Source organism: Frigoribacterium sp. CFBP 8766 (assembly GCF_014841435.1).
Lineage (GTDB): Bacteria > Actinomycetota > Actinomycetes > Actinomycetales > Microbacteriaceae > Frigoribacterium.
Genome location: NZ_JACYTX010000001.1, coordinates 1072045 through 1184556, shown reverse-complemented (window position 1 = coordinate 1184556; position 112512 = coordinate 1072045). Strand labels below are relative to the sequence as shown.

At 72.6% G+C, this 112512-nt stretch carries 107 protein-coding genes, 5 tRNA genes and 2 pseudogenes (2 of these 114 cut by a window edge); 47 read left to right on the top strand and 67 right to left on the bottom strand.

Translation table 11 applies throughout. The features are described from left to right. Positions 1 to 426, top strand: partial view of a phosphotransferase gene (locus IFT90_RS05610; RefSeq protein ID WP_192041291.1) — the 3' portion only. The gene continues 930 nt to the left of window position 1, outside the view; 426 of the gene's 1356 nt are visible here — the last part of the coding sequence; its start codon lies off the left edge, out of view; it ends in the stop codon at positions 424 to 426. A 115-nt stretch (positions 427 to 541) separates the two neighbouring features. On the opposite strand, the gene IFT90_RS05605 is transcribed toward IFT90_RS05610, so the two are convergent. After that, positions 542 to 2299, bottom strand: coding sequence for a pyruvate dehydrogenase (locus IFT90_RS05605; protein WP_192041290.1), 1758 nt, complete (start codon positions 2297 to 2299; stop codon positions 542 to 544). Between the two features lie 158 nt (positions 2300 to 2457). Here IFT90_RS05605 and IFT90_RS05600 point away from each other — a divergent pair, with 158 nt between their 5' ends. Further along, the gene (locus IFT90_RS05600; protein WP_123548654.1) at positions 2458 to 2730 is read left to right on the top strand and encodes a mycoredoxin; all 273 of its coding nucleotides are present in this window, start codon (positions 2458 to 2460) and stop codon (positions 2728 to 2730) included. A 100-nt stretch (positions 2731 to 2830) separates the two neighbouring features. On the opposite strand, the gene IFT90_RS05595 is transcribed toward IFT90_RS05600, so the two are convergent. Further along, complete coding sequence (locus tag IFT90_RS05595; protein ID WP_192041289.1) at positions 2831 to 3226, bottom strand: VOC family protein; 396 nt, start codon at positions 3224 to 3226, stop codon at positions 2831 to 2833. Positions 3227 to 3381: 155 nt separating this feature from the next. Here IFT90_RS05595 and IFT90_RS05590 point away from each other — a divergent pair, with 155 nt between their 5' ends. Next, positions 3382 to 4329: a hypothetical protein gene (locus IFT90_RS05590; RefSeq protein WP_192041288.1), complete on the top strand. Its 948-nt coding sequence runs from the start codon at positions 3382 to 3384 to the stop codon at positions 4327 to 4329. Between the two features lie 65 nt (positions 4330 to 4394). Here IFT90_RS05590 and IFT90_RS05585 read toward each other — a convergent pair whose 3' ends face one another. Together IFT90_RS05585 and IFT90_RS05580 are read right to left on the bottom strand one after the other, a co-directional pair. Further along, complete coding sequence (locus IFT90_RS05585) at positions 4395 to 6527, bottom strand: DEAD/DEAH box helicase (RefSeq protein ID WP_192041287.1); 2133 nt, start codon at positions 6525 to 6527, stop codon at positions 4395 to 4397. Between the two features lie 408 nt (positions 6528 to 6935). Next, on the bottom strand, positions 6936 to 8180 hold the full coding sequence (locus tag IFT90_RS05580) for an aminoglycoside phosphotransferase family protein (RefSeq protein ID WP_192041286.1): 1245 nt from the start codon (positions 8178 to 8180) through the stop codon (positions 6936 to 6938). Positions 8181 to 8274: 94 nt separating this feature from the next. Here IFT90_RS05580 and IFT90_RS05575 point away from each other — a divergent pair, with 94 nt between their 5' ends. Beyond that, positions 8275 to 9408 (top strand): FUSC family protein, encoded by a 1134-nt coding sequence (locus IFT90_RS05575; RefSeq protein WP_192041285.1) that lies wholly within the window; start codon positions 8275 to 8277, stop codon positions 9406 to 9408. Next, positions 9405 to 10373, top strand: a complete 969-nt coding sequence (locus tag IFT90_RS05570; RefSeq protein WP_192041284.1) for an alpha/beta fold hydrolase — start codon at positions 9405 to 9407, stop codon at positions 10371 to 10373. Before IFT90_RS05575 ends, IFT90_RS05570 begins: the two co-directional genes overlap by 4 nt. On the opposite strand, the gene IFT90_RS05565 is transcribed toward IFT90_RS05570, so the two are convergent. Continuing rightward, the gene (locus IFT90_RS05565) at positions 10348 to 11115 is read right to left on the bottom strand and encodes a triacylglycerol lipase (RefSeq protein WP_192041283.1); all 768 of its coding nucleotides are present in this window, start codon (positions 11113 to 11115) and stop codon (positions 10348 to 10350) included. The two genes, IFT90_RS05570 and IFT90_RS05565, sit on opposite strands and share 26 nt — an antisense overlap. Positions 11116 to 11139: 24 nt before the next feature. Next, positions 11140 to 11502, bottom strand: coding sequence for a hypothetical protein (locus IFT90_RS05560; RefSeq protein ID WP_192041282.1), 363 nt, complete (start codon positions 11500 to 11502; stop codon positions 11140 to 11142). A gap of 295 nt (positions 11503 to 11797) precedes the next feature. Between IFT90_RS05560 and IFT90_RS05555 the strand changes: the two genes are divergently transcribed. Together IFT90_RS05555 and IFT90_RS05550 are read left to right on the top strand one after the other, a co-directional pair. Continuing rightward, positions 11798 to 12304, top strand: a complete 507-nt coding sequence (locus IFT90_RS05555) for a Dps family protein (protein WP_192041463.1) — start codon at positions 11798 to 11800, stop codon at positions 12302 to 12304. A 105-nt stretch (positions 12305 to 12409) separates the two neighbouring features. Next, entirely contained in the window at positions 12410 to 13624 is a 1215-nt protein-coding gene (locus IFT90_RS05550) for an NAD(P)/FAD-dependent oxidoreductase (protein ID WP_192041281.1), read from the top strand. Between the two features lie 121 nt (positions 13625 to 13745). On the opposite strand, the gene IFT90_RS05545 is transcribed toward IFT90_RS05550, so the two are convergent. Beyond that, a complete protein-coding gene (locus IFT90_RS05545; protein WP_192041280.1) occupies positions 13746 to 14621 on the bottom strand; it encodes an SMP-30/gluconolactonase/LRE family protein in 876 nt (291 codons plus the stop codon). Positions 14622 to 14744: 123 nt separating this feature from the next. Between IFT90_RS05545 and IFT90_RS05540 the strand changes: the two genes are divergently transcribed. The 3 genes from IFT90_RS05540 to IFT90_RS05530 all read left to right on the top strand — a co-directional run bounded on the left by IFT90_RS05540 (position 14745) and on the right by IFT90_RS05530 (position 19452). After that, positions 14745 to 16688, top strand: coding sequence for a glycoside hydrolase family 15 protein (locus IFT90_RS05540; protein WP_192041279.1), 1944 nt, complete (start codon positions 14745 to 14747; stop codon positions 16686 to 16688). After that, positions 16688 to 19099: a phosphoketolase gene (locus IFT90_RS05535; protein ID WP_192041278.1), complete on the top strand. Its 2412-nt coding sequence runs from the start codon at positions 16688 to 16690 to the stop codon at positions 19097 to 19099. Before IFT90_RS05540 ends, IFT90_RS05535 begins: the two co-directional genes overlap by 1 nt. A gap of 77 nt (positions 19100 to 19176) precedes the next feature. Next, complete coding sequence (locus tag IFT90_RS05530) at positions 19177 to 19452, top strand: Rho termination factor N-terminal domain-containing protein (protein ID WP_192041277.1); 276 nt, start codon at positions 19177 to 19179, stop codon at positions 19450 to 19452. Between the two features lie 30 nt (positions 19453 to 19482). Here the strand turns inward: IFT90_RS05530 and IFT90_RS05525 are convergent, their stop codons facing one another. Next, on the bottom strand, positions 19483 to 20511 hold the full coding sequence (locus IFT90_RS05525; protein ID WP_192041462.1) for a Ku protein: 1029 nt from the start codon (positions 20509 to 20511) through the stop codon (positions 19483 to 19485). Between the two features lie 92 nt (positions 20512 to 20603). Between IFT90_RS05525 and IFT90_RS05520 the strand changes: the two genes are divergently transcribed. The 3 genes from IFT90_RS05520 to IFT90_RS05510 all read left to right on the top strand — a co-directional run bounded on the left by IFT90_RS05520 (position 20604) and on the right by IFT90_RS05510 (position 25648). Continuing rightward, positions 20604 to 21491, top strand: a complete 888-nt coding sequence (locus tag IFT90_RS05520; protein ID WP_192041276.1) for an SDR family oxidoreductase — start codon at positions 20604 to 20606, stop codon at positions 21489 to 21491. A gap of 148 nt (positions 21492 to 21639) precedes the next feature. After that, positions 21640 to 24231 carry an ATP-dependent DNA ligase gene (locus tag IFT90_RS05515; RefSeq protein WP_192041275.1) on the top strand — a complete coding sequence of 864 codons (2592 nt, stop codon included), beginning with the start codon at positions 21640 to 21642 and terminating at the stop codon, positions 24229 to 24231. Between the two features lie 22 nt (positions 24232 to 24253). Beyond that, a complete protein-coding gene (locus IFT90_RS05510; RefSeq protein WP_192041274.1) occupies positions 24254 to 25648 on the top strand; it encodes an MFS transporter in 1395 nt (464 codons plus the stop codon). Positions 25649 to 25735: 87 nt separating this feature from the next. Here IFT90_RS05510 and IFT90_RS05505 read toward each other — a convergent pair whose 3' ends face one another. Further along, complete coding sequence (locus tag IFT90_RS05505; RefSeq protein WP_192041273.1) at positions 25736 to 26383, bottom strand: MerR family transcriptional regulator; 648 nt, start codon at positions 26381 to 26383, stop codon at positions 25736 to 25738. Between the two features lie 114 nt (positions 26384 to 26497). Here IFT90_RS05505 and IFT90_RS05500 point away from each other — a divergent pair, with 114 nt between their 5' ends. The 4 genes and pseudogenes from IFT90_RS05500 to IFT90_RS16855 form a co-directional block, all read left to right on the top strand. Next, positions 26498 to 27001 (top strand): DUF4188 domain-containing protein, encoded by a 504-nt coding sequence (locus tag IFT90_RS05500; RefSeq protein WP_192041272.1) that lies wholly within the window; start codon positions 26498 to 26500, stop codon positions 26999 to 27001. Between the two features lie 27 nt (positions 27002 to 27028). Then, entirely contained in the window at positions 27029 to 27619 is a 591-nt protein-coding gene (locus IFT90_RS05495) for a GNAT family N-acetyltransferase (RefSeq protein WP_197980651.1), read from the top strand. A 68-nt stretch (positions 27620 to 27687) separates the two neighbouring features. Continuing rightward, a pseudogene (locus IFT90_RS17280) lies at positions 27688 to 27780 on the top strand (DivIVA domain-containing protein); the annotation flags it as partial. A gap of 12 nt (positions 27781 to 27792) precedes the next feature. Beyond that, positions 27793 to 27945 (top strand): annotated as a pseudogene (locus tag IFT90_RS16855) (DivIVA domain-containing protein); the annotation flags it as partial. 8 nt (positions 27946 to 27953) lie between these two features. On the opposite strand, the gene IFT90_RS05485 reads toward IFT90_RS16855, so the two are convergent. Further along, positions 27954 to 28538, bottom strand: coding sequence for a gluconokinase (locus tag IFT90_RS05485; RefSeq protein WP_192041271.1), 585 nt, complete (start codon positions 28536 to 28538; stop codon positions 27954 to 27956). Positions 28539 to 28820: 282 nt separating this feature from the next. On the opposite strand from IFT90_RS05485, the gene IFT90_RS05480 reads away from it, so the two are divergent. Further along, positions 28821 to 29132: a hypothetical protein gene (locus IFT90_RS05480; RefSeq protein WP_192041270.1), complete on the top strand. Its 312-nt coding sequence runs from the start codon at positions 28821 to 28823 to the stop codon at positions 29130 to 29132. 14 nt (positions 29133 to 29146) lie between these two features. Here IFT90_RS05480 and IFT90_RS05475 read toward each other — a convergent pair whose 3' ends face one another. Then, complete coding sequence (locus IFT90_RS05475; RefSeq protein ID WP_371812145.1) at positions 29147 to 29623, bottom strand: MarR family winged helix-turn-helix transcriptional regulator; 477 nt, start codon at positions 29621 to 29623, stop codon at positions 29147 to 29149. A 20-nt stretch (positions 29624 to 29643) separates the two neighbouring features. After that, positions 29644 to 29907 carry a hypothetical protein gene (locus IFT90_RS05470; RefSeq protein WP_192041269.1) on the bottom strand — a complete coding sequence of 88 codons (264 nt, stop codon included), beginning with the start codon at positions 29905 to 29907 and terminating at the stop codon, positions 29644 to 29646. Positions 29908 to 30023: 116 nt separating this feature from the next. Between IFT90_RS05470 and IFT90_RS05465 the strand changes: the two genes are divergently transcribed. Continuing rightward, positions 30024 to 30923, top strand: coding sequence for an SDR family oxidoreductase (locus tag IFT90_RS05465; protein ID WP_192041268.1), 900 nt, complete (start codon positions 30024 to 30026; stop codon positions 30921 to 30923). Between the two features lie 88 nt (positions 30924 to 31011). On the opposite strand, the gene IFT90_RS16850 is transcribed toward IFT90_RS05465, so the two are convergent. The 10 genes from IFT90_RS16850 to obgE form a co-directional block, all read right to left on the bottom strand. Continuing rightward, positions 31012 to 31746: a general stress protein gene (locus tag IFT90_RS16850; protein ID WP_244644742.1), complete on the bottom strand. Its 735-nt coding sequence runs from the start codon at positions 31744 to 31746 to the stop codon at positions 31012 to 31014. A gap of 183 nt (positions 31747 to 31929) precedes the next feature. After that, positions 31930 to 32005: transfer RNA gene (locus IFT90_RS05455), tRNA-Ala, on the bottom strand. Between the two features lie 117 nt (positions 32006 to 32122). After that, positions 32123 to 32830, bottom strand: coding sequence for an AAA family ATPase (locus IFT90_RS05450; RefSeq protein ID WP_192041267.1), 708 nt, complete (start codon positions 32828 to 32830; stop codon positions 32123 to 32125). A gap of 76 nt (positions 32831 to 32906) precedes the next feature. Continuing rightward, a complete protein-coding gene (gene rsfS, locus IFT90_RS05445) occupies positions 32907 to 33314 on the bottom strand; it encodes a ribosome silencing factor (RefSeq protein WP_123548626.1) in 408 nt (135 codons plus the stop codon). Positions 33315 to 33359: 45 nt separating this feature from the next. Next, positions 33360 to 34580, bottom strand: coding sequence for a hypothetical protein (locus tag IFT90_RS05440; protein WP_192041266.1), 1221 nt, complete (start codon positions 34578 to 34580; stop codon positions 33360 to 33362). After that, positions 34577 to 35212, bottom strand: coding sequence for a nicotinate-nucleotide adenylyltransferase (gene nadD, locus IFT90_RS05435; RefSeq protein ID WP_123548624.1), 636 nt, complete (start codon positions 35210 to 35212; stop codon positions 34577 to 34579). The genes IFT90_RS05440 and nadD overlap by 4 nt, the downstream gene beginning before the upstream one ends. 17 nt (positions 35213 to 35229) lie before the next feature. Then, positions 35230 to 35448 carry a hypothetical protein gene (locus IFT90_RS05430; RefSeq protein ID WP_123548623.1) on the bottom strand — a complete coding sequence of 73 codons (219 nt, stop codon included), beginning with the start codon at positions 35446 to 35448 and terminating at the stop codon, positions 35230 to 35232. Positions 35449 to 35482: 34 nt separating this feature from the next. Next, on the bottom strand, positions 35483 to 36763 hold the full coding sequence (locus tag IFT90_RS05425; protein ID WP_192041265.1) for a glutamate-5-semialdehyde dehydrogenase: 1281 nt from the start codon (positions 36761 to 36763) through the stop codon (positions 35483 to 35485). A 47-nt stretch (positions 36764 to 36810) separates the two neighbouring features. Continuing rightward, positions 36811 to 37647 (bottom strand): glutamate 5-kinase, encoded by an 837-nt coding sequence (proB, locus tag IFT90_RS05420; protein ID WP_192041264.1) that lies wholly within the window; start codon positions 37645 to 37647, stop codon positions 36811 to 36813. Further along, positions 37644 to 39179, bottom strand: a complete 1536-nt coding sequence (gene obgE / locus IFT90_RS05415; RefSeq protein WP_192041263.1) for a GTPase ObgE — start codon at positions 39177 to 39179, stop codon at positions 37644 to 37646. The genes proB and obgE overlap by 4 nt, the downstream gene beginning before the upstream one ends. Positions 39180 to 39431: 252 nt before the next feature. Here obgE and IFT90_RS05410 point away from each other — a divergent pair, with 252 nt between their 5' ends. Beyond that, positions 39432 to 39704, top strand: coding sequence for a DUF4031 domain-containing protein (locus tag IFT90_RS05410; protein WP_146904546.1), 273 nt, complete (start codon positions 39432 to 39434; stop codon positions 39702 to 39704). A gap of 19 nt (positions 39705 to 39723) precedes the next feature. Here IFT90_RS05410 and IFT90_RS05405 read toward each other — a convergent pair whose 3' ends face one another. From IFT90_RS05405 to IFT90_RS05385, 5 genes are all read right to left on the bottom strand, one after another. Beyond that, the gene (locus IFT90_RS05405; RefSeq protein WP_192041262.1) at positions 39724 to 41130 is read right to left on the bottom strand and encodes a hypothetical protein; all 1407 of its coding nucleotides are present in this window, start codon (positions 41128 to 41130) and stop codon (positions 39724 to 39726) included. After that, entirely contained in the window at positions 41111 to 42040 is a 930-nt protein-coding gene (locus tag IFT90_RS05400; protein ID WP_244644741.1) for a TIGR03943 family protein, read from the bottom strand. Before IFT90_RS05400 ends, IFT90_RS05405 begins: the two co-directional genes overlap by 20 nt. Continuing rightward, positions 42033 to 43088, bottom strand: a complete 1056-nt coding sequence (locus tag IFT90_RS05395; protein WP_371812118.1) for a permease — start codon at positions 43086 to 43088, stop codon at positions 42033 to 42035. The genes IFT90_RS05400 and IFT90_RS05395 overlap by 8 nt, the downstream gene beginning before the upstream one ends. A 182-nt stretch (positions 43089 to 43270) precedes the next feature. Beyond that, entirely contained in the window at positions 43271 to 44089 is an 819-nt protein-coding gene (locus tag IFT90_RS05390; RefSeq protein ID WP_192041261.1) for a hypothetical protein, read from the bottom strand. Positions 44090 to 44107: 18 nt separating this feature from the next. Then, positions 44108 to 47023 carry an Rne/Rng family ribonuclease gene (locus IFT90_RS05385; RefSeq protein ID WP_192041260.1) on the bottom strand — a complete coding sequence of 972 codons (2916 nt, stop codon included), beginning with the start codon at positions 47021 to 47023 and terminating at the stop codon, positions 44108 to 44110. A 442-nt stretch (positions 47024 to 47465) separates the two neighbouring features. Here IFT90_RS05385 and IFT90_RS05380 point away from each other — a divergent pair, with 442 nt between their 5' ends. After that, positions 47466 to 48098, top strand: coding sequence for a vitamin K epoxide reductase family protein (locus tag IFT90_RS05380; protein ID WP_371741006.1), 633 nt, complete (start codon positions 47466 to 47468; stop codon positions 48096 to 48098). 70 nt (positions 48099 to 48168) lie between these two features. Then, positions 48169 to 49092 (top strand): thioredoxin domain-containing protein, encoded by a 924-nt coding sequence (locus tag IFT90_RS05375; protein WP_192041258.1) that lies wholly within the window; start codon positions 48169 to 48171, stop codon positions 49090 to 49092. 87 nt (positions 49093 to 49179) lie between these two features. On the opposite strand, the gene ndk is transcribed toward IFT90_RS05375, so the two are convergent. The 4 genes from ndk to ileS all read right to left on the bottom strand — a co-directional run bounded on the left by ndk (position 49180) and on the right by ileS (position 54761). Then, entirely contained in the window at positions 49180 to 49596 is a 417-nt protein-coding gene (gene ndk, locus IFT90_RS05370) for a nucleoside-diphosphate kinase (RefSeq protein ID WP_123548247.1), read from the bottom strand. Between the two features lie 76 nt (positions 49597 to 49672). Further along, positions 49673 to 50083 (bottom strand): DUF4233 domain-containing protein, encoded by a 411-nt coding sequence (locus tag IFT90_RS05365; protein WP_192041257.1) that lies wholly within the window; start codon positions 50081 to 50083, stop codon positions 49673 to 49675. Next, complete coding sequence (locus IFT90_RS05360) at positions 50080 to 51483, bottom strand: glutamate ligase domain-containing protein (protein WP_192041256.1); 1404 nt, start codon at positions 51481 to 51483, stop codon at positions 50080 to 50082. The genes IFT90_RS05365 and IFT90_RS05360 overlap by 4 nt, the downstream gene beginning before the upstream one ends. Then, the gene (gene ileS, locus IFT90_RS05355) at positions 51480 to 54761 is read right to left on the bottom strand and encodes an isoleucine--tRNA ligase (protein ID WP_192041255.1); all 3282 of its coding nucleotides are present in this window, start codon (positions 54759 to 54761) and stop codon (positions 51480 to 51482) included. The genes IFT90_RS05360 and ileS overlap by 4 nt, the downstream gene beginning before the upstream one ends. Positions 54762 to 55042: 281 nt before the next feature. Here ileS and IFT90_RS05350 point away from each other — a divergent pair, with 281 nt between their 5' ends. Beyond that, complete coding sequence (locus IFT90_RS05350; RefSeq protein ID WP_192041254.1) at positions 55043 to 56047, top strand: cation diffusion facilitator family transporter; 1005 nt, start codon at positions 55043 to 55045, stop codon at positions 56045 to 56047. Positions 56048 to 56114: 67 nt separating this feature from the next. On the opposite strand, the gene IFT90_RS05345 is transcribed toward IFT90_RS05350, so the two are convergent. Further along, complete coding sequence (locus IFT90_RS05345) at positions 56115 to 57368, bottom strand: LPXTG cell wall anchor domain-containing protein (protein WP_192041253.1); 1254 nt, start codon at positions 57366 to 57368, stop codon at positions 56115 to 56117. 266 nt (positions 57369 to 57634) lie between these two features. Between IFT90_RS05345 and IFT90_RS05340 the strand changes: the two genes are divergently transcribed. After that, positions 57635 to 58135 carry a GtrA family protein gene (locus IFT90_RS05340; RefSeq protein ID WP_123548367.1) on the top strand — a complete coding sequence of 167 codons (501 nt, stop codon included), beginning with the start codon at positions 57635 to 57637 and terminating at the stop codon, positions 58133 to 58135. Here IFT90_RS05340 and IFT90_RS05335 read toward each other — a convergent pair. Continuing rightward, complete coding sequence (locus IFT90_RS05335) at positions 58132 to 58764, bottom strand: TetR/AcrR family transcriptional regulator (RefSeq protein WP_192041252.1); 633 nt, start codon at positions 58762 to 58764, stop codon at positions 58132 to 58134. The two genes, IFT90_RS05340 and IFT90_RS05335, sit on opposite strands and share 4 nt — an antisense overlap. 89 nt (positions 58765 to 58853) lie before the next feature. Here IFT90_RS05335 and IFT90_RS05330 point away from each other — a divergent pair, with 89 nt between their 5' ends. From IFT90_RS05330 to IFT90_RS05315, 4 genes are read left to right on the top strand one after another with little or no spacing between them, the layout of a single operon-like run. After that, complete coding sequence (locus IFT90_RS05330) at positions 58854 to 60491, top strand: ABC transporter substrate-binding protein (RefSeq protein WP_192041251.1); 1638 nt, start codon at positions 58854 to 58856, stop codon at positions 60489 to 60491. Further along, a complete protein-coding gene (locus IFT90_RS05325) occupies positions 60469 to 61536 on the top strand; it encodes an ABC transporter permease (protein WP_192041250.1) in 1068 nt (355 codons plus the stop codon). Before IFT90_RS05330 ends, IFT90_RS05325 begins: the two co-directional genes overlap by 23 nt. A 5-nt stretch (positions 61537 to 61541) precedes the next feature. Beyond that, positions 61542 to 62411, top strand: coding sequence for an ABC transporter permease (locus IFT90_RS05320; RefSeq protein ID WP_371741012.1), 870 nt, complete (start codon positions 61542 to 61544; stop codon positions 62409 to 62411). Further along, positions 62408 to 64039, top strand: coding sequence for a dipeptide ABC transporter ATP-binding protein (locus tag IFT90_RS05315; protein ID WP_192041248.1), 1632 nt, complete (start codon positions 62408 to 62410; stop codon positions 64037 to 64039). Before IFT90_RS05320 ends, IFT90_RS05315 begins: the two co-directional genes overlap by 4 nt. 145 nt (positions 64040 to 64184) lie before the next feature. On the opposite strand, the gene proP is transcribed toward IFT90_RS05315, so the two are convergent. Then, on the bottom strand, positions 64185 to 65714 hold the full coding sequence (gene proP, locus IFT90_RS05310) for a glycine betaine/L-proline transporter ProP (RefSeq protein WP_192041247.1): 1530 nt from the start codon (positions 65712 to 65714) through the stop codon (positions 64185 to 64187). Between the two features lie 270 nt (positions 65715 to 65984). Here proP and valS point away from each other — a divergent pair, with 270 nt between their 5' ends. Beyond that, complete coding sequence (valS, locus tag IFT90_RS05305; protein WP_244644740.1) at positions 65985 to 68609, top strand: valine--tRNA ligase; 2625 nt, start codon at positions 65985 to 65987, stop codon at positions 68607 to 68609. Further along, on the top strand, positions 68609 to 68863 hold the full coding sequence (locus IFT90_RS05300) for a hypothetical protein (protein WP_192041246.1): 255 nt from the start codon (positions 68609 to 68611) through the stop codon (positions 68861 to 68863). The genes valS and IFT90_RS05300 overlap by 1 nt, the downstream gene beginning before the upstream one ends. A gap of 49 nt (positions 68864 to 68912) precedes the next feature. Here IFT90_RS05300 and IFT90_RS05295 read toward each other — a convergent pair whose 3' ends face one another. Beyond that, entirely contained in the window at positions 68913 to 69767 is an 855-nt protein-coding gene (locus IFT90_RS05295; protein WP_192041245.1) for a methyltransferase domain-containing protein, read from the bottom strand. 35 nt (positions 69768 to 69802) lie between these two features. Here IFT90_RS05295 and IFT90_RS05290 point away from each other — a divergent pair, with 35 nt between their 5' ends. Beyond that, a complete protein-coding gene (locus IFT90_RS05290; RefSeq protein ID WP_192041244.1) occupies positions 69803 to 71875 on the top strand; it encodes a M3 family metallopeptidase in 2073 nt (690 codons plus the stop codon). Positions 71876 to 71962: 87 nt separating this feature from the next. Here the strand turns inward: IFT90_RS05290 and clpX are convergent, their stop codons facing one another. The 5 genes from clpX to IFT90_RS05265 form a co-directional block, all read right to left on the bottom strand. Beyond that, positions 71963 to 73243 (bottom strand): ATP-dependent Clp protease ATP-binding subunit ClpX, encoded by a 1281-nt coding sequence (gene clpX, locus IFT90_RS05285; protein ID WP_123548231.1) that lies wholly within the window; start codon positions 73241 to 73243, stop codon positions 71963 to 71965. 161 nt (positions 73244 to 73404) lie between these two features. Then, positions 73405 to 74067: an ATP-dependent Clp protease proteolytic subunit gene (locus IFT90_RS05280; RefSeq protein ID WP_123548230.1), complete on the bottom strand. Its 663-nt coding sequence runs from the start codon at positions 74065 to 74067 to the stop codon at positions 73405 to 73407. A 40-nt stretch (positions 74068 to 74107) separates the two neighbouring features. Further along, positions 74108 to 74695, bottom strand: a complete 588-nt coding sequence (locus tag IFT90_RS05275; protein ID WP_123548229.1) for an ATP-dependent Clp protease proteolytic subunit — start codon at positions 74693 to 74695, stop codon at positions 74108 to 74110. Positions 74696 to 74910: 215 nt separating this feature from the next. After that, positions 74911 to 76233, bottom strand: coding sequence for a trigger factor (tig, locus tag IFT90_RS05270; RefSeq protein ID WP_123548228.1), 1323 nt, complete (start codon positions 76231 to 76233; stop codon positions 74911 to 74913). Positions 76234 to 76295: 62 nt separating this feature from the next. Next, positions 76296 to 76368: transfer RNA gene (locus IFT90_RS05265), tRNA-Pro, on the bottom strand. 152 nt (positions 76369 to 76520) lie between these two features. On the opposite strand from IFT90_RS05265, the gene IFT90_RS05260 reads away from it, so the two are divergent. After that, a tRNA-Gly gene (locus IFT90_RS05260) sits at positions 76521 to 76591 on the top strand. Positions 76592 to 76758: 167 nt separating this feature from the next. Continuing rightward, the gene (locus tag IFT90_RS05255) at positions 76759 to 77562 is read left to right on the top strand and encodes an SGNH/GDSL hydrolase family protein (protein WP_192041243.1); all 804 of its coding nucleotides are present in this window, start codon (positions 76759 to 76761) and stop codon (positions 77560 to 77562) included. Between the two features lie 22 nt (positions 77563 to 77584). On the opposite strand, the gene IFT90_RS05250 is transcribed toward IFT90_RS05255, so the two are convergent. Further along, the gene (locus tag IFT90_RS05250; protein WP_192041457.1) at positions 77585 to 78223 is read right to left on the bottom strand and encodes a response regulator transcription factor; all 639 of its coding nucleotides are present in this window, start codon (positions 78221 to 78223) and stop codon (positions 77585 to 77587) included. A 36-nt stretch (positions 78224 to 78259) separates the two neighbouring features. Continuing rightward, positions 78260 to 79684, bottom strand: a complete 1425-nt coding sequence (locus IFT90_RS05245) for a sensor histidine kinase (RefSeq protein WP_192041242.1) — start codon at positions 79682 to 79684, stop codon at positions 78260 to 78262. Positions 79685 to 79866: 182 nt separating this feature from the next. Here IFT90_RS05245 and IFT90_RS05240 point away from each other — a divergent pair, with 182 nt between their 5' ends. Continuing rightward, positions 79867 to 80358: a Dps family protein gene (locus IFT90_RS05240; protein ID WP_123548224.1), complete on the top strand. Its 492-nt coding sequence runs from the start codon at positions 79867 to 79869 to the stop codon at positions 80356 to 80358. A 112-nt stretch (positions 80359 to 80470) separates the two neighbouring features. On the opposite strand, the gene IFT90_RS05235 is transcribed toward IFT90_RS05240, so the two are convergent. The 12 genes from IFT90_RS05235 to IFT90_RS05180 all read right to left on the bottom strand — a co-directional run bounded on the left by IFT90_RS05235 (position 80471) and on the right by IFT90_RS05180 (position 93855). Next, entirely contained in the window at positions 80471 to 82171 is a 1701-nt protein-coding gene (locus IFT90_RS05235) for an ABC transporter ATP-binding protein (RefSeq protein WP_192041241.1), read from the bottom strand. After that, the gene (locus IFT90_RS05230) at positions 82168 to 82752 is read right to left on the bottom strand and encodes a GbsR/MarR family transcriptional regulator (protein ID WP_192041240.1); all 585 of its coding nucleotides are present in this window, start codon (positions 82750 to 82752) and stop codon (positions 82168 to 82170) included. The genes IFT90_RS05235 and IFT90_RS05230 overlap by 4 nt, the downstream gene beginning before the upstream one ends. 80 nt (positions 82753 to 82832) lie before the next feature. Then, positions 82833 to 84266 carry a serine hydrolase gene (locus IFT90_RS05225; RefSeq protein WP_192041239.1) on the bottom strand — a complete coding sequence of 478 codons (1434 nt, stop codon included), beginning with the start codon at positions 84264 to 84266 and terminating at the stop codon, positions 82833 to 82835. Between the two features lie 20 nt (positions 84267 to 84286). Further along, the gene (locus IFT90_RS05220; protein ID WP_192041238.1) at positions 84287 to 85180 is read right to left on the bottom strand and encodes an ABC transporter permease; all 894 of its coding nucleotides are present in this window, start codon (positions 85178 to 85180) and stop codon (positions 84287 to 84289) included. Further along, positions 85177 to 86106 carry an ABC transporter permease gene (locus tag IFT90_RS05215; protein WP_192041237.1) on the bottom strand — a complete coding sequence of 310 codons (930 nt, stop codon included), beginning with the start codon at positions 86104 to 86106 and terminating at the stop codon, positions 85177 to 85179. Before IFT90_RS05215 ends, IFT90_RS05220 begins: the two co-directional genes overlap by 4 nt. Continuing rightward, positions 86103 to 87626 carry a M14 family zinc carboxypeptidase gene (locus tag IFT90_RS05210; RefSeq protein ID WP_371812115.1) on the bottom strand — a complete coding sequence of 508 codons (1524 nt, stop codon included), beginning with the start codon at positions 87624 to 87626 and terminating at the stop codon, positions 86103 to 86105. The genes IFT90_RS05215 and IFT90_RS05210 overlap by 4 nt, the downstream gene beginning before the upstream one ends. After that, positions 87623 to 89215, bottom strand: coding sequence for an ABC transporter substrate-binding protein (locus tag IFT90_RS05205; RefSeq protein ID WP_192041236.1), 1593 nt, complete (start codon positions 89213 to 89215; stop codon positions 87623 to 87625). Before IFT90_RS05205 ends, IFT90_RS05210 begins: the two co-directional genes overlap by 4 nt. 178 nt (positions 89216 to 89393) lie before the next feature. Next, positions 89394 to 90941, bottom strand: a complete 1548-nt coding sequence (locus tag IFT90_RS05200) for an amidohydrolase (protein ID WP_371812114.1) — start codon at positions 90939 to 90941, stop codon at positions 89394 to 89396. Continuing rightward, positions 90938 to 91561 carry an FMN-binding negative transcriptional regulator gene (locus tag IFT90_RS05195; protein WP_192041235.1) on the bottom strand — a complete coding sequence of 208 codons (624 nt, stop codon included), beginning with the start codon at positions 91559 to 91561 and terminating at the stop codon, positions 90938 to 90940. Before IFT90_RS05195 ends, IFT90_RS05200 begins: the two co-directional genes overlap by 4 nt. 68 nt (positions 91562 to 91629) lie before the next feature. Further along, complete coding sequence (locus IFT90_RS05190) at positions 91630 to 92604, bottom strand: Fpg/Nei family DNA glycosylase (protein ID WP_192041234.1); 975 nt, start codon at positions 92602 to 92604, stop codon at positions 91630 to 91632. A gap of 100 nt (positions 92605 to 92704) precedes the next feature. Beyond that, a complete protein-coding gene (locus IFT90_RS05185) occupies positions 92705 to 93190 on the bottom strand; it encodes a ribose-5-phosphate isomerase (RefSeq protein WP_192041233.1) in 486 nt (161 codons plus the stop codon). A 38-nt stretch (positions 93191 to 93228) separates the two neighbouring features. Then, entirely contained in the window at positions 93229 to 93855 is a 627-nt protein-coding gene (locus tag IFT90_RS05180; protein ID WP_192041232.1) for a DsbA family protein, read from the bottom strand. Positions 93856 to 93949: 94 nt separating this feature from the next. Between IFT90_RS05180 and pepN the strand changes: the two genes are divergently transcribed. The 3 genes from pepN (at position 93950) to IFT90_RS05165 (ending at position 98097) form a co-directional block, all read left to right on the top strand. Further along, the gene (gene pepN / locus IFT90_RS05175) at positions 93950 to 96490 is read left to right on the top strand and encodes an aminopeptidase N (protein ID WP_192041231.1); all 2541 of its coding nucleotides are present in this window, start codon (positions 93950 to 93952) and stop codon (positions 96488 to 96490) included. Positions 96491 to 96631: 141 nt separating this feature from the next. Continuing rightward, positions 96632 to 97639 carry a mechanosensitive ion channel family protein gene (locus tag IFT90_RS05170; RefSeq protein WP_244644739.1) on the top strand — a complete coding sequence of 336 codons (1008 nt, stop codon included), beginning with the start codon at positions 96632 to 96634 and terminating at the stop codon, positions 97637 to 97639. A 50-nt stretch (positions 97640 to 97689) separates the two neighbouring features. Further along, entirely contained in the window at positions 97690 to 98097 is a 408-nt protein-coding gene (locus IFT90_RS05165) for a globin (RefSeq protein ID WP_123548365.1), read from the top strand. Here the strand turns inward: IFT90_RS05165 and IFT90_RS05160 are convergent. Continuing rightward, on the bottom strand, positions 98078 to 98743 hold the full coding sequence (locus tag IFT90_RS05160; RefSeq protein WP_192041230.1) for a hypothetical protein: 666 nt from the start codon (positions 98741 to 98743) through the stop codon (positions 98078 to 98080). The two genes, IFT90_RS05165 and IFT90_RS05160, sit on opposite strands and share 20 nt — an antisense overlap. Positions 98744 to 98764: 21 nt before the next feature. Here IFT90_RS05160 and IFT90_RS05155 point away from each other — a divergent pair, with 21 nt between their 5' ends. Further along, positions 98765 to 99637: an acyl-CoA thioesterase II gene (locus IFT90_RS05155; protein ID WP_192041229.1), complete on the top strand. Its 873-nt coding sequence runs from the start codon at positions 98765 to 98767 to the stop codon at positions 99635 to 99637. Between the two features lie 48 nt (positions 99638 to 99685). Here the strand turns inward: IFT90_RS05155 and IFT90_RS05150 are convergent, their stop codons facing one another. From IFT90_RS05150 to msrA, 6 genes are all read right to left on the bottom strand, one after another. Next, a complete protein-coding gene (locus IFT90_RS05150; protein WP_192041228.1) occupies positions 99686 to 100159 on the bottom strand; it encodes a thioesterase family protein in 474 nt (157 codons plus the stop codon). A 1-nt stretch (position 100160) separates the two neighbouring features. Further along, on the bottom strand, positions 100161 to 101846 hold the full coding sequence (ettA, locus tag IFT90_RS05145; protein WP_123548364.1) for an energy-dependent translational throttle protein EttA: 1686 nt from the start codon (positions 101844 to 101846) through the stop codon (positions 100161 to 100163). Positions 101847 to 101873: 27 nt separating this feature from the next. Beyond that, positions 101874 to 102335: a hypothetical protein gene (locus IFT90_RS05140; RefSeq protein ID WP_192041227.1), complete on the bottom strand. Its 462-nt coding sequence runs from the start codon at positions 102333 to 102335 to the stop codon at positions 101874 to 101876. 84 nt (positions 102336 to 102419) lie between these two features. Next, positions 102420 to 103004, bottom strand: coding sequence for a single-stranded DNA-binding protein (locus IFT90_RS05135; RefSeq protein WP_192041226.1), 585 nt, complete (start codon positions 103002 to 103004; stop codon positions 102420 to 102422). A 113-nt stretch (positions 103005 to 103117) separates the two neighbouring features. Then, positions 103118 to 103378, bottom strand: coding sequence for a methyltransferase (locus IFT90_RS05130; RefSeq protein WP_192041225.1), 261 nt, complete (start codon positions 103376 to 103378; stop codon positions 103118 to 103120). Positions 103379 to 103441: 63 nt separating this feature from the next. Beyond that, positions 103442 to 103969 (bottom strand): peptide-methionine (S)-S-oxide reductase MsrA, encoded by a 528-nt coding sequence (gene msrA, locus IFT90_RS05125; RefSeq protein ID WP_192041224.1) that lies wholly within the window; start codon positions 103967 to 103969, stop codon positions 103442 to 103444. A gap of 34 nt (positions 103970 to 104003) precedes the next feature. On the opposite strand from msrA, the gene IFT90_RS05120 reads away from it, so the two are divergent. From IFT90_RS05120 to IFT90_RS05110, 3 genes are all read left to right on the top strand, one after another. Continuing rightward, positions 104004 to 105023 (top strand): aldo/keto reductase, encoded by a 1020-nt coding sequence (locus IFT90_RS05120; protein ID WP_192041223.1) that lies wholly within the window; start codon positions 104004 to 104006, stop codon positions 105021 to 105023. A gap of 141 nt (positions 105024 to 105164) precedes the next feature. Continuing rightward, positions 105165 to 105473 (top strand): hypothetical protein, encoded by a 309-nt coding sequence (locus IFT90_RS16845; protein WP_244644738.1) that lies wholly within the window; start codon positions 105165 to 105167, stop codon positions 105471 to 105473. A gap of 84 nt (positions 105474 to 105557) precedes the next feature. Then, positions 105558 to 106400 (top strand): hypothetical protein, encoded by an 843-nt coding sequence (locus IFT90_RS05110; protein ID WP_192041222.1) that lies wholly within the window; start codon positions 105558 to 105560, stop codon positions 106398 to 106400. Between the two features lie 82 nt (positions 106401 to 106482). On the opposite strand, the gene IFT90_RS05105 is transcribed toward IFT90_RS05110, so the two are convergent. The 3 genes from IFT90_RS05105 to IFT90_RS05095 all read right to left on the bottom strand — a co-directional run bounded on the left by IFT90_RS05105 (position 106483) and on the right by IFT90_RS05095 (position 107237). Further along, positions 106483 to 106558 (bottom strand) — tRNA-Arg (locus tag IFT90_RS05105). A 49-nt stretch (positions 106559 to 106607) separates the two neighbouring features. Further along, positions 106608 to 106868, bottom strand: a complete 261-nt coding sequence (locus tag IFT90_RS05100) for a thioredoxin family protein (protein ID WP_192041221.1) — start codon at positions 106866 to 106868, stop codon at positions 106608 to 106610. 84 nt (positions 106869 to 106952) lie between these two features. Next, a complete protein-coding gene (locus tag IFT90_RS05095; RefSeq protein ID WP_192041220.1) occupies positions 106953 to 107237 on the bottom strand; it encodes an oligoribonuclease in 285 nt (94 codons plus the stop codon). 129 nt (positions 107238 to 107366) lie between these two features. Between IFT90_RS05095 and IFT90_RS05090 the strand changes: the two genes are divergently transcribed. From IFT90_RS05090 to IFT90_RS05065, 6 genes are all read left to right on the top strand, one after another. Further along, positions 107367 to 107804, top strand: coding sequence for a MarR family winged helix-turn-helix transcriptional regulator (locus tag IFT90_RS05090; protein WP_192041219.1), 438 nt, complete (start codon positions 107367 to 107369; stop codon positions 107802 to 107804). Further along, the gene (locus IFT90_RS05085) at positions 107801 to 109060 is read left to right on the top strand and encodes an MFS transporter (protein WP_192041218.1); all 1260 of its coding nucleotides are present in this window, start codon (positions 107801 to 107803) and stop codon (positions 109058 to 109060) included. Before IFT90_RS05090 ends, IFT90_RS05085 begins: the two co-directional genes overlap by 4 nt. A gap of 98 nt (positions 109061 to 109158) precedes the next feature. Then, complete coding sequence (gene orn, locus IFT90_RS05080) at positions 109159 to 109779, top strand: oligoribonuclease (protein WP_123548205.1); 621 nt, start codon at positions 109159 to 109161, stop codon at positions 109777 to 109779. Positions 109780 to 109819: 40 nt separating this feature from the next. Further along, positions 109820 to 109895 (top strand) — tRNA-His (locus IFT90_RS05075). Between the two features lie 201 nt (positions 109896 to 110096). Further along, positions 110097 to 110339: a hypothetical protein gene (locus tag IFT90_RS05070; RefSeq protein WP_192041217.1), complete on the top strand. Its 243-nt coding sequence runs from the start codon at positions 110097 to 110099 to the stop codon at positions 110337 to 110339. A gap of 170 nt (positions 110340 to 110509) precedes the next feature. Next, a complete protein-coding gene (locus IFT90_RS05065) occupies positions 110510 to 110791 on the top strand; it encodes a metallopeptidase family protein (protein ID WP_192041452.1) in 282 nt (93 codons plus the stop codon). Here IFT90_RS05065 and IFT90_RS05060 read toward each other — a convergent pair. The 3 genes in view from IFT90_RS05060 to IFT90_RS05050 are tightly spaced (at most 16 nt apart) and all read right to left on the bottom strand, a layout consistent with a single transcriptional unit that may run on beyond the window. After that, positions 110788 to 111408, bottom strand: a complete 621-nt coding sequence (locus IFT90_RS05060) for an ATP-binding protein (protein WP_371812112.1) — start codon at positions 111406 to 111408, stop codon at positions 110788 to 110790. The genes IFT90_RS05065 and IFT90_RS05060 overlap by 4 nt on opposite strands. A 16-nt stretch (positions 111409 to 111424) precedes the next feature. After that, positions 111425 to 112219 carry an energy-coupling factor transporter transmembrane protein EcfT gene (locus IFT90_RS05055; RefSeq protein WP_192041216.1) on the bottom strand — a complete coding sequence of 265 codons (795 nt, stop codon included), beginning with the start codon at positions 112217 to 112219 and terminating at the stop codon, positions 111425 to 111427. Beyond that, positions 112216 to 112512 carry the final stretch of an ABC transporter ATP-binding protein gene (locus IFT90_RS05050; RefSeq protein WP_371812110.1) on the bottom strand. It continues 1182 nt past the right edge of the window, so 297 of the gene's 1479 nt are visible here — the last part of the coding sequence; its start codon lies beyond the right edge, outside the window — the gene reads right to left on this strand; the stop codon is at positions 112216 to 112218. Before IFT90_RS05050 ends, IFT90_RS05055 begins: the two co-directional genes overlap by 4 nt.

Sequence of the window (112512 nt, the reverse complement as noted above, 5' to 3'; positions counted from 1 at the left end):
CAGCGGATCCACGGCGACCTGCACCTCGGGCAGGCACTCCAGTCGCCCAGCCGCGGCTGGACCCTGCTCGACTTCGAGGGCGAGCCGCTCCGGCCGATGCCCGAGCGCTCGCGTGCCGACCTCGTGCTGCGGGACATCGCCGGCATGCTCCGCTCGTTCGACTACGTCGCCGGGTCGCTCGCGCAGCAGTCTCCCCCGGTCGACGCGGCTGCCTGGGCGCACGACTCGCGCGTCGCCTTCGTCGACGGGTACATCGCCTCCTCGGGGGTCGACGTGCGCGCCCAGCGCGCCCTGCTCGACGCGTTCGAGATCGACAAGGCCGTCTACGAGGCCATCTACGAGAAGCGGAACCGGCCGGACTGGATCGGCATCCCCCTCGCGGCGGTCGCCCGGCTCGTCGCGCGCTCGGGTCGCCGCGTGGGCTGAGGCCCGCGCCGCCGCCCCTGCCCTCGGGCCACGCGCGGTGGTGACGGAGCGGAGGAGGCGCGGCGCCGGTCCTGGGGACCGGTGCCGCGCCTCCTTCGTGCTGCCGTGCCGGGCCCTAGGGCCGCGGCACGTTGCGCAGGTTCGAGCGCGCCATGGAGACGACCTCGCCCGCGCCTCCGTTCATGACGATCTTGGACATCGCCAGCGAGAAGCCCTTCACCTGGGCCCCCGTGATCGCGGGAGGCAGCGAGAGCGCCTGCGGGTCGGTCGCGATGTCGATCAGCGCCGGCCCGTCGTGCTCGAACACGGCCTCGAAGCCGTCGCGGAGGTCGCCCGGCTGGTCGACGTGCACCGCGTGGATGCCGATCGAGCGGGCGACCGCGGCGTAGTCGACGTAGGGCACGTCGACGCCGAAGTCCGGGTAGCCGTCGACGAGCATCTCGAGCTTGACCAGGCCGAGGGTCGAGTTGTTGAAGACGACGATCTTCACGGGGATCTCGTACATCTTCGCGGTGATCAGCTCGCCCATCAGCATCGAGAGCCCGCCGTCGCCCGACATCGAGACGACCTGGCGGCCGGGGAACGCGAGCTGCGCTCCGAGCGCGTGCGGCAGGGCGTTCGCCATCGAGCCGTGCAGGTACGAGCCGAAGACGCGACGGCCGGCCGTCGGTGTGATGTACCGGGCGGCCCAGACGTTCGCCATGCCGGTGTCGGCAGTGAAGATCGCGTCGTCGGCGGCGATCTCGTCGAGGATCGACGCCGCGTGCTCCGGGTGGATCGGGACGAGCTTCTCGGCCCTCTTCGTGTACGCGCCGACGACGCTGCCCATCAGCTTCTCGTGCTTCTTGAGCGTCTTGTCGAGGAACCGTCGGCTCTTCTTCGGCTTCACCAACGGCTGCAGCATGCGCAGGGTCGGCAGCACGGCGCCGTGCACCGGCACGTGCACCGTCGCGCGACGACCGATCACGGCGGCCTCGACGTCGACCTGGGCGATCGTCACCTGGTCGCCGTCGGGCAGGAACTGCGGGTAGGGGAAGTCGGTGCCGAGCAGCACGAGCAGGTCGGCGTCGTGGATGCCCGCGTGCGCGGCGCCGTAGCCGAGCAGGCCCGTCATGCCGACGTCGTAGGGGTTGTCGTGCTGGATGACGTCCTTGCCGCGCAGGCTGTGGCCGATCGGCGCCCCCACCACGCCGGCCAGCTCGATGATCTCGTCGTGGGCGCCCCGGCCTCCCTCGCCGACGAAGAACGCGACGGTGCCGGCCGCGTTGATCGCGTCGGCGAGGGCCTGCACGTCCTCCTGCGCGGGGACGAGCTCGGGGGCGCGGGTCGTCAGGTGGGGCGGGGTCGCGCCCTGCGCCTCCAGCTCGGCGATGTCGCCGGGCAGCGTCACGACGCTGACGCCGTGCCCGGCCACCGCGTGCCGGATGGCGGAGGCGACGACCGACGGCGACTGGACGGCCGTCGAGATCATCTCGGAGTAGCCCGAGCACTCGACGAAGAGCCGGTCGGGGTGCGTCTCCTGGAAGTAGTCGGTGCCGATCATCGCGCTGGGGATGTGGCTCGCGATCGCGAGCACCTTCGCACGGCTGCGGTGGGCGTCGTAGAGGCCGTTGATGAGGTGCAGGTTGCCGGGGCCGCAGGAGCCGGCGCAGACGGCGAGTTCGCCGCTCATCTGCGCGTCGCCGGACGCCATGAAGGCCGCCGCCTCCTCGTTGCGCACGTGGATCCAGTCGATGCCGCCCTTCGCCGAGCCGCCGGTGCGGCGGACCGCGTCGACGATCGGGTTCAGGCTGTCGCCGACGATCCCGTAGATGCGCCGGACCCCGGCTGCGACGAGCTGGGCGATGATCTGGTCGGCGACGGTGTCTGCCACGGGGTCCTCCTGGTGCGGTGCGTGATGGTGTGGTGCGTGATGGTGTGGGGACGCAGGAGGCGGTGGGCGGGCCTGGTCGACGGGCCGGCGCCTCCTGCTGTCGTGTCTCTCAGCCAACTCCCCCGTCCCTCACCGCCGACCGGGCATAGCCTGTGCCCATGACCGACACCGCCACCTCCTACGTCCCCGAAGCCGGCTCCATCACGATGTTCAGCACGTCGTGGTGCGGCTACTGCGCCCGCCTGAAGCAGCAGCTCGGCAAGCAGGGCATCGGCTTCACCGAGGTCAACATCGAGGAGGTCGCGGGCACCGCCGAGATCGTCGAGAGCGTCAACGGCGGCAACCAGACGGTGCCGACCGTGATCTTCCCCGACGGCTCGACCGCGACGAACCCGTCGCTCGCCGACGTGAAGGCGAAGCTCGGGCTCTAGCGCTCGACTGACGCCCGTCGGCGCTCGCCGGCGCCCGCGACGCGAGAACGCCCCGATCCTCCCTCGGGAGGCGCGGGGCGTTCGCGTGCGCCAGGTCGCGTCAACTCTGCGGTGCGGCCGCGAAGAACTCGATCTGGTTGCCGTCGGGGTCCTTGACCATCAAGGTGGTGCCGAAGTCGGGGTCCTCGAGGTCGGACTCGATGCCGACCGACGCAGCGTGCTCCTGCCAAGCGACGACGGCCTCGCGGTCGGCCACGGCGAAGCCGATGTGGTCGAGGCCGGGCACGGTCGGGTCGAAGGGAACCGCCTTGCCCTCGGTGTAGGCGGTCACGCCGAGGATCTGGCCGTTGCCGACCGAGAAGAGGCGACGGTCGAGACCGTCCAGCACGATCTGCCCGACGGGCGGCGCGCCGAGCAGCGACTCGTAGAACGCGAGGCTCGCGTCGAGGTCGGACACGGTGATGGCGACGTGGGCGTAGCCCTGGATCTCGGGCATGGTGTGCTCCTTCGGGTGCGTGCGTGTGGTGGTCACCCGACCCAACTCCCGCCTCCTGGGAGGCGTCCCTCCCCCGTCGCCCCGCACTCGCTCATCGTCCACAGGACCGACGCGAGGAGGCGCGGGCCCCGACCCGAGGACGCCACGCTGGCCGCGTGCTCCCCTCCCGCGCCTCCGGCCTGCTGATCCGGTCCCGTCACGACGACCCCGCCGAGCGTCGGGCGCACGCCCGCGGCGAGCTCGTCCGCGTCGCGCCCGGCCGCTACGTCCGCGCGGCGGACTGGGCGCCGCTCAGCCCCGAAGACCGCGTGGTCCTCCGTGCCGTCGCGACGCTGGATCGCCTCGGGCGGACCGCCGTCGTCTCGCACGTCGCCGCAGCCGCGATGTGGGGCATGCCTCTCGTGGGCGTCCCCCCGTCGACGACGAGCATCACGGATCCCGACCGCGGCCGCACGCACACCGGCGATCACATGACCAAGCACGCGGCGGCCCTCGCGGACGTCGACGTCGCGACAGTCGAGCACATGCCGCTGACGACGCCGGCTCGGACGGCTGTCGACATCGCTCTCACCGCCTCCCGCAGTCAGGCAGTGGCCGTTCTCGATCACTGCCTGCGGGCCCGGCTCTGTACCCTCGACGAGTACTGGGCGGCCCTGGACCGACGTGACCGGCGGCGAGGCACCTCGCGGGTCGTGTGGGTCGGCGCCTTCGCGTCTCCCCTGGCCGAGTCGGCAGGCGAGTCCGTGCTCCGCGTGGCTCTCGACGGGCTGGACTTCCCTCCTCCGCAGCTCCAGCGGCCCTTCCGCGACGAGGTGGGCCTGATCGGCTACGGCGACTTCTGGTGGGACGACGTCGGGCTGCTGGACGAGTTCGACGGCCTGAAGAAGTACCGCGCTGCCGAGTACCGAGGCGGTCTCAGCGTCGAGGACGTCGTCGTGCGCGAGAAGCTGCGCGAGGACCGGCTGCGCGCCCTGCCCGAGGTACGCGGCGTCGTCCGGACCGTGTGGCGCGACCTCTACCGCCCCGCGGAAGTGGCGGCCGCGCTAGCTCGCGCGGGCCTTCATCGACAACGCACCGGGTTTCGTACACTGCACCGGGACTAGACGCGGTGCAGTGCACGAAACCCGGTGCAGTGTCGAGACGGCAGCCCGGCAGGGGCCGCGCGCTGCTACTCGGCGAGGGCCTCCGTGAGGAGGGCGACGAGCGCGCTGAGCTGGATGTCGGTCGAGTCGACCACCTCGCTGTCGTCGCCGTCGAGGGCGCGCGCCGCGAGGCCCGCCTTGCTGTCGATCAGCTCGGCGATCTTCGTGTCGATCGTCTGGGCGGCGATGATGCGCCAGGCGGTGACGGGTTCTTCCTGGCCGATGCGGTGCACGCGGTCGATGGCCTGCGTCTGCTCGGCGTCCGTCCACGACAGCTCGGCGAGCACGACGTTCGACGCGACCTGCAGGTTGAGCCCGACGCCGGCCGCCGTGAGCGAGCAGACGACGACCTCGACCTCGGGGTCCTCCACGAACGCGTCGATCTGGCGCTGGCGCACGGCCGGCGTCTGGTCGCCGCGGATCGACGAGTACTTGATGCCGCGCTTCGCGAAGGTCTGCTCGGCGACGTCCATCACGTCGATGTGCTTGGCGAAGAAGACGACCTTGCCGACGTTGCGGGCGAGCTGCGCGGTGTAGTCCGCGGCGAGCCCGGCCTTGGCCTGGCCGATGCGGCGCACCATGCTGAAGACGTTCTCGCCGTTCTTCGCGGTGGTCGTGTCCTCGAGCTCCCACTTCGCGACCTGGCGCACCAGGTCGTGGTCGATCCCCTCGACCCGGACGCCGGAGGTGCGGGCCGCGAGCGCGGACCGGTACCGGGAGACGAGACGGCGGGCCAGCTCGCGCTCGGCCTCGCGGATCGAGCGGCCGGCCTCGTCGTCGAGCTCGACGGGGAGGTCGGCGATGCGGCGGGCCGGGATGTCCGCGGCGACGTCGACCTTGCGGCGTCGGACGATGCCGAGGTCGATGACGATCTCGCGGGCGGACGAGAAGAAGCCGGGATCGGCCGGCGTGAGGCCCGCCTCCTCGAGCTGCTCCATGAGCTCGGCGGCGGGCTTCTTGTCGCCGATCCAGCCGAGGAACTCCCAGATCGCACGGAAATCTTCGATGTCGTTGATCAGCGGCGTGCCGGTGAGCGCCATCAGCAGGGGGTGCGCCGTGCGCGAGCGGATGCGCTCCGACAGCTGCAGCACGTGCCGCGAGCGCTGAGACTCCTTGTTCTTGATGAAGTGCGCCTCGTCGACGATCATGCCCTTGAAGCCGAGGTCGCCGAGCCAGCCGACGTGGCGGTCGAGCACCTCGTAGTTGACGATCACCACGTCGGCGAAGGCGTCGAGGGTGTCGCCGTCGCCGTGGATCACCGTGGCCGTGCGGGTCGGCGTCCAGAGCTGGACCTCGCGGGCCCAGTTGGTCTTGACGACGTTGGGCACGACGACGAGCAGCGGGTACGCGCCGGCCGCCTGCGCGGCGAGCAGCGACTGGGCCGTCTTGCCGAGGCCGGGCTCGTCGGCGAGCAGGTAGGTGCGGTGGCCCTGGCGGGCGGACTCGACGAGCTGCGCCTGGTGGTGCATGAGCGTCGCGCCGGCCGGGGCGTCGACGGTGGTCGGCTCGGGGAGCGGCATGCACGCGGACCCGCCGCCGGCGCCGTACTCGAACGACTTGAAGAGCGGGCCGAAGAGCTCCCAGTTGGCGAGGCGCACCGGGTGCACCTCGCGGGTGACCTCGGCGAGCGAGAAGTCCGGCGGCAGGAACGGGTTGGCGAGCTGGCGCGAGACGACCGACTGCGGCACGACCTGGCGCTCGGAGACGGGCGCGACGGGCGCGGCCTCGCGCACGACGACCTGCTCCTCGGGCGCGAGCTCCATGCCGGCGGACATCTGCATGTCGCGCTTGAGGGCCTTGGCGCTCTCGGACACGACCGCGTCCTCGCCGAGCAGGGCGATGAGCGACGTGTCGCGGGCGGCGGTCTTCGCGAGGATCTGCGCGACGCCGTCGAGGCGCTTCATCTGCTCGGCGCGCTCGGAGTCGCTGATCGCCTTGTCGACCTTGACGCGGGCTCGCTCCTCGCGCATGAGGAGCGCGATGACCTGGAACTTGGTGCGACTGGAGGGCTTGACCTGCCCGCGCTGGGCGGCGGCCTCCACCTCGCGCACGGCCCGGGCGAGGACGGGGATGAGCCCGTCGTTGTCCACCTCGCGGCGGCGGTGCTTCTGGGGGGCGGTGCGGGTGCCGCCCTGCTGACGCTGGCCTGGTCGAGCCAAGGCTCCTCCTCGTGGTCGACGCGACGGTCGACGTGCTGTGTCGTCGAGCGACGACGGGTGGTGCTGCGGTGCGGCGCTCCGGCCCGGGGGCCGGCCCCGGCTCTCGTCTGCCCCGGCCCTCGCCTGCCCCGACGCGACGGCCCGCCGCGGTGCGGGCACCTGGGCGGAACGAGACACGACCGGACGACTTCGGGTCGGACGGCGGGAAGGCACGGACGGACGGAACCAGCCTCAGACGCGAGGTGCGGAGGAGGCGCGGTGCCGGCGACACGTCACCGGGCCCGTGCAGACCTGGCCGACACGGACCTGGCCGACACGGACCTACGAGGCGGACGAGCCGCCGCCGGTCGTGTCGGACCCACCGTGTCGGACGACGACACGGACGGTGCTGAGCCCCACTTTACGCGCTCACGCACCCGCGACGCCACCGGGCGCCGCCGTGTCGCGGGCGGCGGGGGCCGGCCAGCCGCCGAGGGCCCCGGCCGCGGCGCCGACCAGCTGCTCCGCCTTGCGCCGCCCGGTGTCCGTGCCGAGCGTCGCCTGGCCCCCCGCATGAGCCAGCAGCTGGGCTGCGACCGCCGGGGCGAGGCGGTCGGCGAGCTCCGGCACCGCACGTGCCCAGGTGCGGGAGAGCTCGTCCGCGAGCCGCTCGCACGCGCGGGCCTCGGCCTCGTCGCCGTTGCCGCGGTGCCACTGACCCGTGACGACGAGGTGGGCGACCAGGGCCGCGGCGTCGCGGGCGGGGTGGCCGAGCCCGGCGGTGTCGATGTCGAGCAGGCCGGTGACGTGCCACGGCCGCTCCGGGTCGACGAAGAGCTGCTCGAGGTGGAGGTCGCCGTGGATGACGGCGAGCGCGTCGCCCGTCCAGGACGACCGTCGACGCTCGATCTCGCCGTACAGGGCGTGGATCTCGGGCGCGCGCTGCGGCAGGGCCGTCGACAGGGTGCCGCGGTGCCAGTCCGCGTGGTCGAGGGCGTCCGACTGGGCCCGGTTCGTGATGTGCACGCCGGCGACGAGCCGGCCGAGGTCGACGATCTGCCGCACGAAGCGCGGCTCGTCCGCGAGGTCGGCGACCCGCTGCCCCGCCGGCACGCCGGGGACGCGCTCGAGCACGAGCAGTCCGTCGGGGCGCGACGCGAGCACGCGGGGCACCGGCAGGCCCTGCGCACGGAACGCCTCGTGCTGGGCGACGATCGGCGCGACGCGGTCGGGTCGGATCACCTTGAGGAACACGGTCGTCTCGGCGGAGTCCAGCCGGATGACCGCCCTCTTGCCCGGCCGGTACGCGGCGACGCTCAAGGTCGGCGAGGCGACCACGATGCCGAGCGCGGCCAGCGACTCCGTGACGCGGTCGGGGTAGGTGACGCCGGCGAGGGCGGGGAGGAGAGGGTCGGCCGGGTACGCCCAGACGGCGAGCTGCTGCCCCGTCGACGGGTCGGTGGTGAGGACGCTCGTCGCGTCAGCGGTCGACACGTCCGTGTCGATGAAGGTCAGGACCGTGTCGGAGGCGCCCGCCTCGTCGACCGTGTCGACCTCGTAGCCGTAGAGGAACCCGTGCCCGGACGGCTCGACCGAGTGGGGCCGGAAGGCGACGACGGTGAGCCCCGAGCCGGCGAAGGCCGCGGGGAGCACCTCTGCTGAGTTCGGCCACACGCGTTCAGTAAACCCGTCGGAGGCGGCCGCCGAGGGCCGACGGGGCGGCACGGTTACCCGATCGTGATGCGGGCGCGACGGTATCCTCGGGAGCGTGCACCTCGTCTCGCGCATCCGTCAGACGCGGCGCACCCCTCTGCTCCAGGTCGCCAAGACGTCCGCCGCGGTCGTCGTCGCGTGGTTCGCGTCGGTCGCGCTGCTGCAGCAGCCCCTGCCGATCTTCGCCGCGATCGCCGCGCTGCTCGTCGTCCTGCCGAGCGTCAACCAGTCGCTCGTGCGCGGGCTCGAGCGGAGCGTCGGCGTGGTCGCGGGCGTGCTCATCGCGTTCGCGGCAGGCCAGCTGTTCGGCGCCTCCACGTGGATCGTGCTCAGCATCGTCGTCGTCAGTCTGCTCGTCTCGTGGGCGCTCCGCCTCACGCCGAGCAGCGCGAACCAGGTGCCGATCTCGGCGATGCTCGTGCTCGCGATCGGGGCGCAGACCCCCGACTACGCGCTCGACCGGGTGCTCGAGACCGTCATCGGCGCCGTGGTGGCCCTGGCGATCAACGCGCTCGTGGTCCCCCCGGTTCTGCTCGCGCCCGCCCACCTGGCCGTCGGACGCCTCACCCGCGACCTGGCGGCGGTGCTGGACGAGCTCGGCGCCGTGCTCTCGACGCCGAGCGACCGCGAGCGCCTCGGCGCCGTGCTCGTGCAGGCGCGAGGCCTGCGCGACCTCCAGGCGAAGGCCGCCGCGGCCGTCGCCGCGGGCGAGGAGAGCCTCATGCTCAACCCGCGCGCGAGCCGTCAGCGGACCGTGCTCGAGGCGGACGCGGCGCTGCTCGTCCGGCTGACGGCGCTCGTCCACCGCGCCGTCGGGATGACCCGCTCCGTGCACGACAACTACGACGTCGAGCTCGTGGACGACCCGGCCGTGGGGCAGATCGCCGAGGAGCTGCACCGGGCGGCGCACGACCTGCGCCTCCGGGGACGGCAGGCCGAGGCCGGCTCGGCACCCGCCTCCTCGGGGCCGTCGCCGGACGAGCGCCGGCTGCACGGTCAGCCCCCGTTCGGCGGCGACCGCCCGCCGCTCGACGGCGGCGAGGCCGACACGAGCCACGACGCCTGGCCCGAGGCCCCGGCCCTCACGGCGCCGGTGCGGGTGCTCCGGCCCGACCCGGACCACTGGGTGCTGATCGGCTCGCTGCTCGAGGACATCCGCCGGGTGCGCGAAGAGATCATCGACGAGTGACCGGCGACGTCAGCGCGGCCCCCGGCGACTCCTACGCGCCCTTCGGGCTCGACCCCGAGGAGGCGCGCGACCTGGTCGAGGACGTCGTCGACACCGCCGACGGCCGGGTCGTGCTGCACCGGTCGGCCGTGCTGGGCGACGCGGGCCCGGCGGGCGACGCGGCCCGCGCCTCGGCGACGGTGATGCTGCACGGGGCGGCCGGCTCGTGGACGACGTGGCTGCCGCTCCGCCGGGCCGTGCGCGAGGCCGGCGCGGACGCCCCGGCGGCCCTCGCCGGACCGCTCGTGCTGATCGACCTGCCGGGCTGGGGAGCCAGCCCGGCGCCCGCCGTCGCTCTCGACGTGCACGCGGCGTCCCGGGTCGTCCACGCCGTGGCCGACTCCTGCGGGCTCGACCGCTTCGACCTCGTCGGCCACTCGCTCGGCGCCCTGGTCGCGCTGCACGTCGCCGCGCAGACGCCCGGTCGCGTGCGGTGGCTGGGGCTCGTCTCCCCGACGACGTTCTCCGCGCTCGAGGCCGCGTCGCGGCCGTGGCGCGGGCTGCGGACGGTGCCGGCCCTCGTGCTGCTGCGGGTGGTGTTCCGGGTGCTGCCCCGCGCCTCCGGCCCCCTGCTCGCCGGCGCCGCCAGGGTCGGGCTGCTGCGCGCCCTCTCCGCTCCCGTGTTCCGGCACGTGCGCCGGGTGCCCCGCTCCGTGCTCGAGGCGTTCGTGGCCGAGATCCGGCCGCGGGCCTTCGTCGCCGCGGTCAAGTCGGGCGTGGGCTACGACACCGGCACCTGGGCGAGGATCACCTGCCCGGTCGCGGTCGTCGCCGGGGCGGAGGACGCGTTCGCGCAGCCGGACGACCTCGTGCGGCTGCGGGACCTGCTGCCGCAGGCGCGGACGACTGTGCTGGTCGGCTGCGGGCACTTCGCCCACGTCGAGCGGCCGCGCGAGACGGTCAGGGCACTGAGCCCCCGGCGCTGAGGGCGTCGCCGTCGGCGCCGACCTCGCCGAGGTCGCCGCCCTCGACCGCGGCCACGACCATGTCGACGCACCGCGGGTTCCCCAGCGGCCGGAAGTGCCCGTCGACGGGGAACGTCACGTTGACCGCCCCCGGCAGGACGCTGCCCTCGGTGACGTGCGCGTCGAAGCGCGATGCCATCGAGGTGACACGCCCGTTCGCCTCGCGCTGCTCGGCGAGCTGCAGCAGCGCGGCGTCGCTGGGCGAGAAGGCCCGGAGCGCCGGGTTCGGCAGCACGCGCGACCAGCGCGTGCCCGAGAACGGGCTGTTGATCGCCACCATCCTGTCGATGCGACGGTCGACGTCGGTGCCGACCATCATCGACTTGCCGACCAGGCCGCCCTTGCTGTGGGCGACGACGACGACCCCGCGCAGGTCGTGCGCGTCGAGGATCCGCTGCGCGGCCTCCGCGGTCGCCGGGATCGGCTGCCGGTTGTGGCGCATGCCGGGCACGACGACGACCGGGTGCCCGAGGTCGGAGAGGCGCTCGCCGATGACCCGGAGGTGCCGCCAGGTCTCGTAGACGCCGGGCAGCAGCAGCACGGGGGCGCGGTCGCCGTGTCGCCACCGTGCAGGGACGACACGGCCCGACCGCGGCACGAGGTGCACGCGCCAGACGAAGGCGTAGTCGGTCACCACGGTCGCGGCGAAGCGGACCAGGCCGACGCGACGGCGGCCACGGCCCCGGGACGGTGCGGAGGTCATGGCCCCGACGCTAGGCCGAGGTGCTCAGGCGACGCTGTGCGCCCGGGGCGTGCCGGCGGGCTCGTCGTCGACCCAGACGGGGGCGTCCCGGAACTCGACGGCGGCACGGGACGCGGCGAGCGCGCGCACCCAGCCGGTGCAGATCGACGCCCACGGCGGCGGGAACTGGGCCGCGTCGTCGAGGAGGCGGATCGCCAGGCCGGCGTGGCCGGCACGGGCTGCGGCGTTGGCCGCGTCGGGCAGCGCGCCGATCACGTAGCGGACGACGAGGACGCGGTGGTCCCACGCCATCTGGTCGATGTCGTCGAACGCGCCCCAGGCGCTCTCGATCTCGCGACGCAGCCGCGTCACCTCGACGGACTCGAAGCCCTGCGATCCCTCGCTCATGTGCCCCCCTCAGAGCCGGACGGGCGCCGGTGCCCGTCGATCGGCGACCGGTCGGTCGCCGATCGAGAAGATACCACGCCACCGGTTTCGAGACGAGATCGGCAGGCACAGCTCGCGGAGGCCGATCCGCGCCTCCTCACCTGGGTGTCCCCCGGAAGCTGGACCACTGCCCGGCGGGACGGGACTACCGTCCACGACGCACCCTGACCGGTGCGACGCAGCGGCTTGACGGCCGCACGCCCCCACGACTGAAGGAGTCCCCGTGTTCCAAGGATCCCCCGCCCTGCGCGAGTCCATGCAGAAGGTCCTCGTCGACCTCATCGAGCTCCACATCCAGGGCAAGCAGGCGCACTGGAACCTGCTCGGCAGCAACTTCCGCGACCTGCACCTGCAGCTCGACGAGATCGTCGACGCAGCCCGTGAGTTCAGCGACGAGGTCGCCGAGCGCATGCGCGCCGTCTACCTCGTGCCCGACGGCCGTTCGAACACGGTCGCCAACGAGACCAGCCTCGTGCAGTTCCCCGCCGGCCCGGTCGAGACCACCTCGGTCGTCGACCTGATCGTCGACCGGATGTACGCCGTCGTCGACACCATGCGCACCGTGCACGACGACGTCGACGACGAGGACCCGACGACGGCCGACGTGCTGCACAGCATCCTCGAGCGCCTCGAGCAGCTCGCCTGGATGACCGGCGCCGAGAACCGCCACCCCGAGCAGGACGCCGCGTCGGCGGACACGCGCGGACGCGACGAGGACGCCATGGCCGAGGGCCAGGACCGCGTCGGAGCCGTCGCCAACTAGCGACCTGCCGCCCGCCCCTGCGGGCACCACCGACTGGGCACCGCCCCGGAGATCCCCTACGCGACCTCCGGTGCGGTGCCCTTCCCACGACCTGGAGGCACCACCATGACGGACACGAGCAGCCCCACCACCGACACCGCCCCCGACTCCTTCGACCACGTCGTCGTGGGCGGGGGCATGACCGCGGACGCCGCGGCGAGGGCGATCCACGAGACGGCCCCGGAGGCGACCGTCCTGATCCTCAGCGACGACGTCGACGAGCCCTACACGCGCCCCGCGCTCTCGAAGAAGCTCTGGATCGACCCCGACTACACCGAGACCGACAACGACCTGGGCACCCGCGACGCGTCGGGGGCCGAGATCCGCCTGCGCACCTCGGTCACCGCCGTCGACCGCGAGGCCCGCACCGTGACGACGGACGACGGGCGCACCGTGTCGTGGGGGCGCCTCCTGCTGGCGACCGGCGGCACGCCGACCCGGCTCGACCTGCCCGAGGACGACCGCGTCGTGCACTTCCGCACCGCGGCCGACTACCGGCGGCTGCGCGAGCTCTCGGGCGAGGGACGTCGGGCCGTCGTCGTCGGCGGCAGCTACATCGGCACCGAGCTCGCCGCGGCGCTGGTGCAGAACGACACGCGCGTGACGCTCGTCACGCCCGACGACGTGCTCGGCGGCTCGGTGTTCCCGGCCGAGATCGCCACGCGCTTCGAGGCGGCCTTCGAGGAGGCGGGCGTCACCCTCGCGAAGGGACGTCGCGTCGAGGGCGGCTCGGCCTCCGACGCGGGGCTGCAGGTCGCACTCGACGACGGCTCGTCGCTCGAGGCCGACGCCGTGGCCGTCGGCCTCGGCATCACGCCGTCGACCGAGCTGGCCGAGGCGGCCGGCCTCGAGGTCGAGGACGGCATCGTCGTCGACGCCTCGCTGCGCACCTCGGACCCGCACGTCTTCGCCGCGGGCGACGTCGCCTCCTACCCGGACCGCATCCTCGGCCGCCGTCGCGTCGAGCACGTCGACAACGCCAAGGAGCAGGGCGCGTTCGTCGGGCGCGTGATGGCCGGGGCCGACGAGCACTACGGACACACGCCGTACTACTACTCGAAGGTCTTCGACATCTCGTACGAGGCGGTCGGCACGCTCGACGCGTCGCTCGAGACCGTGGTCGACGACAAGGGCGACGGGTCGGCCGTGGCGTACTACCTGTCGGACGGCGCCGTGGTCGGCGTCCTGCTCTGGAACGTCGAGGACGCCCGCGACGCCGCTCGCGCGGTCCTGGCCGAGGGCACGGACGTGTCGCGCGACGGGCTCGTCGGGCGGATCTGAGCCGGGCGGATCTGAGCCGGGACTAGACCGGACGGCAGGGCCCCGGGGACGCGCACCGCGCCTCCTCGGGGCCCTTCGCCGTGGGCGGCCTCGGGAGTGCCGTGCTCAGGTGCTCAGGCCGTCAGGCCTGCGGGCCGAACAGGAACGGCGCGCGACCGGCCCGGTCGAGGTCGAGCGCGAACACGCCGCCGCTGAGGGGGTGCTCGGCGAGCTGGTCGTCGTCGAGCCCTTCGCGGGCGGACAGCACGAAGAGGGTCCGCAGGTCGGCACCGCCGAACCCGATGCCGGTGAGCAGCGGCACGGGGAACTCGATGCGCTCGACGACGTCGCCGTCGCGGTCGAGGTGCACGACGACGCTCTCGCCGTGGACGGCGCCCCAGAACTCGCCGAGCTCGTCCCGGGCGAGGCCGTCGTGCGACCCGCCCGACGAGAAGGGGACGAGCTCGCCGAGCCTGCCGTCGGCGTCCCACGACGCGCGGTAGATCGTCTCTCGGTCGGTGTCGGTGAGGTAGATCTCGGAGCCGTCGTCGTTCCACTCGAAGCCGTTGGTCGTCGTGAAGTCGTCGCGCAGCATCGTGACGTCGCCGTCGGGCCCGACCCGCCACAGGCCGGCGACGGGAGCGCCGTCCGGGTCGAGGGCCCCGACGACGAACGCGCCGAACGGGTCGCACTTGCCCTCGTTCAGGCGCATGCCCTCCTTGGCGAGCTCGACGGCCGCGAGCACCTGCAGCGAGCCGCCGTCGTCGTCGGTGAGCACGATCTGGTCCTCGAGGGCGGCGACGAGCCCGCCGCCGCGGCGCCGCTGGAAGCTGGGGAGGGGCGGGTCGACCGGCAGGGACCGGTCGCGCAGGCCGTCCGCCGAGGTGCGGTGCAGCAGCCCGGGCGTGATGTCCGTCCAGACGAGCTCCTGAGCGTCGACGTCCCAGACGGGGCTCTCGCCGAGGGTCGCCCGGGCGTCGAGGAACAGGCGGGGACGGGGCGTGCCGGTGTCGGTCATCCGTCCCGTCTACGCGTCCGGCCTGGCCGCCGCCTCCTCCCCAGGGGTACGGACCGGCCCCGTTCCGCACAGACCCCTGGCAGCGGCGAGCACGAGGAGGCGCGGGAGAGCACCGTAGGACGGGTGACCGACACCCTCAAGAACGCCCCCGCCGACACCGACGACTTCCACGACGACGCGTGGTCGGCGCCCGACCCCCGGGAGGACGGCTACGTCGCCCTGCGCTCGTACGGGGCGATCGGCGACGGCCGCACCGTCGCTCTGATCGCGCGCGACGGCCAGATCGACTGGCTGCCGTTCCCGTCGATGCCGAGCGACCCGGTCTTCTCGGGCATCGTCGACTCCGCCGACGGGGGCCGCATCGAGCTGCGGCCGGTCGACGACGACTTCGAGGTCCAGCGCGCGTACGTGCCCGGCACGAACGTGCTGCGCACCCGGTTCCGCACCTCCGCCGGCAGCGTCGAGGTCACCGACGCGCTCGTGACCGGCGTGGCCGGCCGACTTCCCTGGGGCGAGCTCGCGCGTCGCGTCGACGGCCTCGAGGGCTCGGTCGAGATGCGCTGGGCCGTGGTGCCGGGCAACGCCTTCGGAACGCATCCCGTCACCCGGGTCGACACGGTGCACGGCCCCGTGCTCCGCGCCGCGGACATCAACCTGGCCCTGGTCGGCTTCGAGCACGGCCGCACCGACCCGACGGAGCCGGGCGACGGTGACGCGGAGGGGCCGCTCGAGTTCCGGGGCACGTTCACGACGACGCCGGGCTCGCGGTCGCTCATCTGCCTGTGCGGCACCGAGGACGAGCCCCTGCACCTGCCCGACCCTCACGTCGTCGACCAGGGCATCGACCGCACCATCGAGAACTGGGAGGGCTGGTCGACCGAGTTCAGCTGGGACGGCCCCTGGGCCGACGCCGTGCACCGCAGCGCGCTCGCCCTCAAGCTGCTCATCTACAGCCCCACCGGCGCCATCGCGGCCGCGGCGACCACCGCCCTGCCCGAGAACTTCACCGGCAAGAAGAACTGGGACTACCGCTTCGCGTGGGTCCGCGACCTCGCCTACACGGTGAACGCGCTGCTGCGCTTCGGGCTGCGCGAGGAGCCGCACGCGGCCGTCTCGTGGCTGCTCTCGGCGCTGAAGGCCAACGGCCACGAGATGCACATCTTCCTCGAGCTCGACGGCAGCGTCCCCGGAGGCACGCGCGAGACGGAGTCCGAGGGCTGGCGGGGCATCGGCCCCGTGTACGCCGGCAACCCGGCAGGCGGCCAGCTGCAGCTCGGCGTCTTCGCCGACATCATCGCGGTGATGAGCCAGTACGCCCACGGCGGCAACATGCTCGACGCCTCCACACAAGACCTGCTGACCGGCTTTGCCGACGACGCCTGCCGTCGCTGGCAGGAGAAGGACAGCGGCATCTGGGAGCTCGGCGACGAGCAGCACTACGTCAGCAGCAAGATGGGCTGCTGGCAGGCGATCGACGCCGCTCTCGGCCTGGCCGAGATCGGCCAGCTGCACCCGACCGACGACGACCTCGAGCACTGGAAGAAGAACCGCGACCTCATCGTCGAGTGGATCGACGAGCACGGCTGGTCGGAAGAGCGCGGCGCGTACCTCATGCACCCCGACAGCGACGCCCTCGACGCCTCGGTGCTGCTGCACGCCCCGAGCGGCTTCGACCGCGGCGAACGGATGTCGCGCACCATCGACACCATCCGTGCCGAGCTCGGCGCCGGCCCGCTCGTCTTCCGCTACAGCGGTGTCGACGCCGAGGAGGGCACCTTCGTCGCCTGCGCCTTCTGGCTGGCCTCCGCCCTGGCCTGCGTCGGACGCATCGACGAGGCCGTCGACCTGATGGACGAGCTCGTCGTGCAGTCGAACGACGTCGGGCTGTTCACCGAGATGATCAGCGCCGACGACGGGCAGTTCCTCGGCAACATGCCGCAGGGCCTCAGCCACCTCGCCCTCGTCAACGCCGCCATCACCATCGACGAGATGCGCACCGAGCTCGGCGTCCAGCCGGACGACCGACGCGACGGCGACGACGACGCGAACGACCGCCAGGAGAACTGATGACCGACGCCGCCGCTCCTTCGCCTGCCGCCCCTGCCGTCCCGGCCACGCCGGACGACCTCGGGCTCGTCGACGCCTGGTGGCGTGCGGCCAACTACCTGACGGTCGGCCAGATCTACCTGCGTGACAACCCGATGCTCGACCGCCCGATCGCCCGGGACGACATCAAGCCCCGCCTGCTCGGCCACTGGGGCACGTCGCCTGCGCTCAGCCTCGTCTACGCGCACCTCAACCGCGTGATCCGCCGCGACGACCGCGACCTGCTGTACGTCTGCGGCCCGGGGCACGGCGGACCGGCCATGGTGGCGAACACCTGGCTCGAGCACACCTACTCCGAGCTCTTCCCGCAGGTGCCGCTCGACCGCGACGGCATGCAGGAGCTGTTCCGGCAGTTCTCGTTCCCGGGCGGCATCCCGTCGCACGCGGCCCCCGAGACGCCGGGCTCGATCAACGAGGGCGGCGAGCTCGGCTACTCGCTCAGCCACGCCTACGGAGCGGTGCTCGACGACCCCGACCTCGTGGCCGTCTGCGTGATCGGCGACGGCGAGGCCGAGACCGGGCCCCTCGCGACGAGCTGGCACGCGAACAAGCTGCTCGACGCCGTGCACGACGGTGCAGTGCTGCCGATCCTCAACCTCAACGGCTACAAGATCGCGAACCCGACGATCCTCGCCCGCATCCCCGAGGGCGAGCTGCTCGAGCTGTTCCGCGGCTACGGGTACCAGCCGATCGTCGTGTCCGGCGGGTTCGACGGCGAGGACCCGATGGTGGTGCACGCGCAGATGGCCGCGGCGCTCGACGAGGCCTTCGGCCGCATCGACCAGATCCAGCAGGAGGCGCGCTCGGGCGAGAGCACCGAGCGCCCGCGCTGGCCGATGGTCGTCCTGCGCACCCCCAAGGGCTGGACGGGCCCGAAGGTGGTCGACGGCAAGAAGGTCGAGGGCACCTGGCGGGCGCACCAGGTGCCGCTGAGCGGTGTCCGTGAGAACGACGAGCACCGCGAGCAGCTCGACGCCTGGATGCGCTCGTACGGCGCCGACGAGCTGTTCGACGAGACCGGTGCGCCCGCCGGGTTCCTCGACGAGCTGCGCCCCCGCGGCGAGAAGCGGATGAGCGCGATCCCCGCGTCGAACGGCGGGCTGGTGCGTCGTCCCCTCTCGCTGACCGACTACCGCTCGCACGCCGTCGAGACCAGCGACGACCGCCGCACGACGGCGGAGGCGACCCGGGTGCTCGGTCGCTGGCTCGCCGACGTCGTGCGTGACAACCCGTCGACGTTCCGGCTCTTCGGCCCGGACGAGACAGTGTCGAACCGCCTCGACCCGGTCTTCGACGTCACCGACCGCGTGTGGGCTGCCCGCATCGAGGAGGAGGACGAGCACGTCGCCCACAGCGGCCGCGTGATGGAGGTGCTGAGCGAGCACCTGCTGCAGGGCCTGATGGAGGGCTACCTGCTCACGGGTCGCCACGGCCTGCTCAACACGTACGAGGCGTTCGTGCACATCGTCGACTCGATGTTCAACCAGCACGCGAAGTGGCTCGAGAGCGCCGACGACATCGCCTGGCGCGAGCCGATCTCGTCGTTCACGTACCTGCTCTCGTCGCACGTCTGGCGCCAGGACCACAACGGCTTCTCGCACCAGGACCCGGGGTTCCTCGACGTCGTCGTCAACAAGCAGGCGCACCTCGTGCGGATCTACCTGGCGCCCGACGCGAACACGCTGCTCGCCGTCGCCGACCACGCGCTGCGCACCACGGACACGGTGAACGTGATCGTCGCCGGCAAGCAGGAGTCGCCGGCCTGGCTCTCCCTGCCCGAGGCGGAGGCACACGTCGCCGCCGGCGCGGGCATCTGGGAGTGGGCGGGCACCGAGGGCACGCCGGTCGACGGCGTCGACCCCGACGTCGTGCTGGCCTGCGCGGGCGACGTGCCCACCCTCGAGACGGTCGCCGCCGCGGACATCCTCCGCCAGCGCCTCCCCGATCTCGTGACCCGCGTCGTCAACGTCGTCGACCTGATGCGCCTGCAAGACGCCGACGAGCACTCGCACGGCCTCGCGAGCGACGACTTCGACGCCCTCTTCACGAGGTCGACGCCGGTGGTCTTCGACTTCCACGGCTACCCGACGCTCGTGCACCGGCTCACGTACCGCCGCACGAACCACGACGGCATCCACGTGCGCGGCTTCCAGGAGAAGGGCACGACCACCACGCCCTTCGACATGGCGATGCTCAACGACATCGACCGGTACCGGCTGGTGCTCGACGTGCTGCACCGCGTGCCCGGCCTCGCCGACGCGCACCCCGACCTCGTCGCCGAGTTCGAGGCCAAGCGCGCTGAGGCCAGGGCGTGGGCCTACGAGCACGGCGAGGACCTGCCCGAGGTCGTCGAGTGGGAGTTCGGCCGCTAGGTCGCCTCCTGCACCGGGGGCGTGCGCTGGTCCTGCGGACCGGTCGTGCGCCTCCGTCGCGGAGTACGGTCTCGGGCATGCCGAAGGACGACACACCCCCGCAGCTGAAGAAACCCGAGATGTACGAGGCCCTCCGCGACGAGGGCAACTCGAAGGAGAAGTCGGCGCGCATCTCCAACGCAGCGGCCCAGAAGGGCAACAGCGAGGAGGAGGTCGCGGCGAAGGGCGGCCGGTCGGGGTCGTACGACGACTGGACCGTCGACGACCTGCGCCGACGCGCGAAGGAGCTCGGGCTCAGCGGCTACAGCGACGCCAAGAAGGACGACCTGATCGAGATGCTGCGCGACCACTGAGGCCGCAGCCCGTCACCGAGGCGAGCGGCGTCAGCTCGCCTTCTTCTTCGCAACGGGCTTCTTTTCCGCGGCGGGCTTCTTCTTCGCAGCTGGCTTCTTCTCGGCTGCGGGCTTCTTCTTCGCCGCGGGCTGCTTCTTCACAGCTGGCTTCTCAGCCGTTTTCTTCTCGACTGGCTCCTTCTCCTTGTCGGGCGCCTCCTTCGCGGCGGGCTTCTTCGCGGCGGGCTTCTTCGCCGGGGCCTTCTTCGCACCCGACCGGCTCCGCTCCACCGACTGTCTCAGCGCCTCCATCAGGTCGATCACCTCGCCGTCGCCGGATCCGTCGCCGTCCTCGTCGTCGTCGTCCCCCGAGCGGCCGAAGGTCGCGTCCGTGTCGAGCGACTCGCCTTCCTCGAGCTTGGCGTCGATGAGCTTGCGCAGCTCCTCCTGGTAGTCGTCGCCGAACTGCGACGGGTCGAAGTCATCCCCCAGCGACTCCACCAGGGAGCCGGACATGTCGAGTTCCTTGCCGCTGATCCGCACCTTCTCGTCGAGCACGGGGAACCGCGCCTCGCGGACCTCGTCGTCCCAGAGCAGCGTCTGCAGCACGAGCACGTCGCCGCGCACGCGCAGCGCGGCGAGCCGGGTCTTCTGCCGCAGCGAGAAGTGCACGATGGCCGTGCGGTCGGTCTCCTCGAGGGTGCGCCGCAGCAGCACGTAGGCCTTGGGCGACGCGGAGTCGGGCTCGAGGAAGTAGCTGCGGTCGAACATCAGCGGGTCGAGCTGGTCGCTCGGCACGAACTCGAGCACGTCGATCTCGCGCGAGCGCTCCTCGGGCAGGGACTTCAGGTCGTCCGCCGTGAGCACGACCGTCCGGTCACCGTCGTCGAACGCCTTGTCGATGTGCTCGTAGTCGACGACCTTGCCGCAGATCTCGCACTTGCGCTGGTACCGGATCCGACCACCGTCCGCGTCGTGGACCTGATGCAGCGAGACGTCGTGGTCCTCGGTGGCGCTGTACAGCTTCACGGGCACGTTGACGAGCCCGAACGTGATCGCGCCCTTCCAGATCGATCGCATGACGGTCATGTTCCTCCGCATGCGCTCCGAATGACCGGCTGACGGGTACAGACACCGGGCACGTCCCCCGCACGGCGTGCACCGTGGAGCGCATGAGCCAATACGACAAGAAGAACCCGGTCGACCTGTACCCCGCACCGCCGTTCCCGAGGCAGGAGCAGTCGCTGCCGGGCGAGGCCTGGAAGATGGACCCGAAGCCCGACCACGGCGAGACCAGCTACGTCGGCAAGGAGCGCCTCGTCGGGTTCCGCGGCATCGTCACCGGCGGCGACTCCGGCATCGGCCGTGCCGCCGCCATCGCCCTCAGCCGCGAGGGCGCCGACCTCGTGCTGAGCTACCTGCCCAGCGAGCAGACCGACGCCGAGGAGGTGCGCGACCTGCTCGAGGGCGAGGGCCGCCGCGTCGTCCTCGTGCCCGGCGACATCTCGGACGAGCAGTACTGCAAGGACCTCGTCGCGAAGGCCGTCGAGGAGCTCGGCGGGCTCGACACGCTCGTCATGGTCGCCGGCCGCATGAAGAGCAACGACGACATCCTCACGCTCACCACCGAGGACATCGACTCGACCATCAAGACCAACGTCTACTCGCTGTTCTGGCTGTCGCAGGCGGTCATCCCGCACCTCGAGCCCGGCTCGTCGATCGTCACGACCGGCTCGGTCCAAGGCACGCAGCCGAGCCCGGACAAGATCGACTACGCGCTGACGAAGGGCGCCATCGGCGTGTTCACGTCGGGCCTCGCGCAGCAGCTCGCGCCCAAGGGCATCCGCGTCAACCAGGTCTCGCCCGGCCCGGTCTGGACGCCGCTGCAGCCCGGCTCGGACGACGCCGAGACCGTGTCGGAGTTCGGCGGCCAGGCACCGTTCGGCCGTCCCGGCCAGCCGGCCGAGCTCGCCGCGGCGTACGTGCACCTCGTGAGCCCGGAGTCGAGCTACACCTCGGGTGCCACCATCACGATCGCGGGGGCCATGCCGGCCGTCTGACCGGCACCGCGCCTCCTCGGCTCCGCTCGCGGCCCGCTCCCCCGCCCCGGCGGGGAGGCGGGCCGTCGCGGTCCGCAGGCGCGGGCGTCCGGGACGCCCCGCACGACGAACGAGCATCATCGAGGCAGACGACACGAGGAGGCGCCGGATGGCCAGCAAGGGACGCGGCGAGCGCGTGCAGGTCGGCGGGCACGCGCTGCAGCTCACCAACCTCGACAAGGTGCTGTACCCGGCGAGCGGCACGACGAAGGCGGACGTGCTCGGCTACTACGCCGCCGTCGCGGAGTGGATGCTGCCGCACGTCGAGGGCCGTCCGGCGACGCGGAAGCGCTGGGTGAACGGCGTCGACGGCGAGGTCTTCTTCGAGAAGAACCTGCCCGACTCGGCGCCCGACTGGGTCGCCCGGCACGAGATCGAGCACAAGGACCACGCCAACGTCTACCCGATGGTCAACGACCTCGCGACGTTGACCTGGCTTGCCCAGGTCGCGGCGCTCGAGGTGCACGTGCCCCAGTGGCGCTTCGGGCCGCGCGGCGCGCAGCGGAACCCCGACCGCCTCGTGCTCGACCTCGACCCGGGCGAGGGCGTGGGCCTCGCCGAGTGCGTCGAGGTCGCGCAGCTGCTGCGGCCCCTGCTCGACGGGATGGGTCTCGAGCTCGTGCCGGTGACGAGCGGCAGCAAGGGCGTGCACCTCTACGCGCGGCTCGACGGGGGGCAGACGAGCGCGCAGGTCAGCGACGTCGCCCACGAGCTCGCCCGTGCCGTCGAGGCCGACCATCCCGACCTCGTGCTGAGCACGATGGGCAAGGCCGACCGACGCGGCAAGGTGCTGCTCGACTGGTCGCAGAACAACGGGAACAAGACGACGGTCGCGCCGTACTCGCTGCGCGGCCGCGAGCGCCCGACCGTCGCGATGCCGCGCACCTGGCGCGAGCTCGCCTCGAAGCAGCTGCGCCAGCTCGAGTACACCGAGGTGCTGGAGCGGCTCAGACGCCGCGGAGATCCCCTGGCCGACGTGTCGAGCGGCACTCCGGTGCCCCCCGGAGAACTCGGCGACGACATGCGCAACACCGAGTCGCCGGAGCACGACCCGTCCGGCGACGGCGAGACCCGGGAGCGCGGCGACCGGCTCGCGAACTATCGCTCGAAGCGCGACGCGTCGAAGACGGCCGAGCCCGTCCCCGCCGCCGCCCCGCCGACGAGCGACGGCCGCAGCTTCGTCATCCAGGAGCACCACGCCAGCCGCCTGCACTGGGACTTCCGACTCGAGCACGACGGCGTCCTCGTCAGCTGGGCGCTGCCCAAGGGCGAGCCCGACGACCCCGGCACGAACCACCTCGCCGTGATGACGGAGGACCACCCGCTCGAGTACGGCACCTTCGAGGGCACCATCGCCAAGGGCGAGTACGGCGCCGGCGAGGTCACCATCTGGGACTCGGGCACCTACGACGTCGAGAAGTGGCGCGACGGCAAGGAGGTGATCGCCGTGCTGCACGGCGAGCAGCGCGGCACCCGCCGGGTCGCCCTGATCCACACCGGCCACGGCGGCGGCAAGGCCGAGCAGAACTGGCTGATCCACCGGATGAAGGACGACGACGCGGGAGGCGCCGACGGAGGCTTCTCGGGCGGTCACGGCACGACGACGGCGAAGAAGGAGTCCGGGAAGAAGTCCGGCGGGAAGGGGCGGACGGTGATCGGCTCGGGGACCGGGTCCGGGTCTGCCCGCTCGACCCGCGCCTCCTCGTCGGGCCGGTCGGGCGACGGCGACGATCGCGGCGACGCCCTCGATCCCGTCTCCCCGATGCTTGCCGTCGCGGGCACCGCCGCCGACGTCGACGACGACTGGGCGATCGAGATGAAGTGGGACGGCATCCGCGCGATCGCCGTCGTCCAGGGCGACCGGGTGACCCTGACCAGCCGCAACGGCCACGACCTGACCCCTGCCTACCCCGAGCTGCAGGTGCTCGCCGACCAGGTCGACAGCGACGGAGGCGCGGTGCTCGACGGCGAGGTCGTGGCCGTCGACGAGTCCGGCCGCCCCGACTTCGGGCTGCTGCAGACGCGGATGGGCCTGACGAAGCCCCGCGAGGTCGAGCAGGCCGCCAAGGCCGCGCCGATCCGCTACCTGCTCTTCGACGTGCTGCACGCCGAGGGGCACTCGCTCCTCAGGAAGAACTACGACGAGCGGCGCGAGGTGCTCGAGCGGATCGTGACCTCCGAGGGCCCGATCGACGTGCCGGTCGTCTTCGACGGCGACCTGGAGGAGGCGATGCGGACCTCGCAGCGCCTCCGGCTCGAGGGGGTGGTCGCCAAGCGCCGCGACGCCACCTACAGCGCAGGCCGACGCTCGCGCGCCTGGATCAAGACGAAGCACCACGCGACGCAGGAGGTGGTGATCGCGGGCTGGCGTCCCGGGAACGGCCGTCGCGCCTCCGGCGTGGGCTCGCTGCTGATGGGCGTGCCCGGCGACGACGGGCTCGTCTATGTCGGACGGGTCGGCACGGGGTTCCGCGATCACGACCTCGACGCGCTGCTGACGGAGTTCCGCGGGGTCGAGCGGAAGACCAGCCCGCTCGTCGGCGTACCCGCCGCGGACGCCCGCGACGCGCACTGGATCACGCCGTCGCGGGTCGGCGAGGTGTCGTTCGCCGAGTGGACGTCGACCGGGCGCCTCCGCCAGCCGTCGTGGCGCGGCTGGCGCCCCGACAAGTCGCCCGACGACGTCGTCCGCGAGAGCTGACCGCGGGGAGGAGACTCGAGGCATGACAGACGCCCGCGGCCAGCGCATCGTCCTCGTGGTCGCGGTCCTCGCCTCCTTCGTGGCGTTCCTCGACGGGTCGATCGTGACCGTGGCGCTGCCGGCCATCGCGCGGGGCCTCGGCGACGGAGGTGCGGGGCCGGCGAGCGGAGCCGACCTGACCCTGCAGCAGTGGGTCGTCGACGCGTACCTGCTCGCGCTCGGCTCGCTGATGCTCGTCGCGGGGTCGCTCAGCGACACGTTCGGCCGGGTGCGGGTGCTCCGAGCCGGCCTCGTCGCGTTCGCGCTGACGAGCGTCCTCGCCGCGCTCGCGCCCGACCCCGGCTTGCTCATCGCCGCCCGCGCGCTGCAGGGCGTCGCGGCGGCCCTGCTCGTCCCGTCGAGCCTCGCACTCATCACCTCGACCTTCAGCGGCCCGGCCCAGGGCCGCGCGATCGGCTCCTGGACCGCCTGGACCGGCGTCGCGTTCCTGATCGGCCCGCTCGCCGGCGGCGCCCTCGTCGACACCCTCGGCTGGCGGTGGGTGTTCGCCGTGGTCGTCGTGCCGGTGGTGCTGACGCTCGTGCTGATGACGCGCCTGCCCGGCGACGCGCACCGCGGCGGGCCCGACCAGCCGGCCCGCGTCGACGTCGTCGGCGCCGTGCTCGCCGCGGTCGGCCTCGCGGGCCCGGTCTTCGCGCTCATCGAGGGCCAGCGCGTCGGGCTCGGCGCCTGGTTCGTCGTCGTGCCGCTCGTCGTCGGCGTCGTCGCGCTCGTCGCCTTCGTCTGGTGGGAGCGGCGGGCGCCGCAGCCGATGATGCCGCTCGACCTGTTCCGCACCCGCGAGTTCGCCGTCGGCAACCTCGCCACCGTCGGCCTCTACGCCGCCATCAGCCTCGGCACCCTCACCATCCCCCTCGTCGTGCAGGAGCTCGCCGGCCTCACCGCCACCCTCGCCGGCCTCGTCACCCTGCCGACGACGATCGTGTCGCTGCTCTTCTCGACGATGTTCGGCACGCTCGCCGCGACGCACGGACCCCGCCTCTTCATGACGGTCGGGCCGCTGATCACGGCGAGCGGGTTCCTCTGGATGCTGCTCGTCCGCGACCCGATCGACGTCTGGTGGCAGGTCGTGCCCGGGGTCGTCCTCTTCGGCCTCGGCCTGTCCGTCACGGTGGCGCCGCTCACCTCGGCCGTGCTGTCGGGCATCTCGCCGGCCAGGTCGGGCATCGCCTCGGCGGTCAACAACGCGATCTCGCGGGTCGCCGGGCTGGTCGCCGTGGCGTTCCTGGGGGTGATCGCCGGAGGCGCCCTCACGGTCGACGGGTTCCACCGCGTCGTCGTCGTGGTCGCGGTGCTGCTCGTCGGCAGCGCGCTCGTCTCGTTCGTCGGCCTGCGGGGCACGCGCCGCGCCTCCTAGGGTCGCCGCCCCCTGTCCCGTCCTGTTCCGGGCGTCCCGTCGCGTCACGGCGAGACGCGATGCTCGGGACAGGACGGGACGCGCCTCCTAGACCGGAGGAGGCGGCGGCACCGGCAGCCCGCCGACGAGGTCGCCGAAGCGCCGCCACGACGAGTCCTGCTGCGCGAGCCGCCGGAGCGCCAGCAGCAGCGGCTCGACCAACACCGTCCCCAGCACGACGTACTGCACGGCCGCGTCGACGCTCTCGAGCGGGACCCCCGCGATCTCGGCGTCCGCGACGTCGTGCATCGCCCGCGCGTAGCCGTCGAGCCGCTCGGGCGGCAGGTCGAACCCGGCGGCCTCGAGGCCGTCGACGGCGACCTCGAGCGCGGCGAGCACGGGGCCCTCGCCGGGATCGACGGTCCAGCCCCAGCGCTCGACGAGGCCGCGCGCCCGGGCGTGGTCGACTCCCTCGGGCGCGGCGGGCGTGACGGCGTGCTGGGCGACCCCGAGCACCTCCCCCACCGAGTCGTGCTCCAGGTCGAGGAACTCGAGCACTCCGCGCGCCCGCGCCACGCTCAGCCCGCCGGGGCCGAGCAGCGCCCGCACGAGCCGCAGCCGCCGTACGTGCTCGTCGCCGTAGCGGGCCTGCGTCGCCGAGGTGCGCTCGCCCTCGGGCAGCAGCCCCTCGCGCAGGTAGTACTTGATCGTCGCGATCGGGACGCCGCTCACGTCGGCGAGCTCGGAGATGCGCACGGGTGCCCCCTTGACTTTGGATAGCTGCACTCTCCAAGATGGGAGCGCACTGGAGAGCAACACTATCCAATCACCAGGCACCCACCCGCGCAGTCGCGTCGAAGGAGCGAGATCATGGCCCGTGTCATCCCCGGCAGGACGACCCACCGGCACGAGGGCGAGCTCGTCGTCTTCCTGATCGGCATGCGCGTCAACAAGATCTGGCGGCCCGACCAGTGGCTCCCCGTGTTCGCCGCGATGACCCCGATGATCGTCGAGCTGTTCAAGGACAAGGATTCGGGCCTCCGCGGCCTGCGAACCACGATCGGCTCGCGAGGGCCGGTGCTGGTGCAGTACTGGGACTCGCTCGAGAAGCTCTACGCGTACGCCGGCTCGGCCGACCAGGCCCACCGCCCCGCGTGGAGCGCCTTCAACCGCCGTGCCCGCAAGGCGCCGGGCGCGGTCGGCATCTGGCACGAGACGTTCGTCGTCGAGCGCGCCGAGAGCATGTACGTCGGGATGCCCGCCTCCGGCCTCGCCCTGGCGACGGAGGCGGTGCCCGTCGGCCCTCGCGCCGACACCGCCCGCGCGCGCGCCGCGGCCGGCCGCACCGCGCCCGGCCCAGCCGCCGCCTCCTGACGACCACTGCTCCGCTACCGTCGACCCGTGCTCACCACCGACCGCCTCCTCCTCCGCCGCTGGCGCGACGCCGACCGCGAGCCGTTCGCGGCGATGAACGCGGACCCCGTCGTGATGGAGTTCTTCCCCTCGACACGGACGCGCGCCGAGTCCGACGCGATGATCGACCGGATCGAGCAGGGCTTCGAGACGGACGGCTTCGGCCTCTGGGCCGTCGAGCGGTGCGCCGACCACCAGCTGCTCGGGTTCGTCGGCCTGTCGCGGCCGTCGGTCGACGTGGTCGTCGGCGGCCGCCCCCTCTCCGACCAGGTCGAGATCGGCTGGCGCCTGCGCCACGACGCCTGGGGCCAGGGCCTCGCCACCGAGGCCGCGCACGAGGTGCTCCGCACGGCCTTCGACCCCGACGAGCTCGACCTGCCCGAGGTCGTCAGCTTCACGGCCGCGACCAACCTCCGCTCCCGTGCCCTGATGGAGCGTCTCGGCCTCGCCCGCGACCTGGCCGACGACTTCGAGCACCCGGCCCTGCCGCCCGGCCACCGGCTCCGCCCCCACGTCCTCTACCGCGCCTCCCGCGATCGTCCCTCCCCGGACGCCGTTCCCCCGACGACGGGGTCCTGACCGTCGTACCGAGGTCGCGACGGGCCAGGGCGCCCTGGCAGGATCGTCGTGACCACGAGGGGGAGACGATGAGAGCAGAAGACGTCCAGGCGAAGCGGTTCTCGCCGGTGAAGTTCCGCGAGGGCTACGACATGCACGACGTGGACGCGTTCCTCGCCCGCGTGCAGGCGGCCATGACCGCCGACGACGAAGGCCGTGCGGGCGCGACCGACCTGAGACCCGAGGACGTCGTGAACGCCCGCTTCGCCCCGACGAAGTTCCGCGAGGGCTACCACCAGGACGAGGTGGACGACTTCCTCGACGAGATCGTCGCCGACCTCCGCCGCCGCGGCCTCTAGGCGACCGGCGTCAGCCCGAGCAGGCGGAGCACGTCGTCCGCCTCTTCCTCCGGCGTCCGGGTGGCGTCGACGACGATGTGCCGCTCGTCGGCCTGCGGCGGCTCGAGCGTCGCGACCTGCGAGTCGAGCAGCGTCGTCGGCATGAAGTGCCCCGAGCGCTCGGCCATCCGGCCGCCGATCAGGTCGCCGCTGCCCTGCAGGTAGACGAAGACGACGTTGTGCTCACGCAGCACGTCGCGGTACTTGCGCTTCAGCGCCGAGCAGGTGATGACGCCGGGGACGCCCTGCATCGCGTGCTCGACGATCCACGACGAGACCGTGTCGAGCCACGGCGCCCGGTCGTCGTCGTCGAGCGGCTGACCGGCAGCCATCTTGGCCACGTTCTCGTCGGGGTGCAGGTCGTCGCCCTCGGCGAGGTCCCAGCCGAGGCGCTCGGCGACGAGCGCGGCGACGGTCGACTTGCCCGACCCCGACACCCCCATGACGACGAGCACCGGGTCCGACTCGTGCGCCGGGTGGCGGGCCGACCCCGGCACGAGCGGCGCCGAGGAGGCGGCGCCCGCGTTCTCGAGGGTGGCCATCAGCGAGCCTCGTCCGAGGCAGAGTCGGAGGTGGAGGGGAAGGGCGCGGGGCTCGGGGTGGTCATGTCGTGTCCTCTCGAGGTCGCGACCGTGCGATCTCGTCGTCGGATGGGGCTGCGAGCCGGCCGACGACGCAGAGGCGCCGGCGCCGCTCTCGGCCCAATGGTAATACGAATCAGTGACGGGTGCCTGAGGCCGTCCGGCAGAGGCGCTGGCCGGCCGCACAGCAGCCCGTCACCTCGCGTTCACCCGCGCGTCGCCCGCGGGGTGCACGATGCCCGCATGATCGCGATCAGCGCCGAGGTGCGGCAGGCCGACGGCATCGACTCCGTCCGCGAGCTCGAGACCAGCCTGCGGCGGCACTGGGAGAGCATCCCTGTGAAGTCCCACCAGTACCTGCTGCGCTTCTGCGACGGCCCCGTCCTCGTCACCGACGAGCTGCGCTCGCTGCGCCTCGACGTCGTCGTCTCGGACGAGCGCTCCGCCGCGCACTTCGTCGAGTCGTTCCGCAACGAGATCGAGTCGCGGGTGGTCGGCCGGCCCGTCGACGTCCGCTGGTCACGCCCGGCCGTGGCCCCGCAGCCGCTGCGCTGAGCCGACGGAGCGCCTCAGGCCTCGGCCGCCGCGATCAGCTTCGCCATGGTGCGGTGCAGCAGCACGAGCTCGTCGCGGGTGACGTCGAGCCGGGCCATCATCCGCTCGGGGATCGACTCGGCCTGCTCGCGGAGGGCCGCCCCCGCGCCGGTCAGCTCGATGCTCAGCGCTCGTTCGTCGTCCGCGCTGCGCCCGCGGGTCACCAGGCCCTGCGCCTCGAGGCGCTTCACCAGCGGCGACAGGGTGCCGGGATCGAGCCGCAGCAGCCGGGCGAGGTCGCGGAGCGCCAGCGGCTGCTGCTCCCAGAGGGCGAGCATCACGAGGTACTGCGGGTGGGTCAGCCCCATCGGCTCGAGCACAGGGCGGTACGCGGAGACGACGCTGCGGGAGGCGACGGACAGGGCGAAGCAGATCTGGCTCTCGAGCGCGAGCGGATCGACGGCCGACGGGTCGACCGGCGACGGCTCGACCAGCGACGGCTCGACCGGCACGGAGGCGCGGGCCGCGGCACTCACTCGCCTGCGTCCCGCGGGCAGTGCAGCATCGTGCGCGGGCCGGAGCGGTCGACGACGTGCTCGTCCATCGGGCGGCCGCAGAGCGGGCACGCGCCGCCGTGCGCGGGGGCGACGATCGGCGCCTCGTCACGGATGCCGAGCTGTGCACCGCCGATGTAGGGGCGCAGCCGCGCGTTCATCCGCTCGACCGCGTCGCCGAACCAGCTGCCGTGCTCGTGACCGGGCTCACGCCCGGCCCGGGAGGATCTCGTCGATGCCATGTCGTGAGTGTACCAATGATTGGTGCCCCACACGATGGCCGAGGAGGCGGTCCGCACGTACCCCGGCAGGCCGCGGCCCTGAGCAGGCGGCCAGCCCCACGGCGTATCACGGGTGCATGACCCGCGATCAGTACACCTTCGACGACCCCCGCACCCGCTACCCCGTGATCAGCCCGGAGGTGCAGCAGCAGCCGGAGCCCGGGCTCCAGTCGCGCATGACGCCCGTCCCCGACCTCGGCGAGGACACCTACCGCGGCACCGGCCGCCTGACTGGCCGCAAGGCGCTCATCACCGGCGCCGACTCCGGCATCGGCGCGGCCGTGGCCATCGCCTTCGCCCGCGAGGGCGCGGACGTCACCCTCTCGTACCTGCCCGAGGAGGAGGAGGACGCGCGCCACGTCGTGTCGCTCGTCGAGGCGGCCGGGCAGAAGGCCGTGGCCGTCCCCGGCGACCTGACCAGCGCCTCCTTCTGTCGTGAGCTCGTGCAGCAGGCCGTCGACGGCATGGGCGGGCTCGACGCGATCGTCAACGTCGCCGGGGTCCAGGTCTGGCAGGAGTCGATCGACCAGATCACGGACGAGCAGTTCGACCGTACGTTCAAGACCAACGTGTACGCGCCGTTCTGGATCATCAAGGCCGCCCTGCCGCACCTGCAGCCCGGCTCCACGATCGTCAACACGGCCTCGCTCGAGGCCTACACGCCTGCCCCCGACCGCCTCGACTACGCGACGACCAAGGGCGCCATCAACAACTTCTCGAAGGGCCTCGCGCAGCAGCTCGTCGGCAAGGGCATCCGCGTGAACGTCGTCGCCCCCGGGCCGACCTGGTCCGTGCTGCAGGTGACGCAGGGCGTCGACCCCGAGACCCTGCCCGAGTTCGGCTCGAGCGAGTCGCCGATGGGGCGCGCCGCACAGCCCGCCGAGCAGGCTCCCGCCTACGTGTTCCTCACCAGCGCCGAGTCGAGCTTCGTCGCGGGCGAGACGCTGAACGTGAACGGCGGGATGGTCACGCCGTGAGGCGGTGACCGTCGGGAACGCCCTGACACGACGAAGGGCCCCGCAGGTGCGGGGCCCTTCGTCGTCGGTGCAGGTCTGGAGGCTGGTGCTAGCCGACCTTGCGACCCTGCGCGAGCACCTGGTGGGCGCGGGCGGAGAGCTCGCCGCGGACGAGCACCTCGTAGCGGCCCGCCTCCATCGTCTTCACCGAGGCGAAGTCGCGACGACCGCGCGTGGCGGCGTGGCCGACCGCGCCCCAGAGGGCGCCCCACAGGGCACCGGCGCCGAGGGCGATGAGCAGGACGCCGATGAACGCGACGCCCGGGGCGAAGATGCTGAAGAGCAGGCCGAGCAGGAGCCCGAACCACGCACCGCCCGCGGCACCGCGCGCCGCGGCCTTGCCGGTGGTCAGGCGGCCGGCGACGTTCTCGACCGTGCGGATGTCGTGTCCGACGATCGACACGCTCTCGACGGGGAAGCCCTCGTCGCTCAGCAGGTCGACGGCGGACTGCGCGTCCTCGTACCGGGTGAAGGTCGCCAGCGTCTGGGGGTGCCCCTCGCCGGCGAAGGCGCCGATGCCCTTGGGGCCGGGGGCGCCGGTCGTGGGCGTAGAGGCCGGCGCACCCTGCTGAGGGGCGCCCTGCTGGGGCGCGCCGTAGGGGGCGCCCTGAGGTGCGCCGGGGGCGACGGGCTGCTGGTCGGACGGCGCAGCGGCACCGCCCGCGGGCGTCGGGGCGTACTCGCCGTACGCAGGACGGGGGCGGTCCGCACCCGTCGGCGTCCCGGAGGCGCGGGTCGCGTCGTCGTCGGGGGCGGGGGTCTGGCCAGGCTGCTCGTTGCTCATGCATGATGTCTACCGCGTCCGCCACGCGCGTGGAGCCGATGCACAGCCCGCGTCCAGACCAGCGCCGCGTCCTGAGATGGTCGACCCGCGCCTCCTCATGGTCACCTGCACTGCCGGCCATCATGCGAAAAGAGAGATGGCCCCACCCGGAGGTGAGGCCATCTCGCACTGCTGTCTTGCTTTTGGTGGATCTGAGGGGACTCGAACCCCTGACCCCCTGCATGCCATGCAGGTGCGCTACCAGCTGCGCCACAGACCCAGATGATGTTGCCGTGTTGCTCGTGTTCCCGCTGCCGGAGCAACTCGTCAACCTTACTACAGAATCCGGCGGCGCAAGTACACCCGCCGCCGGGGCCCCGCCGCACTGCGTCAGGCCTCAGAGGTGACGCAGGTACCGCCCCGGCTCGTCGAGGAACGCCCGCCAGTGCTGCACGAGGTCGAGCTCGCCCCAGGTCGTCCGCTCGATGCCCCGCTCGCCGAGCTGCAGCACCGACGCGCCGGGCAGGGCCGTGAGCACGGGCGAGTGGGTCGCGCAGACGACCTGCCCGCCGGCGTCGGCGACGTCGGCCAGCGTGCCCATCAGCTGGAGGCAGGCGGTGAACGACAGGGCCGCCTCGGGCTCGTCGAGCAGGTACAGCCCCTTCTCGGCCAGCCGGACGTCGAAGGCGTGCAGGAAGCTCTCGCCGTGGCTGACGTCGTGGAAGCCCGGGTCGCCCTTCTCGTAGCGCGAGAACATGTCGAGCGCCGTCTCTGATCGCAGGAACCAGCCCCTGGCCTTGCGTCCGACCATGCGGCTGCCCGTCGGCGTGCGTCCGAGCTCGAGCACGGCGCCCAGCTCGGACGGCTCGAGCTCAGACGAGTACCTGCCGTGCGAGCGACCGCCGCGGACGTCGGCGCCCCACGCCTCGGCGAGGGCCTCGACGATCGTCGACTTGCCGCTGCCGTTCTCGCCGACGAGGAAGGTCACGGGCGCGTCGAAGGACACGCCCGTGCCGACGAGCGCGGCGACGGCCGGGACGGTGAACGGCCACTCGACCGGGTCGGCGACGAGCGCCTCCGGCACGCGGACCCGGTCGATGATCATGCCGTCAGGGTCGCACGGACCGCCGACGTCATCGACCTCACGACGTCATCGACGCCACGAGACCGGAGTGGCGGGCCTAGGCCTCGGACGAAGCCGGAGCCGAGGCGGCCTCGGCGGAGGAGGCGGTCACCACGTCGAGCGGGATCGCCGGGCAGTCGCTCCACAGGCGCTCGAGCGAGTAGTACTGGCGGTCCTCGTCGTGGAACACGTGGACGACGACGTCGCCGAAGTCGAGGAGGATCCAGCGGCCCTCGGCGCGGCCTTCGCGGCGCAGGGTGCGGGCGCCGGCCTCGAGCATCTTGTCCTCTATCTCACCGGCGATCGCGACGACGTTGCGCTCGCTGCGGCCGGAGGCCAGGAGGAAGATGTCGGTGAGGGCCAGCGGCTCCGAGACGTCGAGCGCGACGAGGTCGTCGGCCTGCTTGTCGTCGGCGGCGCGGGCTGCGATCTGCAGGAGCTCGATGGCACGAGGGGTGGCTGTCACGGATTCCTTCGGGGTGGGTCGCCCCGGGACGGGACGACGGCGGCGTCAGCCGCCGAGGATGCCCGTGGCGAACCCGGCGATGACGACACCGATGATACCTGCTCCGAGGACGCCCCCGCCGATCCCGAGGATCAGGGGCAGCTTGCTGGAGGCGGGCTGTGACGCCGCGAGGACGACCGACCGCGTCGAGGTGTGGGTGCTGATGGCCCGGCTGGCGCGGACGGGAGCCGCGTCGGTCTCGGCGCTCTCGGCGTCGCCCTGCTCGAGCAGGCGGTCGATGTCGGAGTTGTCGATGCGCGCCTGCGACCCCGTGGCGCCCAGGCTGCGGGGCAGGTCGATCGAGCCCGTGATGATGATCTCGCCGGTCGCGTTGAGCGCTCCGGTGACGTCCGCGACCTGCTGGTCTGTGAGGATGAGCGCGTTCGTCTGGCCGGTGTGGGTGCCGAGGGCACGACCGGGGGCCGTGTCGTCGTCGGGCTCGTCCGACTGGGTCGTCCAGTGGCCGACGGGCGGCACGAAGCCGCTCGGCTCGGGGACGGACGCGGGTGCGGGCTCGGCGACGGCCGCGGACGACCCGGTCCCGTCGGGAGCGGCGGCCGACTCGCCGCCGTCGGGGGTCGAGGCCGAGCCGGGACGCGAGCTGCTGAGGTCGAGGGGGAAGACGGAGGGCGCGGAGGTGGGCGCGACCGCAGGCCCGGTGGGCGAGGCGGTCGGCTGCCCCGTGCGGCGCGGGCCGGGCGCGCGCCCGTCGTCGTCGCCGTCAGCCGCGACGCTCGGCACGACGGACGAGTCGTCGCCGACCGACTGCCGCGCGCTGGCGGGGGCGCTCTCGTCGAGCGGCGCCACGATCTCGTCGACCGTGCTGAGCGCGTCGACCAGGCGGCGACGCGGCTCGGGGCCGGGGGCCTGGAGCGGGACGGGCGCCGACGGTCCCGTCTGCTCGGCGCGCTGGGCGCGCATCTGGCGTCGGGTGAGCCCGTCGGGCCCGGCGACGGAGGCCGGAGGAGGCGTGGGGGCCGAGGCGGGGACCGGTGCCGCAGCCGGGGCCGGGGCCGGGGCCCATGCAGCCTGCGGGGCCGAGGCCGGCACGGGCGTGGCGGGCACCGGCGTGGACGTGGGGACCGGGGCGGCTGCGGACGCGGGCGCCGAGCCCGAGGCGGGCGCGCCTCCTGCGGTGCCCTCGGCGACGGCGCGGCCTGCCTCGCGGGCACGTTCGCGCTCGCGGATCTGGCGCCGGGTCAGCGGCTGCTCGTCGGACGTGCTCATGCGTTGCTCCGATACAGGTGGTGCTTGGAGATGTACTGGACGACCCCGTCGGGGACCAGGTACCACACCGGGAAGCCGCGGCCCACCCGAGCGCGGCAGTCGGTCGACGAGATGGCGAGGGCGGGGACTTCGAGCAAGCTTACGTCGCTCTCCGGGAGGCCGCCGACGCTGAGGTCGTGGCCCGGACGGGTCACGGCGACGAAGTGGGCGAGGTCCCACAGCTCCCTGACGTCTTTCCAGTCGAGGATCTGCGCGACGGCGTCGGCCCCGGTGATGAAGAAGAGCTCGGAGTCGGGACGCTGGGCCCGGATGTCCCGGAGGGTGTCGATCGTGTAGGTGGGGCCGTCACGGTCGATGTCGACCCGGCTCACGGTGAACATCGGGTTGGAGGCGGTGGCCACGACCGTCATCAGGTAGCGGTGCTCGCTGTCGCTGACGCCCGACTTCATGTAGGGCTGGCCCGTGGGGACGAACAGGACCTCGTCGAGGTGGAACGACTGCGCGACCTCGCTCGCGGCGACGAGGTGACCGTGGTGGATCGGGTCGAACGTGCCGCCCATGATGCCCACGCGGGGTCGACGACCGGTGACGAACGCCCCGGGGGTGCTCGTCGCAGGCGTCGTGCCGACCATTCTGCGGTGCCGCCGGGTCAGTGCTGCTCGGGGTGCCCGAACTCGTCGATCGGCCCGGCGTGGTGCGCCTGCGTCGACGCCTTGCGGGGCGAGCGGTTCGCGACGTCGCGGTAGCTCCACACGACGAAGCCGAGGAACAGGAAGAACAGGCCGAAGGTGGCGGCGATGACGACGGGGGGCGCGATCAGCGGCGCGAGGTCTTCGTGGGCTGCGGCCAGGAGGGCGACGTCGAGCATGGGTTCTCCGTTCCGAGGGGCGATCCCCGACAGTCTAGCCGCGCGGCCGGGCCTGGCCGCGCACCTGGCCCTGCCCTCGTACGACCCACTTCGTGCTGGTGAGCTCCGGCAGCCCCATCGGCCCCCGGGCGTGCAGCTTCTGCGTCGAGATGCCGACCTCGGCGCCGAAGCCGAACTCGCCCCCGTCGGTGAACCGGGTCGAGGCGTTGACCATGACGACCGCGCTGTCCACCTCGTGCAGGAACCGCTCGGCGACCGCGTGGTCGTTCGTCAGGATCGACTCGGTGTGGTGCGTCGACCAGCGCGCGATGTGCGCCATGGCCTCGTCGACGTCGGCCACGACGCGCACGGCCAGGTCGAGGCTCATGTACTCGGCGGCCCAGTCGGCGTCCGTCGCCGGGACCGCGTCGGGGAACGAGCGCAGGACGCGCTCGTCGCCGTGCACCGTCACGCCGGAGGCGCGGAGGGCGCCCAGCACCGGCGGCAGCAGGCGGTCGGCCGCGTCCGCGTGCACGAGCAGGGTCTCGAGCGCGTTGCAGACGCTCGGCCGGCTGACCTTCGCGTCGACGACGACGTCGACGGCCATCTCCTCGTCGGCGGACGCGTCGAGGAACACGTGCACCACGCCCGCCCCGGTCTCGATCACCGGGACGGTCGACTCGCGCACGACGGTCTCGATCAGCTCGGCGCTGCCGCGCGGCACGAGGACGTCGACGAGCCCGCGCGCCCGCATCAGCTCGGCGGCCCCGGCCCGGCCGTGCTCGTCGACCGTGACGACCGCGTCGGCGGGCAGCCCCGAGACGACCAGCGCCTCCTGCACGACGTCGACGAGCACCTGGTTCGTCTCGCGCGCCGCGCTGCCGCCCCGCAGCACCGCCGCGTTGCCGCTCTTGAGCGCGAGGGCGGCGATGTCGACCGTCACGTTCGGGCGGGCCTCGTAGATGACGCCGACGACGCCGAACGGCACCCGCACCTGGTCGAGCCGCAGGCCGTTGGGCAGGACCCGGCCCCGGATGCTCTCGCCGACCGGATCGACGAGGCCGGCGACGAGCCGCACGGCGTCGGCCAGCGCCTCCAGCCGCACCGCGTCGAGGCGCAGGCGGTCGCGCAGGGCCTCGCCGACCCCCTCGTCGAGCGCCCGCGCCAGGTCGAGCTCGTTCGCGGCCACGATGCGCGGTCCCTCGGCGACGAGGGCGGCGGCCACGGCGTGCAGCGCGGCGTCCTTCTCGGCGGCGGTGAGGGTCGCGAGACGGACGGACGCCGCCTTCGCGGCGCGCAGGGTCTCGGTGAACGACGGGGCGACGACGGACGACATCCCCGGAGCCTACGGCGACGGGCTCCGCCGTCGCATCCGCGGCGCCGTCAGCCGCGGGGAGCCGCGGCGAAGAACGTGCCGACGGCAGCGCCGGACAGGGCCGCGGCGACGTTCGCCGCCGACGTGACGAGCACGGGCGTGCCGGCCGCGGCCGCGTAGCGCGCGGCGGCCACCTTGGTGCCTGCTCCCCCGGTGCCGACGCCTGCCGCGCCCGCGTCGCCGAAGGTCACCCCGGCGAGGTCGTCGCCCTGGGGCACGTCGTCGATGCGCACGGCGCCCGGCTCGTGCGGCGGGCGCGTGTAGAGCGCGTCGACGTCGCTGAGCAGCACCAGCACGTCCGCGCCGATCAGCTCGGAGACGAGGGCGGCGAGGCGGTCGTTGTCGCCGAAGCGGATCTCCTGCGTGGCGACCGTGTCGTTCTCGTTGACGATCGGCAGGATGCCGAGCTCGAGGAGGCGCCCCATCGCCCGCTGCGCGTTGCTGCGCGGCGTCGGGTCGGCCATGTCGCCGGCCGTGAGCAGCACCTGTCCCGCGACGATGTCGTGGCGGCGGAGGCTCTGCTGGTACCGGAAGATGAGCACGTTCTGGCCCACCGCCGCGGCGGCCTGCTGCGTCGCGAGGTCGGTCGGTCGTGAGTCGAGCCGCAGGTGCGGCATCCCGGTCGCGATCGCGCCCGAAGAGACGAGCACCACCTCGGCGCCGCGGGCGTGGGCGCCGGCCAGGGCGTCGACGAGCGGCTCGATCTGGTGCGCCGCGGCGCCGCTGATCGACGACGACCCCACCTTGACGACGATGCGCCGGGCACGCGCGATGTCGCCCCGGGCGGCGACGACCGGGTCGCCGCCGGCGTGCGGCAGGGCCTCGACGGGACCGTCGGTGCTCATTCCTGCTCGTCGCCCTCCTTGACGAGGAAGCCCTCGTCGTCGGTCCAGAGACCGGCAGCGCGCTCGCGCTGCAGCTCGGCCCGGGCCTCGGCCTTGGCGTCCATGCGCTCGAAGTAGTCCTCGCGGCGCTGGTTGCGGGTCGGGCGGTCGTTCTTGATCAGGCGCGGGTCCGTGCCGCGGGCCGAGGTCATCAGCTCGGCGGTCGAGGTCAGCGTCGGCTCCCAGTCGAAGACGATGCCGCCCTCGGGACCGATGACGACGGTCGAGCCGGCCTGCGCACCCGCCTTGAACAGGGCGTCCTCGATGCCGATGGCGTTGAGCCGGTCGGCGAGGTAGCCCACCGCCTCCTCGTTGTTGAACTGGGTCTGCACGACCCAGCGCTCCGGCTTCTGGCCGAGGATGCGGTAGACGTTGCCGTACGTGCCGCCCTCGACCTTGATGACGAACGGCTTCTCGTTGACCGCGCGGGGGCGCATGACGAGACGAGGAGGCGCGGGCCGGGCCGCGATCTCGGCCCGGCTCTGCTCGACGACCTCGGCGAGGGCGAAGGAGAGGTTGCGGAGGCCCTCGTGGCTGACGGCCGAGATCTCGAAGACGCGGTAGCCGCGGGCCTCGAGCTCGGGCGTGACGAAGTCGGCGAGCTCGCGCCCGTCGGGGACGTCGACCTTGTTCAGCGCGATCAGCTGGGGACGCTCGAGCAGGGGCGTCTGCCCCTCGGGCACCGGGTACGCCTCGAGCTCGCGGCGGATGATCTCGAGGTCGGTCAGCGGGTCGCGGCCGGGCTCGAGCGTGGCGCAGTCGAGCACGTGCAGCAGTGCCGAGCAGCGCTCGACGTGGCGGAGGAACTCGAGGCCCAGGCCCTTGCCCTCGCTCGCGCCCTCGATCAGGCCGGGCACGTCGGCGACCGTGTAGCGGGTCTCGCCCGACTCGACGACGCCCAGGTTCGGGTGCAGGGTCGTGAAGGGGTAGTCGGCGATCTTCGGCTTGGCGGCCGAGAGCGCGGCGACGAGGCTCGACTTGCCGGCCGACGGGTAGCCGACGAGCGCGATGTCGGCGACGACCTTGAGCTCGAGCAGCACGTCGCCCTGCCAGCCGGGCGTGCCCAGCAGCGCGAAGCCGGGGGCCTTGCGCTTGGTCGACGAGAGCGCGGCGTTGCCGAGCCCGCCGATGCCGGCCTCGGCGATGACGTAGCGCATGCCGTGCTCGGTCATGTCGACCAGCTCGTCGCCGTCCACCGTCTTGACGACCGTGCCGAGCGGGACCGCGAGCTCGAGCTCCTGGCCCTGGGTGCCGCTGCGGTGGTCGCCCATGCCGGGGCCGCCGTTGTCGCTCGAGCGGTGCGGCGCGCGGTGGAACCCGAGCAGCGTGGTCACGCCGGCGTCGGCGACGAGCACGATGTCGCCGCCGTTGCCGCCGTTGCCCCCGTCGGGGCCGGCGAGGGGCTTGAACTTCTCGCGCTTGACGGAGACGCAGCCGTTGCCCCCGTTTCCTGCTCGCAGGTGGAGGGTCACGTGGTCGACGAATGTGGCCATGTATCGGTCTCTTCTAGCTCTGGTGCCGGCGCGCGCTGCCCCGGGTCTGTCGCGCACGGGCGACCGGTGTCGGGCCGTGCGGTGGTGCCTCGCCGTCGGCGGCCGGAGGCGACGATGGTGTCCCGACAGGCCCTGTGGCCTCGCGGGCTCCCGCGGAGCCGGGCGCACCTGGGCCGGGTGAGCACCAACCTGTGATGGTACAGGGCCGGTCGGAGGCGGTCAACGCGACGGCCGCCCGACTAGCATCGGCGCGTGACCATCCTGATCGACGAGCCGATCTGGCCCGCCCACGACACCGTCTGGGCCCACCTGGTCAGCGACGCGTCGTACGACGAGCTGCACGCCTTCGCCGCCGCCCAGGACATCCCCCGCCGGGGCTTCGACCACGACCACTACGACGTGCCGGAGTCGCGCTGGCACGACCTCGTCGCGGCCGGGGCGCAGCCGGTCACCGGGCTCGACCTCGCACGACGGCTCGAGCGCAGCGGCCTGCGCGTCTCGCAGCGGGTCAAGCGGGGGCTCTGACCTCAGCCGCCCCTCCTGCTCACCAGGCCGCGGCGTGGCCCGTGAAGCTCGCGACGACGGCCCCGGTCTCGACGTCGACGACCGTCGTGGTCGTCCCCTGCGGCACCGGGTCGATCGTGTAGCTGTAGTCGGTGGTGTCGTCCGCCGAGGCGGTCTCGACGGCGAGGTACTGCCCGTTCGGCGAGACCGAGAACCCCTCGATCTGCGACGACTCGCCCGCGGGGCGGAACAGCACCCGCGCCTCCTGCTCGTCGTCGAACACGATCAGGTTCGTGAAGCTCGCCCCGCCGTCGGCCGGCACGGCCACCTGCTGCACGTACTCGGTCGCGGCGACGGCGACGAGGTCGCCCCGGTAGGGCGTTCCGCCCTCGACGGCCGAGAACGGGATCGGCGTCTGATCCCCCGTCGCCAGGTCGACGCGGAACGCCTGGAGCGCCGTGGCCGCCACGATGCCCCGGCCGTCCAGCGAGACGCCCTGCAGGGCGACGAACGTGCCGAGGGGACGAGGAGGCGCGGTGCCGGTCAGGTCGTAGACGGCGACCTGCTCGTCGCCCGTCTGGGCGACGAGGCTCGCCTGGCCCGGGACGACCGCCCAGTCGAGCACCGACACGGGCTGGCCGGAGAGGGACAGGACGGGGGCGACGGCGCGCTGGCCCTGGAGGGGCAGCGTGTAGAGCAGCTCCTGCTCGGAGCCCCGGGGCCGCCAGGAGAACGCCAGCGTGGTCGTGGCGGCGTCCGCGCCCAGCTGCGTGATCAGCCCCGTCCCGTCGGGCAGCGGCAGGGTCTCCGCGGCGACGCCGTCGTCGGAGACGAGGCTCAGGGTCGACTGCTCGCCGTCGTCGGTCACGACCGCGACGGCCGTGTCGAAGGCCTCGAAGGCCTGGATCCGGGGGGCCGACCACACCGCGGTCCGGTCGCCGCCTCCCAGGAGGGAAGCTCGTTCGAGGACGTCGTCGGTTCCCTCGGTGCCGTGGACGACGCGCCAGGTCACGGCCGGGTCGGTGCTGAAGGTCGTGCGGAGCGTCGCGTCGCGAGCCTGGTAGACGCTCGAGACGCCCTGCACCGTCACGGTGTAGTCGGTGCCGTAGCGGAGCCGGTCCGCGAACTCGACCGCGACGACGTCGCCCGACGTCTGCACCCGGAAGTCGGCGGCAGGCGAGATGGTCACCTGCTCGGGGTCGACGTGCGCCACGGGCTGGTTGGCGAACAGGCGCAGCTGCTGGCCCGACCGGTCGACGACGGCCGTCGTGTCGACCTGGACGTCGGTCAGCTTGGGCCCCTGCAGGTGCGTGAGGACGCCGAACACCGTGCAGACGAGCGCGAGCACGACGACGAGCGCGACGAAGCGACGCCGCTGCCGGGCGTGCCGGTCCGCCTCGTCGAGATCGCCGTCGGCCGCCCAGAGGTCAGTAGAGGTAGGGGTCACTCGGCTGGCCGACCTTCTCGAGCTCGTCGGGCACCAGGGCGATCGGGTCGCTCGACGTGCGGCTCGGGTTCGTCTGGAAGCCGCCGGACACGTCGAGCCACTCGTCAGCCGACACCTGGCTGCGCCAGTCGACGAGGTGCACCGGCACGCCCACCGGCTGCGCGTCGACGGCGCAGCAGGTGACGACGAAGCGGGACACGTAGAAGACGTCGGGGTCGTCGCCGGCCGGGACGACGAAGCCGACCACGTCGGCGGTCTTGCCCTCGAAGAACGACAGGTCGCTGGTCTGCCGCAGCAGGCCCGCCCAGTCCAGGACGGAGAACGCCGCGTAGGCGTCGGCGTCCGCGGACGCGGCGTCCTCGACGCTCGTGCCGGTGAGGGAGGCGGTGGACGAGTTGACGTCGCGCTGGCCGGCCGTCGCGCTCGTCAGCGTCGCGGGCGGGAGGACGACGAGCGACACGGCGACGGCGGTGGTGACGAGCGCGCCTCCGGCGACGGCGGCCGTGCGGGCGGCCGCACGGCCACGACGGCGGCGGCGGGGACGCTCGGCCGGGGCACGGAGCTCGTCCGCGTGTGCGTCGGGGTGGTGGCCGTCGTGGCCGTGCCCGTCGTGCGCGTGCCCGTCGGCCTCGTCGCCCGAGCCGTCGCGGGACGACGGCGCGAGGACGAGCACGCCGAGCGACAGCACCATGCCGATCGCGATCATGATCACGGTGAACACCACGTAGCGCGGGTGGATGTAGAGCACGAGCTGCCCCGTCGCCGACAGCCACAGTGTCGAGATGCCGACCACGAGGGTCAGGAGCACGCCCTGCCAGCGGTCGGCGAGGCGCGAGACGGCGTCGAGGCGGAGCGGCGTGCGGGCAGCGCCGGGAGCGCGCGAGGAGTCACGCGGGGAGGAGTCAGGCAAAGTAGTTCACCACCAGTCCGATGGCGGCGCTGGTCAGCGCCACCACGAGGGTCAGCTGCGCGAGGGTGCGCGGTCGGTACGTCGTGCGGAGCAGGGCCAGCATCTTGACGTCGATGATCGGCCCGAAGACGAGGAACGCCGCGATGCCGCCGGGCATGAAGGTCGACGCGAACGGCAGCACGAAGAACGCGTCGACGTTGGAGCAGAGCGAGATCACGAACGCCAGGACCATCATCGCGAGCACCGACCAGACGGGGTTGCTGCCCAGGGTGACGAGCACCGAGCGCGGCACCGCGGTCTGGATGCCGCCGGCCACGGCGGCGCCGATGAACAGCGCCGGCATCATGGTCGACATCTCGCGACGGAACAGCTCGACGCTCTCGCGCAGCTTCGAGGCGCCGCTGTGGCCGTGCTCCTGCGGCAGCGCGCACTCGGCCGCGAACGACCGGGTGAGCAGGCTCTCGGGGTCGGGGTGGCGGCTGTAGAGCCAGCCGATCAGGTTCGCGATGAGGAACCCGCCGGCCAGCCGGGCGACGAGGATGCCGTCGCTCCAGCCGAACGCCTGGTGCGTCGTGATGATCGTGATCGGGTTGAGGATCGGGGCGGCCAGCAGGAACGTCATCGACTCGGAGACGGTGAAGCCCTTGAGCACCAGCCCCCGCGCCAGGGGCACGTTGCCGCACTCGCAGACCGGCAGGAACATGCCGAGGAACGAGATGACGGCGCGGCGCAGCAGCGGCTGCCGGGGCAGCCACGAGGTGAAGAACGCCTGGGGCAGCCAGACCTGCACGATGATCGACAGGACGATGCCCAGCAGCACGAACGGCACCGACTCGACGATCACGCTGATGGTGAGGGTGACGAAGTCCTGGAGCGTGTCGGGCAGCAGCTGCGAGCCGAGCGCCGGGCTGGCGACGCGCAGCACGAGCAGCACCACCGCGATGCCGATCCCGACCGCGAGCAGCGGTCCGCGCCTCGACCGGCGGACGGGGGCGTGCTCGTGGGCAGCTCGGCGGAGGGCGTCGCGTTCGCGGAGGGGCGCGCTCACCGGTCGTCCCCGTCGTCGGCGGCCCGGCGGAGGGCGTCGCGTTCGCGGAGGGAGGCGCTCACCGGTCGTCCCCGTCGTCGGCGGCCCGGCGGAGGACGTCGCGTTCGCGGAGGGAGGCGCTCACCGGTCGTCCCCGTCGTCGGCGGCCCGGCGGAGGACGTCGCGTTCGCGGAGGGAGGCGCTCACCGGTCGTCCCCGTCGGCGGCGGCGGGGGGCGCGAAGCGCGACCAGTCGTCGGCGGCGGAGGCGCTCCGGGGAGGCGTGGGCCGGGTCGCGGGGGCAGGCTCGCGTGCCGTGTCGTGGACGCGTCCCCGGGGGCCGGCCGGCGCCTCCTCGACGGGGGCAGGGTCGGGCTCGACCTGGTCGGCGGCGGCCACCTCGTCGCCGCCGGACTCGACGTCGACCGCGTCGCCCGGGTCGCCCGGGAGCGTCGCCGTACGGGACGCGTGCCACGCGAGCACCACGCCGACGAGCAGCAGCGCCGTGTCGACGACGCCGGCGGCGAAGGGGATGGTCGTGAGGTAGAGCGCGAGGTTGACCCAGGTGCCCCCGCTCAGCGACGCCGCCACCCCGGGCACGATGCCGACGAGCGCCAGGGCGACGGTGCCCGCGGCACCGGCGACGAGACCGTGGCGCAGCGCCCGGGGCAGCGACAGGCCGGGGTCGACCGGGCGCACCAGGAGCAGCACGACGAACGCGACGAGGTAGAACGGGAACGGGTAGAGCACGAAGCTGCCGAGGAACTGGCCGACGGGCGTCGCCGTGAAGTCGCTCGGCCAGGGCGTCACCGAGTAGCCGAGCGCCGAGCCGACGAGCGCCGCGAGGCCCAGGGCGAACCGTGCGACGAGCACGACTCCGAGGGCGGTCGCGGCGGAGAGGAGGCGGCTCCGGCCCTGGTCGGACCGCAGGCCCCGGACCTCGGAGGCCGCCCGGCGCACGAACACCGCAGCCCGACGGGACGACCTGTCGGTCGCCGCGTCGGGCTGCGGTGTCGAAGTCACTCCGTCACCCTAGACGAGTCACAGTTCGTCGGAGCTGACCCCCACGCCGAGGATGAACGGTCCGCCCTCGGCCTGCTCGGACGGGTCCGACGACGCGGCTGCCGTCGTCGTGCCCGAGCTCGAGGCCCGGCGCGAACGGCCGCGGCCCTGTCCGGGCTGCTTGGGCTCGGGCAGCGCGCCGAGCACGCTGTCGAGGATCTGCTCGGCGTCGTGCGTGCTCATCTTGCGGGGCTCGCGACGGGTCGCGGCCACCGGGATGTCGAGGATCGCGACGGACGCCTCGGGGGTGACCGTGGCCGTCGACGCGGCACGGCGGCTGCCGCGCTTCGCCGGGGCCGCGGGCTCGGCGGCCGGCTGCTGTGCCGCCGCGGGGGCGCCGTCGGCAGCCGGGGCTTCGACGACGGGTGCTGACGTCGGCTCCTCGGCGACCGGGGCCGTCTCGCGGACCGGCTGGTCGTCGGCCTGCGCGTCGCGCTGTCCGCCGCCCTGCTGCTCGCCCTGCTCGGCGTCGCGCGACCGCGAGCCACGACGGCCCTTGCGGCCGCCACGGCTGCGACGCGGCTCGTCGGACGAGTCGTCCTGGGCCTCGTCGGGTCGCGTGGACGACACCGAGGCCGCGGCGGCGTCGATGGCGGCCTCGACCGCGGCGGCCGCCGTGGCGGCGCTGTCGCTGTCGGCCGGCCGGTCGCCGTCCTCGGCGTGCGCGATGGTCGACGCCGCGATGCGCGAGAGCGCGTTCTTCACGTCGTCGGTGATGGCGTGCGTGCCGGTCGTCGGGTGTGCCGACGAGCCCGCCTGGCCGCCCTGGCCGGCCGAGCCGCGACCCTGGCCGCCGGAGGCGCCGGCCGTGCCGCCCTGCTTGCCTGCCTGGGCCCCGCCACGGCGGCGCTGCTCCTGGCCCTTGCGGGGCTGCTGCTCCTGCACGCGTGCGGCGCTGCCTGCCTCGGCGAACGACTCGGCCAGGCCGAGGCCGAGCTTCTTGCGCGTCATCTGCACGAGGCCGAGCGAGGTGACCTCCGCGACCTGGTGCTTGGTCCGGTCGCGGCTGAGGCACTCGACCAGTCGGCGGAGCACGAGGTCGCGGTTCGACTCGAGCACCATGTCGATGAAGTCGACGACGATGATGCCGCCGATGTCGCGGAGGCGCAGCTGGCGGACGATCTCCTCCGCTGCCTCGAGGTTGTTCTTCGTGACCGTCTCCTCGAGGTTGCCCCCGGAGCCGACGAACTTGCCCGTGTTGACGTCGACGACCGTCATGGCCTCGGTGCGGTCGATGACCAGCGAGCCGCCGGAGGGCAGCCAGACCTTGCGGTCGAGCGCCTTCTCGATCTGCTCGTTGAGGCGGTGCTCGTCGAACGCGTCGCGGTCGCCCTCGTAGCGCTTCACGCGGTCGAGCAGGTCGGGCGCGACCGCCGACAGGTACGACTGCAGGGTGTCGTAGGCGTCGTCGCCGTCGATGACGAGCTCGTGGAAGTCCTCGTTGAAGACGTCGCGGACGATCTTGATCAGCAGGTCGGGCTCCGAGTGCAGCTGCGCGGGGGCGTTGCCGGCCTCGACCTTGCTGCTGATGTCGGCCCACTGGTTCGTGAGGCGCGTGATGTCGAGGGTGAGCTGCTCCTCCGTGGTGCCCTCGGCCGCGGTGCGGACGATGACTCCCGCGTTCTCGGGCAGCGCCTCCTTCAGGATCTTCTTGAGGCGCGCGCGCTCGGTGTCGGGCAGCTTGCGGCTGATGCCGTTCATCGAGCCGTTGGGCACGTAGACGAGGTAGCGGCCGGGCAGCGAGATCTGGCTGGTGAGACGGGCGCCCTTGTGGCCCACCGGGTCCTTCGTGACCTGGACGAGCACGCGGTCGCCGGGCTTGAGCGCGAGCTCGATGCGGCGGGGCTGGTTGCCGTTCGACAGCGAGTCCCAGTCGACCTCGCCCGAGTAGAGCACGGCGTTGCGGCCGCGTCCGATGTCGACGAACGCCGCCTCCATGCTCGGGAGCACGTTCTGGACGCGACCGAGGTAGACGTTGCCGATCAGCGAGACGTTCTGCGCCTTGGCGACGTAGTGCTCGGCGAGGGTGCCGTCCTCCATGACGCCGATCTCGATGCGGTCGCCCGAGGAGCGGACGATCATCTTGCGGTCGACGCTCTCGCGGCGGGCCAGGAACTCGGCCTCGGTGATGACGGTGCGGCGGCGGCCGGCGTCACGGCCGTCGCGGCGACGCTGCTTCTTGGCCTCGAGACGGGTCGAGCCCTTGATGCGCTGCGGCTCGGTGATGAGCTCGACCTGGCGCTGCGGGCGCTCGCGACGGTCGACGCGGTCGCCGCCCTGGCGCTGCTCGGAGTCGCGCTCTTCCCTGTCCTGCGAGCGGCCGCGCTGGCGGCGGCGGGAGGTGCCGCGCTGCGGCTCGTCGCGGTCGTCGTCGTCGCGGTCGTCGTCACGCTGGTCACGGTCGTCGTCGTCGCGGTCGTCACGGTCGTCGCGGTCGTCCCACTCGTCGTCGTGGCGACGACGCCCCGGCCGGGCCGGCAGGGGGAGGATCTCGGGCGCGTGGAAGATCAGGCTCGTCGTGGTGAGCTGGGCCGGGATGGGCCCCGACTCGGCCTCGGCGGCGTCGCTCGCGTCGTCGGCCGGAGCCTCGGCGCGCGGCGGCGCGACGGCGGCGATGTCGGCCTGGACGGCCTCGGTGTCGACCACGGCCTCGGGCTGCGCGGCGCGGGCGGTGTCGATGCTGGTGCTGCTGGTCGCGGCCTCGGCCCCGACCTCCTTCTCGGTGGTCACGGGGGAAGCCTCCTGGGCGTCGTCGTTCCGGTCGTGGGGGGCGGTGCCGAGCGCGCGGCGCGCGGTCGTCGCCGGTGCGGGCACCTGGCGCGACAGGAGCCCGGCGAACAGGCCCCTCTTCTTCTTCGGCTGGCCGTCTCTGTCGTTGTCGTTCTTGTCCACCACTGCTGGTGTGCTCCTCGACCCGCCGTCGGCATCGCCGTCGCCGGGTGGTCTCGTGTCGTGGCCGGGAGGCGCCGTGCACCTGCCTGCGGCCACCGCGCCCTCTCACGGCGCGCATCGTCAGCGACGTCGCGTTCGGTCAGCCGGAGCCGGCGCCCGTCTCTGCGGGCGTCTCCCCGGATGTCGTTCGTCGACGTCAGGTTCTTCGTTGCTCTGTCCGGAACTGGCTGTCCGGCGGTGGGCGACTGCGCCCTGGCCCGGATCTAGCTGCCACCTGACGGTGCCCGCCCGCGAGGACGGCCACTCGTGGAGGCCGACCTGCCGACGGCCCCGCGGTGCAGCACGGCCCGGAAAGTCTTGATCCCGGGACTCACGCCCCGCGACTGGCTCGATTATCGCACGCCTCACCCGGGACCACGATCGGGACGGTGAGATGATCGTCGTCGTGACCGAGCAGAGAGCGCCTCAGCGCACCCACCCGTCGACGGGTCGACCCGTCGTCGTCCCCGCCGTCCTCCTGGTGATCGTCGGGCTCGTGGGGCTGCTCGGGTCGTTCGCGCTGACCGTCGACAAGTTCCGGCTGCTCGAGGACCCGACGGCCTCGCTCGGCTGCGACGTCAACCCGTTCGTCGGCTGCTCGCCCGTCATCAACAGCTGGCAGGCCTCGCTGTTCGGCTTCCCCAACCCGATCCTCGGCCTCGTCGGGTTCGCGGCCCCCGTCGCCGTGGGCGTCGGGCTGCTCGCCGGCGCACGGTTCGCCCGGTGGTTCTGGGTCGCCTTCACGGCGGGCGTGTTCCTGGCCTGGGTGTTCGTCACGTGGCTGTTCACCCAGACGGTGTTCGTCATCGGGGCCCTCTGCCCGTGGTGCATGCTCGTCTGGTCGGTGACCATCCCGCTCTTCTGGATCCTGCTGGTCTGGGGCCTCGCGCGCGGCGTGACCGTCCCGCACGGGCGGCTCCAGCGGGCCGCCGCGGCGTTCCTGCCGTTCTCCTGGATCCTGCCCGTGCTCAACTACGTCGTCGTCGCCACGGTGATCGTCGTGCAGTTCCCGCTCCTCCTGCCCACCCTGCTCCGCTGAGCCGCTCAGCCTCCCCATGGGGAGGTGCGAGAGGGTCGACGAGGCCACCGACACCGACGAGCGAGGAACCATGACGCCACCAGCCGGACCAGGAGAGACCAAGCGCGAGCGACGGGAGTCCGCCCGCGAGAAGGCGCGCGTCACGCGTGAGGCGGAGGCCAAGCGCCGACGCCGCAACAAGTGGGCCCTGCAGGGCGGCCTCGTCGTGGGCGTGCTCGCGATCCTCGCCGTCGTGGCCCTGGTGATCACGCGATCGCTCGCGCCCGCGGGCCCCGGCCCCCTGAACATGGCCAGCGACGGCATCGTGCTCTCGGGCGACGGCACGACCGTCTCCGCCGTCACGACGGACGCCACGCCCGCCGACGGCTCCCCCACGCCGTCCGCGGCCGGCACGGCCGAGAAGCCGAGCATCGTCGTCTACCTCGACTACATGTGCCCCTACTGCGGCCAGTTCGACACCACGAACGCCGAGCAGCTCGAGACCTGGGTCACCCAGGGCGTGGCCGACCTCGAGATCCACCCCCTCGGGTTCCTCGACAACGCGAGCCTCGGGTCGAACTACTCGACCCGGTCGGCGAACGCCCTCGCCTGCGTCGCGAACTACCAGCCCGACACGGCGCTCGACGTCAACACCGCCCTGTTCGCGCAGCAGCCGGCCGAGAACACGACCGGCCTGACGAACGACGAGCTGGTGACGCTGGTCCAGGGCGCCGGTGCCGACGACCCTGCCGTCGCCTCCTGCATCACCGACGGCGAGTTCACCGACTGGGTCGCGTCCGCGACCGAGCGCGCGCTGAACGACCCGCTGCCGAACTCCGACCTCGCGGCGGTGTCCGCGACGCCGACCGTGCTGGTCAACGGCCAGCAGTACCAGGGCTCGCCCACCGACGCCGCCGCGTTCGCGCAGTTCGTGGCCGAGGTCGCCGGTGGCCAGCCGACCGGCGACACGAGCACGGGCGAGCTGCCCGGGTCGACGGCCACGCCGTCCCCCTGACCGACGCCCGGTCGTGAACGACGAAGGAGGGGCGGTACCGGTCCCTGGGACCGGTACCGCCCCTCCTTCATCAGGGGTTCAGGAAGATCAGAACCAGAGGGCGAGCTCGCGCGCGGCGCTCTCGGGGCTGTCGCTGCCGTGCACGAGGTTCTGCTGCACGGCGAGGCCCCAGTCGCGGCCGAGGTCGCCGCGGATCGTGCCGGGGGCGGCGGTCGTCGGGTCGGTCGTGCCGGCCAGCGAGCGGAAGCCCGGGATGACGCCGTTGCCCGCGACGCGGATCGCGACGGTGGGGCCGCTCTGCATGAACTCGACGAGCGGCTCGTAGAACGGCTTGCCGACGTGCTCCTCGTAGTGCTGGGCGAGCAGGTCGCGGTCGGCCTGGACGAGGCGCAGGTCGACGAGCGAGTAGCCCTTCGCCTCGATGCGGCGGAGGATCTCGCCGGTGAGGCCGCGGGCGACGCCGTCGGGCTTGACGAGGACGAGGGTCTCTTGGAGGTCGGTCACTGGTGCTCCTTCGTGTGGGGCGGGTGGTGGTTCGGGTGGCTGGAGGGCTCGTGGCCGGTCGCGACGGCGCGGGCGGTCAGGGCTGCGGGCCGAAACGCGCCGCGTTCATGCGGTCGAGCTGGGTGCCCTTGACGAGGCAGTAGGTCCAGATGGCGACGAAGAGGGCCGCGACGACGTACATGACCGGGTCGAGGAGCCCGCAGGCGACGAGCCCGAGCTGAACGACCCAGCCGAGCGCGATCCCCCACCGCCAGCGCAGGGTGCGCGACACGAGGAGGACCAGGACGATGGCGCCGAGGCCGCCGCCGAACGCCACGCCCGGGGGGACCAGGTCGCGGCCGTTCACGACGAGCATGACGAAGAACAACGACATGGCCTCGAGCACGAGCACGATCGACAGCAGGCTCTCGGCCGCGCCGCGCCGACGCGCCCGACGCGTCGGGCGCGCGGGGCCGGTGGGGTCCGCAGGAGGGGGCGCCTCGGTCACGAGAGCCCGCCCTCGGCCTGCGAGAGCGCGAGCACGTCGCCGACCAGGGTGATCGACCCCGTCACCACGACGCCGCCGGGCTCGTCGCCCTCGGCCTCGTCCGCGAGGTCACGGGCCGTGCGGAGCGCCGCCACGAGGTCGGTCTCGACCACCACGCGTGCGGCTCCGACGACGCCGACCGCCACGGCCGCGAGCTCGTCGGCGTCCACGGAGCGGTCGGAGCCGCTCTGCGTGACGACGAACTGGTCGACCGTGCCCGAGAGCGCGCGGACGATGCCCGCCGCGTCCTTGTCGGCGAGGACCGAGAGAACCGCGACGACGCGTCCGAACTGGAAGTAGTCGTCGATCGCCTTGGCGAGCGCTCGCGCGCCGTGCGGGTTGTGGGCCGCGTCGACGAGGATGGTCGGCTCGTTGGCCACGATCTGCAGCCGCCCGGGCGACGTCGCCGCGGCGAGCCCCTCGGCGAGCACGTCGTGGTCGAGCGCCTGGCTGCCGCTGCCGAGGAACGACTCGACCGCGGCCACGGCGACGGCCGCGTTCTGGGCCTGGTGGTCGCCGAAGAGCGGCAGGAGCAGGTCCTCGTAGCGGCCGGCGACGCCGCGGATCGTGACGACCTGGCCGCCCACCGCCACCGTCGTGGACTCGACGCCGAAGGCGACGCCCTCGACGGCCAGCGACGACTCGGTGAGCTCGGCCGCGCGCTGCAGCTCGGCCAGCGCCTCCGGCAGCTGGGCCGCGCTGACGACTGACGCTGCCGGCTTCACGATGCCGGCCTTGGTCCGGGCGATGGCCTCGACGGTCGACCCCAGCCGGGCCTGGTGGTCGAGCGCGATCGGCGTGAAGACGGCGACCTGGCCGTCGGCGACGTTCGTGCTGTCCCACTCGCCGCCCATGCCGACCTCGAGCACGACGACGTCGGCCGGGGCGTCGGCGAAGCACGCGAAGGCGAGCGCGGTGAGCGCCTCGAAGAACGTGAGGGTCGGCTCGCCCGCCGCCTCGAGCTCGGTGTCGACCATCGTCAGGTAGGGCTGGATGTCGTCCCAGTTGGCGACGAGGCGCTCGTCGCTGATCGGCTCGCCGTCGACGACGATGCGCTCGTTGAGGCGCACCAGGTGGGGGCTCGTCATGAGCCCGGTCCGCAGCCCGTGGGCCCGGAGGACGCTCTCGATCATGCGGCTCGTCGACGTCTTGCCGTTGGTGCCCGTGATGTGGATCACGGGGTAGGCGCGCTGCGGGTCGCCGAGCAGCTCGACGGCGCGGCGCGTGGCCGACAGGCGCGGCTCGGGGGCGGACTCCCCCACGCGGGCCAGCAGCTCGTCGTGCACCCGGGTCGCCTCGGCGGCGAACTCGCCGTCGCCCTGGCCCGCGCCGTCGTCCTTCTCGTTCTTCTTCGGGCTCACGCTCGTCGCACCTCCACCGTCACGGCCGAGCCGGAGCCGACCGCGACCTTCCCGTCGCGTCCCGCGACGTCGTCCTGCACGTCGACGACCAGCTCGGTCGTCAGGGTCTCGGCCTGCACCATGTCGCGGTGCGTCCCGAGCGCCGCGGCCGCGGCCGCGTCGGTCGCCACGGTCGTCACGACCCGGTCGGACACGTCGAGGCCCGCGGCCTTGCGTGCCTGCTGCACGGCCCGGACGACGTCGCGGGCCAGGCCCTCGGCCTCGAGCTCGGGCGTCGTGGCCGTGTCGAGCAGCACGAAGCCGCCGTCGCCGACGAAGGCGATCGCCGCCGACGGGTCGTCGACCGCCAGCTCGAGGGTGAACTCGCCCGGCAGCAGCTCGACGCCGCCGACGACGACGTTCTCGCCGACGGGGGCCCAGTCGCCCTTCTTCGCGGCCGGGATGACCTGCTGCACCTGCTTGCCGATGCGGGGCCCTGCCGCACGGGCGTTGACGGTCAGCTTGCGGGTGACGCCCCACTCGCCGAGGCTCTCCTCCGTCAGGGGCGTGAACGCCACCTCCTTGACGTTCAGCTCGTCGCGGAGGATCGAGCCGAACGGCTCGAGGCCGGCCGGGTCGGGCGCGACGACGGTGAGGCGGGCCAGCGGCAGGCGCACGCGCAGGCCGGTCGCCTTGCGGAGCGCCAGGCCCGACGACGCGATCGCCCGGACGGCGTCCATCGAGGCGACGAGGGCGTCGTCCTCGGGGAACGAGGAGGCGTCGGGCCAGTCGGTGAGGTGCACGCTGCGACCGCCGGTGAGGCCCTTCCAGATCTCCTCGGTCACGAGGGGCGCCAGGGGCGCGGCCACGCGCGTGACCGTCTCGAGGACGGTGAAGAGCGTGTCGAAGGCGTCGCGGTCGTCGCCGGCCCAGAAGCGGTCGCGCGACCGGCGCACGTACCAGTTGGTGAGCACGTCGGCGAAGTCGCGCAGGGCGGCCGCCGCGAGCGGCGAGTCGAGCGCGTCGAGGTGCCGCTCGACGTCGGTGACGAGGAGGCGCGTCTTGGCCAGCAGGTACCGGTCGAGCACGTCGGTCGAGTCGGTGCGCCAGGTCGCGACCAGGCCGTCCGCGACGTGCCGGCCCTCGCCTCCCGAGCTGCCGCCGTCGGCGGCGTTCGCGTACAGGGTGAAGAAGTAGTAGGTGCTCCAGAGCGGCAGCAGGAACTGCCGGACGCCCTCGCGGATGCCCTCCTCGGTCACGACGAGGTTGCCGCCGCGGATGACCGAGCTGGACATCAGGAACCAGCGCATCGCGTCGGCGCCGTCCCGGTCGAAGACCTCGGACACGTCGGGGTAGTTGCGGAGGCTCTTGGACATCTTCTGGCCGTCCGAGCCCAGCACGATGCCGTGGCTGATCACGTTCGAGAACGCGGGCCGGTCGAAGAGCGCCGTCGAGAGCGCGTGCATGACGTAGAACCAGCCGCGCGTCTGCCCGATGTACTCGACGATGAAGTCGGCGGGGGCGTGCGACTCGAACCACTCCTGGTTCTCGAACGGGTAGTGCACCTGCGCGAACGGCATCGAGCCCGAGTCGAACCAGACGTCGAAGACGTCCTCGATGCGGCGCATCGTGCTCTGCCCCGAGGGGTCGTCGGGGTTCGGCCGGGTCAGGTCGTCGATGTACGGACGGTGCAGGTCGGGCTCGCCCTGCTCGTTCGTCGGCAGGCGGCCGAAGTCGGCCTCGAGGTCGGCCAGCGAGCCGTAGACGTCGGTGCGCGGGAAGGCCGGGTCGTCGCTGCGCCAGACGGGGATCGGCGAGCCCCAGTAGCGGTTGCGCGAGATCGACCAGTCGCGGGCGCCCGCGACCCACTTGCCGAACTGGCCGTCCTTGACGTTCTCGGGCACCCAGGTGATCTCCTGGTTGAGGTCGCCCATCCGGTCGCGCACGTCGGTGACGCGGACGAACCAGCTCGAGACGGCCTTGTAGATCAGCGGGTTGCGGCAGCGCCAGCAGTGCGGGTAGCTGTGCTCGTAGCTCGCGAGCCGCACGAGGCGGCCGTCGGCGCGGAGGCGCTGCACGAGCACCTTGTTGGCGTCGAACACCTGCAGCCCGGCGACGCCGAGCTCGTCGAACATCGGCAGGAAGCGGCCGGCCTCGTCGACCGACACGATGACGGGGATGCCCGCGGCGGCGCAGACCAGCTGGTCGTCCTCGCCGTAGGCGGGCGCCTGGTGCACGATGCCGGTGCCCTCGCCGGTCGCGACGTAGTCGGCGACGAGCAGGCGCCAGGCGTTCTCGGTGCCCCACGCCTCCGTGTCGGCGTAGACGTCCCAGATGCGGTCGTACTCGACGCCCTCGAGCTCGGCCCCGGCGAAGGTCGCCGTGACGGCGGCCTGGGCCGCCTCGGGCGAGTCGTAGCCCAGGTCCTTCGCGTAGGCCGCGAGGGTGTCGGCGGCGAGCAGGAACACGCTGCCCGTGAGCAGCTGCTGGTCGCCCGTGCGCTCGCCGGGCAGCAGGGCGTGCGGCACCGTCACGTACGTGATCTCGGGCCCCACGGCGAGCGCCATGTTGGTCGGCAGCGTCCACGGGGTCGTCGTCCAGGCGAGCGCCTCGACGCCGGTCAGGCCGAGAGACTCGGCCTTGGCCCCGACGAGGGGGAACGCGACGGTGACCGTCTGGTCCTGGCGCATCTTGTACACGTCGTCGTCCATGCGGAGCTCGTGGTTCGACAGCGGCGTCTGGTCGTGCCAGCAGTACGGCAGCACCCGGAAGCCCTCGTAGGCGAGCTGCTTGTCCCACAGCTGTTTGAAGGCCCAGAGGACGCTCTCCATGTAGCTGACGTCGAGGGTCTTGTAGTCGTCGTCGAAGTCGACCCAGCGGGCCTGGCGGGTGACGTAGCCCTGCCACTCGTCGGTGTACTGCAGCACCGAGCTGCGCGCCGCGGCGTTGAACGCGCCGATGCCCATGTCGTCGATCTGGTGCTTCTCGGTGATGCCGAGCTGGCGCATGGCCTCGAGCTCGGCGGGCAGGCCGTGGGTGTCCCAGCCGAACCGGCGGTGCACCTGCTTGCCGCGCATGGTCTGGTACCGCGGGAACACGTCCTTGGCGTAGCCGGTGAGGAGGTGGCCGTAGTGCGGCAGGCCGTTCGCGAAGGGCGGTCCGTCGTAGAAGACCCACTCGTCGCTGCCCTCGCGGGCGCGGATCGACTCCTGGAAGGTGTCGTCGCGACGCCAGAAGGCGAGCACGCCCTGCTCGACGTCGGGGAACCGGGGCGATGCGGGTACCGGCTTGTAGGCCATGGGGGCTCCAGGTGCTGCGGATGTCCGTCCACGAGGACGCCTGCCGAGGGTTCTCGGTCGGCGCGGTACCACCTCGCTTGCCGCCCCTGGCGGGACGACCTCTCTGCTGCGGCTGTGACGGGCCTGCCCCGCTCGGGTCTAGTGACGCCTCCTGCCCCGGTGTCGGGACGATCGACGGGTTCTGCCGAGTGCTCCCCGGTGATGGCCGGATCAGTGCTCGTCCATCATACGAGCCGTGGAGGCGGGACGCGATCAGGTGCAGGCAGTGCAGAATCAGCAGCATGACACCAGAGCCCTCCGCGGCGCCGCCCGCGGCGACCGAGCCGCCCACCGAGCCCGGTGCCGGGTCCGCGCTGAAGCCCGAGAGCACGACGACGGTGATCGTGGCGTTCCTCGCGAACCTGCTGATCTCCGTGGCGAAGACCGTCGCGGCGTTCCTCACCGGCTCCGCGTCGATGGTGGCCGAGTCGGCGCACTCGTGGGCCGACACGGGCAACGAGATCTTCCTCTTCATCGCCGACAAGCGCGGCGTCAAGCAGCGGGACGACGACCACCCCCTCGGCTACGGCAAGGAGACCTACGTCTGGTCGATGTTCGCGGCGTTCGGGCTGTTCACCGTCGGCGCCGTGGTGTCGATCCAGCACGGCATCTCGCAGCTCGGCGCGGCCGAGGAGGCCGAGGACTACCTGGTGAACTACGTCGTGCTCGGGGTGGCCTTCCTGCTCGAGGGCACGTCGTTCCTCCAGGCCTTCCGCCAGGCCCGCGGCAGCGCCCGGGCCGGGCAGGTGCCCACCCTGCGTTTCGTGCTGCGCAGCTCGAACTCCACGCTGCGCGCCGTGTTCGCCGAGGACGCCGCCGCCCTGGTCGGCCTGCTCATCGCGTTCCTCGGCATCTTCCTGCACCAGGTGACCGGCTCGGCCGTCTTCGACGCGGTCGGCTCGATCCTCGTCGGCGTGCTGCTCGGGGTCGTCGCCCTGGTGCTGGTCGACCGCAACCGCCGGTTCCTCGTCGGTGAGAGCCCGAGCGACGAGCTCGAGACGACGGTGCTCGAGCGCCTCCTCGCCCGGCCCGAGATCGCCCGCGTGACCTACCTGCACACGGAGTTCGTCGGCCCGAGCCGCCTGTACCTGGTCGCCGCCGTCGACATGACGGGCGACGACACCGAGGAGCACGTCGCCGTCGCCCTCCGCCGCGTGGAGCGCGAGCTCGAGGAGCACGACGTCGTCGAGGAGGCGGTGCTCACCCTCTCGACACCGGACGAGCCGAGCCTGCAGCCGCGTCGCTGACCTCTGCTCCGCCACACGGGAGGGCCCGCCTCCGAGCAGGAGACGGGCCCTCCGTGGTGTCCGTGCGTCAGGCGCGACGCGCTCGACGCCGGGCCACGCCGACTCCGCCGAGGCCCGCGAGCATCAGCCCGAGGCCGAGCGCTCCCGCCCACGGGGTCGCCTCGTCCGTGCCCGTGTGGGCCAGCGAGGACGTCGTCCGCGGGACCACGGCGACCGGGCGGACGGCACTCGGGGCGACGACGGGCGCCAGCACGACGGGCGCCGGTGCCGAGGGCGCCAGCACGACGGGCGCCGGTGCCGGCCCGACCCGCACGTCGATGCTCGCGAACGCCGACGGCAGCGTCGTGGCGAATCCGTCCTCGTCGTAGGACTGCTGGGCGATGGAGACGCGTGCGAGACCCACCGGGAGCCACACCGGGGTCGACCAGGTGCCGTCCGCCCCGACGGAGACGGGGTCGTGTCCGTAGCCCCAGCCCCTCTCGGGGTCGAGCATCAGGAGCTCGATGTCCAGGAGCTCTCCCGGCGTCCCCGTCCCCGAGACCACGAACCTCCGCGTGTCGGTGTCCCCGAAGGGCACGACGTCCCCGTCCACCTGCGATCCGTCGACGGGCGACGTGATGACGGGAGCGTCGGAGGCCAGCTGCCCGAGCACGAGGACCTCGCGCACGATCGAGCCGAGCGGGCTCCCGTCGGCCGCGGACGCCGTGACCGTCACCTGGTAGTCGACCATGAACGGAGCGGGGTCGATGGCGATCGCCTCGCGGAAGGTCGTCCCCGTGACCGCAGCCCGGAGCGACGTCCCGTTGCTCACGACGATGCTGACGCTGCTGCCCTCCGGGACGGTCCCGGTGACGACGACGCCGCCGCGGAACGCGAGCTCGCCCTGCGCAGTCGGGGACGTGACCTCGAAGCCGGGCGCGGCGGCTGCCTCGTCGGCTGCCGCCTCGTCTTCGACGACCGGTACCTCCGCGGGCGTCAGGACGCCCCCGTCGGCGACCGGTGCCTCGGCGACAGGCGCCTCGACGACCGGAGGCGCGACCTCGCCGTCGGGTACCTCCCCGGCGTCCGGCGCCTCCACGGCGGTCCCTGCGTCGCCCGCCTCCGGGGACGGCTCGGCGGGCGTCGCGTGCCCGACGTCCGACGCGGCGTCCGGCTCCGCGGCGACGCTGGGCGCGTCGACCGCGACGGCGGCGGCCGCCCCGTCGACCTGCTCGACGGGCGCCGCCTCGGCATGTGCCGCGGGCGTCGTCATCAGGAGTCCCCCCAGGGCGATGACGATGGCAGTCGGCAGCGCCACGGCGGCCGACACAGTGTTCTTCATGATCTTCTCTCTCGTGTGAGTCGAGGTGGCCGCCGTGCCCTCGACCCACCCCCGAGCACGGCGCTCCCGGCCTCGTGAGGCCGTCCTCCGCTCACAGTAGGGGCACGTGACGAGCGATCCTCACGCCGTGACCGGACCGTTGCCGTAAGTCATCCTCCCGACCGACCCGCCTCATCTCCCCGGCCGACCGGACCACTCGCCTGCGCGGAGGGGACAACGCCCGGCGCCTTCTTAGGGAGCCCCTGTAGCGTCGATCCGTGCGCACGATGATCCGGCTGGCCAAGGCCCACCCCTCCGCCCTCCGCTTCCTCGTGGTCGGCGGCATCGGCTTCGTCATCACCATGGTGATCAACTACGGGCTCAAGCTCTTCGTCATCCCCCAGCACCCCGTGACCGCGCTGTCGCTCGGCATCATCGTCGCGACCGTCGTGTCGTACTGGATGAACAAGAAGTGGTCGTTCGACGACCGCGGCGACCGCCACACCGGCCAGGAGATGCTGCTCTTCGTCGTCGTCAGCGTCATCGGGGTCGCGATCAACTCGGCGCCCTTGTACCTGTCGCGCTACGGTCTCGGCTTCGAGGTGCCCCAGGTCTCGCGCACGACCCAGGAGATCGCGGACTTCGTCAGCGGCCCCGTCATCGGCACGATGCTCGCGATGGTCTTCCGCTACTGGGCGATGAACAAGTGGGTGTTCCCGAAGCGCGCCCAGCTCGACGACGTGCTGTCCCCCGTCTCGCCCTCGACCGCCTCCACCCCCACGGCCTAGCCGTCGGCGAGGCGGTCGGCGCGCGCGAGGCCGTCGGCCACGGGCGCCAGGGCCGCCGCCACCTCCTCGTCGAGTGGTCGTCGACGCACGCCGGCCCGCGCCCACCTGACGACGGCGGTGGCCGCCGCCGCCAGCAGCGCCGACGCCGCCACCTCGGCCCCGACGTCCCCGCGCGGCACGTCGGCGGTCTCGCAGAGGAACGACGCCACCGTCGCGCGGATCCGCACGAGGCGCACCGCCGCCGACGACACGAGGTCGTCGCCGAGGCCCATCGCGTCCGACTGGGTGAGGGCCCACGGCACACGGTCGGAGGGGTGCGCGGCCGCCAGCTGCATCAGCGCCGACTCGACCCTCCGCACGGGCGACGTGCCCGAGGAGGCGCGGAGGGCGTCCCCGAGGCCCGCCGCGGTCGCGTCCAGGTCGAGCCAGAACGTGTCCGCCTTCGACTCGAAGTAGTTGAAGAACGTGCCGCGGCTCACCCCTGCCCGCTGCGCGATCTGGTCCACCGTCGTGCGGGACCAGCCCTGCTCGAGGAACAGCTCGGCCGCGGCGTCGGCGAGGACGTCGGCCGACGACCGTCGCGGCCGTCCCGAGGGCCGGGCGATGCGGGACGTCGTCTCGTCTGACATGGGGTCAATCATGCCGCTAGACTCGTCCACGGCTTTGTTGTACCCAGTTCAACAAGCCACCCCACCTCGCCCCACACCTCCGGAGCCCCATGCGCACGCGCTCACTGCCCCTGCTCGCCCTCGCCTCGGCCGGCGCCCTGCTGCTCGCGGGCTGTGCCCCCGGCGGCGACTCGTCCGACGACGGGACCCCGCGGGCCGGCGGCACCCTGACCTACGCCACGGGCGACGCCGAGCCCACCTGCCTCGACCCCCACGTCGGCGGCAACTACCCTCAGGCCCTCGTCTCGACGCAGTACCTCGAGTCGCTCGTGTCGAAGGACTCGGAAGGCGAGATCGTGCCGTGGCTCGCCGACTCGTGGGAGGAGTCGGACGACGGCCTCAGCTGGACCTTCACCCTGCGCGACGGCGTCTCGTTCACCGACGGCACGCCGTTCGACGCCGCAGCCGTCGCCGCGAACGTCGCGCACCTGCAAGATCCGGAGACGCTCTCGTCGACCGGCTACCTCGCCCTGCAGAAGGTCACCGGCGTCGAGGCCGTCGACGCCCGGACCGCCCGCTTCGACCTGAGCGAGCCCGACAGCGCGCTGCTCGAGTCGCTGACCCAGCCGTGGCTCGCCATGGAGTCGCCGGAGGCGCTCGAGCGCTCCCAGGAGGCGAACTGCGAGTCGCCGGTCGGCACGGGCCCCTTCGTGGTCGAGTCCTGGACCAAGCAGGACCGCGTGGTGCTGAGCCGCAACGACGACTACTCGTCGCCGCCCGCCGACGCCTCCCACGACGGCCCCGCCCACCTCGACGAGGTCGTCTGGCGCTTCATCCCGGACTCCGCCGCCCGCTACGCGGCCCTCCAGGCCGGCCAGGTCGACGTGATCGACAACGTCCAGCCCGACACCCTCGTCGCGGCCGAGAAGGACGACTCGCTCGACGAGATCGACGCGCCCCGCCCCGGCGCCGCGAACCGGATCGAGCTGAACTCGGGCAAGGCGCCCTTCGACGACGAGCGCGTGCGACAGGCCTTCATCACCGGGGTCGACGTGAACGACGGCATCGACTCGCTCTTCTTCGGCACGGCGGAGCGCTCGTACTCGCCCCTCTCGAGCGTCGAGCCGCTCGCGTACTCGGACGAGTCGCTGTTCGACGTCGACCCCGACGCCGCAGGCGACCTGCTCGACGAGGCCGGCTGGACGGAGCGCGACTCCGACGGCTACCGCACCAAGGGCGGCGAGCGCCTCTCCCTCGAGTTCCCCGTGAGCACGAACCAGTCGATCCCCGCCGAGCAGTCGCTCTTCGAGCAGATCCAGGCCGGCGCGAAGCAGCTGGGAATCGAGGTCGTGCTGTCTCCCCTCGACCTGTCGAGCTGGTACGGCGCCCTCGCCGAGAACGACTACGACCTGGTCAGCGCTCCGTACACGAAGGTCGGACCCGACGTGCTGCGCATCCTCTACGACACGGCCGGCATCACGCCCGCGCCGAGCGGCTACTTCGCCAACCTGGCGCAGCTGAGCGACCCTGCCCTCGACCAGCTGCTGACCGACGCCGTGCAGACGAGCGACCCCGACGAGCGGGCCGACCTCTACCAGCAGGCTCAGCAGATCGTCCTCGAGAGCTACACGGTGCTGCCGCTCTACGACCAGCAGAACCACTACCTCGTGCGCTCGTCGGTGACCGGCGTCCGCGCCCTGCCGCCGGTCTCGGCCGTCACCCTGTATGACGCTTCCCGTACCGACTGAGCCGGGGCGCGACGCCGCGGCGGGCCGCGCCTCCTCGACCGCTCCCCCCACCACCGACGACGCGTCCTCCCCGTCGCCCACGAGGCCGGAGCGCAGGAGGCGCGGGCGCGCGGCAGCGGCGGCCCGGTGGCTCGCCGGTCGGGTCGTCGGCGGCGTGGTCGTGCTCTGGGCGGTAGCGACCATGGTCTTCTTCGCGATCCGGCTGGTGCCCGGCGACCCCGCCGAGGCGATCCTCGGGGGTCCGGGGTCGCAGGCGTCGGCCGAGGCGCTGGCGCTGGTGCGCGAGCAGTACGGGCTGGACGACCCCCTCCTCCTGCAGTACCTGGCCCAGCTCGGCCGTCTCGCGACCGGCGACCTCGGTACCTCGTACTCGCTCCGCACGGACGTCGGCGCGCTGCTGCTCGACCAGCTGCCCGGCACGGTCGTGCTGGCGGCGTGCGCGCTCGCCGTCGCCTGGCTGATCGCGCTGGGGACCGCCTGGTGGGCCACCCTGGGCGGTCGGGTCGCCGCCGCCGTCTCGTCCGGCCTCGAGGTGGTGGCGGCCGCGGTGCCGCACTTCTGGCTCGGCAGCGTGCTCGTGCTGGTGCTCAGCACCCAGCTCGGCCTGCTGCCCCCGGTGAGCACGGGCACCCCGATCGGCCTCGTGCTGCCGGTGGTGACGCTGGCCGTGCCGGTCGCCGGGTTCCTCGGCCAGGTGACGCGCGACTCCCTGCTCGACGCGGCGTCGTCGCCGTTCGCCCTCTCCGCCCGCGCCCGGGGCGAGTCGACCTCCGGGCTCTTCGGGCGGCACCTGCTGCGGCACGCCGCCCTGCCCGGCCTGGCCCTCTCCGGCTGGGCCTTCGGCTCCCTGCTGAGCGGGGCGGTCGTCGTCGAGTCGGTCTTCGCCCGGCCCGGCCTCGGCCGCACCCTGCTCGGGGCCGTGACGCTGCGGGACATCCCGCTCGTCACCGGCGTGGCCCTCGTCTCCGCGCTCTCGTACGTCGTCGTCGTGGCCCTCGGCGACCTGGCCGAGCGGCTCGTCGACCCTCGGGTGCGGGCGTCGTGAGCGTCGTGTCGAGCACGCGGCCGGCGCGTGACCCGCGCCGCACCCGGTCGCCTCGCACGCGCCTCCGCGTCCCCGAGGTCGTCGCCGCCGTCGCCCTCGCGCTCGTCGTCGTGGCGGCGGTCGCCCCGGGGCTGCTCGCCCCCGCCGATCCCCTGGCCGTCTCGCCGACGGACGCGTTCACGGCCCCCTCGCTCGCGCACCCCCTCGGCACGGACGAGTCCGGCCGCGGCATCTGGACCCGCATCGTCCACGGAGCCGGCGCGAGCCTCGCGATCGGCGCCGCGGCGACGGTGATCGGCACGGGCCTCGGCGTCCTCCTCGGCGTGGCCGCGGGCTTCGGGGGCGGGCGCCTGCCGGGGCGCGTCGCCGACGTGGCGGTGTCGCGCCTCCTCGAGGTCATGTTCGCGCTGCCGGGCCTCCTGCTCGCGCTCGTCGTCATCGCCTTCACGGGGCCGGGCGCCCTCCCCGCGACCGTCGCCGTCGGCCTCGCCACGGCGCCGGGCTACGCGCGCATCGTGCGGAGCCAGGTCGTCCGCGTCCGACGCTCGGCGATGGTCGAGGCCGCCGTCGTGCTGGGCCGTCGCCCCGCGACCGTGCTCTGGCGACACGTGCTGCCGAACGCCCTCGCGCCCGTCGTCGTGCTCGCGACGCTGGGCCTCGGCCAGGCCGTCGTCTGGGCCTCGTCGCTCAGCTACCTCGGCCTCGGTGCGCCGCCGCCCGCCCCGGAGTGGGGCGCCATGCTCTCGGCGGGCCGCCTGTACGTCACGAGCGCGTGGTGGATGACGGTGTTCCCCGGGCTCGCCGTGGTGCTGACCGCCGCCTCGGCGACGGTGCTCGGCCGGGGGCTCGCGCGCCGGGGCGGAGGAGCCTCGTGACCGCCTCCGCTCCCCTCCTCGTCGTCGACGACCTCCGCGTCTCGTTCGGCTCCGGCCCGGTCGTCGACGGGGTCTCGTTCACGCTCGCGGCCGGCGAGTGCGTCGCGATCGTGGGCGAGTCGGGGTCAGGCAAGAGCGTGACGGCGCGGGCGTTGCTCGGGCTCACGGGCGGGACGGTCGCCTGCCGCCGGCTGACGCTCGGCGAGACCGACCTCGTCGACCTGGGCGAGCGCGCCTGGCGTCGCGTGCGCGGCGCCCGGGTGGGCCTGGTGCTGCAGGACGCGCTCGTGTCGCTCGACCCGCTCCGCCCGATCGGCCGGGAGATCGACGACGCGCTCCGGCTGCACACCCGCCTGACGCCCCGACAGCGGCGGGAGCGGGCCCTGGAGGCGCTGGTCGAGGTGGGCATGCCCGATCCGGAGGCGCGGCTCGGCTCCCGCTCGGGCGAGCTGTCGGGCGGGCTGCGCCAGCGGGCGCTGATCGCGGCCGCCCTCGCCGTCCGGCCCGAGCTGGTCGTGGCGGACGAGCCGACCACCGCGCTCGACGCCGAGGTGCAGCGGGTCGTCGTCGACCGGCTGCGCGCGCTGCGCGACGGGGGGACGGCCGTGCTGATGATCAGCCACGACCTCGGCGTCGTGCGCCGTCTCGCCGACCGGGTCGTCGTGATGCGGGCGGGCGAGGTCGTCGAGACCGGGCCGACCGCCGAGGTGCTCGACGCACCCCAGCACGAGTACACGCGCATGCTCGTCGCGGCCCTGCCTGCCGGGGCGCCCCGCGGCGCGCGGCTGTCCGTGCCGGCTACCGCGAGCGCCGGCACGCCGCCGGACGGGGAGGCGGCGGCGGCACGGGCGGACGACGCCCCCGTCGTGCTCTCCGCGAGCGGCCTCCGCCGCGTCTTCCCGGCGCGCGGCGCCGTGCCCGACCGGGTCGCCGTCGACGACGTCTCCCTCGAGCTGTGCGCGGGCGAGACGCTCGGCCTGGTGGGCGCCTCCGGGAGCGGGAAGACGACGACCGCGCGCCTCCTGCTCGGGCTGGACGCCCCCGACGCCGGCACGGTCGAGCTGCTGGGCGAGCCGTGGGCGCCCCTGCACGAGCGGGACCGCCGTGCCCGACGTCCGCTGCTGGGCGCGATCTACCAGGACCCGGCGAGCTCGTTCGACCCCCGGCTGCCGGTGGGCAGGCTCCTCGCCGACGCGCTGACGGGCGGCGACCGCACGCGCGTCGGCAGCGATGCCCTGCGTCGCGACGTGCTGGCGCTGCTCGACCGGGTCGGGCTCGCGGCCGACCTGGCCGACCGGGGCACCGCCTCCTTGTCGGGAGGTCAGCGGCAGCGCGTGGCGATCGCCCGCGCCCTGGCCGCGCGCCCGACGGTCATCGTCTGCGACGAGCCGGTGTCGGCCCTCGACGTCTCGGTGCAGGCGCAGGTGCTCGACCTGCTCGACGACCTGCAGCGCGAGGAGGGCCTGGCCTACCTGCTCATCTCGCACGACCTCGACGTCGTCGGCCACATGGCCGACCGCGTCGCGGTGATGCAGCACGGGCGGGTCGTCGAGCAGGGCCGGACGGCCGAGGTGTTCGCGGCCCCCCGGCACGAGCACACGCGCGCCCTGCTCGCGGGGCGCCCCTAGCGCCGCGCCGCCCTGCCGCGCAGGCCGCCCTGCCGCGCAGGGCCGCGCCGTTGCGCCGACACCCCCGAGAACCGCGGAGACCCCTCGGCGCGCGCACGGGTGCGCGCGGGTCCGAGGGGTCTCGACGTGACGGGGGCGCGGGGCGCTAGGCCTTCGCGGACGCCTCGTCGTCGACCGGCGGGCGGACGACCTGGATCGGCCCCGACTCCGCGAACGCGAGCGCCCAGTCCGACTTCGACACGTCGCTCGACTCGTCCGAGTACGCCGCGATCAGCTCCTGGGCCTCGGCGTCGGTGGCGACGGACGGGCCCGAGCCCAGCAGCGGCTCGTTGGCGGTCTCCTTCGTGAACGAGACGGCGACGAGGCCGATCACCGCGGCGGCCATCAGGTAGAACGCGGGGATGTCGTGGGCCCAGCCGAAGCCGCGGCCCTCCGCCCAGACGACCAGCGCCTCCGTGGCGAGGGGGGTGGTCCCGCCGAAGAGCGACACCGACACGTTGAACGCGATCGCGAGTGCGCCGTAGCGGATGATCGTCGGGAACAGCGCGGGCAGCGTCGAGGGCATCGTCGACGTGAAGGTGACGAGCACGAGGCCGAGCACGAGCAGGCCCGCGAACGACAGCACGCCGTTGTCGCTCTGCACCATGCGGAGCGCCGGGAACGACAGCACCAGGAACCCGATGCAGCCGGCGAAGAGCACGGGCCGGCGACCGAAGCGGTCGCTGAGCCGCCCGCCGAACGTGATGACGAGCATCATCAGCACCATCACCACGATGATGAAGAGCAGCCCGCTCGTGGCGTCGCGGCCGAGGGTGTTGGTCAGGTAGGTCGGCATGTACGACAGCAGCATGTAGTCGGTCACGTTGAAGACCAGCACGAGGCCGACGCAGACGATGAGCGCACGCCAGTTCTCGCGGAACAGCTTGAGGAACGGGACCTTCTGGTGCTCGCGCTCCGACGCCTCCGCCTGCTGCTTCTGGAACGCGGGGGTCTCCTCGAGCTTGAGGCGCAGGTAGAGGCCGATCAGACCGAGCGGCCCGGCGACGATGAACGGGATGCGCCAGCCCCAGCCGAGCAACGCCTCCTCGCTCAGGCCGAGCTGCAGGGCGGTCACGAGGGAGGCGCCGAGCACGTAGCCGCCGAGGGTGCCGAACTCGAGCCACGAGCCCATGAAGCCGCGGCGCTTGTCGGGCGAGTACTCGGCGATGAAGGTCGCGGCGCCGCCGTACTCGCCGCCGGTCGAGAAGCCCTGCAGGAGGCGCGCCAGCAGCAGCAGGATCGGGGCCCAGATGCCGATGGTCGCGTACGAGGGGATGAGGCCGATCGCGAGGGTGCCCGCGGCCATGAGGATCATCGTCATCGCGAGCACCTTCTGCCGGCCGATGCGGTCGCCGAGCGGGCCGAAGAACGCGCCGCCGATCGGGCGGACCACGAACGCCGCGGTGAAGGTGCCGAAGGTGAAGAGGATGTTGAGAGCGTCGTTCCCGGGCGGGAAGAAGACCTGCGCGATGGTCGTCGTGATGTAGGCGTAGACGCCGAAGTCGAACCACTCCATGGCGTTGCCGAGCGCGGCGGCGCTGACGGCGCGCTTGAGCATCGACTCCTCGACGACGGTGACGTCGTCCGTGGTGAGCTCGCGGCGCGCGGCCTTCGGGCTGTTCTTGCGGGCAGACATGTGTCGGGATACCTCCGGGTGGTCGGACGGAGCGCGACCACGGTGTCGGGCAAAACCGGACGAGGCTAACAGAGACCGGCATGTCAGATCCAGTGCAGTGCTCGCAACAGTGCCCTGACCGCATCTTTCCTCGCCGACGACCACGACGCCTCCTGCACTGCCGCCTCGTGGCCACCCCGGTCGCGGCCCCCGCCGCGCGTACACTGGGGCAGTCCCACAACCAGGCGCCTCCCCACCGACACGGCGCCGCCCACAGAACCGGAGCAGCCCATGACGTCACCGATGCCCGAGAAGCCCGCCCTCGAGGGGCTGGAGGCCCGCTGGGGCCAGGTCTGGGAGGAGTCGGGCACCTACCGGTTCGACCGTGACCAGGCGACGCGCGCCTCCGTGTTCTCGATCGACACCCCGCCGCCGACCGCGTCGGGCAGCCTGCACATCGGCCACGTCTTCAGCTACACGCACACCGACGTCAAGGCGCGGTTCGAGCGCATGCGCGGCGCCAGCGTCTTCTACCCGATGGGCTGGGACGACAACGGCCTGCCGACCGAGCGTCGCGTGCAGAACTTCTACGGGGTGCGCTGCGACCCGTCGCTCCCCTACGACGCGTCGTTCACGCCGCCCTTCGAGGGCGGCGACGGCAAGTCGGCCAAGGCCGCCGACCAGCTGCCGATCTCGCGCCGCAACTTCGTCGAGCTCTGCGAGCGCCTCACCGTCGAGGACGAGAAGCAGTTCGAGGACGTCTGGCGCACGCTCGGCCTCTCGGTCGACTGGACGCAGAGCTACCGCACCATCGACGACCGCTCGCAGGCGATGGCGCAGAAGGCGTTCCTCCGCAACCTCGCCCGCGGCGAGGCCTACCAGGCCGACGCTCCCACCCTGTGGGACGTCACCTTCCGCACCGCGGTCGCGCAGGCCGAGCTGGAGGACAAGGAGGTGCCGGGTGCCTACCACAAGCTCGCCTTCCACCGCACCGACGGCGAGGGCGACGTCCTCATCGACACGACGCGTCCCGAGCTGCTCCCCGCCTGCGTGGCCCTCGTCGCGCACCCCGACGACGAGCGCTACCAGGCCCTCTTCGGCACCACCGTGCGCTCGCCGCTCTTCGACGTCGAGGTCCCTGTGGTGGCGCACCACCTCGCCCAGCCCGACAAGGGCTCGGGCATCGCCATGGTCTGCACCTTCGGCGACACCAACGACGTGGTGTGGTGGCGCGAGCTGCAGCTGCCGAACCGTGCCGTGATCGGCTTCGACGGCCGCTTCGTCAGCGAGGCCCCCGCCGCGATCGAGTCGGAGGCGGGCCGAGAGGCCTACGCCCAGCTCGCCGGCAAGACGGTCTTCAGCGCCAAGGCCGCCATCGTCGAGCAGCTGACCGCCTCGGGCGAGCTGATCGGCGAGATCCGGAAGATCTCGCACCCCGTCAAGTTCTTCGAGAAGGGCGACAAGCCGCTCGAGATCGTCTCGACCCGCCAGTGGTACATCGTCAACGGCGCCCGCGACGAGGCCCTGCAGCAGTCGCTGCTCGAGCGCGGCCGCGAGGTCGGGTTCCACCCCGACTTCATGCGCGTGCGCTACGAGAACTGGGTCAACGGCCTGAACGGCGACTGGCTCATCTCTCGCCAGCGCTTCTTCGGCGTCCCCCTGCCCGTCTGGTACCCCCTCGACGCCGACGGCAACCCCGTCTTCGACGACGTCATCGTGCCCGACGAGGCGTCGCTGCCCGTCGACCCGTCGAGCGACCCGGCCCCCGGCTACGACGAGTCGCAGCGCGGCGTGCCCGGCGGGTTCCAGGGCGAGCTCGACGTCATGGACACCTGGGCGACCTCGTCGCTCACGCCCCAGCTCGCCGGCGGCTGGGAGGCCGACCCCGAGCTGTTCGAGCTCGTGTTCCCGTACTCCCTGCGCCCGCAGGGCCAAGACATCATCCGTACCTGGCTGTTCTCGACGGCGCTCCGGTCGCAGCTCGAGCACGGCACGGTGCCGTGGACGGACGCGTCGATCTCGGGCTTCATCGTCGACCCGGACCGCAAGAAGATGTCGAAGTCGAAGGGCAACGTCGTGACGCCCGCCGCGATGCTCGACGACCACGGCTCCGACGCAGTCCGCTACTGGGCCGCCTCCAGCCGGCTCGGCACCGACGCGGCCTTCGACCCGCAGAACCCGAAGCAGATCAAGATCGGCCGACGCCTGGCGATCAAGGTGCTCAACGCGGCCAAGTTCGTGTACTCGTTCGAGCTCCCGTCGGGCGAGTTCTCGATCACCGAGCCGCTCGACCGCGACCTCCTCGCGTCGTTCGCCGCGGTCGTCGACACCGCGACCGAGGCGCTCGAGGGCTACGACCACGCCCGTGCGCTCGAGGTCACCGAGAAGTTCTTCTGGACCTTCTGCGACGACTACCTCGAGCTCGTCAAGGAGCGCGCCTACGGGGCGACGACTCCCGCCGAGCAGGCCTCGGCCGTGCTCGCCCTGCGCACGACGATCGACGGCCTGCTGCGCCTGCTCGCGCCGTACCTGCCGTTCGCGACGGAGGAGGTGTGGTCGTGGACGCACGACGACTCCGTCCACCGCGCCTCCTGGCCCACGGCTGACGAGCTCGGCGATGTGGGGTCGCCCACCGGCCTGCTCGGCCTCGTCGGCGAGGCGCTGATCGGCGTCCGCCGGGTGAAGTCCGACGCCAAGGCCTCGCAGAAGACGCCGGTCGTCTCGGCGACGATCTCGGCCCCGGCCGCGCAGCTCGAGGTGCTCCGCGGGGCGGCCTCCGACCTGGCCGCCGTGGGCAAGATCCAGTCGCTCGACTTCGTCGAGGGCGAGTCGCTGGCCGTGACCGCGATCGAGCTGGGCGAGCTGCCGGAGGCCCCTGCGGCGGCCGGCGCCCCGACCCCGGCTGCGGGCGCCTGATGCAGCTCGGCACGCGCTGGAGCGTGGGAGGCGCGGCTCCGGCCAGCCTCCCCGCCCCCGTGCTCGGCGCGGTCGCCCAGGTCGAGCGCGAGCTCGCCGACGAGGGCGTCGACGCATCGTCCTGGCGCTGGACGCTCACGTACCTCGAGCACCGGCCCGTCGTCGAGCTCGACGACGGCACGGTGATCCGCGTCGACGCCGTCACGGGCGAGGCACGCGTGCACGCCCCCGACGACGGCCCCGACGAGGACTAGCCCGGGCCGAGCACCCACCTCCGCGTTCTCGAGCTCGCCGAGACTCGGGTCAGGCTCGGGCGACGATCTCGCCGTGCGGCATGAGCAGCCACCCGTCGGGCGCGTCACGCCACGCGCGCCACGCGTCCGCGATCGCGTGCAGCTCGGCGTCGGTCGCGACGCCCTTCGCGATCGCGTCCCCGTGGAACGCCGACTCGGTGGCGCGCGCGGCCCAGCTGTCGCCCCACCAGGTGCGCTCCTCGTCCGAGGCGAAGCACCACGAGGAGGCGGTGCTCACGACCGCCTCGAGGCCGGCCTCGAGCGCCCAGCCCTTGAGGCGCCTCCCGGCGTCGGGCTCGCCGCCGTTGCCGCGGTGCACCTGCTGGTAGACCTCCATCCACCGGTCGAGGCCGGGCGACTCCGGGGCCCAGACGGTGCCGTGGTAGTCGACCTCGCGCACGGCGACGACTCCCCCGGGCCGAGCGACCCGACGCATCTCGCGGAGCGCGCCGACGGGATCCGCCACGTGCTGGAGCACCTGGTGCGCGTGCACGACGTCGACCGTGTCGTCGTCGAAGGGCAGCTCGTACAGGTCGGCCGTGACGAACTCGACGTTCTCGACGCCACGCTCGGCTGCGAGCTCGGCGGCCTGCGCGACGATCCCGGCCGCCGCGTCGACCCCGACGACGCGCCCCGGGGCGATCCGCTCGGCGAGGTCGACGGTGATCGTGCCCGGCCCGCACCCGACGTCGAGCAGCGACAGCCCGGGGCGAAGGTGCGGCACGAGGTAGGCGGCGCTGTTCTCGACCGTGCGCCACGCGTGGCTCCGCAGCACGCTCTCGTGGTGCCCGTGGGTGTACGTCGCGCGCGGTGCGGCGGGTCCGCCCGGTGCGGTCGGCTCGCGCCGTGCGGTCGGTTCGCTCATGTGCCCGACCCTAGCGAGCCTCCTAGTGTGGGCGGATGACGAACCCGTTCCTCGAGCCGAGCTCCCTGCCGTACGCGCTGCCGCCCTTCGCCGAGATCACGGACGGCGACTGGCTGCCCGCCTTCGAGGCCGGCCTCCAGCAGCAGCGAGCCGAGCTCGAGGCGATCGCGACGAACCCGGCCGAGCCGACCTTCGCGAACACCCTCGAGGCGCTCGAGCACAGCGGGCGGACCCTCGCCCGCGTCGAGCACGCGTTCTTCGACAAGGCGTCGAGCGACTCGAACGACGTCACGGACGCCCTCGAGCTCGAGCTCGCCCCGCGGCTCGCCGCGCACGCCGACGCGATCCGCCTCGACCCGCGACTGTGGCGACGCCTCGACGCCCTGCACGCCCGACGCGACCAGCTCGACCTCACGGCCGAGCAGCGCTACCTGCTCGAGCGCACCGTGGCCGACTTCGTCCGTGCCGGCGCTGCGCTGGACGACGACGACAAGGAGGCGCTGCGACAGCTGAACCAGGAGCTCTCGACCCTGACGACCCGCTTCGAGAAGGCGCTGCTGGCCGACACGAACGACCTCGCGGTCGTCGTGCACGACCCTGCCGAGCTGCGCGGCCTCACCGAGGGCCAGCTCGGGACGGCAGCCGAGGCGGCACGGGAGCGCGGGCTCGAGGACGCCTGGGTCGTGTCGCTCGTGCTGCCCACCGGGCACCCGCTGCTGGCGTCGCTCGACGACCCGGCGCTGCGGGAGCGGGTGATGGCCGCCTCCCTGTCGCGCGGACGGCGGGGCGGCGAGCACGACACCCGTGCGCTCGTGCTCGAGATCGCCCGGCTCCGGGCCCGGCGCGCCGTCCTGCTCGGGTTCCCGGACCACGCCTCATGGGTGACGGCGGGCGAGACGGCCGGCAGCCCGGCAGCCGTCGCCGAGCTGCTCGGCCGGCTCGCGGTGCCCGCGGCGCGGAACACCGCCGCCGAGCTCGCCGATCTGCGCCAGCTCGCCGCGAGCGAGGCGGGAAGCGGCAGCGACAGCGACACCGACACCGACACCGACCAGGTCCGCGCCTCCGACTGGGCCTGGTGGGCCGAGAAGGTCCGTGCCGAGCGCTTCGACGTCGACACGGCCGCGATGCGCGACTACTTCGAGGCCGACCGCGTGCTGCACGACGGCGTCTTCCACGCCGCCTCCCGCCTCTACGGCCTCGAGTTCGCCGAGCGGCGGGACCTCGTCGGCCCGCATCCGGAGGCTCGGGTCTTCGAGGTGACCGAGAACGGCGGCGCGCCCGTCGGCCTGTACGTGCTCGACCTCTACACCCGCGACTCGAAGCGCGGCGGGGCGTGGATGAACCCGCTCGTGTCGCAGTCGGACCTGCTGGGGCTTCCGCCCGTCGTCGTCAACAACCTCAACGTCTCGAAGCCCCCGGCCGGCTCGCCGACCCTGCTCACGCTCGACGAGGTGACGACGCTGTTCCACGAGTTCGGCCACGCCCTGCACGGCCTGCTCGCCCGGGTCACCTACCCGTCGTTCTCGGGCACGAACGTGTTCCGCGACTTCGTGGAGTTCCCGAGCCAGGTCAACGAGATGTGGATGCTCTGGCCGGAGGTGCTCGAGAACTACGCCGTCCACCACGTGACGGGTGAGCGGATGCCGCGCGAGCTGGTCGAGAAGCTCGTCGCCTCGCGCACCTACGGGGAGGGCTTCGCGACGAGCGAGTACCTCGCCAGCGCCCTGCTCGACCAGGCGTGGCACAGGCTCTCGCCCGAGCAGGCCGACCGGGTCGACGACGTCGAGGCGTTCGAGCAGGAGGCGCTGGCCGCGGTCGGCCTGGACCTCGCGCAGGTGCCCCCTCGCTACTCGAGCACGTACTTCGCGCACACCTTCTCAGGCGGCTACGACGCGGGCTACTACTCGTACATCTGGAGCGAGGTGCTGGACGCCGACGCCGTCGAGTGGTTCGAGGGGAACGGCGGGCTGAGCCGCGAGGCGGGCGACCGGTTCCGGGCGCGTCTGCTCGGCGTCGGCGGGTCGAAGGACCCCCTCGAGGCCTACCGCGACTTCCGTGGCCGCGACGCTCGGGTCGAGCCGCTGCTGAAACGCCGCGGCCTCGTCTGACCCTTCCGCATCGGTGCCCCTCGCAGGGGAGAACGCCCTGGACGACAGGTGTCCAGGGCGTTCAGGAGGTGCGTGGAGGCCGTCGGACTAGGCCGATTTCTCGACGCGCTCGTCCACGAGACGGGGAACGATCGTCGGCGCCGCGTTCTCGAGCACGGAGGCGCGGGTCACGACGACCGTGCCGACGGTGTCGTCGGAGGGGACGTCGAACATGATCGGCCCGAGCACCTCTTCGAGGATCGCCCGGAGGCCACGAGCACCGGTCTGGCGCAGGACGGCGAGGTCGGCGATCGACTCGAGAGCCTCGTGCTCGAACTGCAGCTCGACCCCGTCGATCTCGAACATGCGCTGGTACTGCCGCACGAGGGCGTTCTTCGGCTCGGTGAGGATCTGCATCAGGGCGGCCTGGTCGAGCTGCGTCACCGTCGTCACGACAGGGAGGCGCCCGATGAACTCGGGGATCAGCCCGAACTTGTGCAGGTCTTCAGGGAGGACCTCACTGAAGAGGGCCGCCTCGTCCTCCTTGCTGTGCAGGGGGGCGCCGAAGCCGATGCCGCGCTTGCCCGCGCGGTTCGAGATGATGTCCTCGAGGCCGGAGAACGCCCCGGCGACGATGAAGAGCACGTTGGTCGTGTCGACCTGGATGAACTCCTGGTGCGGGTGCTTGCGACCGCCCTGGGGAGGCACGGAGGCGACCGTGCCCTCGAGGATCTTGAGCAGCGCCTGCTGCACGCCCTCGCCCGACACGTCGCGGGTGATCGACGGGTTCTCGGCCTTGCGCGCGATCTTGTCGATCTCGTCGATGTAGATGATGCCCGTCTCGGCGCGCTTGACGTCGTAGTCCGCCGCCTGGACGAGCTTGAGCAGGATGTTCTCGACGTCCTCGCCGACGTAGCCCGCCTCCGTGAGGGCAGTCGCGTCCGCGACGGCGAACGGGACGTTCAGCCGCTTGGCCAGGGTCTGCGCGAGGTAGGTCTTGCCGCAGCCCGTCGGGCCGATCAGCAGGATGTTGGACTTCGAGATCTCGACCTCGTCGGCGAGGGACTCGGCCGCCGTCAGCGTCGACGCGGCGCGGATGCGCTTGTAGTGGTTGTAGACGGCCACGGAGAGGGCGCGCTTCGCGGCGTCCTGCCCGATGACGTACTCCTCGAGGAACGAGTAGATCTCGCGGGGCTTGGGGAGGTCGAACTCGCTCGTGGGCTCGTCGCCCGCCTCGGCCAGGCGCTCTTCGATGATCTCGTTGCAGAGCTCGACGCACTCGTCGCAGATGTAGACGCCGGGACCGGCGATCAGCTGTTGGACCTGCTTCTGGCTCTTGCCGCAGAACGAGCACTTGAGCAGATCAGCGCTCTCACCGATGCGTGCCATGCCCGGCCTCCCTACGAGATCGTCGTCGCCCCCTGTCGGACGACGTGCACCGAGCCTAACCCGATCCCCCGACACTCCGGGACCGACCTGCGGCCCGGACGCGACGGAGCCCCGGGCAGCTCGCCCGGGGCTCCGTCGTCGTGCTCGCGACGCGTGGTCGGCTAGCGCGTGAGCGCTGGCTGGTTCTTGCGCGAGGTCAGCACCTGGTCGACCAGGCCGTAGGCCAGGGCCTCGTCGGCGCCCAGGATGTTGTCGCGCTCGATGTCGCGGTTGACCTGCTCGGGCGTCTTGTTCGAGTGCTTGGACAGCGTCTCCTCGAGCCAGGTGCGCATGCGGAGCACCTCTTTGGCCTGGATCTCGATGTCCGACGCCTGGCCGCCGCTGCTGCCGCCGGTCGCGGGCTGGTGGATCAGCACGCGGGCGTTCGGCAGGGCGAGGCGCTTGCCGGGCTGGCCGGCCGCGAGCAGGACCGCGGCCGCGGAGGCAGCCTGGCCGAGGCACACCGTCTGGATCTCCGGACGGATGTACTGCATCGTGTCGTAGATCGCCGTCATGGCCGTGAACGAGCCACCGGGCGAGTTGATGTACAGGGTGATGTCGCGATCGGGGTCCATGCTCTCGAGCACGAGGAGCTGCGCCATGATGTCGTCGGCCGAGGCGTCGTCCACCTGCACGCCGAGGAACACGATGCGGTCCTCGAAGAGCTTGGCGTACGGGTCCTGGCGCTTGTAGCCGTAGGCCGTGCGCTCTTCGAAGCTGGGGAGGATGTACCGGGAGCTGGGGGTCTGCAGTCGGCCCGCGCCGCCCATCATCGGGAGTTCCATGAGTGTGTCTCTTTCTCTGCTGACGATCGGGGAGGGAGGTCTACGACTGGTCCGTGCCGGCGCCGCCGACGACGTCGGTGGCCGAGCCGCGGATGTGGTCGACGAAGCCGTACTCCAGGGCCTCCTCGGCGGTGAACCAGCGGTCGCGGTCGCCGTCCTCGTTGATCTGCTCGACGGTCTTGCCCGTCTGGGCAGCGGTGATCTCGGCCAGGCGCTGCTTCATCGAGAGGATGAGCTGGGCCTGCGTCTGGATGTCGGAGCTGGTGCCGCCGAAGCCGCCGTGCGGCTGGTGCAGCAGGACGCGCGCGTTGGGCGTGATGTAGCGCTTGCCCTTGGTGCCGGCCGTCAGGAGCAGCTGGCCCATCGAGGCCGCCATGCCGATGCCCACGGTCACGATGTCGTTCGGCACGAACTCCATGGCGTCGTAGATCGCCATGCCGGCCGTGATCGACCCGCCGGGCGAGTTGATGTAGAGGTAGATGTCCTTCTCGCTGTCCTCAGCGGCGAGGAGCAGGAGTTTCGCTGCGATCTCGTTGGCGTTCTCGTCCCGCACCTCGGAACCGAGCCAGATGATGCGGTCCTTGAGAAGTCGGTCAAAAACACTGTTGGGCAGTGTCACGTCGGCCATGGTGGAGCTCCCATTCGTTGTCGCTTGTCGTCGAATCTATCCGGTGGAACGCACGGGTTCCGGGCTGTTCGCCCACGGCAATAACTTCCGCCCCCCGCTGACCAGACCGAGCCGAGGAGGCGCGGGTGCAGTCCGGGAACGACGGAGGGGCGGGTGCACCAGCACCCGGCCCTCTCGACGTCAGCGCCTCATCGGCGCCGACGTGTCAGCTCAGCTCACGCGTGGTCGTGACCCTCGTGGTCGTCGTCGCCGCCGACGCCCGCGGTGGCGGTGAAGGCCGACAGGTCGACCTCCTTGCCCTCGCCGTCGACGACCTTGGCCTTCGACAGCACGACCGCCAGGGCCTTGCTGCGGGCGACCTCGCCGACCATGGCCGGGATCTGGCCGTTCTGGTCGAGCACCTTGATGAACTCGCCGGGCTCCATGCCGTACTGGGCGGCGCCCTGGATCAGGTACTGGGTCAGCTCGTCCTGCTCGACCTTGACCTCTTCCTTCTCGGCGATCGCGTCGAGGAGGATCTGGTTGCGGAAGGCCTTCTCGCTGCTCTCGGTCACCTCGGTGCGGTGCTCGGCGTCCTCGAGGCGGTTCTCCTGCTCGAGGTGGCGGTGCACCTCGTCCTCGACGAGCTTCTCGGGCACGGGGATCTCGACGGACTCGAGCAGCTTCTCGACGACCTGGTCGCGCGCCTGGGCGCCCTGGCCGAACGTCTTCGACTTGGCCAGCTGCTCCTTGAGGTCGCCCTTGAGCTCGTCGATGGTGTCGAACTGGCTGGCGATCTGCGCGAAGTCGTCGTCGGCCTCGGGGAGCTCGCGCTCCTTGACGGCGGTGACGGTGACGGCGATCTGGGCGGTCTCGCCCTCGCGGTCGCCGCCGAGCAGCTTCGACTCGAACGTGGTGCTCTCGTCGGCGGTGAGCGACTCGAGCGCCTCGTCGATGCCCTCGATGAGCTCGCCGGAGCCGAGCTCGTACGACACGCCCTGGGCGGTGTCGACGGTGTCGTCGCCGATCGTGGCGGTGAGGTCGATCTGGACGAAGTCGCCGGTGGTGGCGGGACGGTCGACCGTGACGAGCGTGCCGAAGCGCGTGCGCAGGTTCGACAGCTCCTCCTCGACCTCGTCGTCGCTGATCTCGACCGAGTCGACGGTGAGCTCGATGCCCTCGTAGTCGGGCAGGTCGAAGTCGGGACGCACGTCGACCTCGACGGCGATGGTCAGGTCGCCCGAGAAGTCCTTCACGTCGGGCCACGAGACGACGTCGGCCTCGGGGCGGCCCAGGACGCGGATCTCGGTCTCGGAGACGGCCTCGCGGTAGAACTTGTCGAGGCTCTCGCTGACGGCGTGGTTCAGGACCTCTTCGCGACCGACGCGCTGATCGATGATGGGCGGCGGCACCTTGCCCTTGCGGAAGCCGGGGATGTTGATCGACTCCGCGATGTGGCCGTAGGCGTGCGTGACGCTGGGCTTGAGCTCGTCAGGGCTGACGACGATGTTGAGCTTGACGCGCGTGGGGCTGAGCTTCTCAACGGTGGTCTGGACCAATGTGGGGCTTCTCCTGTGTTGGTGGTGCTGAACTCACGTCCGAGACAGCAGGTAGACGATCGTCGGGGCGACAGGACTCGAACCTGCGATCTTCCGCCCCCAAAACGGACGCGCTAGCCACTACGCTACGCCCCGTATATCACCTGGCACGGCGAGCTCCGTTGGTCCCGTTGAGGTCGGGTGGAGACAAGCCTCGAGGGAGTCTAGCCGACCTGAGGTGCGCCCGTGCCGGGCCGGTCGACGACATGCTCTATAGTTGTCAGCACCCCTGTGACACAGGTCACTCCGGGGATGTAGCTCAATGGTAGAGCCTCAGTTTTCCAAACTGATGGCGCGGGTTCGATTCCCGTCATCCCCTCTCGATCGCTCGACGCCTCCGGCGTCCGGTGCCGCAGGCACCGTGCATGGATCCTCCTCCCGATGTCATCCGTCTCTCGACGCCCTCGACGTTGCATCCCCGAAGAGGGGGCGCGTTCGGTGCCGTCTCGGTACTGAGCGACTGCCGCGATGCCTCATGATCTGAGGATGGATCGCGCGAAGATCGCCCGGGCCGCGCTCGTGGGCGCGGCCCTCGCCCTGCTCGTGACGGGGTGCAGCGCCGGCGTGACCACCGCCTCCCCCGTGTCCGCCCCCACCGGGCCCCCGCAGGCCGCCGCCTCCGCCGCACCGGGCGACGTCACGGGAGGCGGCACCGGCGAGGACGACGTGCGCCGTGACGACGCCGTGCGCGTCGCGATCGTGGGCGACTCCCTGACGGCCGGCGGCGCGCGACTGCTCAGCGACGGCCTCGACGCGAACACCTGGATGACGTACGCGCGCGGCGACGGCGTCGAGTGGGTGGGCGGGTGGGCCAAGGGCGGCAGCACCATCCAGGAGCAGGCCGCAGCGGTGACCCCGGTCGCCGACGTCGACGTCCTCGTGCTGATGTCGGGCACGAACGACGTGCGCAGGGGGATCGGCTTCGCCGAGTCCGCCGCCTCGTACGACGCCGTCGTCGCCACCGTCGCCCCGCGCCACGTCGTTGTCGCGGCGATCCCGCCCTACGACCGCGCGCCCGCCGCCGCCGCCGTGTACCAGAGGGCCCTCGAGCGGCACGTGCTCGAGAGGGGCTGGACCTGGACCGATCCCTGGGGCTTCGCCCGCGACGGCCTCGTGTTCGCGGCCGGGACCTCGCCCGACGGCATCCACCCCACGACGGTCGGGTACCAGCGCGTCGGCGAGTCGCTGCGCGAGACGATCCTCGAGGTGGGCGGCACCCGGGGCGACCTGCTCCAGGCCGGCCCGGCGGCGGACGGCACGGCCGAGGGCGACCGGTCGCGGACCAGCTAGCCGGTCGACCGCCGCGACGACCTCACCGCTGGAGGAAGGCGAGGACGGCGAGCACCCGGCGGTGGTCGCTCCCGCTGTCCTCGAGCAGCAGCTTCTGGAAGATCGAGGTGACGTTCTTCTCCACCGCACCGGTGCCGATGACGAGGGCGGCGGCGATGGCCGCGTTGGTGCGCCCCTCGGCCATCAGGCCGAGCACCTCGCGCTCACGGGGCGTCAGCGCGGCGAGCGGGTCGCCTCGCCGGCCGAGCAGCTGCGAGACGACCTGGGGGTCGAGCACCGTGCCGCCGTCGGCGACCCGGCCGAGCGCGTCGCCGAACTCGTCCACGGAGGCGACGCGGTCCTTGAGCAGGTAGCCCACTCCCCCGCTGCCTGCCTCGAGCAGGTCGCGGGCGTACGCCACCTCGACGTACTGCGAGAGCAGCAGGATGCCGAGCCCGGGACGGCGGCGTCTGGCCTCGATCGCGGCACGGACCCCCTCGTCTGTGTGGGTCGGGGGCATCCGCACGTCGAGCACCGCGACGTCGGGCGCCTTCTCGTCGAGCTCGGCCAGGAGGGAGTCCGCGTCGCCGTAGGCACCGACGACGTCGGCGCCGATCTCGTCGAGGAGGCGGACGAGGCCCTCGCGGAGCAGCACCGAGTCGTCCGCGACGACGACGCGCAGGGCGGGGGTCACAGGTCGCTCGGGCACCCCGCCAGTCTAGGGAGCGGGCGGCGCGGCGGGAGCAGCCGGACCGGTCGCACCGACCTCCGCCGGCGAGTCGTCGACGAGCGGGATGCTCACCGTCACGATGGTCGGCCCGCCCGTCGGGCTGGAGATGTCGAGGAACCCGCCCAGGCCCACGAGCCGCTCCTGCACGCCGGCGAGCCCGTGTCCGTCGCGGAGGCCCGCGCCGCCCTGGCCGTCGTCGGTGACGACGAGCTCGAGCAGGGTGCCGCGGCCGTCGGGAGCGGTCCTCGTGCGGAGCACGAGGTCGGCCGAGATCGCGGACGAGTGCTTGCCCGTGTTGGTCACGAGCTCGGAGGCGATGAAGTAGGCGTTCCGCTGGATCTCCGCGGGCAGCACGACGTGGGCGGGCACCCGGTTCAGCAAGGCCGTGGGGATGACCGCGCGGTCGACGAGCGACTCGAGCGCCGCGACCAGCCCGCGGTCGAGCAGCAGGGGAGGCGCGAAGCCGCGGGACAGGGCGCGCAGCTCCTCGAGGGCCTCGCGGGACTGGGCCCGCGCCTCCTCGATCAGGGCCTTGCCCTTCTCGGGGTCGGAGTCGACGGCCCTGGCCGCCGCGGCGAGGTCCATCTGCAGGCGCACGAGGCGCTGCTGCGGCCCGTCGTGGATGTCGCGCTCGAGGCGGCGGAGGGCCGTGCCCTCGGCCGAGAGGGCCGCGGTGCGCGAGATCTCGCGGTCGGCGAGCTCGACGGCGAGCTGGTCGCTGCGGAAGCCTCCGAGCATGGCGGCGGCGATCGCGTGGTGCATCACGACGAAGCCGTGCACGACGAAGGGCATCAGCAGCACGACGCCCGCGAGCACGATGGCCCCGAGCAGGAGGAGCAGGAGCCCGCCGCCGCCCCCGACGACCGCGTGCAGGCCGTCGCCGCCGGGCACGCTGCGGACGACCACGCCGCCGAAGACGAACAGCAGGGCGGGGCCCGCGACGAGCAGCACGATGACCATCGTCGTGAGGGCGGCCGCGGCCGGGAACACCACGAGGCCGTAGAGCAGGTAGAGCCAGTAGTGCGGGTTCGCGAACGCCGAGAGCGCGCGGACGCCGCGGTTGTCGGAGCGGCCCCAGGTCGTGTTCGGCGTCCAGTCGACGGGACGCACGGGACGGTCGATCGCCCAGCGCAGGCGGATCACCTCGAACGTGCCGAACCAGCGCGCCAGCCACAGGCTCGCGAAGACCACGACGGCGAGGAAGACGAACCCGACGACCGAGTTGTCGGCCTGGCCGAGCGACCGGAAGAAGAGGGTGGAGAGGCCGCCGATCACGACGACCAGCACCGCCGACAGGGCGACGTAGCCGAGCTCGCGGGGCAGGGCACGCCAGCGACGCCCGTAGCCGCCGGGCGGGGGCGGCGGCGAGAGGTAGGGGTTCGTGGGGGCGCTGATGGTGCTCTCCTGGGTCATGCCTCGAGCCTCGCGGAGGCGCGGGCACCGTCCCATGGTGCCAGCGCCCGAGAGGGCGGTGGGGTTATCCCCCGCACGGCCAGGTGAGGCCAGGCTGGCCTCGGTGAGCCGAGCCTCAGCTTGCTTGCGGAATCCGCTCAGCCCTCTAGCGTGGGGTAGATCGTCTAGGAAAGGACACCGCCATGACCGACGCCACCACCATCACCGTCCCCCAGGGTTCCGTCGACCCCGACGTCGCCGCCGGCGTCGCCCAGTTCCTCAGCCCCATCGTCACCGACCTCACGGCGCTGTCCGTCAACGGCAAGCAGGCGCACTGGCACGTGCGCGGCATCGCGTTCGTCGCCGTGCACGAGCTGATCGACGTGGTCGTCGACCACGCCCGCGAGTGGGCCGACCTCGCCGCGGAGCGCGTCGTCGCCCTCGGCCTGCCCGTCGACGCCCGCATCGAGACCGTCGCCGCCAAGACGAGCATCCCGACGACCTCGCCCGGCTTCAACCAGATCGACCGCACGATCGCCGAGCTGGTCGCCCAGATCGACGCCTCCCTCGTCGCCGTCCGCACGGCCATCGACGAGCTCGGCGAGCTCGACGCGTCCAGCCAGGACGTCGCCATCGAGATCTCGCGCGGCCTCGAGAAGGACCGCTGGTTCCTCGCCGCGCACGTCGCCGGCTGAGTCCGCTCCCTCCTGACGCGCGGAGGCCGTCGCCCTCGGGGCGGCGGCCTCCGTCGTGTCCCGGGCTGTCGTGCACCGGGGGGGTCGTGCCCGCACCCAGGGCGTCAGGGCGTCAGGCGCTGAGCCGCTCCTCCCGACGACGCCGCTGCTCGACGGGGTCGGGCACCGGCGCCGAGGCGATCAGCCGTCGCGTGTAGTCGTCCGACGGCGCCGTCAGGACGGAGTCGCGGTCGCCGAGCTCGACCAGCCGTCCCGACCGCAGGACGGCGACGCGGTCGCAGAGCGAGTCGACGACGGCCAGGTCGTGGCTGATGAAGAGGCACGCGAACCCGAGCCGGCCCTGCAGCGACCGGAACACGTCGAGGACCTTGGCCTGCACCGACACGTCGAGGGCGCTGGTGGGCTCGTCGGCGATGAGGAGGTCAGGGTCGAGCGCGACCGCGCGCGCGATCGCCACGCGCTGCCGCTGCCCTCCGGAGAGCTCGTGCGGGTAGCGCTCGCGCCAGGCCCCGCCCAGCCCGACGTCGGCCAGCAGCGCGTCGACCCGGTCCGTCAGCTCAGCACCGCGCAGCCCGCGCCTGACCTGCAACGGCTCGCCGAGGGTCTGGGCGATGCTGTACCTCGGGTTCAGCGAGGTCGACGGGTTCTGGAAGACGACGGCGACCCGCTCGCGCATCGCCCGCTGCTCACGTCGACCCGCCGTGGCGAGGTCGACGCCCGCCACCTGGACGACGCCCGAGGTGATCGGCGCCAGCCCGACGGCCGCCCGCCCGATCGTCGTCTTGCCGCTGCCCGACTCGCCCACGAGGCCGAGGATCTCGCCGCGGCCGACCGTGAAGCTCACGTCGTCGACGGCACGGAAGCGGCCCACGACCCGGTTGCCGTACTCGACTACGAGGTCGCGCACGACGAGCGCCGGCGGCGGCACAGCCGCGGCGGCAGCAGGCGCAGCGGCGGGCACGGCGGAAGCCGCAGCCGCGCCCGCGCCCGCGCCCGAAGCCGGGCCCGCCACGACGAGGCGGTCGCCCACGCGCGGCACCGCGTCGAGCAGGGCGCGCGTGTACTCGGCCACGGGGGCCGGGAAGAGGGCCCCGACGTCGTTCGTCTCGACCACCCGGCCCGACCGCATCACGAGGACGCGATCGGCGAGGTCGGCCACCACGCCCATGTCGTGGGTGATGAGCAGGATGCTCGTCCCCGAGCCCTGCTGGAGTCGGCGGAGCACGTCGAGCACCTCGGCCTGCACGGTCACGTCGAGCGCGGTCGTCGGCTCGTCGGCGATCAGCAGGGCAGGGTCGGAGGCCAGCGCCATCGCGATCATGATCCGCTGGCACTGGCCGCCGGAGAGCTGGTGCGGGAACGACCGCAGCCGGGCCTCCGGCTCGGGGATCTCGACGCTCCTCAGCAGCTCGACGGCGCGGGCCCGCACCGCGGCACGGCCGAGCTCCGGCTCGTGCCGGCGGACCGCCTCCTCGATCTGGAACCCGACCGTGAAGACCGGGTTCAGGGCCGCCGTGGGATCTTGGAAGATCATGGCGATCCGCTCGCCCCGGAGGTGCCGCACGGCGGCGTCCGGCAGCCCGACGAGCTCCTGGCCGTCGAAGACGACCGAGCCCTCGACCGTCGCGTTCGCCGGCAGCAGGCCGAGCACCGACATGGCGCTGACGCTCTTGCCCGAGCCCGACTCGCCCACGACCGCGAGCACCTCGCCGCGGCGGACCTCGAAGGAGGCGCCCTCGACCGCGACCTGGTCGTCACCGTCGACGTCGAACCGGATCGTCAGGTCGTGCACGCTCAGCAGCGGGTCGGTCATCGGGGCTCCTGGTCGTCGTCGGTCGGGGAGTCGCCCCGTGCCGGGGCGGCCGCGTCGCGGTCGGCCTTGAACGCCTCCCAGTCGGCGAGCATCTTGCGGTGGTACCTCGAGACCCAGGTCATGTAGTCGCGGCCGTTCACCAGCCGGTGCCGCACCTCCTCGTCCCGCTCGTCGGCCGGGTCGAGCACGGCGAGGCCCTGCTCGATGGTGACGCGCTGGCGGTCGAGGTACCGACGCTCGCCGGCGAGCCAGCTGCCCCAGATGTCGTCCTCGGCCCGGAAGTAGTGGCTGCGGTCGCCCGGCACGACGTGGCGGGCGATGAAGCCGGAGTCGACCAGGCGGCGGGTGGACATCGAGACCGACCCGGCGCTCGCGCTCAGGGCGGAGCCGAGGTCGGCGGACGAGATGTACGGCTCGCGCATCATCATGAGGTAACCGAGGATGCGGCCGTCCATCAGCGCCGAGCCCGCCATCTCCCACATGACGGCGAACTGCTCGACGAAGTCCCGTCGGGCGGCCTCGTCGGCCGTGACCTCAGGCCCGGAGGAGGAGGTCGTCGTCGTGGGGTCGTGGCGCGGCATGCGTTCTCTCGATCCGTGAGGTGTCGCCTCGGCAGGGCGAACGGTGCCCGGCCAGCCTAGATCGGCGGCGGTGACGGTCGTCATCCCTCGAGCTCCGTCACCGGGCGCATGCTCATGCCTCCCGCGCCCCGCAGCCGCGAGACCCGACCGTCGGCGTCGAACTCGTAGCGCATCGTCTCGCCCACCGCCCCGAAGCCGTTGCCCCGGGCGATCAGGAGCTCGTCCGGCCCGGCCACGCGCAGCCGGTCCAGGCCGTCGACCGGGTCCGCGCCGGACGGGTGCAGCGCCACGAGGTTCTCGCCGAGCAGCGCCACGTCGACGATGCCGAACTCGCCCGCGAACCGGCCGGTGAAGCGGGCCGGGTCGACGCCCGACGAGGAGGCGCGGGTCGCGAGGCCGGGCGGCGCCGGCTCGAGCGCCAGGTCGAGGAGTCGCAGCACGCCCGACGAGAGCGCGGTGGCGGGCCCGTCCACGGCGTTGGTCAGCACCGAGACGGCGAGCCCCAGGGCCGGGTCGAACAGCGTGCGGGTGATGTGGCCCGGGTACCCGCCCGAGTGGCCGACGACCCGGTGGCCGCCGACGCGGTCGATCACGAAGCCGAGGCCGTAGTGCGCCGACTCCGGCTGCGACGCGTCGGACTGCCAGGCCTCCCGCTGGGCGAGCCGCTTGCTGTGTTCGCCGAGCAGGCGCTCGTCGCCGTCGAAGTGCGCCGACGCGTACCGCACGAGGTCGGACGCGGTGCCGTAGAACCCGGTCGCCGCGGCCATGGCGCGGGTGTCGACGTGGGCGAGCCGCACCCGCGTCTGCGAGACGTGCCGGCCGCTGTGGCCGGCCGCGTACTCGTCGGCGCGCGACTCGTCCCACTCCGGGCCGGTGTGCCGCAGCCCGAGCGGCTCGACGATCGACTCGGTGACGAAGTCGCCGTACGACCGGCCCGACACGGCGGCGACCACCAGCCCGAGCAGCGAGTAGCCGAGGTTGCTGTAGTTGAAGCCCGCCCCCGCGGGCGCCTTGTCGCCCCGGTCGAGCAGCATCTCGATCAGCTCGGCCTCGTCGGGGAACGGCCGGCCGTGCTGCCAGTAGTCGCCGTCGAGGCCGTCGCGGATCACGCCCGCGCCGTGCTCGAGCAGCTCGCGGACGGTGGCGTCGGCGAGGCGGGACCCGGCCTCGGCCAGGCGCGGCACGTGCTGCCCGACCGGGTCGTCGAGGCGCAGGGCTCCGCGCTCGACGAGCTGCAGCACCGCCGTGGCCGTGAAGGTCTTCGAGTGCGACGCGATGCGGAACAGGTGCTCCGTCGTCAACGGGGCGCCCGCCTCCTCGTCTGCCAGCCCGTGCGCCGACGAGAGCTGGAGCGCGTCGTCGAACCAGACGGCGGCCTGGACGCCCGGCACGCGCTCGCGCCAGCGCCGGTACGCGAGCCAGCCGTCGACGTAGGGCAGGGCGGCCCGGAGGTCGGCGATCTGCGGAGCGGTGAGGGCGGTCGGGACCTCGGGGGCCTCGGGCGTCGTGGTCATGGGTCCTCCGGTGGTCGGCGTCACTGCTGGCGACGAGGGTCGAGGGCGGCACGGAGGGTGTCGCCCAGGCTGATGATGCTGAGCACGGTCACGGCCAGGAACAGGGCCGGGAACACGAGGAGGTGGGGCGCGTTCTGGAACTGGCTCGACGCGCTCGCGAGCTGCAGGCCCCACGAGATCGCCGGTGCCTCGAGGCCGATGCCGAGGTACGTCAACGAGCTCTCGGCCACGATGACCCCGCCCACCGTGATGGTGGCGACGACGAAGACGGGCGACAGCGAGCTCGGCAGCACGTAGCGCGTGACGATCCGCCAGGTCGAGAGCCCCATCGTCCGTGCCGCGAGGACGAAGTCCGCCTGGCGCACCGACCGGACCGAGCCGCGCACCAGGCGGGCCATCGTCGGCCAGCCGAACAGGGCGAGCACGAGCGAGACGGTGAGGACCGACCGCTCGCCGGCGCTGTTCAGCACGACGACCGCGCCGAGCAGCAGGGGGAACCCGAGGAACACGTCGGTGAGGCGCGAGAGCGCGGCGTCGACGATCCCGCCGCGCATCCCCGCGATCGTCCCGACCACGATCGCGACGACCATCGAGAGCACCGTCGTGAGCAGGCCGACCGACAAGGAGGCGCGGGTGCCGTGGATCACGTTGGCCCACACGTCGCAGCCCTGCAGGTCGTACCCGAACGGGTGCCCGCCGGTCGGGTCGGCGCCGCTGAGGCCGAGGTCGCAGACCCGGGGGTCGCCGTTGCCGAAGAGCCCGGCGAACGGGCCGGGGAACACCGCGATCAGCGTCAGCAGCAGGACGACGACCGCAGGGACGACGAAGCCGGGCCGACGGACGGCCCGCCGCAGCGGATGACGACGCCCGCCGGCGAGGGACGGGGCGACGGGGGTCGTGAAGCTCTCGGTCATCGTCGGACTCTCGGGTCGAGCAGGGCGTGGATCGCGTCGACCAGGAGGCTGGTGACGAGGAAGACGAGGATCAGCGCGGTCGAGATGCCGACCACCGTCGCGCCCTCGTGGCTGCGGATGGCCCCGAACAGGAGGTTGCCGACCCCCGGCAGGTTGAAGATCCCCTCGATGATGACCGTGCCGCCGAGCAGGTAGCCGAGGTCGGTCGCGAGGAACGTCGCGGTGGGGATCAGCGAGTTCCGCATCACGTGCACGCCGATCACCCGTCGGGGGGCGAGCCCCTTGGCCCTGGCCGTCCGCACGTAGTCGGAGCTGAGGTTCTCGAGCACGGAGGCGCGGGTCAGGCGGGAGACGGAGGCCAGCCCGAAGAGGGCGATCACGATCGCGGGCAGCGCGTAGGCGGCCGGCCAGCCGGCCGTCACGCCGGCGACGGGGAACCAGTCGAGCCGGACCGCGAACACGAGCTGGAGGGTGACCCCCACGACGAACACGGGGATCGCGCTGGCCACGATGGTGCCGCCCAGGATCGCCTTGTCGACCAGCGTGCCGCGCCTCAGCGCCGACAGCACGCCGAGCCCGATGCCGACGACGATCTCGAGCAGCCACGCCGACAGCGCCAGCGTGACCGTGACGGGCCAGCGGCTGGCCATCTGGTCGCCCACCGACTGGCCGGTGAACGTCGTGCCGAAGTCGCCGCGGAACAGCCCGCCGATGTACCGGGTGTACTGCTGCCAGAGCGGCTCGTCGAGGTGGTACTCGGCCCGGAGCGCTCGGACGACCGCGTCGCTGAGGGGCCGGTCGCCGCCCAGCGCCCGGATCGGGTCGCCGGGCAGCGCGAACACGGTGAAGTAGATGACGAAGGTGACCCCGACGAAGACGACGGCGAGTCCGCCGACGCGCTCGACGACGGCCAGCGCGGTCTTCATCGCGAGCCCTCGGCGGGCGGCAGGGTCGGGGTCGGGGCAGGGTCGGCGGCGGCGGCGGCGGCGGCCGGCCGGCCCGTGCCCGCGAGGTGGGCGGCAGCGGCCAGGACGGCCCCGTACTGCACGCCGACGAGGCTCGCGATCGGGATCACCTCGGCACGGTCGTCGGCCGCGGCCTCGGCCTGCCAGGTGGCGTAGAGGACGGCCGCCTCCTCGGCGAGCCGGCGGAGCGGCGCGGACGCCGTCCCCGCGGCGGACTCGACCTCGAGCGCGCGCAGCAGCATCCCGCCGTAGCGCAGGCGGAAGCAGTGCACGAGGTCCTCGCACGAGAAGCGCTCGGCGACGGTCGCGGGTCGTGCCGACGCCGGATCGGCCGCCCGGGCACGATCCACCGTTCCCATCCGGATCAGCATCGGCACGAAGGCGCGTGAGGCGCGGAGGAACGGCGACTCGATCGTGAGGGCCGGCTCGGCACGGGCGAGCAGGCCGGCCAGCGCCTCCCCCGTCTCCGTCATCCGGGCGCTGGTGCGGAGCAGCAGGGCCGAGTAGGCCTCGTCCGTGGGCGAGGTGTCGTCCGCGTCGGGGTGCTTCCAGTAGGGCAGCTCGGCCACGAGGCCGAGGGTGCCGTGCCGGCTCGCGTACTCGCTCGACGACGACCCGCCGATCTCGACCGCGGCCTCGACCCCCAGGGACTCGAGGTAGTCGTAGGCGTCGGCGATCGTGCCGGTGCCGAAGACGGCCGGCGCGTACTGCTCGAGGTACGGCGACTCGGGCTCGCCGGTGTCGAGCGGCAGGCCGAGCGAGGCAGGGACGGCGTGCAGCGCCTCCGTCAGCTCGGGCACCGGCCGGCTCAGGTAGTAGTAGACGCCGCCCATCTCGCCGTTGTGCAGGCTGACGTAGAGCTCGGGCCTCAGCTCGTCGATCAGGCGCATGAGGCCGAGGGTCTCGGGCATCACGCGATCGAAGTAGGCGTCCCCGTACGACGTGGGGAAGGTCCACTCGACCTGCTCGTCCGGCGCCGGGCGGTAGAAGCGACGCGCGTAGTGGCCGCGGTCGCCCGGATCGGCGAACCAGCCCTCGTTGAGGCGCCCGCCGTCCGGGTCGATGCTCGGCACGATGTGCCAGACGGCGCCGAGCGACTCGCGCAGCTCGGCGTCGGCGCAGAGCGTCTCGGCGAGGTGGATCGCCGTCCACGAGCCGATCGGCTCGTTGGGGTGGACGCCGCCGACGATCAGGTGGTTCCGGGAGGCGGTGCCCGTCGAAGCTGCACCGCTGGAGGCTGCACCTATCGAGGCTGTGCCTATGGAATACATCCGGATGGGCTCGCCGAGGCGGCTCGTCGCGACGCGGCGGCTGGAGACGAGACCGGGGTTCTCGCGCTCGATCCGGGCGAAGCGCTCGGCCAGGGCGTCGAGCGTGGGGAAGCCGTCGAGCGGGGGCACCGAGCCGGCCCGGCGGACGATGTCGTCCGTCGAGCCGACCACGGCGGGGGCGGGGCGGGTGGCGCGGTCGTCGATCGTCACTTCAGGGTGATCCCCTGCACGATCGGGCTGCCGGCGGCCTGAGGCAGGGTCGCGACCTTCTCGCTGGTGACGTACGAGTACTTGTCCGAGAACGTCGGCGCGACGGGGAAGTCCGCGAGCACCTCCTCCTGGACCGCGCGGTAGGCGTCGGTCGCCGCCTCCGGCGTCGCGGCCTGGTCCGCCTCGTCGAGCAGCGCGTCGACCTCGGGCGAGCTGTACCAGGTGCAGTCGTAGCAGCCGCCCGCCTCGGTGAAGAGCGACCGCAGGGTGTTCTGCTGGCTGACGTAGAGCGCGCCCCAGTGGCCGAAGTGCGGGCCGGACGTGGTGCGGTCGACGAGGCCCTGGTAGTACTCGGCCCAGTCGGTGCTCGGCTTCGCCACGACGTCCTCGACGCCGAGGTTCTGCCGGATCTGGTTCGCGTAGGCCTCGAAGAGCGAGTCGAGGCCGCTGCCGCCCGGGTAGACGATCTCCATCGTGCCGTCGAAGCCGCCGGCCTCCTCGAGCAGGGCCTGGGCCGCGTCGGGGTCGAACTCGCAGAACTCGCCGCAGAGGCCCTCGGGTGTGCCGTCCATCGCGGACGGGGTGAAGGCCGTCGCGGGCTCGTAGAGGCCGCCGTAGATGGCCGTGTTCACGGCGTCCCGGTCGATGGACATCGAGATCGCCTGGCGCACCCGGACGTCCGAGTAGCGCTCGTCGGTCAGGGGGAACCCGAGGTAGTCGATGCCGGGGGCGTCGAACGAGTACAGGCGGTCGCCGAAGTCGGCCTCGGCGGACGTCATCTTCGACGCGGGCAGGAACAGCACGTCGGCGTTGCCCGCGAGCACGTCGGTGTAGGCCGTGTTCTGGTCGCTGTAGCTGCGGTAGGTGATGTCGTCGACCTGGGCCGCGTCGTCGCCCTGGTACCCGTCGTACTTCGACACCGTGAACTCGGCGTCGTCGACCCACGGCTCGGTCATCTCGAAGGGGCCGTTGCCGACGGGCTGGCGGTCGTACGCCTCCATGTCGTCGTAGGCGGACTCGGGCATCGGGTAGAAGCCGGTCTGCGCCTGGCTCAGCTGCAGCGGGAACTGGCTGTCGGCGTGCGACAGCTGCACCGTGAAGGTCGTGTCGTCGACGACGGAGAGGCCGCTCATCGTGCTCGCGGTCGGGTCGCCCTCGGCCGGGTTCAGGTCGTCGTAGCCGGCGATCCCCGCGAGCTGGCCGCTGTTCTCGAAGGCGTTCGCGGCGTCGGCCGTGTAGTTCCACGCGTCCACGTAGCTCTGGGCCGTGACCGGCGTGCCGTCCTGGAAGGTCCAGCCGTCGCGCAGGACGATCGTCCACGTGGTCGCGTCGTCCGACTCGACCGACTCGGCCTGCACGTACGTGACGGCGTTGTCGGCGTCGACCGAGACGAGCGGCGCGAACAGGCTCATCACCTGCGTGAACGCGACGGTCTGGCGCCCGGGCGTCAGGTGGTCCGGCTCGGCCGTGGCGTAGACGAGGGTCCCGCCCGCGTCGGCGCCGGAGGAGCCGCCTCCTGCGGCACAGCCGCCGAGGGCGAGGGCGGCGACCGTGACGGCTGCGGCGAGGGTCGTTCGGGTGGCTCTCATGTGTGTCCTCCAGCGCCCTGGGGCGGTTCGGGTGGTGCACTCCGATGCCGTGACGGGACGGCGTGCTGTCACGTTAGGGAGCGGACACGGTCGAGCGGAAGACTTCGCGCTCAAAAGTTTCACTACTTTTTGAAACCTTCATCACGACGAAACACCGAAGAAACACGACAGGCGTCGGTCAGAGCGCCCGGTGCGTCCAGCGCCCGCCGAGCAGCGTGGCCGAGACGGCCAGGTGCCGCAGCTCGTCGTCGGAGGCGGTGAGCGGGTCGCACTCGGTCACGACGAGATCGGCCGCCGAGCCGACCTCGACCCTGGTCCGGCCGCCGGTCGACGCGGCGAGCGCGGTGCGCGCCGCCAGCCGCTGCTCGGGGTGCCACGGGTCGCGGCCGTCACGCGCCCGCCAGACGGCCGCGGCGATCGCCACCCACGGGTCGAGCGGCGCCACCGGCGCGTCCGAGCCGAGCTGGAGGCGCACCCCCGCCTCGGCGAGGCTCCCCCACGCGAACGAGCGCCCGGTGCGGCCCGCCCACAGCCGGTCGGCGACGTCGCGGTCGTCCATGGCGTGCTCGGGCTGGATGCTGGCCACGATGCCGAGCCGCGCGAACCGCGCGACGTCGTCCGCGTCGAGCAGCTGTGCGTGCTCGATCGAGCCGCCGCAGCCGACCTCCTCGAGGGCGTCGAGGGCCGACGCGTTCGCCGCGTCGCCGATCGCGTGCACCGCGGGCACCAGGCCCGCCGAGGAGGCGCGTCTCAGGTGGTCGACGAGCGCCTCCTTCCCGTAGGTCGCCACGCCCCGCGCCGCGGGGTCGCCCTCCATGCCGACGTAGGCGTCCCGGCACCACGCTGTGCGGGTGCCGAGCGAGCCGTCGGTGATGATCTTGGCCGGCCCCATCTCGACGAGGCCGTGCGTGCCGGGGATCACGTCGCCGGTGCGCAGGCCGCGGGCGACGACCTCGTCGAGGTCGGCCGGGTAGACGCCGGCGCGCACGCGGAGGCACGTCGTGCCCGCCGCCACCCTGCGGGCCCAGCGGTCGACCGAGAGGGTCATCTCGAGGTCGACGATCCCGACGACGCCTCGCGCGGCGGCGGCCTCGGCGGCCTCGGCCACCCACTCGTCGAGCTGGTCCTCCGAGACGGCGCTGACCGCGGTGCTCACGGCGAAGGCGTCCGCCTCGCGCAGCAGGCCCGTCGGGTGGCCGGCGTGACCGTGGGCCGCGAGGGCCCGGGAGTCGAGCCAGACGGAGTGCAGGTCCTTGCTGACGAGCACGACGGGGACGTCGCCGGAGACGGCGTCGAGCAGGGCCCTGGTGGGCTCGTCGGCCCAGAGCGCGTCCTGGAACCCGTAGCCGATCAGGGGCTGCCCGGGCGCCGGGGGCTGCGAGCGGAGGCGCTCCCCCACGAGCGACGCCGCCTCGGCGGCCGACCCGGCCGCCGACACGTCCAGGCGACGACGCACGAGCGCCCACTGGTCCATGTGCACGTGGGAGTCCCAGAGGCCCGGTCCGAGCCAGCAGCCGTCGAGGTCGACGACGTCGGCGACGTCGGCACCCTCGACCGCGACGAGCCCCTGGCCGATCTCGGCGACGACACCTCCACGGAGGAGGACGTCGACCCGGGCGGCGTCCTCGGGGCTGTGGACGCCGGTGAGGCGGGCGTTCCTCAGGAGGACGGGACGCGCCTTCTCGGGTCCGGCATCGGTGCCGGTGCCGGGCAGGACCGCGCTCACCGGTCGCGGACCCGTCGCATCTCGGCCGCGAGGGCTGGCTGGGAGTAGTGCTCCCCGTGCTCGAGCTCGTCCACGATGCGGTCGACGACCTCGGGCGCCTTGTTCTGGCTCAGCTTGGCGCGCGCGTCGAACCGGGTGACCCGCAGCCGGATGCCGACGGTGCCCTTCGCCACACGGCGCGAGCCCTCCTCGTCGAGCGTGAGGGTCGACGGCTCGGGCATGACGCGCTCGAAGTGGTCGACGAGCTCGCCGAGCACGCGGAAGTTCTCGTCGTCCGACAGGATCTCGGGCGTGCCCCAGAGGTGCGCCGTGACGTGGTTCCAGGTCGGGATGATCTGCTCGGCGGGGTACCACCCGGGAGACACGTAGCCGTGAGGCCCCTGGACGATCACCATGACCTCGGAGGTGCCCAGCTCGAGCGAGCGCTCGTCGGGCCGGCCGACGTGGCTGACCAGCACGATCGCGTCGGGGTCGGCCGGGTCGTCCTCGAGCACCACCGGGTAGTGCGAGGCCACGATGCCGTCAGCCGTCGACGCGACGATCGTGGCCCAGGGGTTCTCGCGGACGAGCCGCCTGACCTCGTCGACGTCGGACAGGACGAACGTGGGGGTGTGCCGCATGGAGCCACCCTGGCACAGGTTTCAGCCTCGATTGAAAGCTGTGACACGCACGTAACACGGCACGGCGCTCAGACCTGGTCGACCGGGCACCAGTAGAGCTTCCGACCCGCGGCCATCTCCATCACGATGTTGGTGCCGCAGACCCGACAGGGCAGGCCCTCACGGTGGTAGACCCAGTGCCGGTCGGCCCGGCTGCGCAGGGCCTTCGCGTGCTGTGCCTTCGTGAGCCCGTCCATCGTCATCATCTGCCCGAGCTCGACGCCGCTCCTGAGCAGCTTCGTCCAGTCCTTGTAGATCGCCTTCAGCACGTCCTCGGGCACCTGGTTGCCGGGGGTGTGCGGATCGAGCCGCGCGCGGAAGAGCAGCTCAGCGCGGTAGATGTTGCCGATGCCGCTCACGACGCTCTGGTCCATCAGCAGCAGGCCGATCGGGGTGCGCTTCTTCCGCACCGTCGTCACGAAGCGGTCGCTGCCCTTCTTGGGCGAGTCCACGAGGGGGTCCGGGCCGAGCTTGGCGATGGCCGTGTCGACCCCGGCGGCGTCGAGGACCTCGCACTTCGTGGGGCCGCGCAGGTCGCCGACGGCCGTGTCGGTGAGCAGGCGCACGCGCACCTGGCCGACGGGCTCGGGCGGGAACGACTCGATGTCGTCCTCGGCCTTCTCCTGCTCGGCCATCCGGACGCGACTGCGACGCGGCGCCCCTATGCTCGCCATCGAGTCCTCGCCGTCGTCGTCGGGGGCCGCCTCCGCCTTGCGGGTGCGAGCCCGACGCGTCCGCGACTCGGCCATCGAGTGGCCCGTGGCGATGTCGCCCGCGAAGTCCCACGCGCCGTAGAGGCCGAGGTGCACGTGCAGCCAGAGGCCGTTGTCGAACTCGAGGAACATCTGCTTGCCGACGGCCTTGGCGTCGACCATGGTCGCGCCGTCGAGCTTCTCGGCCCCGGCGGCGAACCGCCCCTGGGGCGAGCTCACCTCGCACCGGCTCCCCACGAAGGTCTGCTCGAACTGGTTGGCGATGCGGTGGACGGAATGGCCCTCGGGCACGGCGGCACCTCACTGGCTGGGTCGATCGGGCGGAGCCGATCCGACGGGGGACGACGGAGCGGCGGGGCCCGGAGGTCCCGCCGCTCCCGACGTTACGTCGTCAGTCGACCGGGTGCCCGGCGATCGCCCCGGTGGTCTCGTACTCGCCCACCTGGGCGATGCGACGGACGTGACGCTCGTCGTGGCTGAAGGGCTCGGCGACGAACGCGTCGATGAAGGCCAGCGCCTCCGCCTCCGTGTGCTGACGGGCGCCGATGGCGATCACGTTCGCGTCGTTGTGCTGACGGGCGAGCTTCGCCGTCGAGTCGTTCCAGACCAGGGCGGCACGGACGCCCTCGACCTTGTTCGCGGCGATCTGCTCGCCGTTGCCCGAGCCGCCGAAGACGACGCCGAGGGCCTCGTGGCCGGCCCGTTGGTCACGGACGACGGACCGGGCCGCCGCGATGCAGAACGACGGGTAGTCGTCGAGCGGCTCGTAGCTGGTCGGGCCGTGGTCGGTGACGTCGTGGCCGGCGTCGGAGAGGTGACGGATGACGGTCTTGCTGAAGTCGAGACCGGCGTGATCGGTCGCCACGTGGATGCGCATGCTGTCGATCCTAGGACGGCCCGGGCCACGGCCCTGCGTCAGTCGAAGATCGGGCCGACCGTGCGCGTGCGCTTGATCTCGAAGAAGCCCGGGTACGAGGCGGCGGCGACCACGCCGTCCCACAGGGTCAGTGCGATCTCGCCCTTCGGCGCCGGCGAGATGACGGGACCGAAGAAGGCGGTGCCGTTCACGGCGATCACGGGCGTGCCGACGTCCTGGCCGACGCGGCCGATGCCGTCGAAGTGGCTCGCCCGCATCTGCTCGTCGTACTCGTCCGAGTCGGCGTGGGCGGCGAACTCGGCGGGCAGGCCGACCTCGGCGAGCGCGGCGGGGATGACGACGTCGGCGTCGGTCTCGCCGCCCGGGTGGATGCGGGTGCCGAGGGCGTCGTAGAGAGGCTTCACGATCTGCTGGCCGTGCAGCTCGCCGGCGGCGGTGACGAGCCGCGTGTAGCGCAGCATCCGGGCGAAGGCGGCCCTGTACTCGTCGCTCACGTCGTTGTCCTCGTTCAGCACCGCCAGGCTCATGATGTGGAACGTCACGTCGAGGTCGCGGTGACGGGCGACCTCGTCGACCCAGCGGCTGGTCATCCAGGCCCAGGGGCAGGAGGGGTCGAACCAGAAGTCGACGGAGGTGTGGGGCGCGGGGGCGACGGTGTCGGTCATGCCCCCAGTGAACACCCCGGCGTCGGGGGGCCGGTCTAGGCTCGTCCGGGGACCACGAGTCCCGCAACGACACCTGAAGACGGATGGAGCAAGCGTGCCCGGAGAGAACCTGACCCGACTCGAGGCGCAGGAGCGCAAGAGCGTCGTCGACGTGCAGTCGTACGAGATCGAGCTCGACCTGACCCGCGGGGCCGAGGTCTTCGGCAGCTCGACGACCGTCCGCTTCACCGCGACGGCCGGCGCCTCGACGTTCATCGACGCCCTCACGCGCACCGTGCACTCGGCCACGCTGAACGGCACGGCCCTCGACGTGGCGGCCGTGAACGACGGCGTCCGCATCCAGCTCGACGACCTCGCCGCCGACAACGTGCTCGAGGTCGTCGCCGACGCCGAGTACACGAACACCGGCGAGGGCCTGCACCGCTTCGTCGACCCGGTCGACGACGAGGTCTACCTCTACTCGCAGTTCGAGGTGCCCGACAGCCGCCGCGTCTTCGCGGTCTTCGAGCAGCCCGACCTGAAGGCGACGTTCCAGTTCACCGTGACCGCCCCCTCCCGCTGGCAGGTCGTCTCGAACCAGCCGACGCCCGAGCCCGCCGTCGACGGCGAGGTCGCCACCTGGACGTTCTCGCCCACCCCGGTGCTCTCGAGCTACATCACGGCGATCGTCGCCGGCCCCTACGACGTCGTGCGCAGCGAGCTCACGAGCTCGGACGGCCGCACGATCCCCCTCGGCATCTTCACGCGTCGCTCGCTCACCGAGTTCCTCGACGCCGACTACATCTTCGAGAAGACGCGTCAGGGCTTCGCCTACTACGAAGACAAGTTCCGCTTCCCGTACCCGTTCGACAAGTACGACCAGCTCTTCGTGCCCGAGTTCAACGCCGGCGCGATGGAGAACGCGGGCGCCGTCACCTTCGTCGAGACCTACGTGTTCCGCAGCAAGGTGACCGACGCGATCAAGGAGCGCCGGGTCGTCACGATCCTGCACGAGCTCGCCCACATGTGGTTCGGCGACCTCGTCACCATGAAGTGGTGGAACGACCTCTGGCTGAACGAGTCGTTCGCCGAGTGGGCGTCGACCATCTCGACGGCCGAGGCCACCGAGTGGACCGAGGCGTGGACGACGTTCCAGGCGATGGAGAAGAGCTGGGCCTACCGCCAGGACCAGCTGCCCTCGACGCACCCCGTCGTCGCGACGATCAACGACCTGGAGGACGTCCAGGTCAACTTCGACGGCATCACCTACGCCAAGGGCGGGTCGGTGCTGAAGCAGCTCGTCGCGTGGGTCGGCATCGACGCCTTCTACGCCGGCGTCGCCGCGTACTTCCAGAAGCACCACCACTCGAACACCGAGCTCCGCGACCTGCTCGTCGAGCTCGAGGCCACCTCGGGGCGCGAGCTCACGAGCTGGAGCGAGAAGTGGCTCGAGACCGCGGGCGTCAACACGCTGCGTCCCGAGATCGAGACGGACGCCGACGGCGTCATCACCTCGTTCGCCCTCCTGCAGGAGGCGCCGGCCGACTACCCGACGATCCGCCCGCACCGCCTCGCGGTCGGCCTCTACGACTTCGACGGCGACGCCCTCGTGCGGACGCACCGGGTCGAGATCGACGTCGACGGAACCCGCACCGACGTGCCCGAGCTCGTCGGCCAGCGCCGCGGGGCCCTCGTGCTCACCAACGACGACGACCTCGCCTACGCGAAGATCCGCCTCGACGAGCAGTCGCTCGCCACCGCGATCGAGCACCTCGCGGCGATCTCCGACCCGCTGGCCCGCGCCCTCGTCTGGGGCTCCGTCTGGGACGCCACGCGCGACGCCGAGACCTCGCCCTCCGACTACGTCCGCCTCGTGCTGTCGAACATCGCGAGCGAGACCGAGTCGACGACGATCCGCACGACCCTGACCCAGCTGGTGCAGACGGCCCGCAGCTACGTGGCGCCGTCCCGCCGGGCCGAGGTGCTCGCCGAGGTGGGCGACCGCCTCCTCGAGCTGGCGAAGGAGGCGGAGGCCGGGTCGGACGCGCAGTTCCAGTTCGTGAAGTTCTTCGCCGCCGCCGCGTCGACTCCCGCGCACGCCGACGCGCTCCGCGCCCTGCACGACGGGTCGCTGGCGCTCGACGGGCTCGAGGTCGACACCGACCTGCGCTGGGAGCTGCTCGAGGGCCTCGTGCTCGTCGGCGCCGCCGGCGAGGCCGAGATCGACGCCGCGCTCGAGGCGGACAACACCGCCAACGGCGCCCAGGCCGCCGCACGCGCCCGCGCGGCGATCCCCACGGCCGAGGGCAAGCTCGCCGCCTTCGCGTCGGTGGTCGACAGCGCCGAGCAGCCGAACGCCATCGTGCGTGCGACCGCCCAGGGCTTCCAGCACACGAACGACCCGGCCGTGCTGCAGCCCGTGGTCGAGCGCTACTTCTCGTCGCTCACCGGCATCTGGGAGTCGCGCAGCTACCACATCGCCGACACGCTCGTCTCGGGCCTCTACCCGGCCGGGCTCGCCGACCAGCAGCTGGTCGACGCGACGCGCGCCTGGCTCGACGCGAAGCCGGACGTGCCGGCGCTCCGCCGCATCGTGGTCGAGAGCCTCTCGGGCGTCGAGCGCGCCCTGCGCGTGCAGGCGGTCGACGCTCGCTAGTCACGAGGCGCGGGCGTCCCTCGGGGGCCGCGCGCGCCTCCTGCGTCACCGTCGGACGGCGGGCCCTGCTCACAGGGTCCGCCGTCCTCGCGTCCAGGCTGCTCCCGGGCGGCGTCGGCGGCTCGTGCGAAGCTTGACGGGATGATCGACTTCTTCGCTGACCCTGCCACCGACACCCCTCCCGTCGAGTTCGACTGGGCAGCCTTCTGGACGATGTGGGGCATCCCCATCCGCATCCTGGCGATCGTGGTCGTCGCGGTGCTGCTGCGGGTCGCGCTGCACTTCATGATCCGCCGCGTGGTCGACCAGGTCGTCAGCGGGATCAAGCGCAAGCAGAACGTCGACGACACCCAGGCCCTGATCGCGTCGCCCCTGCAGGCGGTCCGCGTCGTGCAGCGCACGCGCACCCTGGGCAGCGTCCTGAACAACGTCGTCACGGTGCTCATCGCCGGCGTCGCCCTCGTCCTCGTGCTCGGCGAGCTGAGCTTCGACGTCGTCGCCATCGTCGGCGCGGCCAGCGTGGTGGGCGCCGGCCTGGCGTTCGGCGCCCAGAACATCGTGAAGGACCTGCTCAACGGCATCTTCATGGTCGCGGAGGACCAGTTGGGGGTCGGCGACGTCGTCGACGTCGGCCCCGCGACCGGGGTCGTCGAGGCCGTGGGCATCCGCGTCACGCAGATCCGCGACGTCAACGGCGTGCTCTGGTTCGTCCGCAACGGCGAGATCCTGCGCGTCGGCAACATGTCGCAGGGCTGGACCCGGGTCGTCATCGACCTCGCGGTGCCCTACGAGGCCGACGTCGACACGGTCCAGGCGGCCATGCTCAAGGCGGCCACCGACATGGCGGCGCTGCCGAAGTGGGGGCGGAGCATGATCGACGCCCCCGAGGTCTGGGGCCTGCAGTCGATCGCCGAGGAGCACGTCGTCATCCGCATCGTGTCCAAGACCAGGTCGTCCGAGCGCGACAACGTCGACCGCGAGCTCCGGTCGCGCCTCAAGAAGGCGACGGACGAGCTGGGCATCACGCTCCCCTCGCTCAGCAGCGTCGTCCTCACGGGCTTCGACGGCGCCTCCTCGGTGCAGGGCGCCCGCCCGCCGCAGACCGTGCCGACCCCGCACGTCCGATCCACGAAGGGCAAGCGCTCGTGACCGACCTCCCCCTCGGCCCGCCTCCTGCGGGCGCCTCCCAGCCGATCACCCTGCGCAGCGGCGCCGGGCGTGACGACGCCCAGGGCAACTTCTGGCAGCAGATCGGCGGGCGGCCGACCTTCGAGCGGCTCGTCCGCCGCTTCTACGAGGGCGTGCAGACCGACGACGTGCTCTGGCCGATGTACCCGGAGCACGACCTCGAGGGCGCGATCCAGCGCCTCGCCGGGTTCCTCGAGCAGTACTGGGGCGGCCCGACCACGTACAGCGACGAGCGCGGCCACCCGCGGCTGCGGATGCGGCACATGCCGTTCACGGTCACGCCGGAGGCGCGCGACCGGTGGCTGCACCACATGCGCACCGCGGTCGACGAGCTCGAGCTCTCGCCCCTCCACGACGCGACGCTGTGGGCCTACCTCGACAGAGCGGCCCACGCCATGGTCAACGCCCCCGGCGCTTGACCAGGACGTGCCCGCGGCTGGTCGTCAGCCGGGTCCAGGCACCCGTCTCGTAGAGCGAGACCGCCTCGCCGTCGCCGAGGAACCCGAGGCTGAGCGCCGCGAACGCGGCCCCGGCCGGGACGGCCTCGACGCCCTCGACCGGGCGTGACCACACCTCGGACCGCACGCGGTGGACGATCTGCTCGCCCGCGTTCTCGGGCAGGGCGGAGGCGATCTCGTCGATGCCCGCCGTCGCCGCGGCGTCGAGCGCGGGGGCGTCGGCGGCGCCCTTCGGCACCCAGCCGCCGCGCGGTGGCGAGATCGCCGCCCACGTGACCGTCGCGACCTCGATCGGCAGGGTGACCGTCACGGGCGCCGTCGGGTCGACGACGTCGTTCTGCAGCCGGACGAGCCGCTCCTTCAGCGAGCGGACGGGGACCACCGCGTCGAACTCGGGTGCGTCGTCGAGCTGGAAGGTGCGGAGGCCCAGCACCGTCGGGCTCGAGTCGAGCAGCCCCAGCGGGTAGAAGACGGCGGCGTACACCGCGAGGACGCCGGAGCCGGCGACGAGGCGCACGGAGCCGTCCTCGACGCGGCCGGCACGGCCCAGGAAGGTCGCGAGGTCGCTGAGGGACAGGGAATCGGGGAGGGCGAATGTACGGCTCATCGGCCCCCTAAACTACATCGGATGAGCGCCGATCCCCTGCAGAACCTGCTCGCCACCCTCGACCTCGCCCCGGCCGGCATCGTCGGAGGACAGGACGTCTTCACCGGCACGTCGCAGCCCGAGCCGCTCGGCCGGGTCTTCGGCGGGCAGGTCATGGCGCAGGCGCTCGTCGCCGCCCAGCGGACCATCGTCGGCGACCGACCCGTCCACTCGCTGCACGGGTACTTCCTCCGGCCGGGCGACCTCACGATCCCCATCACGTTCACGGTCGACCGCATCCACGACGGTCGGTCGTTCGCCACCCGCCGGACGCAGGCGTCCCAGGACGGACTGCCGATCTTCTCGATGATCGCGTCCTTCCAGACGCCGGACGACGGCCTCGAGCACCAGGTCGCCATGCCCGACGGCCTGCCCGAGCCGGAGGACGTGCCGAGCGACGCCGAGCTGCTCGGCGCCGTCGACCACCCGATCGCCCAGGCCTGGGCGGCCGATCGGGCATTCGACATGCGTCACGTGCCGTCGCCGGTCTACTTCAGCGTCGAGGGCGCCCGCGTCGAGCACCAGGCCGTGTGGCTGCGCGCGACGGGCGCCCTGCCCGACGACCCCGACCTGCACCGCGCCTCCTTGCTGTACGCCAGCGACTACACGCTGCTCGAGCCGATCTACCGGCGCCACGGCGTGCCGCTCGTGACGCCCGGGCTCAAGGTCGCGAGCCTCGACCACGCCATGTGGTGGCACCGCCCGGCCCGCGTCGACGAGTGGCTGCTCTACGTGCAGGAGTCGCCGACAGCCGTGGGCGGCCGCGGGCTCTCCCTCGGGCGCATCTACGACCGCTCGGGGACGCTCGTCGCGAGCGTCGCCCAGGAGGGGATGGTGCGGGTCCCCCGCGCCTGACCCGGCCGAGCGCGGCCGACGGCAACGATCAGCGGCTCACGGCCCGGATCAGCGACGTCGGAACGTCAGCGGGTCCTCGACGAACGGCGTCCAGGCGGCGCGCTCGTCGTCCGTGATGCGTCGCGGCGTCCCCGACGCCGTGTCGACGAGGACGATCGAGGTCGACGCCTTCGTGTAGAGCACGGCGGGCTCGACCGCCGCGGGCGACCAGACCTCGTAGCAGACCTCGAGGCTGGCACCGCCGAGACGGCCGATCCAGATCTGCACGTCGAGGGGCGCGCGGAGGTACGGCACCGGTACCAGGTACTCGAGCTCCTGTCGCGCGATGAGGGTCATCGTGGCGGCGTCCGGCCGGCCGTCGAGCACGGCGGCGCCCGACGTCTCGCCGACCGTGCCGTCCGACACCCAGAACGCGTCGATGCGCGCCTCCTCCAGGAGGCGCAGCATCGACGCGTTGTTCACGTGCCGGTACGCGTCCAGGTCGCTCCAGCGGACCCGGGTCGGCACGTGCAGTCGGGTCATCTCAGTCGCGCGTCAGCTTGCGGTACGTGGCGGAGCTGGGCTTCGCCGCGTCGGCGCCGAGACGCTCGATCTTGTTCTCCTCGTAGGACTCGAAGTTGCCCTCGAACCAGTACCAGTTGGGGGTGCCGTCGTCGTTCAGGCCCTCCCACGAGAGGATGTGCGTCGCGATCCGGTCGAGGAACCACCGGTCGTGGGTGATGACCACGGCACAGCCGGGGAACTCGAGCAGCGCGTTCTCGAGACTGCCCAGGGTCTCGACGTCGAGGTCGTTGGTGGGCTCGTCGAGCAGGAGGAGGTTGCCGCCCTGCTTGAGGGTCAGGGCCAGGTTGAGGCGGTTGCGCTCACCGCCGGAGAGCACCCCGGCCTTCTTCTGCTGGTCCGGGCCCTTGAAGCCGAACTGCGAGACGTAGGCCCGCGAGGGGATCTCCGTCTTGCCGACCGTGATGTAGTCGTGGCCCTCGGACACGACCTCCCACAGGTTCTTGTTCGCGTCGATGCCGCCGCGGCTCTGGTCGACGTACGAGATGTCGACCGTCTCGCCGACCCGCAGGTCGCCGCCGTCGAGGGGCTCGAGGCCGACGATCGTCTTGAAGAGCGTGGTCTTGCCGACGCCGTTCGGGCCGATGACCCCGACGATGCCGTTGCGGGGCAGCGTGAAGGTGAGGTCGTCGATCAGCACCCGCTCGCCGAACTGCTTGCGCAGCTTCTTCGCGTCGATGACCTGCGAGCCGAGACGCGGCCCGACGGGGATCACGATCTCCTCGAAGTCGAGGACCCTCGTGCGCTCGGCCTCGGTCGCCATCTCCTCGTAGCGGGCGAGACGAGCCTTCGACTTGGCCTGGCGGCCCTTGGCGTTGCTGCGCACCCACTCGAGCTCGGACGAGAGGCGCTTGGCGAGCTTCGCGTCCTTCTTGCCCTGCACCTGGAGGCGCTCGCCCTTCTTCTCGAGGTAGGTCGAGTAGTTGCCCTCGTAGGGGTAGAGGCGGCCGCGGTCGACCTCGGCGATCCACTCGGCGACGTGGTCGAGGAAGTACCGGTCGTGCGTGACGGCGAGGACGGCGCCGGGGTACTTGCTGAGGTGCTGCTCGAGCCAGAGCACGCTCTCGGCGTCGAGGTGGTTGGTGGGCTCGTCGAGGAGCAGCAGGTCGGGCTTCTGCAGCAGCAGCTTGCAGAGCGCGACGCGGCGCTTCTCGCCGCCCGAGAGGTTCGCGACCTCGGCGTCGCCCGGGGGCGTCCGCAGGGCCGACATGGCCTGCTCGAGCTGGGAGTCGAGATCCCACGCGTCGGCCGCGTCGATCTCCTCCTGCAGGGTGCCCATCTCGGCGAGCAGCGCGTCGAAGTCGGCGTCGGGCTCGGCCATCGCGGCCGACACCTCGTTGAAGCGGTCGAGCTTCTGCTTGATCGGGCCGACGCCCTCCTGCACGTTCTCGAGGACGCTCTTCGTCTCGTCGAGCTCGGGTTCTTGCATGAGGATGCCGACGGTGTAGCCGGGCGAGAGCTTGGCCTCGCCGTTGCTGGGGGTGTCGAGCCCGGCCATGATCTTGAGGATCGTGGACTTGCCGGCACCGTTGGGGCCGACGACGCCGATCTTGGCGCCGGGGATGAACGACATGGTCACGTCGTCGAGGATCAGCTTGTCGCCGACCGCCTTGCGGGCACGGACCATGGAGTAGATGTATTCGGCCATGCCCACCAGTCTATCGGTGGGGCGCCGTCACCAGTCGATCGTGCGGGTGGTGCCGACCAGGCAGGACCCGGTGCCGAGGACGGGCGCGACCTCGCTGGCGAACCCGGTCGCCCCGGTCTGGCCCACGAGGCAGTCGCTGCCCCAGAGCACCGAGAACTGCACGGTGTCGGCCGCGCGCCCGATCGACGTCGAGTCCGGGGTCACCTGCATGGCCGCCTTGTCGAAGCCCGCCGCCGTGAGCGTGTCGACGATCGTGCGGCCGTCGCCGGCTCCGCCGCCGTCGAGGTGGCGCGACACCGTCATGTCGAAGAACGCCTTGGCCTCGTCGGTCGTCGAGTCGGCCGTGAGCGTCGGGTCGGGCGCAGGCGTCGCGCCGTCCGTGGTCGGCACGGGGCTCGGGGCGGTCTCGCCCGACGTGCAGCCGGCGAGCGCGACGGCGACGAGCACGACGGCGCCCGCGCGCAGGGCGACGAGTGGGAGACGGGTCACGGGGGGCCTTCCTCGGCGGGCCCGGTCAGGGCCGTGACGATCCTACGACGCGGGCCGGGGTCGGATGCCGACGCCCCCGGCGGGTCAGAAGGGCGGCACGCCCACCCGGTCGACGGCGTCGGCGGGTTCGTGGCGGGCGGCCTCCCCGGTGGTGCCGGCCGCCGAGGGGGCCTGCTCGTCGAGGGCGGGGCCGCCGCCCGTGGCCCATCCGCCGGACGTGGAGGCGGGCGTCTCGACAGCGGGAGCCGTCGCGGCGTCGTCCGCCGCGCCTCCTGCGGTCGCCTCGGACGCGCCCGTGGGTGCCGCCGCAGCCGACGTCGAGCGGACGAACGCCGAGCGGCCCCAGCGCAGGTCGTGGCCGATCGCGTCCGCGTCGACCTCGACGGTCGTGCCCGACTTGTCGCCGGCCTCCCACGCCCGGACGCGGAGGCGGCCGAGGACGACGACCCGCTCGCCCTTGTGGAGGCTCTGCCCCGCGTTGGCGCCGAGCGACCGGAAGGCGGTGACGGTGTACCAGTTCGTGTCGCCGTCGACCCACTCGTCCTTGACGCGGTCGAAGCGCCGGTGGGTCGAGGCGAGCCGGAAGCTGGCGATGTCGAGGCCGGCCTCGGTGGTGACGACGCGAGGGTCGGTGGCGATGATCCCGGTGAGGGTGATGGTGTCTGTCATGCGGGGAGTCTCACGGGACCGGGCCGGTGGGCGGGCGGGCACCGCGCCTCCTTGTGGAGGGGGTGCCCGGCCCGTCGCGACGGGGAGGGACGAGGGGTGTCGCCCCGAGGAGCTCAGTGCTCGTGGAACTCCGGGTACTCGGCGCCGGGGCCGAGGGCTGCGAAGAGCGCGCTCTTGGCCACGGCCAGGGTCGGGTACTCGCCGCTCTGCTCGGGCCGGCCGACGAGACGGACGACGAACCCGTCGACCGTGCGTCCGATCGACCCGACCGTCCCCGCCGGTCCGACGGCGACCCAGGTCTGGCCGGCGGACTCCGCGGCGTCGGTCGTGCTGGTCGTGCTGGTCGTGCTGGTCGTGCTGGTCTGGTCGCTCATCGTCGAGCACCGTCCTCTCTGCAGTGGATCATCGAGTGCGCCGCGCAGCTGCACGGCGCACGCTCAGGTCGCGAGCACCCACCTCGCGAAGCTCTTGCGCACCTTCGTCACCTTCGGCAGCGCGACGGCGGTGCAGTAGCCCTGGCCCGGGTTCTTCACGAAGAAGTCCTGGTGCTCGGGCTCGGCCTCGGTCCACGGGCCGAGTCGCTCGATCGTCGTGACGACGCCTCCGCCCCACGTCTCGGCGGCCCGGTCGCGGGCCGTCTCGAACAGCTCGACCTGCTCGTCGTCGGCCGCGAACATCGCCGACCGGTACTGCGTGCCGACGTCGGCGCCCTGTCGGTCGAGCTGCCGCGGGTCGTGCAGCGTGAAGTAGACGTCGAGCACGACGTCGGCCGGGAGGACCTCGGGATCGAACGTCACCGCGACCGCCTCGGCGTGCCCGGTCGTCCCCGTGCAGACGTCGTCGTACGAGGGGTGCGCCGTCCGGCCGCCGGTGTAGCCGGACACGACCACTGAGACCCCGTCGAGGGTGCGGAACACCGCGTCTAGGCACCAGAAGCAGCCGCCGGCGAGCACGAACGTGGTCATGTCGGCGAGGGTACTCCCGCCCTAGGCTGACGACATGAGATCACCCTTCACTCCCTACGTCGCCGACGACGAGCGGTACTCGAAGCTGGACTACGTCCGCACCGGGCGCAGCGGCCTCAAGCTGCCCCGCATCTCCCTCGGCCTCTGGAACAACTTCGGCACCGACCGCGCCCTCGAGACGCAGCGCGACATCGTGCTGCGCGCCTTCGACCGCGGCGTCACCCACTTCGACCTCGCGAACAACTACGGGCCGCCCTACGGCTCGGCCGAGGAGCAGTTCGGCCGCATCCACGCCGCCAACCTCGTCCCTTACCGGGACGAGCTCGTGATCTCCACCAAGGCCGGCTACGACATGCGGCCCGGGCCCTACGGCGACGGCGGCTCGCGCAAGTACCTGCTCAACTCGCTCGAGGCCAGCCTCGAGCGCACCGGCCTCGACTACGTCGACGTCTTCTACTCGCACCGACCCGACCCCGAGACCCCGATCGAGGAGACGATGGGCGCCCTCGCGACGGCCGTGCACCAGGGCAAGGCGCTCTACGCGGGGATCTCGAACTACGGCCCGGAGCAGACGCAGGCGGCGATCGACGCCCTCGCCGACGAGGGCGTGCCGCTGCTCATCCACCAGCCGCGCTACAACATGTTCGACCGCGCACCCGAGCGGGGGCTCTTCGACACCCTGCTCGAGAACGGCGTCGGCTCGATCGTCTTCTCGCCGCTCGCCGGCGGCCTGCTGACGAACAGGTACCTCTCGGGCAAGGCCCCGGCCGGGTCGCGCGCCGCCGAGGGCCGCTGGTTCACCGAGGACGCCCTGGACGAGACCTACCTCGAGCGCGTGCGCGGCCTGAACGAGATCGCGGAGGCGCGCGGCCAGTCGCTCGCCCAGCTCGCCCTGACCTGGGTGCTGAGGCAGCCCGCCGTGACGAGCGCCCTCATCGGCGCGTCGTCGGTCGCGCAGCTCGACGACAGCCTCGACGCCCTGCACGGCGCGGGGCTGAGCGACGACGAGATCGCCGCGATCGAGCCGTTCGCGGTCGACGGCACCGACCGCTGAGACGCGGGGTCCTCCCGGGACCGCACCGTCACGCCGCCCGCTCCCCTCGAGGGTGCGGGCGGCGTCGTCGATGTCGGTGGTCGTCCGTACCGTGGTGCTCGTCCTCGACAGCATCGGCCGGATGACCTCCAGGAGCACCACGTGACCCTCACGAGCACCACGATCCTCAGCCCCGACGCCACCCGCGCCGCCACGACGCCCCCCGCCGTCGCGGCGACGCGCGAGGCCCTCACCGAGACCCGCGGCGGCCTCCGCCTGGTGCAGGTCCGCGACGACCTCGCTCGGGTCACCCGGGCCGGGGGCGAGGTGCTCGGCTACGTGGAGCGGCTCGACGACCCGCTCGGCGACCGCTGGCGGGCCAAGCGCTTCGTCGCCCGCGAGCGTCGGTTCGTCGAGATCGGCGAGTTCTGGAGCCGGTCCGACGCGACGGACTGCTTCCGCTTCGCCTGAGCACGCTGAACGGCGCGCGACACGCTCGGCGGCACTCCTGTCGGTGCCCCGACGACCTTCGACCTCAGCTGTAGAGTTCGCCGCATGCAGTGGTGGAACAGCTTCGTGGAGTGGGCGTCGTCGGACGCAGGGTGGCGCATCGTCAGCGGGGCCGTCGTGCCCTTCGTGGCGATCGTCCTGGCAGGCGTGCTCGCCGCCCTGATCGGCCGTGCGGCCATGCGCCGCGTGGTCGCGATGCACGACGACGAGGCGAAGGCCACGGCGGTCGCGGGCATCGTCTCGGCCGCCCGCAAGGCCGCGATCTGGAGCTCGCTCGGGCCGGAGGAGCGTGCCTACGCCGACCACCTCGCCCAGGAGAGCGAGGTGCGGCTCCGCCTGCTGCCGGTCTCCGGAGCAGGTACCGCGGCCAGCTGGGCCGAGCACGAGATCGCGGAGCTCAAGCGGAACTCCGCGAGCTTCAGCTACGACTCGGGGCACGCCCTCGACGAGCTGCGCGACCGACTGATCGAGTGGCAGAACAAGCCCGGGCGTGCGAAGAAGCTCTTCAAGGCCGACCTCGAGCGGTGGAGCTACGAGGAGGCGGACGTCGACAAGGGCCTCGACGCACGGCAGAAGGCCTGGGACGCGGAACAGGCGGCCACGGCGTCTCGCGAAGCACGCCCGACCATGTCGGCACAGCCCGCGCAGCCCGCACAGGCCGCGCAGACGGGAGCACCGGCCTACGAGCAGTGGCGCTCGCCGGTCTCCCCCGCGACACGTCCCGCCGACGAGCCGGCCCCGGCTCGCGAGGCCCCGTCCGAGACCCGCGCCACGGCGGTCCTGACGTCGTCGCCTAACGACGACACGGACGTCGACCCGGACACGACGTCGTACGGCCAGCAGGTCAGCGCCCAGGACGTCCGCCGCCGGACCTCGCCCGACGCCTGACGCCCGGCCATCACGTCACGGTGCCCTCGGCAGGAATCGAACCTGCGACCAAGAGATGAGAAGCACCACGTGGATCACGTCATGGTGCCCTCGGCAGGAATCGAACCTGCGACCAAGAGATTAGAAGGCTCCTGCTCTATCCGCTGAGCTACGAGGGCGTGCCCCCACGATAGCGCGTGGGTCCGGTCCCCCCGGGCGGCGACGCCGTCAGACGGCGAGGGCCAGCGCGCTCAGCACCTGGTCGAGGCGAGGTGCGCCCGCCGCGCGGAACACCTCGGTGCCGTCGTCGGTGAGCACGACCATGGTCGGCGTGCTCGTGATGCCCCGCGCCTCGGCCTGGTCGGCACGCGCGGCGACGTCCGCCTCGTCGACCACGAGGGCAGGGACGAGGGCCTGAGCGTCGGCCACGACGGCGCGGGCCGCGTGGCAGGGAGCACAGAAAGCGGACGTGTACAGCTCGAGCTTCATGGCCGGGACAACGAGGAGGCGCGGGGGAATGTTCCCCGCGCCTCCTCGTGTCGCGTCGACTCCCTGCGGAGCCGACGACCTGCCTCAGTTGTCGAGGTCGTCGTTGCGGTCCTCGGGGTCCTCGACCGGGTCGCTGTCCCTGACGTCGAGCGAGTAGTGGACCTGCAGCTGCTCGCCGACCATCTTCGCCTCGCCGGCCGTGTAGACGAAGCCCGTCTCGAGGCCGTCGATCAGGACGTAGTCGACGATCTCCTCGTCGTAGGAGCCGTTGGTGCTGATGCGCGTGTCGGTCCGGCCGTCGCTCGGGCCGCCCTCGAAGAAGACGACGTACTCGGATCCCTCGGCCACGGTGGGCTTGCTGTCTGTCATGGAGCCGTTCTACCAGGAGGCACCGATCCCTCGCCCAGCTTGGGTGCGCCTCCCCCGGGATCCGCCCGTCCACGGTCGCGAGACCCATTCACATTGCCAAGCTATATAGATCGGCTATACACTTGCCGGATGACTTCACAGCCGACCGACATCCTGGAGAACCTCCTGACGTCGACCCATCGCCTGACGCGGATCGCCGCGCAGGAGACCGGCCGCACGACCTCGCCCGCCGTCTGGCGCACGCTCTCGATCCTCACGACCGACGGCTCGATGCGCGTCGGCGACCTCGCCCGGACGAGCCGCGTCAGCCAGCCGACGATGACCAAGCTCATCCACGGCCTGGCCGACGACGAGCTCGTCCGCCGCATCGCCGACGTCGACGACTCCCGCGCCTGGCTCATCGCCATCACCCCCAAGGGCACGGAGGCGCTGGCCGAGTGGAAGGGCCAGCTCGCGACCGCGCTCGGCCACCTCTTCGACGACCTCGACGACGACGAGTGGCGCGTGCTCGACCACGCCGCCCAGCTGCTGAGCACCCGCGTCGCGTCCGAGGCGGTGTCCGCATGAGCGCCGCGACCCACGGCGCGGCCGCGAGCACCGGCACCGCGAAGCCGAGCATCCTCAAGCAGCCCACGGCCGTCTGGGCGATCGCGTTCGCCTGCGTCGTCGCCTTCATGGGCATCGGCCTCGTCGACCCGATCCTCCCCGCCATCGCCGAGTCGCTCAAGGCGACCCCGACGCAGACCGAGCTGCTCTTCACCAGCTACCTGGCCGTCACCGGCATCGCGATGTTCTTCACCAGCTGGGTCTCGAGCCGCCTCGGCGCCAAGAAGACGCTCATGATCGGCCTCGCCCTGATCGTCGTCTTCGCCGTGCTCGCCGCCACGAGCGGCGACGTGTGGGAGGTCATCGGCTTCCGTGCCGGCTGGGGCCTCGGCAACGCCCTCTTCATCTCGACCGCGCTCGCGACCATCGTGGGCGCCGCCTCCGGGGGCACCGCCTCCGCCATCATCCTGTACGAGGCCGCCCTCGGCCTCGGCATCGCGATCGGTCCCCTCATCGGCGGCCTGCTGGGCTCGGTGAGCTGGCGCGGACCGTTCTTCGGCGTCACCATGCTGATGGCGATCGCGTTCATCGCCATCGCGGTCTTCCTCAAGGGCGGCGCGATCGAGAAGCCGACGCCCACGAGGCTGTCGGCGCCGTTCCGCGCCCTGGCCGTGCCGGCCCTCGGCACCCTCGCGGCGACCGCGTTCTTCTACAACATCGGCTTCTTCGTCCTGCTGGCGTACACCCCGTACCCGCTCGGCTTCGGCGCCATGGGCATCGGCCTCACCTTCTTCGGCTGGGGCGTCGGCCTCGCGATCACCTCCGTGTGGGTCGCCCCGCTGCTGACCGCCCGGATGAAGCGGACGACGGTGCTGCGCATCGCCCTGCCCCTGCTGACGCTCGACCTGCTCGCGGCGGCGCTGTTCGTCGGGACGCCCGCGGCGCTCGTCACCTGCGTCGTCGTCGGCGGCCTCGTGCTGGGCGTGCTCAACACGGTGCTCACCGAGAGCGTGATGGAGGCGACCGACCTGCCCCGCTCGGTGGCGTCGAGCGCGTACTCGGCCGTCCGCTTCATCGGCGGCGCGATCGCCCCGCCGGTGGCCACGCTCCTCGCCGACGTCATCGCGCCGAGCGCCGCCTACGTCTTCGCCGCCGCGAGCGTCGCCGTCGGCCTCGTGATCATCCTCGCCGGGCGTCGCGCCCTGCGCCGCGTCGACGACGGCCCCGAGTCGACCCGCGTCGAGGCCGAGGCGATCTCGGCCGGCGAGGTCTCGTAGCCGCGACCCGCGCGCCCGGCCCGGCCCGCGCCTCCCCCGCCCACGAGACGAGGAGGCGCGGGCCGGGCCGTGTCGTAGCCCCGGACTAGAGTGGCGGCATGGCTACGACGAACGACCGACTGGTGTGGATCGACTGCGAGATGACGGGCCTCGACATCGCCGTCGACGAGCTGGTCGAGGTGGCCGTCGTCGTCACCGACTTCGACCTCGTGCCCGTGCACCCCGGCTTCACCATCGTCATCAAGCCCGACCAGTCGGCCCTCGACAACATGGGCGACTTCGTCACCGAGATGCACACGACCTCCGGGCTGATCGACGAGATCCCGAACGGCGCCAGCCTCGCCGAGGCCGAGTACGAGGTGCTCGAGTACATCCTGAAGTACGTCCCGACCGAGCAGCACGCGCCCCTGGCCGGCAACACGATCGGCACCGACCGCGCGTTCCTCGCCAAGTACATGCCGCGCGTCGACGGCCACCTGCACTACCGCAGCGTCGACGTCTCCTCCATCAAGGAACTGGCACGCCGCTGGTTCCCCCGCGTCTACTTCAACGCGCCCCAGAAGCACGGCGGCCACCGTGCCCTCGCCGACATCCTCGAGTCCATCCGCGAGCTCGAGTACTACCGCCGCGCCGGCTTCGTCGCCGACCCCGGCCCCACCACCGACGACGTCCAGGCGATCTCGAAGGCCGTCGTGGACGAATGGGCGCCCCGGCTGTAGTAGAGTCTTCTCGTTGCGATCGCTCCGGCAGTCGCGCATGGTGGGTATAGCTCAGCTGGTAGAGCGCCTGGTTGTGGTCTAGGAGGCCGCGGGTTCAAGCCCCGTTACTCACCCCAAGGGAAAGGCCCTGCCCTACTCGGCAGGGCCTTTTTGGGGTTCCGTGCCTACTTGTCTCCGACGCGTTCCGCGTCGGAGACGTCGTGGAAGGCCGAGAAGGTGCATCGGCAGCGGCGCAACTTCGCTTCGCTCGTCGTCTCCGTACGCACGGGAGCGATGGCGCGAGGACGCCCGAGGCACCCGGCTGGTAGGACGGTCAGATGGTGACCAGCGTGGCGACGAGTGACAGGCCGATGCCGTGGTGGGGGCTCGTGCTCGTCGGGGTCGCCCTCGTGGTCACGGGCATCCTCGCGCTCCTGGCCTACAGCTACTGGGGATGGGAACGTCGCGTCGAGGCGATGGCCGTCATCAACCCCCCAGCGGGCATCTTCTTCGTCGTCTGGGGCCTCGGCCGCGGGGCCCGACAGGCGGCGCGGCGCCTCCGCACCCGGACCGGCCGCTGAGACCTGATCGGGCGCCACCACCGTCGGCGGTCAGGGGGGTGTGGGACGCTGGGCCGGTGGACGACGAGAGAGCTGACGGCGCGGCGGCGGCGGGCATCGACCCGGCGACGCTGAGCCTCGCGCGGTTCGACGAGCTGGTCGTGGCCGAGCTCGACGAGCTGCCCGACGACATGGTCGACGGCCTCGACAACGTCGTCTTCGTCACCGACGACCGCCCCGAGGACGGCTCCCTCGACCTGCTCGGCCTCTACGACGGCGTCGCCCTCACCGAACGCGGCACCTACGGCTTCGGCGAGCTGCCCGACCGGATCATCCTCTACCGCGAGCCACACCTCGCCGTCGTCGACACCGAGGACGAGCTCCGCGACGAGATCCACGTGACGCTCGTGCACGAGATCGCCCACTTCTACGGCATCGACGACGACCAGCTGCACGCGCTCGGCTGGGCCTAGCCCGCCGAGCCGTCGACGGCGGCGTCGCTCGAGCCGTCCCTCGAGCCGTCGAGCCCGACGTCCACGACGACGTCGGCGAGGCCGCGTGGGTCCTCAGCCGCGAGGTGCCGCTCCTCCTGCTCGGCCCACACGTCCCACCACGGCTCGTAGGTCGCGCCGTCGCGCCGCAGCGCCCGGGCTCGCCGCGTCTCGTCGTCGAGCTCCAACCAGACGCGCAGCGTCGCCAGGGCCGAGGAGGCGCGGGTCAGCGCCCCGGCGCCCTCGACGACCACCGAGACGGCCGGGTCGAGCGTGCGCCGCTCCCCCGGCACGCCGTGCTCCCAGTCCCACGTGGTCCACCCTGGGTCCGCTGCCGCGAGGATCGTCGACTCGACCACCCGAGACGCCGCCTCGAGCCCGTGCCACCCCGGGTACACGTCGTCGAGGTGGACGAATTGGACCGGCCCGAGCCGGTCGACGGGCCAGTCCGCCACCAGCCGTCGAGCCAACGTGGTCTTGCCCGAGCCCGAGCGGCCGTCGATCAGCAGCACCACGCGGTCCTGGCCGACCCGCGCCTCCTGCGCCCTCGTCAGCAGGTCGACGACGACACGACGCGCGTCGGCGTCAGGCCGGCCCACGTCGGCAGCCCCGTCCTCAGGCAAGGACGAACTCCCACGTCCCCGCGAGCACCGCGGCCGTGACGGCAGCCGCCGCGATGAGCACGCCGATCACGACCAGCGCGGCGTCGCGGACCCCCACGGTCGACGGCCGGGCCCAGGTGCGCGCCGTGTCCGAGCCGAAGCCCTTCGCCTCCATCGCCGTCGCGAGCTTGCTCCCGCGCCGCACCGACAGGACCAGCAGCGCGAACGCCTGCCCGGCGAGGCGACGTGCGGCGGCGACCGGGCCCCGCGCGTCGGCGACGCCGCGCGCCCGACGGGCGAGGGCCAGCTGGCGCCAGTCGTCCGCGAACAGCCCGGCGAGCCGGAGCCCCGCGAGGCCGCCGAGCACGAACCGCGCCGGCAGCCGCAGCACCTGCGCGAGGCCGTCGGCGAGGTCGGTGGGATCGGTCGTCGCGAGCAGGACGATGCCGGGGATGCCGACCGCGAGGATGCGCAGCCCGATGGCGATGGCCAACGAGACGGACCCCTCCGTCACGCTGATCCACCAGAACTGCAGCAGCACGGCGCCGTCGTCGCGGCCGTAGAGCACCGTGACGACGACCGACATCGGCGCGGCGATCCAGAGCGGCGCGGTCCGCCGCAGCAGCTGCCTCGCCGAGAGGCCCGCCCAGGGCAGCAGCAGCAGCTCGAGGCCGAGCGCCACCCCCGCCGACACCCAGTCGATCGAGAGCAGCAGCACCACCGACACGACGAGCGCGGCGAGCAGCTTCGCGACGGGGTTGACCCGTCCGACGACCCGGTCGGTCTCGACCGCCTCCAGCAGGCTCACCGCGCCTCCCCCACGACGGCGGGCCGCTCGAGGACGACCACGTCGTCGGCCAGCGCGGCGACGAACTCGGCGTCGTGCGTGACCGCGACGACGCTGCGCCCCTCGTCGACGAGGGCCGCCAGGAGAGCGACCAGCTCGCGCCAGGTGCGCGCGTCCTGCCCGAAGGTGGGCTCGTCGAGCACGAGGAGGCGCGGCCGCGAGGCGAGGACGGTCGCCACCGACAGGCGCCGCTTCTCGCCCCCGGACAGCGTGAACGGGTTCGCGCCGGCGAGGTGGTCCAGCCGGAGGCGCGC

Bases quoted from the DNA above. Each gene is read 5' to 3' on its own strand.
- IFT90_RS05600 (WP_123548654.1), top strand. From the start codon at position 2,458: ATGACCGACACCGCCACCTCCTACGTCCCCGAAGCCGGCTCCATCACG.
- IFT90_RS05595 (WP_192041289.1), bottom strand. From the start codon at position 3,226: ATGCCCGAGATCCAGGGCTACGCCCACGTCGCCATCACCGTGTCCGAC.
- IFT90_RS05565 (WP_192041283.1), bottom strand. From the start codon at position 11,115: ATGACCTCCGCACCGTCCCGGGGCCGTGGCCGCCGTCGCGTCGGCCTG.
- IFT90_RS05560 (WP_192041282.1), bottom strand. From the start codon at position 11,502: ATGAGCGAGGGATCGCAGGGCTTCGAGTCCGTCGAGGTGACGCGGCTG.
- IFT90_RS05555 (WP_192041463.1), top strand. From the start codon at position 11,798: ATGCAGAAGGTCCTCGTCGACCTCATCGAGCTCCACATCCAGGGCAAG.
- IFT90_RS05550 (WP_192041281.1), top strand. From the start codon at position 12,410: ATGACGGACACGAGCAGCCCCACCACCGACACCGCCCCCGACTCCTTC.
- IFT90_RS05545 (WP_192041280.1), bottom strand. From the start codon at position 14,621: ATGACCGACACCGGCACGCCCCGTCCCCGCCTGTTCCTCGACGCCCGG.
- IFT90_RS05535 (WP_192041278.1), top strand. From the start codon at position 16,688: ATGACCGACGCCGCCGCTCCTTCGCCTGCCGCCCCTGCCGTCCCGGCC.
- IFT90_RS05530 (WP_192041277.1), top strand. From the start codon at position 19,177: ATGCCGAAGGACGACACACCCCCGCAGCTGAAGAAACCCGAGATGTAC.
- IFT90_RS05525 (WP_192041462.1), bottom strand. From the start codon at position 20,511: ATGCGATCGATCTGGAAGGGCGCGATCACGTTCGGGCTCGTCAACGTG.
- IFT90_RS05520 (WP_192041276.1), top strand. From the start codon at position 20,604: ATGAGCCAATACGACAAGAAGAACCCGGTCGACCTGTACCCCGCACCG.
- IFT90_RS05515 (WP_192041275.1), top strand. From the start codon at position 21,640: ATGGCCAGCAAGGGACGCGGCGAGCGCGTGCAGGTCGGCGGGCACGCG.
- IFT90_RS05510 (WP_192041274.1), top strand. From the start codon at position 24,254: ATGACAGACGCCCGCGGCCAGCGCATCGTCCTCGTGGTCGCGGTCCTC.
- IFT90_RS05500 (WP_192041272.1), top strand. From the start codon at position 26,498: ATGGCCCGTGTCATCCCCGGCAGGACGACCCACCGGCACGAGGGCGAG.
- IFT90_RS05485 (WP_192041271.1), bottom strand. From the start codon at position 28,538: ATGGCCACCCTCGAGAACGCGGGCGCCGCCTCCTCGGCGCCGCTCGTG.
- IFT90_RS05480 (WP_192041270.1), top strand. From the start codon at position 28,821: ATGATCGCGATCAGCGCCGAGGTGCGGCAGGCCGACGGCATCGACTCC.
- IFT90_RS05470 (WP_192041269.1), bottom strand. From the start codon at position 29,907: ATGGCATCGACGAGATCCTCCCGGGCCGGGCGTGAGCCCGGTCACGAG.
- IFT90_RS05465 (WP_192041268.1), top strand. From the start codon at position 30,024: ATGACCCGCGATCAGTACACCTTCGACGACCCCCGCACCCGCTACCCC.
- IFT90_RS16850 (WP_244644742.1), bottom strand. From the start codon at position 31,746: ATGAGCAACGAGCAGCCTGGCCAGACCCCCGCCCCCGACGACGACGCG.
- IFT90_RS05450 (WP_192041267.1), bottom strand. From the start codon at position 32,830: ATGATCATCGACCGGGTCCGCGTGCCGGAGGCGCTCGTCGCCGACCCG.
- IFT90_RS05440 (WP_192041266.1), bottom strand. From the start codon at position 34,580: ATGAGCACGTCCGACGAGCAGCCGCTGACCCGGCGCCAGATCCGCGAG.
- nadD (WP_123548624.1), bottom strand. From the start codon at position 35,212: ATGGTCGGCACGACGCCTGCGACGAGCACCCCCGGGGCGTTCGTCACC.
- IFT90_RS05430 (WP_123548623.1), bottom strand. From the start codon at position 35,448: ATGCTCGACGTCGCCCTCCTGGCCGCAGCCCACGAAGACCTCGCGCCG.
- IFT90_RS05425 (WP_192041265.1), bottom strand. From the start codon at position 36,763: ATGTCGTCCGTCGTCGCCCCGTCGTTCACCGAGACCCTGCGCGCCGCG.
- proB (WP_192041264.1), bottom strand. From the start codon at position 37,647: ATGAGCACCGACGGTCCCGTCGAGGCCCTGCCGCACGCCGGCGGCGAC.
- obgE (WP_192041263.1), bottom strand. From the start codon at position 39,179: ATGGCCACATTCGTCGACCACGTGACCCTCCACCTGCGAGCAGGAAAC.
- IFT90_RS05375 (WP_192041258.1), top strand. From the start codon at position 48,169: ATGACGCCACCAGCCGGACCAGGAGAGACCAAGCGCGAGCGACGGGAG.
- ileS (WP_192041255.1), bottom strand. From the start codon at position 54,761: ATGGCCTACAAGCCGGTACCCGCATCGCCCCGGTTCCCCGACGTCGAG.
- IFT90_RS05350 (WP_192041254.1), top strand. From the start codon at position 55,043: ATGACACCAGAGCCCTCCGCGGCGCCGCCCGCGGCGACCGAGCCGCCC.
- IFT90_RS05345 (WP_192041253.1), bottom strand. From the start codon at position 57,368: ATGAAGAACACTGTGTCGGCCGCCGTGGCGCTGCCGACTGCCATCGTC.
- IFT90_RS05340 (WP_123548367.1), top strand. From the start codon at position 57,635: ATGATCCGGCTGGCCAAGGCCCACCCCTCCGCCCTCCGCTTCCTCGTG.
- IFT90_RS05335 (WP_192041252.1), bottom strand. From the start codon at position 58,764: ATGTCAGACGAGACGACGTCCCGCATCGCCCGGCCCTCGGGACGGCCG.
- IFT90_RS05330 (WP_192041251.1), top strand. From the start codon at position 58,854: ATGCGCACGCGCTCACTGCCCCTGCTCGCCCTCGCCTCGGCCGGCGCC.
- IFT90_RS05325 (WP_192041250.1), top strand. From the start codon at position 60,469: ATGACGCTTCCCGTACCGACTGAGCCGGGGCGCGACGCCGCGGCGGGC.
- proP (WP_192041247.1), bottom strand. From the start codon at position 65,714: ATGTCTGCCCGCAAGAACAGCCCGAAGGCCGCGCGCCGCGAGCTCACC.
- valS (WP_244644740.1), top strand. From the start codon at position 65,985: ATGACGTCACCGATGCCCGAGAAGCCCGCCCTCGAGGGGCTGGAGGCC.
- IFT90_RS05300 (WP_192041246.1), top strand. From the start codon at position 68,609: ATGCAGCTCGGCACGCGCTGGAGCGTGGGAGGCGCGGCTCCGGCCAGC.
- IFT90_RS05295 (WP_192041245.1), bottom strand. From the start codon at position 69,767: ATGAGCGAACCGACCGCACGGCGCGAGCCGACCGCACCGGGCGGACCC.
- IFT90_RS05290 (WP_192041244.1), top strand. From the start codon at position 69,803: ATGACGAACCCGTTCCTCGAGCCGAGCTCCCTGCCGTACGCGCTGCCG.
- clpX (WP_123548231.1), bottom strand. From the start codon at position 73,243: ATGGCACGCATCGGTGAGAGCGCTGATCTGCTCAAGTGCTCGTTCTGC.
- IFT90_RS05280 (WP_123548230.1), bottom strand. From the start codon at position 74,067: ATGGAACTCCCGATGATGGGCGGCGCGGGCCGACTGCAGACCCCCAGC.
- IFT90_RS05275 (WP_123548229.1), bottom strand. From the start codon at position 74,695: ATGGCCGACGTGACACTGCCCAACAGTGTTTTTGACCGACTTCTCAAG.
- IFT90_RS05255 (WP_192041243.1), top strand. From the start codon at position 76,759: ATGGATCGCGCGAAGATCGCCCGGGCCGCGCTCGTGGGCGCGGCCCTC.
- IFT90_RS05245 (WP_192041242.1), bottom strand. From the start codon at position 79,684: ATGACCCAGGAGAGCACCATCAGCGCCCCCACGAACCCCTACCTCTCG.
- IFT90_RS05240 (WP_123548224.1), top strand. From the start codon at position 79,867: ATGACCGACGCCACCACCATCACCGTCCCCCAGGGTTCCGTCGACCCC.
- IFT90_RS05235 (WP_192041241.1), bottom strand. From the start codon at position 82,171: ATGACCGACCCGCTGCTGAGCGTGCACGACCTGACGATCCGGTTCGAC.
- IFT90_RS05230 (WP_192041240.1), bottom strand. From the start codon at position 82,752: ATGCCGCGCCACGACCCCACGACGACGACCTCCTCCTCCGGGCCTGAG.
- IFT90_RS05225 (WP_192041239.1), bottom strand. From the start codon at position 84,266: ATGACCACGACGCCCGAGGCCCCCGAGGTCCCGACCGCCCTCACCGCT.
- IFT90_RS05220 (WP_192041238.1), bottom strand. From the start codon at position 85,180: ATGACCGAGAGCTTCACGACCCCCGTCGCCCCGTCCCTCGCCGGCGGG.
- IFT90_RS05215 (WP_192041237.1), bottom strand. From the start codon at position 86,106: ATGAAGACCGCGCTGGCCGTCGTCGAGCGCGTCGGCGGACTCGCCGTC.
- IFT90_RS05205 (WP_192041236.1), bottom strand. From the start codon at position 89,215: ATGAGAGCCACCCGAACGACCCTCGCCGCAGCCGTCACGGTCGCCGCC.
- IFT90_RS05195 (WP_192041235.1), bottom strand. From the start codon at position 91,561: ATGCGGCACACCCCCACGTTCGTCCTGTCCGACGTCGACGAGGTCAGG.
- IFT90_RS05185 (WP_192041233.1), bottom strand. From the start codon at position 93,190: ATGCGCATCCACGTGGCGACCGATCACGCCGGTCTCGACTTCAGCAAG.
- IFT90_RS05180 (WP_192041232.1), bottom strand. From the start codon at position 93,855: ATGACCGACACCGTCGCCCCCGCGCCCCACACCTCCGTCGACTTCTGG.
- IFT90_RS05170 (WP_244644739.1), top strand. From the start codon at position 96,632: ATGATCGACTTCTTCGCTGACCCTGCCACCGACACCCCTCCCGTCGAG.
- IFT90_RS05160 (WP_192041230.1), bottom strand. From the start codon at position 98,743: ATGAGCCGTACATTCGCCCTCCCCGATTCCCTGTCCCTCAGCGACCTC.
- IFT90_RS05155 (WP_192041229.1), top strand. From the start codon at position 98,765: ATGAGCGCCGATCCCCTGCAGAACCTGCTCGCCACCCTCGACCTCGCC.
- IFT90_RS05150 (WP_192041228.1), bottom strand. From the start codon at position 100,159: ATGACCCGACTGCACGTGCCGACCCGGGTCCGCTGGAGCGACCTGGAC.
- ettA (WP_123548364.1), bottom strand. From the start codon at position 101,846: ATGGCCGAATACATCTACTCCATGGTCCGTGCCCGCAAGGCGGTCGGC.
- IFT90_RS05135 (WP_192041226.1), bottom strand. From the start codon at position 103,004: ATGACAGACACCATCACCCTCACCGGGATCATCGCCACCGACCCTCGC.
- IFT90_RS05130 (WP_192041225.1), bottom strand. From the start codon at position 103,378: ATGAGCGACCAGACCAGCACGACCAGCACGACCAGCACGACCAGCACG.
- msrA (WP_192041224.1), bottom strand. From the start codon at position 103,969: ATGACCACGTTCGTGCTCGCCGGCGGCTGCTTCTGGTGCCTAGACGCG.
- IFT90_RS05120 (WP_192041223.1), top strand. From the start codon at position 104,004: ATGAGATCACCCTTCACTCCCTACGTCGCCGACGACGAGCGGTACTCG.
- IFT90_RS05110 (WP_192041222.1), top strand. From the start codon at position 105,558: ATGCAGTGGTGGAACAGCTTCGTGGAGTGGGCGTCGTCGGACGCAGGG.
- IFT90_RS05100 (WP_192041221.1), bottom strand. From the start codon at position 106,868: ATGAAGCTCGAGCTGTACACGTCCGCTTTCTGTGCTCCCTGCCACGCG.
- IFT90_RS05095 (WP_192041220.1), bottom strand. From the start codon at position 107,237: ATGACAGACAGCAAGCCCACCGTGGCCGAGGGATCCGAGTACGTCGTC.
- IFT90_RS05090 (WP_192041219.1), top strand. From the start codon at position 107,367: ATGACTTCACAGCCGACCGACATCCTGGAGAACCTCCTGACGTCGACC.
- IFT90_RS05085 (WP_192041218.1), top strand. From the start codon at position 107,801: ATGAGCGCCGCGACCCACGGCGCGGCCGCGAGCACCGGCACCGCGAAG.
- orn (WP_123548205.1), top strand. From the start codon at position 109,159: ATGGCTACGACGAACGACCGACTGGTGTGGATCGACTGCGAGATGACG.
- IFT90_RS05070 (WP_192041217.1), top strand. From the start codon at position 110,097: ATGGTGACCAGCGTGGCGACGAGTGACAGGCCGATGCCGTGGTGGGGG.
- IFT90_RS05065 (WP_192041452.1), top strand. From the start codon at position 110,510: ATGGTCGACGGCCTCGACAACGTCGTCTTCGTCACCGACGACCGCCCC.